Origin of the sequence: Streptomyces sp. NPDC059166 (genome assembly GCF_042755185.1) — a bacterium.
In the GTDB taxonomy this organism is placed as follows: domain Bacteria; phylum Actinomycetota; class Actinomycetes; order Streptomycetales; family Streptomycetaceae; genus Streptomyces.
In genome coordinates this window covers 1-114,917 of sequence record NZ_JBHZCI010000025.1, presented here as the reverse complement: position 1 = coordinate 114,917, position 114,917 = coordinate 1, and the positions used below count along the sequence as shown (strand labels likewise).

The window sequence follows — 114,917 nt, the reverse complement described above, 5'->3', positions numbered from 1 at the left end:
CCCCGGTGGCGCCCCCCCCCCCCCGGGGGGTGTGCGGGGGGGGGGGGGGGGCCCGCGCGGGGCCTGTCCCGGGGGTGGGCGCGGGGGCCCCCCGGGGCCCCCCCCCCCCCCCGCCCCGGGGAACCGCGGTCCGCCTCACCCGGCGAACGGCCACGACTCAGTACGCTTCCCACCACACGGAGGAGCGGAAGCAGGCGCTCCACCCCACCCGCCGAAAGGAAGCACGCCCGTGCATGGCGAGTACAAGGTGCCCGGCGGCAAGCTCGTGGTCGTGGATCTGGAGGTCGAGGACGGCCTCCTGCGGGACGTGACGGTCGCGGGGGACTTCTTCCTGGAGCCCGACGAGGCGATCCTCGCGATCAACGAGGCCCTGGAGGGCGCCCCCTCATCGACGGACGCGGCGGGCCTGGGGGCGAGGATCACCGCGGCGCTGCCGGAGTCGACCGTCATGCTCGGGCTCACCGCGGAGGGCGTGGGCGTCGCCGTACGCCGGGCGCTGGCCCGCGCGACGGGTTGGCGCGACTACGACTGGCAGCTGGTGCACGCACAACCGCAGGCCCCGGCTCTCCACATGGCGCTGGACGAGGTGCTCACCGCCGAGGTGGCGGCCGGACGGCGGCCCCCCACCCTGCGGGTCTGGGAGTGGGCCGCGCCGGCCGTGGTCATCGGCAGCTTCCAGTCCCTGCGGAACGAGGTGGACCCCGATGGGGTGGCCAGGCACGGAATGACCGTGGTGCGCCGCGTGTCCGGTGGCGGTGCCATGTTCGTGGAGCCGATGAGCACCATCACCTACTCGCTCTCGGTGCCCGAGTCACTGGTGTCGGGGCTCTCCTTCGCCGACAGCTACGCGTTCCTGGACGAATGGGTCCTGGCCGCGCTCGGCGACATGGGCATCAAGGCCTGGTACCAGCCCCTCAACGACATCGCCACCGACGCCGGCAAGATCGCCGGAGCCGCCCAGAAGCGGATGGTCGGCCCCGACGGCGGCCCGGGAGCCGTGCTGCACCACGTGACCATGTCGTACGACATCGACGCCGACAAGATGCTCGAAGTGCTCCGCATCGGCAAGGAGAAGATGTCCGACAAGGGCACCCGGAGCGCGAAGAAGCGGGTGGACCCGCTCCGGCGCCAGACCGGCCTCGCACGGGAGCAGGTGATCGAGAACATGATCGCCTCCTTCCGCAACCGCTACGGGCTGACCACCGGCGAGGTCACCGCGGAGGAGATGGCGCGGGCGCAGGAGCTCGTGCGGACGAAGTTCGCCACCGAGGGGTGGACCGCGCGCGTGCCGTAGGGACGTCGTGTGCGGACCGGGCGCACCACCGGTCGCGTCTCGTCCCGCAACCGCGCGGGGGCGAAGCCCGGACACCCCCTTTCGTGCGCGCCCGGCACCCCCTGCCGTTCCCGGTCCCTGGGCAGCCGTCGCGGAAGCCTCCCCTCCGCGGTGCCTCCACGCCTACCGTGGCCGGTATGACCTTGGGGGACGAACTGCTGCTGCTCGCGGTGGGGACCGGTCGGCGGCGTCCGCGGATTCGGTCCGAGAACCGCCTCCGGGCGGCCTTGCGCGCCTCGGAACTGGTCGAACTGCACCTGACCGGCCGGATCGCCTTCGGTCCTCGCCGGATCGAGGTCCTCGGCACGGAGTCCGTCGAGGACCGCCGGCTCGACAACATTCTGCTGAGCCTCGGCCGTACGGTCCCGCCGCCGTCCTTCCGGGAGTGGCTGGGCACGGCTCCGCAGTCGCTCGTCAGCGAGTACTACTCCCGGCTGGAGGACCAGAAGGCCCTGAGGTGCCGCCGGTGGCGGGACGCGGCCGGCCGTACCCGGCACGACGTCGTCTCCGTGGACGTGGCCCGTCGGCGCGCGGTCGTGGACCGGCTCGGAGCGCTGATCGACGCGGCTCCCGGCACGCCGCCCGACCGGCGCGACCTCGCGCTGGCCGTGCTCGTCGGGACAGCGGACATCCCGGCGGCCGTGTACCCGGGAGTGCGGGGCCTCGCGGCCCGTCGGCGCCTGACGGCCCGGACCGCGGCCTGGACCGAGCACCTCACCTCCGCGCAGGAGGCCGCGCGGCTCGCCGGCGGGGGCTCCGGGGCCCCTGCCACCCACCCCTTCCCGCCCTCCGGCCGGCTCGGGAACGAGTTGGCCGACCTGTACTCCGATGTCACCACCGGCGGCCACGGCCTCGCGCACTCCCTGGACTCGGGCGGCTGGTCGGACGGGGGTGCGGGCGGACACGCCGACTGACGCGGGAGCGTGCCCCGCACCCCGCCCGGGGCCGGGGCGTTCCCGGAAGGCTCAGCTCCGTTCCTGTGCGCCGAGTCCGGCCAGGGCGCCTGCGTGGGCGAGCCCGCTCTCGGCGGCGATCTCGTCGAGCGTCTGCGCTGAGCGGACGGTGGCCAGCCGCACGCTCCCGGACGGATCGGCTCCGAAACCGTGGACGGCCGGTCGCGGGAGGCTGTTGTACGCCCAGTGCGTCGAGAAGTAGTAGGCCCCGGTGTCGTACAGGACGACGAAGTCGCCCTCCTCCAGCGCCGGAAGCTCACGGTCTCGGGCGACGACGTCTCCGGCGAAACAGCAGGGTCCCGCGACGTCCTGACGGACCGGCGTACCGCCCTTCGGACGGCCGTCGGAGTCGTACGCGCCGACGCGCAGGGGCCAGGCCTCCGGCATGAGGACCGTTCGCGTGGCGACCTGGGCGCCCGCGTGGGTGACCGCGATCCGCCGGCCACCGGCTTCCTTGACGTACTCCACCCGGGCACCGATGAACCCGTTCTTCGCGAGCAGCGAGCGGCCGAACTCCGTGACGAGGCCGTACCGGCCGTCGAAGAGCCCCGGTGCGGCCGCGGCGAGCACGCGGGCGTGCTCGGCAAAGGTGGGGCGGATCTCGTCGTCACCGAAGTTCACCGGCAGGCCGCCCCCGATGTCCAGGCTGGTGATCCGGCGGGTGCCGAGCCCCTCGTTGATCTCCTCGGCGAGCCGGTACGTCTGCGCGACCCCCTCCGCGATGAGCTCCAGGGGACAGCCCTGGGAGCCGACGTGCGCGTGGAGCCGGGTCAGCCAGGGACGCTCGGCGAAGGCGCGGACGACCCGCTCGCGCATTCCCGGGTCGCGCAGCGCCACACCGAACTTCGACGTCGTCGTGGCGGTGCTCATGGCTCCGATCGACCCGCCTCCGACCTGTGGATTGACCCGGAGTCCGACGACGGAGGTGCAGCCCTCCGGGCGGAGGGCGTCGATGCGGCGCAGTTCGTCGAGGTTGTCGGCGTTGACCGCGACGCCCAGCGCGAGCGCCTCGCGGATCTCGTGAGGGGTCTTGGCGGGTGAGTCGAGCACGATCCGGGAGGGTGGGACGCCGGCGTCGAGCGCCAGCCGCAGTTCTCCCGGACTGGCCACCTCGCATCCCATGCCGAGACCGGCGAGCATCCGCAGCACGGGCACCAGCGAAGCCGCCTTGACGGCGAAGGTGTGCAGGACGTCCGGGACATGGGCGAAGGCGGCACCGAGATCCCGGACCGAGGACCGGATCCCTTCGGCGTCGAGGAAGCCGGCCACCGGCTGCTCCTCCCCCAGGAGCCCGTCGGCCGCGGCCCGGCGCATCACGGCACGGACGCGCTGCCGCGGGGTGGGCGGGGCGGTGTCGGGAAGGGGAGGGGCCACCTGCGCGGCGGCGTCGCTGAGGGAGGGCACGGGAATCCTTCGGACAGGCTGCGGCAGGTGCTCACGAGCGGGGCGGACGGGCACGGGAACAGACTCGTCCCCGCGCCCCTCCTCCGTCTTCGTCGCCGGGGACGAAGGGCTTCCGCCCTTTCGTCCTCCGGGACGAACACCACCTCGAATGCCCTCAGACCACGCCGGTCAGACGCACCGCCAGGGCCAGGACCAGACGGATGTCCGGATCGTCGAGGTCGAGCGCGAAACGTTCCCGTACGCGGCGGAGCCGGTAGCGGAGGGTGTTCGGGTGCAGCAGCAGCCGTCGGGCGGCCGCGGGGACGTCCCCGCCGGTCGCGAGGTAGGCGGCGAGGGACCGCACCAGGTCACCACCAGCGGCGAGGTCCGCGCGGATCAGCTCGTGCACGGGCCCGTCGCCCGACTCCCATACGGGACGGACCGCGTCGAGCATGCGCAGCGCGTCGAGGGTGGGCCCCATCTCGCCGGGTCCCGCGCAGCGGACAGGGCGCTCGTCGCACCCCCTGGCCTCCCGGTCGCGGAGGGCGCGCACCACGTCGAGGGCGGCGGCGTAGGAGTGCGACGCGTCGAGGCCGGACGCCACGGCCGGGCCCGCACCGATCCGGACGGGCACGGCACCGGGACCGGTCGAGGTTCCGGTGATTCCCGCCGCCAGCCCGTCGAGCTCCCTGGCCAGCACGAGCGCCTCGTCCGGAGCCGACCCGTCGCGTACGGGGAGCAGCACGGCGATCCGGTCCCGTTCACGCAGAACCCGGGACGAGGGCCTGGTCACGGACGCCTGGACCGCGAGCGCCTCCAGTGTCCGGTGCGGTCCCGGCCCCTCGCCGCGCGGACCCTCCCGCACGGCGACGACGACCGCGCAGGGGAGGCCGGGCCGGAGTCCGAGCGACCACAGGTGCGTCCTCCGGTCACCCTGCCCGTGCAGAAGGGCGCGCAGTGCGTGGGTCTCGCGCCGGAGGGACCCGCCCTCGTTCAGCCGGTGGCGCAGCAGATGGGGTACGGCGAGTGCGGCGGCCCGGCGCAGCGCCCGCGGGGCCTCGGGCGAGAGCCTTCGGCCGTCGGCCGCCACCCAGAGGGAGCCGAGCATCTCCCCTCCGTCGCGGACGGCGACGACGAGGCGTTCGGGGCTGTCGCCGTCGGCGGGTCGGTGGATGACGTCCTGGGAGGTCCACAGGGTCCGCAGCAGGCCGCTGCGCCGCAGTTCGGCGACGCGCTGTTCCGGGACCCGGCCGGCGAGGATCGTGGAACGGCGGACCCCGTCCGCGTCGGGACCGGTCGCCGAGTGGGCCAGCACACGGAACTGGGTGTCCTCCACGGTGATCGAGCCGTGGCAGTGCCGGGCGGTGGCGTCGGCGAGGGCCGCCAGTCCCCCACCGGCCGTGAGGCCCGTGTCCGTGTCGCCGCGGCCCGCGGACGCGTAGGCGGTGGCGGAACGCAGCAGCGCCGCGGTGTCGGCCCAGTCCGCCCATTCGGCGCGGGCCAGCAGGGCGATACCGCGCTCCTCGGCCGCCGCCAGCGCTTCGTCGGGTACGGGGGCCGCCGGGGACTCCCGCAGCACCAGGGCCACCGCACCGCGCCGGGCCGTCTCCGCCACGACGGCCGAGGCGTGCGGAAGGTCCGGTGCGAGGCCCGTCGCCAGCACGATCCTGCCCTCGTGCGGACGGGCCGCGCCCTCGTCCCCGATGATCACCCCGCGGACGGCGACGTCCTGCCCCGCGGGGGCGAGCAGCAGGCGCAGGAGCCCGTCCTCGTCGTGGTCGAGGATCTGTCTCAGCGTGACGTGCCCGGGTCCGTCGCCGGTCGTTCCTGGCATCATGCGCCGAGGATACGAGCCCTCCGCGAGGGCGGGTGCGGCGCCGGCCCTCAGGTGCGGTCGGCGCCCCGGGTGCGGAGCTCGCGGTGCATCGCGCGCAGCCGGTCGGTGAAGGCGGGTACGGGTCCCCGGACGTCCACTCCCGGCGCGACGGCCCGGATGTCCAGCGGGCGCACGGGCCCCGGTGCGGCACCGAGTTCGTCCAGCCACCGGGTGAGCTCGGCGGAGGAGTGCGCGTAGACGATCCTGCCGAGGCCCGCCCAGCCGTGGGCCGCCGAGCACATCGGGCAGTGCTCGCCCGATGTGTAGACCACGCATGCCGCGCGTTCGCCGCTGTCCAGGTGCGCGGCCGCCCAGCGGGCGAGCTCGAACTCCGGGTGCCGGGTGGGGTCGCCGGTGGTGCGTACGAGGTTGCGTGCCTCGCGCAGCACCTGCCCGCCGGGGTCCACCAGCACGGATCCGAAGGGCTCGTCCCCGGCGGCGAGTGCTTCCCCGGCCAGGTCCACGGCTCGTGCGACATGCCGGAGTTCGGCGTCGGTCAGCGGATCGTTCGTCATGCGTCTCCCGTTCCTCGCGGCTGGTGCTGCCCGTGCCGGACAGGACTCAGGCTGTTCCGGAGCCTGCCAGTCCGCCTCGCCCGTGTCCACGAAGCGTTCCGCGCCCGCAGCGCCGCTCGGCGGGCGGCGCCGCGGCGGATTCCGGAGCGGGCGAGGGGCCGGCGACGGGCCCCGGACGCACGACCGCCCCGGCGGGCCGGGGCCCGCCGGGGCGGTCGTGGTGCGGCGCCGGGGTCAGCCCAGGGACGCGATGGCCTTGTTGAAGGTGGCCGAAGGACGCATGACGGCCTCCGCCTTCGCCGGGTCGGGCTGGTAGTAGCCGCCGATGTCGGCCGGCTTGCCCTGGACGGCGATCAGTTCACCGACGATGGTCTGCTCCTGCTCGGACAGCGTCCGGGCGAGCGGACCGAACGCCTCGGCGAGCGCGGCGTCGTCGGTCTGAGCGGCGAGCTCCTGGGCCCAGTAGAGCGCCAGGTAGAAGTGGCTGCCGCGGTTGTCGATGCCGCCGAGCTTGCGGCTCGGGGACTTGTCCTCGTTGAGGAAGGTGCCCGTGGCACGGTCCAGGGTCTCGCCGAGCACCTTGGCGCGCGCGTTGTCCGTGGTGGTCGCCAGGTGCTCGAAGCTGACCGCGAGGGCGAGGAACTCACCCAGGCTGTCCCAGCGCAGGTAGTCCTCCTTGACCAGCTGCTGGACGTGCTTCGGGGCGGAGCCGCCGGCGCCGGTCTCGAAGAGCCCGCCGCCGTTCATCAGGGGGACGACCGACAGCATCTTCGCGCTGGTGCCCAGCTCGAGGATGGGGAACAGGTCGGTGAGGTAGTCACGCAGCACGTTGCCGGTCACCGAGATGGTGTCCTCGCCGCGGCGGATGCGCTCCAGGGAGAACGCGGTGGCCTCCTGCGGGGTCCGGATCGAGATGTCCAGGCCCTCGGTGTCGTGCTCGGCCAGGTAGGTCTTGACCTTGGCGATGAGGTTGGCGTCGTGCGCGCGGCCCTCGTCGAGCCAGAAGACGGCCGGGTTGCCGGTCGCGCGGGCGCGGGTGACGGCCAGCTTGACCCAGTCCTGGATGGGCAGGTCCTTGGTCTGGCACATCCGGAAGATGTCACCGGCGCCGACGGTCTGCTCCAGGACGACGGCACCGCTGGCGTCGACGACGCGGACCGTGCCGGTGACGGGGATCTCGAAGGTCTTGTCGTGGCTGCCGTACTCCTCGGCCTTCTGGGCCATCAGCCCGACGTTGGGCACCGAGCCCATGGTCGACGGGTCGAAGGCGCCGTTGGCGCGGCAGTCGTCGATGACGACCTGGTAGACACCGGCGTAGCTGCTGTCCGGGAGGACGGCGATGGTGTCGGCCTCGTTGCCGTCCGGGCCCCACATGTGGCCCGAGGTGCGGATCATGGCCGGCATGGAGGCGTCGACGATGACGTCGCTGGGGACGTGCAGGTTGGTGATGCCGCGGTCGGAGTCGACCATCGCGAGGGCGGGGCCCTCGGCGAGCTCGGCCTCGAAGGACGCCTTGATCTCGGCGCCGGACTCCACGGAGTCGAGGCCCTTGAGGATGCCGCCGAGACCGTCGTTCGGGGTCAGGCCGGCCGCGGCGAGCACCTCGCCGTACTTGGCGAAGGTGTTCGGGAAGAAGGCGCGTACCGCGTGGCCGAAGATGATCGGGTCGGAGACCTTCATCATCGTGGCCTTGAGGTGCAGGGAGAACAGCACGTCCTCGGCCTTGGCGCGGGCGACCTGAGCGGTGAAGAACTCGCGCAGGGCGGCGACGCGCATGACGGCCGCGTCCACGACCTCACCGGCGAGGACCGGGACGGACTCGCGCAGCACGGTGGTGGTGCCGTCGTCGCCCGCGAGCTCGATGCGCAGCGAGCCGGCCTCGGCGATGACCGCGGACTTCTCCGTCGAGCGGAAGTCGTCGACGCCCATGGTCGCGACGTTCGTCTTCGAGTCGGCGGTCCAGGCGCCCATGCGGTGCGGGTGCGCCTTGGCGTAGTTCTTGACCGACGCGGGGGCGCGGCGGTCGGAGTTGCCCTCACGCAGGACGGGGTTCACCGCACTGCCCTTGACCTTGTCGTAGCGGGCGCGGACGTCCTTGTCCTCGTCGGTCTTCGGGTCGTCCGGGTAGTCCGGGAGGTCGTAGCCCTGCTCCTGGAGCTCGGCGATCGCGGCCTTGAGCTGCGGGATCGAGGCCGAGATGTTGGGCAGCTTGATGATGTTCGCGCCGGGAGTCGTGGCCAGCTCGCCGAGCTCGGCGAGCGCGTCATCGATACGCTGATCGGCCTTGAGGCGCTCCGGGAACCCCGCGATGATCCGCCCCGCCAGGGAGATGTCACGGCGCTCCACCGTGACACCCGCGGTCGAGGCGTACGCCTCGATGACCGGCAGGAACGAGTACGTCGCCAGGGCGGGGGCCTCGTCGGTGTGCGTATAGATGATGGTCGAGTCAGTCACCGGGTGCTCCGCTCCACGTCTGCAACATTGCTTGACATCAAGATATCTCGTGACCGGTCCCCTCTCCACAGTGGCCCGCGCCAATCCCGCCGGAACCGTTCAGGCCCCTTCCCCGGGGAAGGGCGGGCGGTGCTCGTGCCAGCGGCGGTCGGCCTCGAGCTGGGCGGCGAGGGAGATGAGCCGGGCCTCGCTGCGGGAGGGCCCGAGGAGCTGGGCACCGAGGGGCAGGCCGTCGCGGGTGAAGCCCGCGGGGACGTTGACTCCCGGCCATCCGAGAACGTTCCAGGGCCAGGCGTAGGGGCAGGCCGCGGTCATCGCGAGGTCGGTGCGCCAGGCGCTGAGATGGTCGAAGGCCCCTACGCGTGGGGGCGGGGCGGCCGTGGTCGGGGTGAGCAGCACGTCGTATCCCGGCTCTCCGGGGGTGTCGCGGAAGAACGCGCCGATCCGGGCGTGCTGGAGCACCTCGCGGGCGCGGGCGGCCCGGACGATCCGCCCGCCGAGGCGGGTCCCGGTGCGCAGGGCGCTGCGGGTGCGCGGGTCGAGCAGTCCGGGCTCGGGGTGCAGCGCGGCCAGTTCGGCGATGCCGGCGGTGGCCCGGGGGACGAAGGAGAGGCCGATCAGCCCGTAGCGCGGTCTGGCCTCCTCGACGTGGTGGCCGAGCCGGGCGAGGGTCTCGGCGAGTGCGGTGACCGCGCGGACGACCTCAGGGTGGGGCGCGTTGCGGGTGAGGGTGAGCGGGGGCCGCACCGACAGGGCGATGCGCAGCGTGCCGGGGTCGCGGCGGGCCGCGGCACGCGCGTCGACGGCGGGCGGACGGTGCGGGTCACGGGGGTGGGGTCCGGCTGCGGAGTCCAGGAGGAGGGCGGCGTCGGCGACCGTGCGGGCGAGCGGGCCGTTGACCGTGAGGCCCTGGAAGGCGTCGCTCTGCGGGTGGACGGAGATCCGGCCCCGCTGGGGTTTGATGCCCACGAGGTGGGTCCAGGCGGCCGGGATGCGGATGGATCCGGCGCCGTCCGACCCCAGTGCGGCGGGGACGAGTCCGGCGGCGACCGCGGCCGCGGAGCCGCCGGACGAGCCGCCGGGCGTATGCGCGGTGCTCCAGGGATTGCGGGTGGCACCGAACGCCGGCCCTTCGGTGAAGGCCCACTGGCCCAGCTCGCAGGAGTTGGTCTTCCCGACGACGACGGCCCCCGCGGCCCTGAGCCTGCGGACGGCCTCGCTGTCGTCGGCGGCGGGCGGGAGCACGCCGTCGCAGCCGAAGTAGGTGGGCATGCCGGCGACGTCGGTGTCGTCCTTGACGGCGACCGGCACCCCCAGCAGCGGAAGCCGCTCCCCCGCCTCGAGCCTTCGGTCGGCGTCCGCGGCCTCGGCGAGCGCGGCCTCGGGTCGCAGCTGCCGGAAGGCGTTGAGCACGTGCCGGCTCGCCTCGATTCGCGCCAGCGCCGCCGCGACCAGCCCGGTCGACGTCGTCCGGCCCTCGGCCAGCAGCCGGGCGCAGTCCACCAGCCCGGGCTGCGGGGACGGCTGCTCCGACGGCCTGGGCGGCCCGCTCGGACCGGTCCGCTCCGTGGGGTCTGCTGAGGACATCGCCACCGCCTCCTCGCGTCAGCGGGGGCACCGCCCCCGGCATGCGCCCGGGGCCCGCCCGGGCGGGTCTACTGGAGGGTAACGAGGCGGGAGGGTGCGCTCAAGGACCCCGCACCGGGGCCGCCACGGCGGCGCGGCCGCCGTACGTGCGCGCGCACGGCACGGCGCTACGGACGGACGTGGATCTCGCCGATTCCCGTGCCCAGACCGGCGCAGTGTGCCGTCGACTGCCCGGACTCACCCGGCCGCAGTGTGACGTGGTCGCCGTCCACATCCGGGGACCAGCCGCACACCAGGTGGACCCAGAAGGTCTGGGTGGCCGTGCCGTCGTTCCTGCAGAGCGCGTAGCCGGTGTAGTCGTCGACGGCGTGCTTCCCCGTGTCGCAGGACAGGCCCGGAGGGGTCGCGGCTGGCGCCACGGCAACCGCGCCCGTGGCGGGCGCGGCCAGGGCGACGGCCAGTCCCAGGACGGTCGCGCCCCTCGTCAGGGACCGGACGGCGCTCCCGCGGTACGGCTTCTTCATGTTCTCCCCTTCGCTACGGACCGGTGCGGATGATCCGGGCCGGTTCCGGTACATCCGTCTCGGTTCGGATGAGGCGGGCCGTTCCGGTGGATCCGGGTCGGTTCAAGTGGTCTTCACGGCAGCTCATCCCCCACGTTCCGTAGCGGAAAACGGCGCGCGGAATCACTCTCCGTGCACCAGGTCCGCCGCGCACGCGACCGCGCGCAGGCGTACGCTCGCTGAAAGGGGTGAACCCCGCAAGGGCCTTGACCAGGGGCGTTCTCCGAGGAGGCACCGTGACAGGTCAGCGCATCGCAGCCCGTGCAGCCGCCTGCGCGGCCGTCGTCGTACTCACCGTCACCACGGGTGCGGCGGCTCGCGCCGACGACGGCTTCGAGTCCCTCCCCGCGCAGCAGATCGCCGACCGTTCCCGGGAAGCCCTGCTCGGCGCCGACTCGCTGCGCCTCCGCGCGCAGGGCGACCTGGGTGAGGGCAGGGACCCGATGACCGTCGACCTCAGCCTCGACCGGTCCGGGAACTGCGCGGGCGACATCGATCTGGGGAGCGGTAAGGGCGACATCGAGATCGTGAAACGGGGCGACGACGTCTGGGTGAAGCCGGACGCCGACTTCTGGGAGAACCAGGTGCCGATCGGAGGCGAGGCCTTCGAGGCCGTCGTGGCCGGCCGGTATCTCAAGGGCGACGCCTCCGACTCCAGGCTGCGTCCCGCCGTGCAGGCCTGTGACCTGGACACCTTCCGCGAACTCGTCTCCGACAACCCCGGCTCGCCGGACGCGCGGTTCACCAAGGGCGAGGCGACCACCGTCGACGGGGTACGGGCGATACCCGTGACCAGGACCGACGGCGGCCGTCCGACCACGACCACGTACGTGGACACCGGAGGCGAACACCACCCCGTACGCGTCACGCTGCGGGGCGGCGGAGCGGACGCGGCCGTGGACCTCACCGACTACGACGAGCCGGTTCCCACGGCCACGCCGTCCGCGGACGAGACGGTGGACATCAGCTCCCTGCTCGGCCGGACGTCCGCCCCCTCCTGACCCCCTGGCTCAGCGACGTGTACAGCACGAGCGAGGAGGCCAGACCGACGGCCCAGCCGTAGTCGGCGAGCGGCCTCAGGAACGGGACGAGTCCGTCGTCCGGGAACGGCCCCGCGCCCGGGGCGGAGTGCGAACCGCCCACCGCGAGGACACCGCCGACGGCGAAGGCCACGACCGCACGCCAGTTCCAGCCCGCCGTGTACCAGTACCGGCCGCCCGGCAGATAGAGATCGGGCAGGTGCAGGACGGTCCGGCGGACGATCCAGTAGTCGGCGATCAGGATTCCGGCCACCGTCCCCAGCAGGCCGCCCACCAGCCCGAGCCAGGTGAAGATGTAGAGCTCGGGGGTCTCGGTGAGCTTCCACGGCATGATCAGGACACCCACCACACCGGTGATCAGGGCGCCGGTGCGGAAGCTGATCAGCTTGGGGGCGAGATTGGCGAGGTCGTAGGCCGGCGAGACGACGTTGGCCGCGATGTTCACGGAGATGGTCGCGATCAGCACGGTGACGAGGCCGAAGAGCAGACCGAAGACGTTGTCGGTCCTCGCGACGAGCTGGACCGGGTCCCAGACCGCCTCCCCGTACACCGCCTGCGATCCGGAGGTGACGAAGACCGAGAGCAGCGCGAAGAAGGTCATCGTGGTGGGGAGCCCGAGCGACTGACCCCGGATCTGGGCGCGTTGCCCGGCTCCGAAGCGGGTGAAGTCCGGGATGTTCAGGGAGAGCGTCGACCAGAAGGCGATCATGCCCATGAGGGAGGGGAAGAAGACCGGCCAGAAGTCCGACCCCCAGCCGAGCGCCGAGGGCTGGTCCAGCAGCGGACCGAAGCCGCCCGCCTTGACCGCGATCCAGACCAGCAGCACGACGGCGCCGACGAGGACGAAGGGTGCCGCCCAGTTCTCGAAGCGGCGCAGGGTGTCCATGCCCCGGTGGATGATCGCGAGTTCGAGGGCCCAGAACAGGACGAAGCAGAGCCAGAGTGTCCAGGGCTGACCGCCGATCTCTCCGGCTTGCGCCCAGCCGCCGAACATCTTGCCCAGCAGCGTGAAGATCCCCACCCCGCCGATCCAGGTCTGGATCCCGAACCAGGCGCAGGCGACCGCCGCCCGGATCAGCGCCGGCAGGTTGGCGCCGCGCAGCCCGAAGGAGGCACGGGCCAGCACGGGGAAGGGGATGCCGTACTTGGGACCGGCGTGTCCGGTCAGCAGCATCGGCGCCAGCACGATCACATTGGCCAGCGCGATGGTGAGTACGGCCTGCTTCCAGTCCATGCCGAGGGCCACGAGCCCGGAGGCGAGCAGCCAGGACGGGATGTTGTGCGCCATCCCGATCCACAGCGCGGCGAAGTTGTACGTCGTCCAGGTGCGGCGCTCCAGTGGCACCGGCAGCAGGTCGTCGTTGACGAACCGGGAGTCGCCGGGGACTGCTCCGGGGGCGAGCTCGGCCCGGCCCGTGGAACCGGATATCGGCCCGCCGGAGGCGGGCGGTGGCGGGGGTGGGGCGGTGGCGGTCATGGTGTGGTGACCCTTCGCTCGGGAGATGTGCCGTGCGGGGCGCGGAGGTGCGGAGGAGTCAGGAGAGCGCGGGGATGATCTTGGAGCCGTACGCGTCGATGGTCGCCTCGCGGGCGTCGTGCATGTCGTAGACGGCGAACTGGTCGACGCCGAGGTCCCGCAGGGTCATGAGTTTCTCGATGTGCGCCTCGGGCGGGCCCAGCAGGCAGAAACGGTCCACGATCTCGTCCGGGACGAACGCCGTGTCCGGGTTGCCGGCCCGGCCGTGGTGGCTGTAGTCGTAACCGGAGCGCCCCTCGATGTACTGGGTGAGGGCCTCCGGCACGAGACCGGAGTGCTCCCCGTAGCGGGAGACGAGATCGGCGACGTGGTTGCCCACCATTCCGCCGAACCAGCGGCACTGTTCACGCGCGTGCGCCAGGTCGTCGCCGACATAGGCCGGCGCGGCGACGCAGATGGTCAGGGAGTCCGGGTCCCGGCCCGCCGCGGCCGCCGCGTCGCGTACCGCCTTGACCATCCACTCGGTGAGGTAGGGGTCGGCCAGCTGGAGGATGAAGCCGTCGGCCTTCTCCCCGGCCAGCGCGAGGGCCTTGGGCCCGTACGCGGCCATCCAGACGGGGAGCCTGCCTTCCTTCACCCAGGGGAGCCTGACCGCCTGCCCGTCGACCTCGGCCTCCCGGCCCTCGGCGAGGTCCCGGATCACGTCGATGGCCTCGCCGAGGCGCGCCAGGGTGTTGGGCTTGCGGCCCGCCACCCTCATCGCGGAGTCGCCGCGGCCGATGCCGCAGACGGTGCGGTTGCCGTACATCTCGTTGAGGGTGGCGAAGGTGGATGCGGTGACCTCCCAGGTGCGGGTCCCCGGATTGGTCACCATCGGTCCGACGGTCAGCCGTTCGGTGTGTTCCAGGATCCGGCTGTAGATGACGAACGGTTCCTGCCACAGCACCGTCGAGTCGAAGGTCCAGCCGTAGCGGAAGCCGTTGCGTTCCGCGCGGCGCATGAGGCCGACGACCGCCGAGGCGGGCGGGTCGGTCTGGAGGACGAGCCCAAATTCCATGACAGATGCTCCTAGCCGAAGTACTGACACGTGGCACGCGGGTGTGGACGCCGCGACCGGCCGGTGGGTGAGTCGTCCGGCACGCGGGCGGCAGGGCCGCGGAACGCTCCCCGGACGACGCGCCCCGAGGGCAGCCTTCCACGCCGGGCCGCGCGGGCCCGGCACTGCGGCTCCGGGGCGAGGCGAGTCGCGGAGCGACCGCCCTGGACCTCGTCGCGGACTTCGGGGGGCGGCCCACGCGCCGGCCCGGACCGGAGGCGCCCGGCGCGGGACGCCCGGAAGGGCGTCGGGCGGGCGACCCGGCCCACCTCCGCCGGATGCACGAAATGAGAGGTTTGTCGCTTGCCGGTATGGTTCCCAGAGTTGGGCCTCGGCCTTGCCACCGGTGGACGCGGATCCGCCCGCGAGGCCGTCCGACACGCGCACGCGAGAGTTCCCCGCCCGCCCGCACCCATCGTCGTCGCGCGGGCGGTTCCAGCGTCTCCAGCCGAAGGATCGACATGGGCACGGTCACCACCGCAGACGGCACGAGCATCTTCTACAAGGACTGGGGTCCGCGCGACGCCCAGCCGGTCATGTTCCACCACGGATGGCCTCTCAGCGCGGACGACTGGGACAGCCAGATGCTGTTCTTCCTCTCCCACGGCTACCGGGTCGTCGCACACGACAGGCGGGGCCACGGACGCTCCGGCCAGAGCGCCGGCGGACACGAGATGGACACCTACGCGGCCGACGTGGCAGCGGTGACCGAGGCACTCGACCTGCGCGGCGCCGTGCACATCGGCCACTCCACCGGCGGCGGCGAGGTGGCGCGGTACGTCGCCAGGGCGGAGCCGGGACGGGTCGCCAAGGCAGTTCTGGTCAGCGCGGTGCCTCCGGTCATGGTGAAGTCCGCCTCGAACCCCGGCGGCCTCCCGATCGAGGTCTTCGACGGCTTCCGCGCCTCCCTCGCGGCCAACCGCGCGCAGTTCTACATCGAGGTGGCCTCGGGCCCCTTCTACGGATTCAACCGCCCCGGTGCCGAGGTGTCGCAGGGGCTCATCGACAACTGGTGGCGGCAGGGCATGCGGGGCGCGGCCAACGCGCACTACGAGTGCATCAAGGCCTTCTCGGAGACCGACTTCACCGAGGACCTCAAGAGCATCCAGGTCCCCGTCCTGGTCGCCCACGGCACCGACGACCAGGTCGTCCCCTACGAGGACGCCGGGCCGCTGTCGGCGAAGCTCCTCGCCGACAGCCGGCTGAAGACCTACGAGGGCTACCCCCACGGGATGCTCTCGACCCACCCGGAGGTCATCAACCCCGACCTCCTGGCCTTCGTCAGGGAGTAGGACCCCGCCCGCGAAGCGGCCGACGAAGGCCCTCAGAGGTACTGGCACGTCCCCCGGGGCAGATAGGTACCGTGCCCCGGGTGCCCCACGTACTCGCCTCCTTCGATGACCGGGACGCCCCGCGAGAGCACCGTCTCCACCCGGCCCGTCACACGCTTCCCCTCGTAGGCGGAGTAGTCGACGTTCATGTGATGGGTCGCGGCGGAGATGGTCTGCTCGGCGGCCGGGTCGTAGATGACGATGTCGGCGTCGGCGCCCGGTGCCACGGTGCCCTTCTTCGGGTAGAGCCCGAACATCCGGGCCGGTGAGGCACAGGCGATGTCGATCCAGCGCCGGCGCGAGATCCGGCCCTCGACGACCGCCTGGTGCAGCAGGTCCATGCGGTTCTCCACACCGGGCATGCCGTTCGGGATCTTGGAGAAGTCCCCGCGGCCCATCTCCTTCTGGCCGGAGAAGCAGAACGGGCAGTGGTCGGTGGACACGACCTGCAGCTCGTCGTTCCGCAGCCCGCGCCAGAGCACCTCCTGGTGCTCCCGCGGGCGCAGCGGTGTCGAGCACACGTATTTGGCGCCCTCGAAGTCCGGTTCGGCGAGGTTGTCCGTGGAGAGGAAGAGGTACTGCGGACAGGTCTCGCCGAACACCGGGAGCCCCTTGTGGCGGGCGCTCGCGATCTCGGCGACGGCCTCGTCCGCGGAGACGTGCACGACGTAGAGCGGCGATCCGGCGACCCGGGCCAGCTGGACGGCGCGGTGGGTGGCCTCGGCCTCCAGGGCGACCTTGCGGACGTCGCCGTGGTGACGCGGGTCGGTGCGTCCCTCGGCGAGTGCCTGCTCGACCAGGACGTCGATGGCGATGCCGTTCTCCGCGTGCATCATGATCAGGCCTCCGTTGCCGGAGGCCTGCTGCATGGCGCGGAGGATCCGGCCGTCGTCGCTGTAGAACACCCCCGGGTAGGCCATGAAGAGCTTGAAGGAGGTGACACCCTCCGCCACCAGACGGTCCATCTCCTTGAGCGTCGACCGGTTCACGTCCGAGAGGATCATGTGGAAGGCGTAGTCGATGGCGCACCTGCCGTCGGCCTTCCCGTGCCAGGCGTCGAGCCCTTCCTGAAGTGAGCCGCCGATGCTCTGGATGGCGAAGTCCACGATGGTCGTGGTGCCTCCCCAGGCGGCGGCCCGGGTCCCCGTCTCGAAGGTGTCGGCGGCGTACGTGCCGCCGAACGGCATCTCCATATGGGTGTGCGCGTCGACACCGCCCGGGAGGACGTACTTCCCCGTGGCGTCGAGGACCCGGTCGGCGGTCCAGCCGTGGCTTCCAGGAGTCGCGAGGGCGACGACCCGTCCGCCCTCCACGAGCACGTCCACGTGGAGTTCGTCGGACGCCGTGACGACCAGTCCGCCGGTGATCAGAGTGCGTGTCACTACTCGTCTCCATTCGCGTCGGCGACCTGACCCGGTCGCCGAGGTGGCCGGCTGCCCGCCCGCGGAGGACGGGCGGGCAGCCGGGGGTCCTAACCGGCCGCCCGCAACGCCTCGCCCAGGATGGCCGCGCCCGTCTCGGCCTCCTCGACGGTGAGTGAGAGCGGCGGCGCGATCCGGAGGACGCTGGTGTCGTGGCCACCGCCCTTGCCGATGAGCAGTCCGCCCTCGCGGGCCGCTTCGAGTACGGCCGCCGCGGCGTCCGGGTCGGCCTCGTCGCTGCCGGGCCTGACCAGTTCGACACCGATCATGAGCCCCCGTCCGCGTACCTCCCGCACGGCGGGCGAGGCGGCGCCGACCGCCCGGAGCCGCTCGATGAGGAGTCCGCCGACCCGCCGGGCGTTGCCCTGGAGATCGTGTTCCAGCAGGTAGGAGAGGTTGGCGAGCCCGGCGGCCATGGTGATCGGTGAACCGCCGAACGTCGAGATGGAGTTGGCGTCCAGCGAGTTCATGACCTCGGCCCGGGCGACGACGCCGCCGATGGACATCCCGTTGCCGATCCCCTTGGCGAAGGTGAGGATGTCGGGCGGTCCGCTGGAAGCATGGGCCTGCCAGCCCCAGAAGTGGTCGCCGGTGCGCCCCCAGCCGGTCTGCACCTCGTCGGAGATCCAGAGGATTCCGTGCCGGTCGAGGACCTCGCGGAAGGCCGCGTAGAGACCGTCGGGCGGGGCGGTGAACCCGCCCACCCCCTGGACCGGTTCGGCGATCAGCGCGGCGGCACCCCTGGTGTGTCCGAGCAGGTCCTCGAGGTCGGCCACGCATGCCTTGATGAATCTGTCGTCGCTCAGCTCGGCGTAGGGCCCCCGGCCCCGGACCCCTCCGTGGACGTACATCGTCTGCAACGGCGACAGGCTGGTCGTCGACCAGGACCTGTTGCCCGTGACGGACACGGCGGAGAACGACCTGCCGTGGTAGCTGTTGCGCATCGCCAGGATCTGGTTGGACCCCCGGTGGGCGGTGGCCAGCAGCAGCGCGGTGTCGTTGGCCTCTGTGCCCGATGTCGTGAAGAAGACCCGCGGGTCCGGAATGCCGGAGAGCGCGGCGATCCGTTCGGCGAGTTCGACCATGGGCCGGTTGAGGTAGAGGGTCGAGGAGTGGATGATCCGCCCGGCCTGCTCGGAGACGGCCTTGGTGACCTCGGGCAGGGCGTGCGCGGTCATCGTGGTGAGGATGCCGCCGAAGAAGTCGAGGTAGCGGTTTCCGTCCGCGTCCCAGACGTGACGCCCCTCGCCGTGGGTCAGCTCCAGCGGCTGACGGTAGTAGAGCGCCAGCCAGTCGGGGCTGACGGCCAGGTGCCTCTCGTGCAGTGCGCTCACGGCTCCACCAGCCCCTCGTAGGCGTCGGGCCTGCGGTCCCGGTAGAAGGCCCACTGCTGACGGACCTCCTCGATCAGGCCGAAGTCGAGGTCCCGCACGAGGAGTTCCTCCTCCTTGTCACTGGCCACCTCGCCGACGAACTGGCCGCGCGGGTCGACGAAGTAGCTCGTGCCGTAGAAGTCGTTGTCCCCGTACTCCTCCTGGCCCACGCGGTTGATCGCGGCGATGAAGTACTCGTTGGCGACGGCGGATGCGGGCTGCTCCAGCTGCCACAGGTAGCCGGAGAGCCCTCGCGAGGTGGCCGACGGGTTGTACACCAACTGAGCCCCGTTGAGACCGAGTTGCCGCCATCCTTCCGGGAAGTGCCGGTCGTAGCAGATGTAGACGCCGACCTTGCCGACGGCCGTGTCGAAGACCGGCCAGCCGGCGTTGCCGGGCTTGAAGTAGTACTTCTCCCAGAACCCCTTGACCTGGGGGATGTGGTGCTTCCGGTACTTGCCCAGGTACGAGCCGTCGGCGTCGATCACGGCGGCCGTGTTGTAGTAGAAGCCGGACTGCTCCAGCTCGAAGACCGGGACGACGACGACCATGCCCGTCTCGCGGGCGAGGTCCTGCATACGGCGGACGGTCGGCCCGTCCGGGACGGCTTCGGCCCAGCGGTAGTGCTCCGGCTCCTGGACCTGACAGAAGTACGGGGCGTTGAAGACTTCCTGGAAGCCGATGATCTTCGCACCCTGCCGGGCTGCCTCGCGCGCGTGTTCCTCATGCTTGGCGATCATCGATTCGGTGTCGCCGGTCCAGGTCGCCTGGACGAGTGCGGCGCGTACGACGTGGGACATGAGCTGCTCCTTCGACGCGGCGTCAGAGAGCCTCTGCGTTCTCTACGCCCGTAGACACGGTGCATAGGAGGAGAACGTAAGCCCCGTCACACAACGGGGCAAGACCATCGCCGTGAACCGGCTGAGTCGATCATGTTTCGTACCCGAGCGGTCCACACCCGCGAGAACACGGGCCGGGGACCGGGAAACCCTGAGTGCGCGATCGCGACAAGGCGCGGAGATCCCGGGGGAAGCGCGCGTTACCTCAAACCGCCTCCTGCGGTTATCGGTTCAGCAGCCGATAGGACCAATCCGGAAGGCCGTTGGCTCCGAACCGGATGCGAGGAGGGGAAGGGGCCGGCGACGCAGCCGGGACTCCCGGGGCGCACCCGCGCGAACCCCTCGAAGACGACTTCCGCCCGGACGGGCAGACACGGTGGAGAGGCCCATGGGCATACGCGGGGCAGTGGCGGACGAGAAGCGGGAGAGCGGAGCAGTACCGAGCGGGGACGGCGGACCCGGCCCGGCGGCGCGCGATCAGGTGGCTGCCCCGGACGGGGATGCCGTGGCGGACGTGGACCCGGACCACGCGGCCCTCGTCTCCGCGCGGGACAACCCGAGCGCCACCCCCTCCGACGGCCCGGTCTTCGTCGACGCGACGGGGCGGCGCGGCCGGACATGGCGCCGGGCGGGGACGATCGCCGCGCTCTGCTGCGCCTGCTACGCCGCGACCCTGGCGGCCACCCTGGCCGGAGGCGACTCCACCGCACCCTTCCTGCGGCTGCCCCGGGCCATGGGCCTGGACCGCGACGCCGCGCCGGGCGCGACCGCGGCCGACGGCCGCACACCGCGCCCGGCGCCCACGGAGCAGGCCGGTGCCGCCGAGGAGGAGTTGCCACCCGCCGCCGCACCGGCCGTGACACCTGAACCGCGCAGGGGTTCGGGTGACCCCGGCGCAATCCCCGTGATCGACCCGCCGCAGTCCGGTCAGGCGGTCGTGGCTCCGGCGAGGGGGCCGTCCGAGGAGGCTGGTCGCACCGGCGACGTGTCCGCCCCGGAGCCCGCCGCCCAGGCCGGGGGCGCGGGCGGCGACCGGGGCGCGGAGGACCCCTCGGCCGGCGCCGGGCCGGACGCGGACACCCCCGCTCCCGCCGGTGGCGGCGCCCAGGAACCGTCCGACGAGGGGACGGACGGCGAGGGGACGGACGGCGAACGTGGCCCGCTCGGCGAACTGGTCGGCGGACTGCTCGACGGGCTTCTCGGGGTCCGCTGAACCGGTCGGCGCACTCCGCCGCACTCTCCCGGTGGTGGGCGCCGGACCTGCCCGGGGGCCGCCGGACGCGCTTCCACGGGTTCTCCGACCGGCCACTGACCACCGTGAAGGCCCCGCGGACATCGGAGTGAAGGCCCCGCGGGTATCGGACCGGCCGGTGGTCCGCTCGGGGCACAACGGGGGCATCCGGCGGCCGGTCCGCTCGGGGCGCACGGGACCCCCGGCCGGCCGGTCCGCTCGGGGCGGGCTCCCGCCCTCCCCCACCGGGCGGCGTCAGGGGGCCGCGATGCCGGCGACCCGCAGGGCGTGGACCACGTCCCACTCGTGGGCTGCGGACACCTCCCTTGCGGCGGCGATCAGTTGGGACACGAGGCGCCGGGGGCCGCGCTCCGCGATGCGTGCCGAGTCCTCCGGCGTGTGTGCACGGACGAACGCCCCCAGCAGGGCCCGCGCCTCCGGTTCAAGTCCTGCCCGGTCGAGTGCGACGACGGCATCGGCTACCTCGGCGGCCGGCCTGGACACCCCTTGGCGGAGCAGCTGCCGGCAGTCGCCGGCACGGCCTGCCGCGGCCAACGCACCTGCGGCGGCGGCAAGTTCCGACGGCGGAAGAGTGGACACCTCCCACAGGAGGGTCGCCCAGTCGGCGTCCAGGCCGGCCCGGTGCAGGGCGACGGCGAGCACAGGCAGATGCCCGGCGGGCCGGCCCGCGGCCTCGCAGAGCACGACGTGCGCCTCTCCGGTGCGGCCCTGGGCGCGCAGCCCCAGGAGCAGGGTGACGGTGTCGTCGGCGGCCCGGAGCACCGCGGGGTCGGGCTCGGCGTCCGCCCGCCGGATCGGTTCGGGCTCCCGTCCGACCGCCGCACCTCCGAACCGTGCGCCGCGCGGCGCCGCGGTCGCCGGGGAGGGCGCAGGCAGCACGGGCACCGCCGACGGCATGGGCGCGGCATCCTCCTCGTCGGCCTCCAGTCCGGCGAACCGCGCTCCCCGCGGCTTGCGGCGTCTCGCGACCGCGACCCGCTGATGCTCGCCGGCGCGCTCCCGGGAGGCCCCGGGGTCCTCCGGCCGACGGGGGCCGGGCGCCTCGGCGGCGGGGCTCGGCACGGCGGCGCCCTGTTCCCCGAACCAGGCGTCCGGCACCGTACCGTCCACGGCCGAGAGCCGGTCGCGGAGTTCGTCGCAGCGGGCCGTGGCCCTGGCGTGATCGTCCCGCGCCCACGCCAGGGCGTCCGACTCACCCGCCTGCGCGCCCGGCCCGCCCGCTCCAGCGGCCCGCATCCTCCGGGCCGCGTAGGACTGCTCCTGGAGCATCACGCCCAGACGGTCGACGAGGGCCTGCCTGCCTCCGGGGCGCCGGTCGTGAGCTGCGGCCGAAGCCGCGCACAGCGCCGCCGCCCGCAGGGACTCCCGGGCCGCGAACCCGGCCCCGCGTACCGCGGCGAGGTCCTGCAGCAGCGACTCGACCACGTCCCAGGGCGGCACCTCGCGCCCTTCGAAGCAGGCGCGCATGCCTTCGGGATCTCGCGCGCGGAAGACCCCGTACCAGCCTTGTCCAGGATCGAGCAAGGCGGCCAGATCCCGCAGGTAGTCGGCGAACGCCCTTACTTCCGCAGCCTGTTGACGCACTGTCACCGTCGCCCTCATCGGTCGCCAGGGACTGGAGCATTCCAGTCCGCGGGCATTCGACCGCAGGCGTGTTACGGACCGGCTACGCGCGCTTTTCGGAGCTGATGCGGCGCGGTCGCGACACGAGGGCTCAGGCTTCGCCGAACTCGACCGCGATCCCCGTGTGGGGGCGCTTCCCGAGCCGCGCGACCATGGCGGGCCAGTCCACCAGCCAGAACTTCCAGGTGTACTTACGGGCGAGCAGTTTGCGCACCCCGCCCGTCTCCCGGGCGTCGAGGAGCCTGGCCGCACCCTCGGCGCTCGGCGCGCCGTCCGCGATCCGGCCCCGGACGTCGCAGACCGTCACACGGACCCGGCTGTCGTTGCGCAGCCGCTTGACCTTCCAGGAGTCGGACCGGGTCCAGATGTACAGCACGTGACCGTCCGCCGCCGCCCACACGGGTGTCGCGACGGGGGTGCCGTCCTTCCGGTACGTGGTCAGGCTGACGTACTCACTGCGGGCGAAGTCCTGGAGAGTCACGGGCGGGAGCCTATCCGGCCTCATGCGGTGAGGGGCAGCGCCCCCGGCTCCGGCACCACCCCCACCGCGGGTCCGCACCGGGTGAGCAGCTCGTCCATGGAGAGCCCGAGCGCTCCGGCGAGAGCCGCCACCGTGAAGAAGGCGGGGGTGGGCGCCCGCCCCGTCTCGATCTTGCGTAGCGTCTCGGCCGAGATTCCCGCGCTCGCGGCGATCGCGGTCATACTGCGCCCGCCGCGCGCCTCGCGCAGCAGTTCGCCGAGCCGCTCGCCGCGGCGGCGCTCTTCGGGGGTCAGGGGGGTACGGACCATGCCGTCATTCTAATACCGGTCGGACCGGTATAGTAATTGGCATGGTTCAACTCAAGACGGATTCGTCCATCGAAGCGATGCGTGAGACCGGCCGGGTCGTCGCGCGGATGCTCGACGCCGCGCGGGATGCCGCGAAGGTCGGCGTGTCACTGCGCGAACTCGACGAGATCGCGCACGGCGTACTGCGTGAGGCCGGTGCGGGCTCGCCCTTCCTCCACTACAAGCCCCACTTCGCCCCCACCCCGTTCCCTGCGGTGATCTGCGCCTCCGTGAACGACGCCATCGTGCACGGCATCCCGGACGGGTACCGGCTGCGTGACGGCGACCTGGTGAGCATCGACGCGGGCGCGACCCTGAACGGCTGGGCGGGCGACTCCGCGGTCAGCTTCATCGTCGGCAGGCCGAGGCAGGAGGACGTCCGCCTCGTCGAGACCGCGTTCGAGGCACTGGACGCGGGCATCGCCGCGGCCGTCGTCGGCAACCGGATCGGCGACATCGCCCACGCCATCGGCACGGTCTGCAGGAAGGCCGGGTACGGCATCCCGGAGGGTTTCGGCGGGCACGGCGTGGGCCGGCAGATGCACGAGGACCCCTCCGTGCCGAACGAGGGACGCCCCGGACGCGGCATGCCTCTGAAGCACGGGATGGTGCTGGCCATCGAACCGATGCTGATCGCCGGCGGCCAGGACGTCTTCCACGCCGACCCGGACGGCTGGACCCTCCGGACGGATGACGGCAGCCGCGCCGCCCACGCCGAGCACACGGTGGCTGTGACGGAGCGCGGCCCCCGCATCCTGACCGCCCTCTGACACCGGTCGCGCCGCTCAGCCGCCCGACACGAACGCCCGGGCGAGCTCCTCCCCTTCGCTGACCGCGGCCGTGTGGTCCTCGATGGGCGTGACCTGGGAATTCCGGAACACGATATAGGTCACCCCGGAGGCGGCGCCCCCCGTCCTCGGGTCGGGATCGATGCCGAGGCCCTTGGCGGTCGCGTAGGACGCCTCACCGATGATGCCGGTCGGACCGGTGTCGCCGACGACCGCGTAGCGGACCTTCCCTTCATGGATGACCGCGGCCACACTTCCGCCCTCAATCCCCCACTCGGCGTACTTCCACACCGGTCCCGGCCCGGGGACCACGATGTACGGCAGGGTGGCGGCGTCCAGTGCCTTTCCGGTGGACGTCTGGAAGGCCGTCCGGGCCTGGAACGACGGGTCGGCCTTCCTGTTGCAGACCTTCGTGGATCTCCCGTCGCAGTCGATGTCCATGTCCGCCGTCCAGAACACGGCCTCCTTCGTCCCGCACACCGGAATGTCCGCCGGGGCACCCTGGTCCGTCCGGTACTTCCCGTGGGAGATCCGGGTGCAGTCCCTGACCCGGTCCAGCAGTTCGGCGGCGCCGACCGTCCCTTCGCTCACGCCGCCGGCCGCGGAGCCCGCAGCGGCGGGAAGGGCGGAGGCGGCCAGAGCTGCCGCGGAGGCGGCGAGGGCGAGCATGCGTGTTCGTCGCACCGTGGGGATGCCCTTTCACTGGACTCGGAGGCCCCGGGCGGAGCCTCCCTTACGGACGCGGCCGAGCCGCTCCACGTCCTCGGGGCCGGTACGACGCGAGCGTCCGTACCGGCCCCGAGGACGCTCACCCGCGCAGCACCGTCACGGTCGGCCGCTCGGGTGCACCACCATGGCCGAGCCGCCGCCACGCCGCACCTTTTCAGCAGCCGCCAGCCAGCGCCCGCCGGGCAGCCGCTGGATGCCGGTGGCCGCCCCGATCTCCGGATTCTCCTTGAACACGTGTCCGATCGCTTCCAGCTGCCCGCGCACCGGGCTGTTCCACAGTCCGGGCTCGATCTCGGTGGTGGGCGAATTGCGCTGACTGGCACGCGGCGCCGCGATCGCGTCGACGAGCGGAAGTCCCCGGTCGAGGTGGCCGGTCAGCGACTGGAGGACGGTGGTGATGATGGTGGCGCCCCCCGGTGACCCCAGAGCGAGTACGGGCTTTCCGTGGTCCAGCACGACGGTCGGCGAGATCGACGAGCGGGGGCGCTTGGACGGACCGGGCAGGTTCGGGTCGTGCACCGCGGGGTTCGCCGGGGCGAACGAGAAGTCGGTCAGCTCGTTGTTGAGCAGGAATCCCCGCCCGGGGACGGTGATGCCGCTGCCGCCGGTCGACTCGATCGTGAGGGTGTACGCGACCACGTTGCCCCACCTGTCGGCGGTGGTCAGGTGTGTCGTGTTCTCCCCCTCGTACGTCGTCGGGGCGGCCGTCCCCCCACTCGCGCACGGCACGGGGCGGCGCGGGTCGCCGGGGGCGACCGGGCTGGGGAGGACGGAGTCGTCCTTGATGAGGCATGCACGGGAGTCGGCGAAGCGCCGGCTGAGGAGCTCCCTCGTGGGCACGTCCTCGAACGCGGGATCACCCAGCCAGCGGCCCCGGTCGGCGAACGCGATCCTGCTCGCCTCGATGAGACGGTGCAGGTACGCCGCTTCGCTCACCTTCGAAAGATCCGTGGATTCCAGGATGTTGAGCGCCTCGCCGACGCTCGTACCGCCGGAGGAGGACGGCGCGATGCCGTACACGTCGAGCCCTCGGTACCCGCTCCTCGTCGGTGCCTGACGCAGGGCGCGGTACCCCTTCAGGTCGGCGACGGTCAGACCCCCCGGGCGCACCACCCGGGTCGAGGCGGGGTCCACGGGCGGGTTGCGCACCGTCGACACGATGTCCCTGGCCAACCGGCCCCGGTAGAGCTCGTCGACGCCCTCACGTCCGATCGTCCGGTAGGTGCGGGCGAGGTCGGGGTTCTTGAAGACCGATCCGGTGACCGGCAACTCGCCGCCGGGCAGGAAGAGTTCCGCGGTTGCGGGGAAATCCGCGAACCTGGCCTGGTTGGCGGCTGTCTGCGAGCGGAAGGTCTCGTCCACGGTGAACCCGTCGCGGGCCAGCCGCTCGGCCGGTTCGAGCAGCCGACCGAGCGGCTTGCTGCCCCACGCGTCGAGCGCCTTCTGCCAGGTGGCCGGCGTACCGGGGGTGCCGACGCTCAGGCCGCTGGTGACGGCGTCGTTGAAGGGGATCGGTTTCCCGCTCTCCAGGAAGAGCGAGGAGTCCGCGCTGCGCGGGGCCGTCTCCCTGCCGTCCACGGTCTCGACGCGCCCGGTCCGTGCGTCGTAGTGGACGAAGTAACCACCGCCCCCGATGCCCGCGGAGTACGGCTCGGTCACTCCCAGGGCGGCCGCGGTGGCCACGGCGGCGTCAACCGCGTTCCCTCCCTTGCGGAGCACCTCGATCCCGGCCGCCGTGGCGTCCGCGTCGACACTCGACACCGCTCCCCCGTACCCGACCGCCACCGGTGACTTGGGAGGCGGGGCGGGTGGCGCCGAGGCCGCGGGAGCGGCGGCGCCGAGCGAGCCGATGACGGCGATCACACTTAGGAACGACACATTCCGGCCGACGGAACGACGCATCCGTACCTCCTGTGAAGGATCGTCCGCGCAGGGTAACGCCGCGTCTGCCGGATCGTCAGGACCGCATCGGCCATCTGTCCGAACCGGCCGCTAATATGCGCGCTCATGAATGACGACGTACGCAACATCGTCCTCGGTCTCATAGCCGCCGGGATCAGCGCCGCTCTCGGCTGGATCGCCCGTACGTACCTGTGGCGGCGCAAGCTCCGCCGCAAGCAGGAGTTCTTCGGGATGCCGGGGAACTCGGAGTGCCTGCTCGTCGTCAATCGCGACACCAGCGGCGACGGCGCGGTCCACCGCCACGACGTCTTCGCCCTGCTCGAACTCTCCGCCCTGATCAAGGACTGCTCGGCACACGCCCGGATCGTCTCCCACGACACCGCTCAACAGGGCTTCGGCGAACGCACCGAGTTCTGCGTGGGCGGGCCGGCCTCGAACCGGCGCATGGCCGCGCACCTGCAGTCCCTGCTTCCCGGTGTGAGCATCAATACGGGCCCCGAGCCCGGACCCGACCGCGCCGCCTTCCAGATCGGCTCGGAGCGCTACCGGCTGGAACCGGGCGTCTCGGAGGTCGTCCTGCTGGCCAGACTGACGGGTAATCAGGACGCCCGCCCCGTCTTCCTGTTCTGCGGTCAGCGCGCCATCACCAACCAGGCGGCCTCCCGCTACCTCATGCGCAACCACGAGAAGCTGCAGCGCAAGTACCGCAACGGCTCCTTCGTCCTGCTGCTCAAGGTGGTCAACTCCCAGGCCTACGGACCCGATGTGGTCGAGCTGATCGGTGACGTCACCAGACCCGCGCAGGCTCCGGTCCCGGCGTCGCCCCGCACCTCCCACCGGGCCGCCGGCTGAGGCCCGCCGGGGTGTCACCCGCGCCCGGCCGCGCGCGGATCCGGCCGCCCCTGCGGCGAGACGCCGGTGCGCGCTCCCGAAGCGGAAGCGCGCACCGGCGCCGGAAGGCGACGGGGCGTCCGTCAGTCGCGGTACGACAGGCCGTGACCGGCCGCGAAGAGGGTCTCGGCCGGATCGTCGGCCCGCTGGACGGGCACGGGCAGCTTGCCACGAGGGGCGACGCGCCCCGCGATCACCCGTGCGGCGGCGCGCAGTTCGACCTCGGTCCAGCAGTAGGACGCCAGCGATGCCGGCACCTCGCCGAGGTGGGCGATGTCGTAGGGATTGCGCACGGCCAGGTGGACCACGGGTACGCCGGTCGACAGCAGCCGGGAGACCAGGGTGCGCTGGGCGCTGGTGGCGCCGACGTTGTCGGTGGTGACCACCACCGCGTCCCGGCCCCGTGCGGCGGCCACGGCCGCGTCGATCGCCGCCGCGTCGGGTGTCCGGCCGGTTGCCAGGTGGGTGGTGCTGTAGCCCAGTTCACCGAAGACCTCGGCCAGCACGGGCACCGTGGTGCGGGTGCTGTCGGTCGGGAACGCCGGGCTGGCACCCACGACGAGAAGTTTCCTCCGGCCGGGGCGCAGGGGAAGCGTACGGTCCTTGTTGACCAGCAGCGTCGTGGTGCGCTCGGCGATGCGGGAGGCGGCGAGCCGGTGCAGGCGGGCACCGACGACCCGGTCGACGTCCTTCGGGGAGACGTAGGGGCTGCCTGTGAGCAGCCCCGCCTTGTCCTTGATCCTCAGGACGCGGAGGACCGACTCGTCGAGGCGGTCCTCGGTGATCTCCCCGCTGCGGACCGCGGCGAGGACGCCGTTGTACGCGACGTCGATGTCGGGCGGGAACAGCAACTGGTCGGCACCGGCCTTGAGAGCGAGGACGGGCACCCTGTCGTCGCCGTACTCGGTCCGCACCGGCCGCAGTCACACACGGGAGGCTCCCGGTGCTCGGAGAAGCCCGACGCGGGCGGCGGGCGGAGGCCCAGCCTCAGTTCGCGCCGGCCTCCACGGCGTCCTTGACGCCCTTCAGCGTCGCTTCCATGCCCTTGCCCAACTCGTCGAGCCGGTAGGCGATGATCGCCTCCTCGCGCTCGGGCGCCTTCTCGATGTAGGCGGTCAGACCACTCCGGCCTGGGCCGATGGTGACCGTCTGGGTCAGCAGGACTCCGTCCGTCCCGGGCTCCAGGGTGAACGACCAGGTCGCCATGCGGCCCCCCGTCGTCGCGGCCGGCTCCCCGTAACGCCCCTCGGCGTCGAGGACGCACCAGACCAGACTCCGGCCCGGCTCGCACTCGGTGAAGTGCGCGACGGTCCGCCACTCCCCGTTCACGGGGTGCTCGTTGTGCCCGATGTAACGGGCTCCCGTCGCCGGGGCTCCGGCACCGTCCTGCCACTCCACCCGCACCAGTTCGGGGCTCCAGCGGGCCATGGCCTCGACATCGGCCAGGATCTCCCAGACCCGGTCCGGCCCTGCGGCGATCCTGATCCGACGTGCTGTGCTGGGCCCTTCGGCGTATCGCATGTGCGCTCCCCCGGCAGGGCGGACGTCCGCCGCCCCAGTACTCCGATCGTACGACCCGGCCCGCCGGTATCAGTGGCCCGCGGCTCCTCGCGCGCGGGTGCGGGGTGGTCCCACGTCCCCTCCAGGACGACGTGGGACCACCCCGCACCGCGGCGGACTGTCCGGTTGAGCCCCCTCACTCTCCATGGCCCTGTTCCGGCCGACGCGCAGCTGACCTTCTCCCCCGCCGCGAAGCTCCGGCATCCGGCCGGGTCCGTCGCGGGGAGTGATCACCGGCTGCCGCCGTACCGGCGGGCCGGCTCTACTGCGGCCGCCCCGGCAGCACCGTTCCCGGCTCCGCGGTGGCGACTCCCGTGCCCTCGGTCTTCGGATTGCGCCGCTGACGTCTGGCCACCCAGGTGGCGAACCACGAGAGCAGCATGCACATCCCGATGTAGATCGGCGAGATCACCATGACCACCGGGATGAAAGGCAGGTCGTAGTCGAGGTTCGACGCGATCAGCTTCCCCGCGTGGAGGAATTCCTCGTAGGTGATCAGATATCCCAGGGAGGTGTCCTTCAGGGCCACCACCAGCTGGCTGATGATCGTGGGCAGCATCGCGCGGACGGCCTGGGGCGCGAGGACGAAGGTGGTCACCTGGGTCTTGCGCATGCCCAGCGCGTACGCGGCCTCGCGCTGCCCGCGTTCCACGGAGTTGATCCCGGTCCGGAAGACCTCGGCGAGCACCGATCCGTTGTACAGGGTCAGCCCCGCCACCAGGGCCGGCAGGGGCTGGACCTTGAGCGCGACGAAGATGAAGAAGATCATCACCAGCACCGGCATCGCGCGGAAGAACTCGACCAGCACGGTCGCGATCCAGCGGACCGGCCGGTGGTCGGACAGGCGTCCGACCGCGAGGACCGCGCCGAGGGCGAGGGAGAGCACCGCCGCGCAGGCGAAGGCCTTCAGGGTGTTGCCGAGCCCGCGCAGCAGCAGTTCCTGGATGCCCTTGTAGGTGAAGGGCGTCCACTTGGCGCTGGTGAACTGGTCCGTGTCGAAGAGCAGATAGAGGATCCAGGCGAAGAGTCCGAGGATCACCGCTGTCGAGATGATTCCGTAGAGCAGGTGCCGTTTGCGGGTCGCGGGACCCGGGATGTCGTAGAGCGCGGAGGCGGTGGCGGTGGTGTGGGTCATCGGGTGACTCCCCAGCGCTTCTCCAGGAAGTTGAAGAGGGCGCTGATGGCGAGGGTGATGATCAGATAGCCGACGGCGATCCAGACGAAGGACCAGATGATGCTGTAGCCGAGTTCGTTGAGTGTCTTGTACGTCCCGAGGAGCTCGGTGACGCTGAAGGCCCCGGCGATGGCGGAGTTCTTCGCCAGGGCGATGAGGGTGGATCCCACGGGCGGGATCACCGTCCGGAAGGCCTGCGGGAGGACCACGGTGCCCAGCGACTGGCTGAACGACATGCCCAGGCTCCGGGCGGCTTCCCCCTGCCCGGTGGGCACGGTGTTGATGCCGGACCGCAGCGCTTCGCAGATGAAGGCGGAGGTGTAGCAGCCGAGCGCGATGACGGCGAAGACCTGGAAGGGCAGGACCAGGCCGAAGCGGGGCAGGCCCAGGAGCACGGCGAAGAACAGCAGGGTCAGCGGCGTGTTGCGGAGCACCGTGACCCACACGGTTCCGATCGCCCGGAGCGAGCCGACCGGAGCGACCCGGAAGGACGCCATGACGAAACCGAGCACCAGCGCCAGGATCGAGGCGTAGACGGTGAGTTCGAGGGTGCCGAGGAAGCCCTTGCCGTAGAGCGAGAAGTTGTCTGTCAGTACGTCCATGGTGGTGGCCGGCCCCTCAGTTCGCCGGGTAGCGGTCGATGGGCGGGGGTTTCGGAGCGGGAACTCCCGAGAGCCCGAGGGTCGCCTCGAACGCCTTCTTCCAGTTGCCGTTCCTCTCGTTCGCCTCCAGCGCGTCGTCGAGAGCGGCACGCAGTGCGTTGTCGCTGCGCGGCACTCCGATGCCGTAGGGCTCCTCGGAGAAGGGCTTGCCGACGACCTTCATCTCGTCGGGTGCCTTCGCCGCGAATCCGAGCAGGATCGCGTCGTCGGTCGTGACGGCGTCGACCTGGAAGGTCAGGAGGTTGTCGACGCAGATCGAGTAGGTGTCGTAGGCGACGAGGTCGGCGTCGGGGAAGTCGGCGGCGATGCGCTGGTACGGGGTGGAGCCCGCGGCCGAACAGACCGTCTTGCCCGCCAGGTCCTGGGGACCGTGGATGTCGTTCTCGTCCGTGCGGACGAGGAGCCCCTGGCCCGCCATGTAGTAGGGACCGGCGAAGCCCACCAGCTTCTTGCGCATGTCGTTGATCGTGTACGTGCCGACGTAGTAGTCGATCTGCCCGTTCTGGAGCGCCGTCTCACGGTTGGCCGAGGCGATGGTCCGGAAGCGGATGGTCTTCGGTTCGAAGCCGAGTGACGCCGCCATCATGCGGGCGATCTCGATGTCGAAGCCCGAGTAGACCCCGGAGGCCGGGTCCTTCTCCCCGAGGTAGGGCTGGTCCTCCTTGACGCCCACCACGAGGTGACCGCGCTTCTTCGCCTTCGTCCAGGTCCTGGACTCCGGCAGCCGGAAGGACGTGTCCACGGTGTAGCGGGGCAGCTCGCCCGCTTTGGGGCCCTTGACGGGCGGGCTGCCCTCCCTGCCGCAGCCCGCGGCGAGGGCGACCGCCAGGAGGCAGGTCAGCAAGGCCACGATGTTCTTGGTACGCACCACGGTGCCCCTGTCAGTGCTTGAGGATCTTGGACAGGAAGTCCTTGGCGCGGTCGCTCTCCGGGGAGGTGAAGAAGTCCTCCGGGGTGCGGTCCTCGACGATGCGTCCGTCGGCCATGAAGACCACGCGGTTCGCCGCCGACCGGGCGAAACCCATCTCGTGGGTGACGACCACCATGGTCATGCCCTCCCGGGCGAGCTGCTGCATCACCTCGAGCACCTCGTTGATCATCTCCGGGTCGAGGGCGGATGTCGGCTCGTCGAAGAGGAGTGCCTTGGGGTCCATGGCGAGGGCGCGCGCGATCGCGACACGCTGCTGCTGGCCGCCGGAGAGCTGGGCGGGGTACTTGTCCGCCTGGGAGGCGAGACCCACCCGCTCCAGAAGCTCCCGGGAACGCTGGTCGGCCTCGTCCTTCTTGCGCTTGCGGACCTTGAGCTGCGCCAGCGAGACGTTCGCCAGGACCGTCTTGTGGGCGAAGAGGTTGAAGGACTGGAAGACCATGCCCACCTCGGCACGGAGTTCGGCGAGTCCCTTCCCTTCCTCGGGGAGCGGCTTCCCGTCGATGGCGATATGACCCGACTCGATCGTCTCGAGTCTGTTGATGGTCCGGCACAGGGTGGACTTCCCCGACCCCGAAGGCCCGATGACCACCACCACCTCCCCGCGGCCGACGGTGAGGTTGATGTTCTGCAGCACGTGCAACGTCCCGAAGTGCTTGTTGACGTCCCGCAGTTCGATCAAAGGATCGACGGCCATTCGCTGCCCTACCCACTTGTCGCTTGTGTCGAGGTCAGCGCAAACTATCCGGGGTGGGCACGAGGGCCGGGGCGACACGCACCCGCGGCCCATAAGGCTGTTTATCGCGCTTTGGCCTCCGGCCCGCTCTCCGCGGACTCGGCGTACATCTCGGAGAGCTCGGGGCTGCCCGACATCGCCCAGTCCAGGCCCGCGGCGACCACGTCGATCTCACGGCCGGACGCGAGGCGCACCACGGGTTTCCCGCCGGCGAGGATGTCCCATGCGGCGCCCGGGACCGTGCGCACCAGCACGGTGCCCAGGTAGAGACCCGCGTCGTTCCCCACCCAGGGCAGTTCCTCCGGGTCGTCGCGCCAGATCGGCGGCAGCTGGTCGAGCTCGGACAACGATGCCGGGGAGTCGTCCAGTTCGAGTCCGCAGTCGCCGGCGCGGGCCCGCAGAAGTTCACATTCCGCGAACAGTTCGGCCACGCCGTCCGGGTCGGTCTCCACGGCCTCCGCGAGCGCCGCCTCCCGCGTACCGCCCACGCGCTTACGCCAGTTGTCCAGGAAGGGGAAGTTCATACCATCAGGATCTCACCGCGCGGGCGTTCCGCATCGCAGGGCACGCGACTGTGGCGGTTCCGGGACCGCCGACGTACATGATCCGGCCATCCGACTAAGGTACGGGAATGACACCCCAGAAGTACCTCTCCGAACTCTTCTCGCTGGAAGGCCGGGTCGCCGTGGTGACCGGGGGCAGCTCCGGGATCGGTCGCGCCATCACCGGCGCACTGGCCCGTGCGGGGGCCGCCGTCGTGGTCGTGGCCCGCAGGCAGGCGGAGTTGGAGCGGACCGTCGGTGAACTCGCCGCGGAGGGCTGCCGGGCGGCCTGGGTGAGCGCCGATCTCGGTACCGGTGACGGTGTACGTTCCGCCGGTGAGCAGGCGGCTGCGGCGTTCGGCGAGCCGGACATCCTCGTCAACTGTGCGGGAGTGAACCTCCGGCCGCCGATGAACGAGATCGACGAGGAGGTGTGGGACACCACGATGACGGTGAACCTCAAGGCGCCGCACCTTCTGAGCAGTCGCTTCGGTCCCGGGATGGCCGAGCGGGGCTTCGGCCGGATCATTCACATCACCTCCCAGCAGGCCCACCGGGCCTTCGTCCAGAGCGGCGCCTACGGGGTGTCCAAGGGGGCCCTGGAGTCCCTGGCCCGCTCGCAGGCCGAGGCGTGGTCTCCGTACGGCGTCACCTGCAACACCCTGGTGCCGGGATTCGTCATGACACCGCTCAACCAGCGGCTGTCGTCGGACCCGGAGCGGGTGGCGGCGCTGGCGGCGCGCACCATGGTGGGACGCAACGGGCTCGCCGAGGACTTCGCGGGGGCCGCCGTGTTCCTGGCGAGCGACGCCTCCGCCTATGTGACCGGGCAGTCGTTGTTCGTGGACGGCGGGTTCTCGGTCCACTGAACGCTCGATGCCGCCCCTCGCGGGAGGGGCGGCATCGTGAGTGCCCGAGATCTGAGTCGGCGACGGAGACAATGCGCTGGGCCGCTGCACCACGGCCCGGCCGTAGCCGGGCCGTCAGGATTCGAACCCGGGTCCTCTCTTTGCAGCCTGTTCGGCGCGGCGCGGGCGGAAGGCCGCGGACGCTCAGACGTCGAGGTCGACGACGACGGGGGCGTGGTCGGAGGCTCCCTTGCCCTTGCGCTCCTCACGGTCGACGTAACTGTCCTTGACAGCGGCCGCGAAGGGGGCGTTCCCGTAGACGAGGTCGATGCGCATGCCTCGGTTCTTGGGGAAGGCGAGCTGCCGGTAGTCCCAGTAGGAGTAGGGGCGGTCGTACTTGAGCGGGCGCGGCACCACGTCCGAGAGCCCCGTCCCGCGCAGCGCGGCGAGCGCCTCCCGCTCGGCGGGCGTGACGTGTGTGGCGCCCTCGAAGACGGCCGGGTCCCAGACGTCCTCGTCGGTGGGCGCGATGTTGTAGTCACCGAGGACGGCGAACGGCAGCGCACCGGCGGCGTCCTGCGCGACGGCCGCCTTCAGCGCCTCCAGCCAGCGCAGCTTGTAGGCGTAGTGGTCGTGCGCGACCTCACGGCCGTTGGGCACGTAGACCGACCAGAGCCTCGCTCCGCCGCACGTCGCCGACACCGCCCTCGGCTCCTGGACGCCCTCGTACTCGGGACCGCCGGGCAGCCCCGTGACGATGTCCTCGATCCCCACACGGGACAGCAGCGCGACGCCGTTCCACCGGCCGGTGGCGTTGACCGCCGATTCGTATCCCGCCTCGCGCAGCGCTTCGGCGGGGAACTGCTCGAGGGTGCACTTGGTCTCCTGGAGGCAGAGCACATCGGTGCCGCTGCTCTCCAGCCAGGCCAGCAGCCTCGGAAGCCTGGCAGTGATCGAGTTGACGTTCCACGTGGCGATGCGCATGCCGTAAACCTAACGTCTCCCACTGACAACCGGGTCAGAGACGTGTCGCGTCACCCGGGGTCAGCCTCGCGTGCTCGGCGCCGCCGAGGCTTCCGATCTGCGAGTCGTAGATCGGGCGGGCGAGGTCGGTGAGCAGGGCGTCGTGGATGTCGATGGCGCGGCGCGGCTTCACCTCGCGCACGTAGTCGATCACTTCCGAGATCTTGTTCCAGGGGGCCATGACCGGCAGCATCAGGGTGTCGACCGGGTGGTCGGGCACGGTGAGTGCGTCGCCGGGGTGGAACACCGTGCCGTCCACGAGGAAGCCGACGTTGGTGATCCTCGGGATGTCCGGGTGGATCACCGCGTGCAGTTCGCCGTGCACCTGGACGTCGAACCCGGCGGCGGTGAAGGTGTCCCCGTGCCCCACCGTGTGCACACGTCCCGGGAACGCCGCCGACACCTGATCGGCAACGCTGCGCAGGGTCCACAGCCGCGCGGCCGGGTTGGACTCCAGCGCCGCGCGGAGCCGTGCCTCGTCGAAGTGGTCGAGGTGCTCGTGCGTCACCAGAATCGCTTCGGCGCCGAGCACGGCGTCGTCCTCGGTGAAACTGCCGGGGTCGATGACGAGCGACCGGCCACCGCGCTCCAGACGGATGCAGGCGTGGGTCTTCTTGGTGAGGGTCAGATCCGTGGTGTTCTCGTTCATCCCTCCATCCTGCTACGCGGGCGGGGTGGTTTCCTCCTGGATCACGGACTGCGCGATCTCGAAGGCGGCGCCGGCCGCCGGGATCCCGCAGTAGACGGCGGTCTGGAGCAGCACCTCCTTGATCTCGGCGGGCGTGAGGCCGTTGCGCAGAGCCGCTCTGACGTGCTGCGCGAGGCCGCCCAGATGCCCGGAGGCGACGACCGCGGTGAGCGAGACACAGCTGCGCGACCTGCGGTCGAGACCTTCCCGGCTCCACACCTCACCCCAGGCGTAGCGGGTCATGAGCTGCTGGAAGTCGTCGGTGAAGCCGTCGGACGCCGAGGTCGCGGCGTCGACGTGGGAATCGCCCAGCACCTCGCGCCTGACCTTCATGCCGCGCTCGTAGAGCTCGCCGCGCCCCTCCGGGGTCGCTTCGGGCTGCTCGACCGCCGGTGCGATCTCCGCCACGGGTACGACGGGGGCGAACGGTGCGGCGAAGCCCGGGGCCTGCGGTGCGGGGATGGACGCCAGGGTGTCCTGCCAGGCACTCGAGAAGTGCATGAGCAGCAGATCGGTGACGGCGGCCGGCTGCTCGACCGGGGCCAGGTGGGAGGCGTCGGGGACGAGGGCGAGCCGGGCGTCCGGTATGCCGGCCACCAGGTTCCGGGCCTCGGCCGGCCCGGTGACCTTGTCCTCGGCGCCGACCAGGACGAGGGTCGGTACGCCGATACGCGGCAGTCGTGCGCGGATGTCGAACGCGGCGAGCGCCTCGCAGGCGGCGATGTAGCAGCCCGGGTCGGTGGTGCGGACCATCTGGACGGCCCACTCGACGATGGCCGGCTGCGCGGCGGCGAACCCGGGGGTGAACCAGCGCTCCGGGGACGTACGGGCGATCGGCTCCAGGCCGTTGGTACGGACGATCACCCCGCGCTGCCGGAACTCGTCCGCGGTCCCGAACCGCGGCGAGGCGGCGACCAGCGCCAGGGCGGCGACCCGGTGGGGGTGGCGCAGCGCGAGATCGGCGCCGACGGCGCCGCCGATCGAACACCCGACGTACCCGAAGCGCTGGACGCCGACGCTGTCCAGCGTGGCGAGAAGCCGGTCCGCGAGATCCGGGACCGCGGCGGCGGGCCGCGCGGGGGCTCCGCCGTGCCCGGGCAGGTCGTAGCGGAAGATCCGCCAGTGCTGCGAGAGCTCGGGTATCTGGCGGTCCCACATGTGCCATGTGGTTCCGAGAGAGGGGCCCAGGATCAGGACCGGGGCGTCTTCCGGCCCGTCAAAGCGGTATTGCAGGGTGTTCGGCGGCGTCTCACTCACCCGCCCGACCCTCTCACGTCCGACAAGATCTCACACAGCCGGGGGAAGGCGACCGCCCCGGCGCATCCGCGACCCGGACCGTCGAGCGCTCCCGGCGGCCTCGTCGATCGGGTCCGGGCCTCTCGGAGGACGCGGGCACCTCGACGGTCGCGCAGCGGGCGCAGCACGCCGATCCGGTCCCCCGTGCCGTCGCGGCGGGTGTGGTCCACGTCGCCGCGTCAGGCCCTCAGGAGACGCAATGACCGGGAAAATGCGACATGAAGTGCAAACATGCATGAATGACCACTTCTTCAAGGGCCGCCGAGCCTGCGATCGCCCGTCAGCAGGCCCGTCTGCGCGAGAGGCTTCCCTTCGCCGACCGGCAGGATTTCGAGGACGCGACGCGGGGGCTGATCGCCCGACGCGTACCGGGTGCCGTCACGGCCGAGGACGGGCGGGTCGTGTGGGACGGCGACTCCTACTCCTTCCTCGCGGGCGAGGCTCCGGACACCGTGAACCCGAGCCTCTGGCGGCAGTCGCAACTGGTCGCCGAACAGGGCCTGTTCGAGGTGGTGGAGGGCATCTACCAGGTGCGGGGGCTCGACCTGTCGAACATCACGTTCGTCGAGGGCACCACCGGCGTCGTCGTCATCGACCCGCTGATCTCCACGGAGACCGCCGCGGCGGCGCTGGCGCTGTACCGCGAGCACCGCGGTGAGCGCCCGGTCACCGGCGTCGTCTACACGCATTCGCACGTGGACCACTTCGGCGGGGTCAAGGGAGTGACCACTCAGGACGACGTGGACGCGGGACGCGTGCCCGTCATCGCGCCCGAGGGTTTCACCGAACACGCCGTCGCCGAGAACGTGTACGCGGGAACCGCCATGGGCCGCCGCGCCGCCTACATGTACGGTGCCGCGCTCGCCCGTGGCCCGCAGGGGGCGGTCGGCGCCGGGCTGGGCCAGACGACCTCGACCGGCACGGTCACCTTGATCCCTCCGACCCTGGACGTCACCACGACGGGACAGGAGGAGACCGTCGACGGGGTCCGCATGGTCTTCCAGATGGCGCCCAACACCGAAGCCCCGGCCGAGATCCTGATCCACTTCCCCGATTTCCGCGCCCTGTGCACCGCCGAGGACGCCACCCACACCCTGCACAATCTGCTGACCCTGCGCGGCGCGGTGGTCCGCGACCCGCATGCCTGGTCGCACGCGCTCACCGAAGCGGTCGATCTGTTCGGTGGGACGACGGACGTGGCGTTCGCCTCGCATCACTGGCCGACCTGGGGCCAGGAACGCGTCGTGGCGTTCCTGGAGATCCAGCGGGACCTGTACGGCTATCTCCACGACCAGTCATTGCGGCTCATCAACAAGGGCTGGACCGGCACCGAGATCGCCGAGTACCTGGAGCTGCCGCCGGCTCTGGAGAACGCCTGGAACGCACACGGCTATTACGGCTCCGTCAGCCACAACCTGAAGGCGCTCTACCAGCGCTACATGGGCTGGTTCGACGGAAACCCGGCCCACCTGTGGCAACACCCGCCGGTCGAGGCGGGCAAGCGCTACGTGGAGTTCATGGGTGGCGCCGACGCCGTGGTGGACAAGGCCCGCGGCTCCTTCGAGGAGGGCGACTTCCGCTGGGCCGCCGAGGTTCTCAGCCACCTCCTCTTCGCCCAGCCCGATCACGCCGGGGCCCGCGTCCTGCTCGCCGACACCCTCGAACAGCTGGGCTACGGCGCGGAGAACGGCACCTGGCGCAACTTCTTCCTCTCCGGCACCACCGAACTGCGCGAAGGCCAGTTCGGCACCCCCACCGTCACGGCATCGGCCGACATCGTCGCCCACCTCACGCCGACGATGCTCTTCGACGCCCTCTCCATCCAGATCGACGGTCCCAAGGCGTGGGACGAGAACCTCACGATCGACGTCCGGCTCACCGACGCCGACGAGCACTACCGGCTCCGGCTGTTCAACGGGGTGCTCAGCTACACCGCCGCGCCTCGGAGGACGGCCGCCGACGTCACGCTCACCACGACCGTCCGCACCCTGTCCGAGCTGGCCGTCACCGGGCTCACGCCGGACGGCCTGGAGCGGGCGGGCGTCCAGGTCGAGGGTGACACCTCGGCACTCCGACGGCTCGCCGCGGTGCTCGACCCGGGCGACCAGGACTTCCCCATCGTCACGCCCTGACCGGCAGCCCCCGCGCCCGGGTCCACATCGCGTCGCCGTCGCGCCCTCACACGTACGGCACGGCGGCGACGCACACACCCGGACCACGGGCAGCGCAGCCAGGACCGGCGGCCCGCCCGTCCGGATGCCGGGACCGCGTGGGAGCCGGGACGATGTCGTAGCCGGATCGACGCCGACGGCCGGTCACAACCAGACGAGTCGCCCGTCACCGACCTCGCAGACCGGGTGGCTTCCCTCGGCGACACGCGTCAGCATCTGCGTCACGGAGTCGAAGTAGTGGGCCAGCGACTCGTATTCACCCGTGACCGTGATCTCACCCACGAACCACCGGCCGACGCGTCCGTCCCGTACGTCGATGAACTTGCCCGACCAGCCGTCCTGGTCCGACAGGAAGGGGATCCACTCGTTGCGCCAGAACGGATGCTCCGGCCGATCCGGGGGGTCGAATCCACCGGGCCTGGATCGGTTCGCGTAGAGGCTCTCCATGGCCCGGATGCCCAGGAAGAAGCTTCCCTCGTCCGGGAACCCGGCGAACCCGCAGCACGCGACATCGTCGTCCACGTCCTCACCGGGAAGGTCCAGGTTGTTCTGCAGCAGCCACGCCCGCAGGTCCTGGGGAAGGGCGATGCCCATCCGTTCCTCGGCCGCCGCGAGCACGTGTTCCGCGGCGGGCCCGGGAAGTTCCGCGTGATCGGCCGGGGCGAGCCGCTCCAGAAGATTCATCACACGGGACCAGCTCTCCACGACGCTCATTCCCCTCTGCCCTGCCCTCTCCACCTGGATTTCGTGAGCCCACACCGGCTGGACGGCCCTCAGGAGTCGATGCCTCGCGGCCGTGGCCTCGAAGCCCGTGTTCCGGGAGGCCGCCCGAGGGCGCCGGACTGCGGACCCGGCACGGATGGTACGCCGCGCCGGATCGCTGCCCGGACCCACGGCCGGCGGGCACTTCCCCTCAGCCTTCACGAGGCGGCTCGCCGGGTCCCCGGCCGAAGCCCCCGCCGGCGGCCCGTTCTCCCGGCCCGCGACCGGCCGGAGCCGCCCGGTAGGGTTCTGGCCGAGCCAACGGGCGCCTTTTCACGTGCAGTTGCGGTCGGCAGTGCTGGTGCGACCGCGGCCGGAACGGCGACCGGACAACTGAGTGGAGGGAGCGCCGGTCGTGCGTGGAGGCAGCATCGCCGTGGTCGGCGGGAGCATCGCCGGATGTGCCGTGGCACTGGCCGCGTCGCGCGGCGGGGCCGAGCGGATCACCGTCCTGGAGCGCGCCGACGCCCGGCTCCGTGACAGGGGGGTGGGCATAGCGCTGCACAGCGACAGGTTCGACGAGCTGAGGGACGCCGGGTACGTGACCACTCAGTTGCCCTGGGCGCCGCTGAGCCGACGGGTGTGGAGCGCGCGCGACGGTGCCGCCGAGCACGGGCGTGTCATCGGGGAGCAGCCGTTCCCCTTCCGCGCCTACAGCTGGGGCTCCTTGTGGAGCGAGCTGCGCCGCCGGGTGCCCGAAGGGGTCTCCTACCGGTCGGGAACGGTGGTCACCGGTGTCGAGCCGCAGGCCGACGGCGTGACGCTGCGGCTCGACACCGGCGAGCGCGAGCACTTCGACGCCGTGATCGGCGCGGACGGGTACCGTTCCGTCGTCCGGGAGGCCATGTTCCCCGGTACGGTGGCGGCATACGCCGGATACATCGGCTGGCGCGGAACGTCGCCCGACGCCGTGGACCTCCCCTCGGAAGGGCGCGACGCGCACAACATCGTCTTCCCCGGTGGCCACTGCATGCTCTACCGCATCCCGGACGGCGCCGGAGGACATCTCCTCAACTGGGTGCTCTACACGGCGCCGCCACGGGCCGAAGACCTGTACCCCGACCTGCGGACCCCGACGTCCCTGCCTCCGGGCAGGCTCGACTCGGAGCTCACGGCGTACCTGCGCGGCCTGGTCGCCGAGCACTTCCCGCCCTACTGGGCCGCCAGGGTGCTCCGCACCCCCGCCGAGACCACGTTCATCCAGCCCATCTACGACCTGGAGGTCCCGCGCTACGCCTCCGGCCGGATGGCCCTCGTCGGGGACGCCGCCGGCGTGGCGAGGCCGCACATCGGGGGCGGCAGCGTGAAGGCGCTCCAGGACGCGCACGCGCTGGAGAACGCGTTGGTCGCCGGGGGCAGTTGGAAGGAGGTCCTGGAGACCTACGACGCCGGCCGCCGCCCGGTCGGGGCGGCCATGGTCGCCCTGGCCCGCAGGATGGGCGCCGCGCAGGTCGAGAACACCCCCGACTGGTCCGCCATGGGCCGGACGGAGTTCGACGCGTGGTGGCAGGCCCAGAACAACGGCTCCGAGCGTCGCAGCGGCTTCGGCGGCCACAGCATCAGGGCCGGGTAGGTCCGGGGCGACCGGTCCGGGGCCGGGGTCCGGTCACGGACCGGTCGGCCCGCGTCGGTGTGCGCCCCGTGCCGTACGGCCCACCCGGCCGCAGGTGTTCGCCGGACGGCGTGGGCCACGACGTGCTTCGTGGCCCACGCCGCCGGACGCCGAGGTGACGGGGTGTCGCGGTGGCCGGAGCCATCCGGGGCGGGCTCAGTCCCGCCCGGGGCGTTCGATGGAGAACCTGGGCAGCCTTCCGGCCAGCCGAGCGGGAAGCCACCAGGCCCGGTTGCCGAGCATCTGCATGACGGCTGGGACGATGAGGCAGCGGATGATCACCGCGTCGAGCAGGATGGCGACGGCCAGGCCGAGCCCGAACTGCTGGAGCATGCGGTCGGAGCTGAGGACGAACGCACCGAAGACGAACATCATGATGGCGGCCGCGGCGGTGATGACCTTGCCGGTGGCGGCGAGCCCTTCGCTCACGGACAGCGAGGGGTCCTCGGTGCGCGTCCATTCCTCGTGGATTCGCGAGACGAGGAAGACCTCGTAGTCCATGGACAGCCCGAAGACGATCGCGAAGATCAGCGCCGGGATGAAGGCCTCGACGGGGCCCGGCTGCGCCCCGAACCAGCCGTACTGGAACACCAGGGTGATCACCCCGAGCGCGGCCGAGATGGACAGCAGGTTCAGGACGGCTGCCTTGACGGGGATCCAGACCGACCTGAAGACCAGCAGGAGCAGCAGGGAGGAGACGCCCACGACGACGGCGACGAACAGCGGCAGCCGGTCGGCGAGTGTCTCGGAGACGTCCTGGGAGGCGGCGGTGGCACCGCCCACCAGCACCTCGGCGCCGGTGCGGTGTTCCAGGGCCGGGGCCACGTCGTCCCGCAGGTGGTGCACGAGGTCCGCCGTCCCCTCGGCCTGCGGTGAGGTCGCCGGGTAGACGAAGACGGTCGACAGGGCCCCGTCCTCGGACGGCATGGCGGGACCGGCCGCCGCCACACCGGTGGTGGCGGCGATCTCCGCCCGGACGGCCTCGCCGACTTCCTTGCCGCCCTCGACCAGGACGATGAGCGGTCCGTTGAATCCCGGGCCGAAGCCCTCCGCGAGCAGGTCGTACGCGTGGCGGGAGGTGGTCTCCACGGGGTCGTTGCCGGAGTCGGCGAAGCCCAGACGCATGCCGAGTGCCGGTGCGGACAGGGCCAGGAGCACGATCACACCGGCCAGCAGGGTCGGGATCGGGCGGCGCTGCACCGCGCCGGCCATGGCACGCCAGCGGCTGCCTTCGGTCGTCCCCTTCTCGGTGGCCCTGGCCCGCTGCTCGATGACACGGCGCTGGATGCGGTCGCCGAACAGTGCCAGCAGGGCGGGCAGCAGTACCAGGGAGGCGGCCATGGTGATCAGTACGGTGACGGCCACGGCGAGTGCGATGCCCTGCAGGGAGCCCAGCCCGAGGGCGACCAGGCCCAGGAGGGCGACGATGACGGTGCAGCCGGCGAAGAAGACCGTGCGTCCGGCGGAGTCGAGGGCCTTGCGGCCTGCCTCCGCGGGCTGCGCACCGGCGAGGAGTTCGTGCCGGTACCGGTAGAAGATCAGCAGCGCGTAGTCGACACCGACGCCGAGCCCGACGAGCATCAGGATGGGGGGCGTGAAGTCGGCCACGGTGAAGATGTGCGAGGCCAGGGCGATGAGGCCGATGGCGCCGCCGACGGCGAAGAGCGCGGTGATCAGCGGAAGCGATGCCGCCAGCAGTGAGCCGAACAGCAGCACCAGGATCACGAGTGCGGCCACGATCCCGGTGAGCTCGGCGGTCGGGCCCGCCTTGTCCTCCGCGTTGCGCGCGGCCTCACCGCCCACCTCGACCCGCAGGTGGTCGGTGGCGATGCCCTGCGCGGTGTCGATGATCTCGGCGACGTCCTCCTTGGGCACCTCCTCCGTCTTGCCGGCCAGGGTGACGGAGGCGTAGGCGATGGTGCCGTCCTCGGACACCGCCGAGGCGTCGGTGAAGGGGCTGCGCACGTCGGCGACGCCAGCCATGTGCCTCACCCTGGCCAGCATCGGCTCGACGACGCCCTTGTCGGCGGCGACGCCGGCGGTGTCCTTGAAGACGATCTCGACGCTGTCGCCGGCCTGGTCGCTGCCGTGCTCCCTGAGGAGGTCGGTGGCCGCCTGGGAGTCGGTGCCCGGTAGCGAGAAGTCGTTCCTGTACGCGGAGCCGGCAGCGGTGGAGCCCAAGGTGATGGCCGCCACCACGGCCACCCAGAGCAGGAGGGCCGCCCAGCGACGGCGCTGAGCCCAGCCCGCCAGGGCACCGAGACGTCCTACCGGCGCGGACCCCGCGCCCTGGGGTCCGGGCGGCGCGGGAGACGCGGCGGAGCCGCGGGGGGAAGACATGGTGCCTACCTCGAGTTCGAGCGGATGTGACCTGACGCCGTCGCCGCGCCCACGACCGCCCCCGAGACGGCGGGCAGGCCGGGCGCCGGCCCGGCGATCGCACCGCCGGCCGTGGTCGACAGCAGTCCGGCTGCTGTGACCAGCGGAGTTCCGGCAGCGGCGGCCACGAGAGCGCCGACCGGTGCGGCGCTGATCCGGGTGCGGGGAGCGGTGACGACGACGTGCCCTCGATGGTGCTCGTGAGCCCCGGGCGCGGGCGTCGGCCCACGGATGACAGCCGGCCTGCACCGAAGGCAGCAGACGAGGACGCCCCCGTACACCAGCAGTCGTACGACGGGCCTGTCACGTACTCCTTCAGCACCCAGTCCAGGCACATATGAGAACAAATCACCCCGGTTCGCGCCGTGCCCCAGGCAGAATGAAGCAATGCCGCATCTCGATCTCACGCGCCTCCACCTGCCCACCGGGCGACGCGCCGACCTTGCCGTCGCGGGGGTCGTGCTGGCGCTGACAGGGGTCGCCGAGGGACAGCGGCTGGGCTCGGGGTGGGACGCTTCCGCATCGGTGGCCGGCTCCTGGCTCCTGGCGGTGGCGGTGTGTGCGGCGCTGCCTCTGCGCGGCCGGCACCCGGTGGCGGTCGGCTGGTTCACGGTGACCGGCACGGGCGTGTACTACCTGCTGAGCACGGTCGACGGACCTCTCGTCGTGATCCCGATCGCCGCCCTGTACGCGCTGGCGGCCGGAGGGCGGACGCAGGCATCGGTGGCGATGGCCGCCGTGATGGTCGTCGGCGTGGGTGCGGGAGTTCTCGCCGGAACCGGCGATGTCAACGGCACAGCGGTGTTCATGCTGGCCGGCTGGCTGGTCGCGGTCCTGGCCCTGGGCGGTGTGCGCCACGGCAGGGTCGCCTACGCCGAGGAGGAGGCGAGGCTGCGCGCCACCCAGGAGCGGTTGCGCATCGCCCGTGAGCTGCACGACGTGATCGGCCACAACATGTCGATGATCCACGTGCAGGCGTCGTCAGCGCTGCACCGCCTGCACAAGGACCCCGCCCAGGCCGAGGAGGCGCTGACCGCCATCAAACAGGGCAGCAAGGAGGGCCTGCGGGAGCTCCGCGCCACCCTCGGCGTGTTGCGCCAGGTGGACGAAGAGGCTCCCACCGCCCCGTCACCCGGCCTGTCCGGGATCGGCGAGCTGGTGTCCTCGGCCTCCCGGGCCGGTCTGGACGTACGCGTCGAGCGGAGCGGATCCCGGTCGCCTCTCCCCCCGTCGGTCGACCTCGCCGCCTACCGCATCGTCCAGGAGTCACTGACCAACGCCGTCAGGCACAGCAACGCCCGGCACGTCGTGGTCCGGATCCACCACGGCGAGCTGGAACTGGCGCTCAGTGTCCGGGACGACGGGCGAGGTGCGACCCTGTCCGGGCAGGGAGGCGGCAGCGGCATCACAGGCATGACGGAGCGGGCGCGCGCACTGGGCGGAACCCTGAGCGCAGGACCTGGCAGCACGGGCGGGTTCGTCGTCCGGACCCGGCTGCCGTTCTCCGACCACCACGAACCGATCGGCGGAGCAGTTGATGATCAGGATCCTGCTGGCGGATGACCAGCGCCTCGTTCGCGCCGGGATCCGCGGGATTCTCGACGACGAGGACGACCTGCGGGTGGTCGCCGAGGCCGCCGACGGTCAGGCGGCCCTCGCCGCCTGCCGCGAACTACGGCCCGACGTGGCGCTGATGGACATCCGCATGCCGGTCATGGACGGGCTCGAAGCGGCTCGCCGGATCACCACCGACGACGAACTGGCGGCGGTGAAGGTCGTCATGCTGACGACCTTCGACCTCGACGAGTACGTGTACGGCTCTCTGCGGGCCGGCGCCACGGGCTTCCTCGTCAAGGACACCGAACCGGCGGAGCTCCTGCACGCGGTTCGGGTCGCCGTGCGGGGCGACGCGCTCATCAGCCCTTCCGTCACCCGTCGGCTCATCGCCGAATTCGCCCGCCGTCCGGACAACCCCCCGCGGCCCGATCAGCGGCTCGACGCACTGACCAGCCGTGAGCGTGAGGTCATGCGGCTGATCGCCGCCGGACACACCAACGACGAGATCGCCGCGCGGCTCGTCGTCTCGCCTCTGACCGCGAAGACCCACGTCAGCCGCATCATGGCCAAACTGGGCGCTCGGGACAGGTCGCAGGTCGTGGTCATGGCCTACGAGTACGGCTTGGTCAGACCCGGCCGGCTCACGGACTGAATCGCGGGCACACCGGCGGACGGCCGGCCCGGATTCCGGGCAGCCCGGCGGTCACCCCTTCTTCAGCTCCTCGGCCAGCATGACGAGGATGCCGCTGGGACCGCGGAGGTACGTCAGCTTGTAGACGTCCTCGTAGGTCGCCACCCCCCGGAGGGGATGGCATCCGTGCCGCGCCGCCGTCGCGAGGGCCTCCTCGATGTCGTCGACCGAGAACGCGACGCGGTGCATGCCGATCTCGTTGGGGAGGGTGGGCTCCGTCTCGATGGCCTCGGGGTGGATGTACTCGAAGAGTTCGAGCCGGCCCTGACCGTCCGGGGTCTGCAGCATGGCGATGCTCGCGTGATTGCCGTCGAGCCCGACCGCCGTGTCGGTCCACTCGCCACTCACCGTGTCACGGCCGAGGACCGTGAGCCCCAGGTCGGTGAAGAAGGAGATCGCCGCTTCGAGGTCACGAACGGCGATGCCGACGTTCTCAAGTCTGATGGCCATGACCCGCATGCTAGGGCGGTCTCCGGCGTCGGAGGAGCGGCGTACGGGCGGGTGTTCCGGGTGTGCCGGGCGCATGCCCCGCCCCGGCGGGTGAAGGACGCCACCGGTCGGCTGAGTACGATCACCTGAACGAGTGGGAGCGCAGCGGCCGTTGACCGCTGTGGGCGATGGGGGAAGGGGCCCGTGTGCGTCGACTGCTGCTGCCGGCCGTGCTGTTGGTCACCTGCGTGGGCTGTGGGGTGCTTCAGCCCTCCGACGAGGAGGCCACGGACGCCGCACGGGAGGTGGCCCTGAGGGCGGGGAAGCTGCTGCACAGCCAACGTCCGCGTACGGCGCAGGAGGTAGGGCGCTCCGCCTCCGGCATCGACGGGGTGGAGGTCATGCGCCTATCCGGTACCTCGACGGACGAGGGGGACGGCGTGGACGTGGTGGTCCGCACGTCCGGCTCGGCGTACAAGGGATGGATCGACGTCGAGGAGGTCACCGTTCGGCGTTGCTTCACCGTACGGGTGTCACCGAGGGCGGAGTGGGGCGAGGAGCCCCGCGACGTGAAGTGCCCGGACGGATCGGCGCTGGCCTTCCCGCCGGCGCCGGAGCCGCCGCGGCTGCCGTCCGAGCGGCTGCGCGCGGAGCTCCCGCGGGTGCCCGCGGGCGGCAGGGTGGACGAGGCGGAGGTACGCCGTGCGCTCTCCTCCCTCGACCTGGATCCGGCGATCCGCAGTGAGGTGGAGGCCGAGGACGGCGCTGTCGGCGTCCTGCTGTCGCTGGAGGGCAACCACTTCGACCCGCAGGACTGCCTGCTCGCCCGGGTGAGCCCGGGCGAGACCCGCGTCTGGGTCCCCGCCCGTGTCCAGCGGATGGCCGGAGAGGGCGGCTGCGGCATCGGCAACGCGCTCCATCCGGTCCCGGCCCCGCACTGACACGGGAGCCCCGGCGTCCGTGGCCCACGAACCGGTCGGTCTCGCGTGGTGTTCCGCGCCGCCGCGCGGTCCCGGTTCTACGCTCGGCGTGAGTGCGCGCCGTACGCCGTCACGGGACCGGCCCCGCCGGAGGCGCGCGGTGGCGGACGGGGAGTGAGGAGCGGTGGCTGTGCCCTGGATGCGATCGGTACCCATGCCGGCCTTCGTGGCCGTGGCCGTGGTCTCCCTGCTGGCCCTCTCCGCGTGCGCGGACCAGGACCGGGAATCCGCTCCCCGCCCCTCCGCCGTGCCCCGGTCCTCGACGACCGTGCTGCCCGCGCGCTCCGCCCCCTCGCCCGGGCCTTCCGGCCGGCCCTTGCCCACAGCGTCGGCTCCCGCCGATCCCGTGGTCGCGGAAGCAGGTGTCAGGGATGCCTGGGAAGGCTTCTTCGCCCCTGAGTCCTCCGTCGAGGACCGGACCGGACTGGTCGAGAACGGCGAGCAGTACGGTCTGATGGTCGAGGCCTTCGCCACGGATCCACGCGCGAGCGCGCTGCGCTCCCGCGTGGACTCCGTCGAGTTCACCGACGGTCTGCGAGCCACTGTGGTCTACGCGCTCGTCTCCGGCGGGCAGGCCGTCGCCGCGGACCTCACCGGCACCGCGGTGCTCCAGGACCAGATCTGGAGGATCTCGTTCGCAACTCTGTGCTCGCTCGCCGAGTACGGCGAGGACGTGCCCCGAGCGGCCACGTGCCGGTCCGCGGTGAGCCCCGCGCCCTCGGCCGTCCGCTGACGGCCGGCGGGACGACCGGAGCCTGTCGCCTCCCACGGCCGGATCCGAGAGCGCGGAACCGGCGCCGTCTCAGTTGGCGGCGGCCGGTTCCGGGGCGGGGTCGCCGGACGCCTCCGGTTCAGGGCGGCCGGCCTTCTTCCGTCCGGGTGTGTGGTTGAACAGCAGGTTCAGCAGGAACGCGGTGACGGTCGCACTGGTGATGGCGCTGCCGCCGATGATCTGCACCCAGGTCGGGAAGGCGTGGTAGAAGGCGGGGGCGACGACGGGGAGCATGCCGACCCCGACGGATACGGCCACGATGAGCAGGTTGCCGGTGCCTTCGAACTCCACCTTCCGCAAGGTGTTGACCCCGACGGCGGTGACGGTGGCGAACATGACGAGTCCGGCGCCGCCGATGACCGGGCCGGGCAGCGAGGCGACGAGCTCGCCGAGCTTCGGGATGAGTGCGAGGACCACGAGGATTCCTCCGGCCACGGCGGCGACGTAGCGGCTGCGCACCTTGGTCATGCCGACCAGGCCGACGTTCTGCGCGAACACGGTGTCCAGGAAGCCGTTCATGACTCCCCCGAGGATGCCGGAGAGGCCGTCGGCGGCGAGGCCGCGCGCCAGGTCCTTGCGGGTGAGCGGGCGGCCGGTCATCTCGCCGACGGCGAGCATGTCGGCGGTCGACTCGGTGAATATCACCAGCATGACGACGCACATGGAGATGACGGCGGCGACCGGGAAGTGCGGGGCACCGAAGTGGAAGGGGGAGGCCAGGCCGAACCAGTCGGCGCCGCTCACGGAGGAGAAGTCCGTGAGGCCCATGGGGACGGCGACCGCCGTGCCGGCCAGCAGGCCGAGCAGCACGCCGAGTTGAGAGAGGAAGCCGCTGGTGAAGCGGTTGACCAGGACGATCAGCAGGACGATGCCGCCGGCCAGGGCGAGGTGGCCGGGCGCCGCGTAGTCCTCGGCGGCGGGGTCCTGACCGGCTATCAGCCCGGCCGCGACACCGATCAGGGAGAGTCCGATCACGGTGATGACGGATCCGCTGACCAGCGGCGGGAAGAACCGCACCGCGCGCGCGAACGGTATCGCGACCAGCAGTCCGAAGACGCCGGCGGCGATCATCGATCCGTACACCGCCTGGAGACCGTACTCCCCGGCAATGAGGATCATCGGGGTGACGGCGGCGAAGGTGGCGCCCGCGACGACCGGGAGACGGACGCCGAGGAACCTGCCGACGCCGAGCGCCTGGAGCAGGGTGATGAGTCCGGCCACCAGGAGGTCGGCGTTGATGAGCAGCCCGATGGTGGAGGTGTCGAGGCCGGCCGCGGCGCCGAAGACGAGCGGCACGGTGACGCAGCCGGTGTACATCACCAGCACGTGCTGGAGGCCGAGCAGCCCGAGCCGGGCGGGAGGCAGGACCTCGTCGACCGGGTGCCGGGCGGGTGGAGCGGCGGGGGACGCTGATGCGTCGGGGACCTGGGACACGGCGAGCCTCCGGGAGAGGGAGAACAGCATCGGGGTATGCGGGTGCCGGGGACGGAATCCGGTGCCGGGCCCGTCGGCCGGAACAGCGGGGTCAACTTTTTGTTGACGTTGTTTCAGTGGCGTTTCCCCGGACGGACGGCGATGTTGCTTTTGCCGTGACGGGCCGGGCATGGCCCTCGCGAAGCCCGATATGGCCTGTTCACCGGCGTGGGGCGCTCCGATCCGGCGTCACGTTCCTCCGACGCGCGCTCCTGGGCACGTGGCCGCGACGGGGCGGACGCGGCGCGCGCCCCGGTATACGACGGGCCGCTCCGGCGGTTTCTCCGCGTCGGCGGCGTCGCCGCCGCCGTCCCGCCGTGTCATCCGTCCCAGGGATCCACCCGTCCGAGCATGTCCGCGAGCGAGGTGCCGGTGCGTTCCGCCGCGATCCGGCGGGCCCGCAGCTGCGCTCGCGTGCGGGGCCTGAACGCGGGCCGCCGGCCGCAGCCGCACGGCTCCAGGCCCTCGTACCGGAGGCCGGCCCCGAGCACAGCGGCGACGACGGTCCACGCCTTGGCGTCCCGGCGCCGCGGCGCGGCGAAGTCGTGACCGGCGCAGAGCATCGGGCCCGCGCACCGCGGGCAGCGGTGCCCTTCGGGCGCGGTCGCCGGATGCCGCTTGAACGAGACACGGCACGGCACGCACACGTAGTGCGGCTTGTAGGACTTCTCCGCGTAGTGGCACACGCGGAGAACCTACTACCGTCCCGCGGTCCTCAGGGGGTCGCGGCGGAGACCACGTAGACGACGGGCGCCGCGGGGTCGGTCATGTTGACGGTGATGTTCTGGGTCGGGCGCGGGTCCTTGTTCTTGTGGACCGTGCCGGCCCAGTCGACACCCGGTCCGAAGTACCAGCCGGTGATCTTGAGATCCCGTGACCCGATGGTGACCTTGCCGGTCTCCAGCGCGGCCCGGCCGGTACCCATCCCGCTCAGGAAGCGGTCCAGGCCGGCCGAGGTCGTACGGAACTTCACGTACATCCGGCTGGCTTTCCAGTTGTTCGTCTCGTAGTACTGGACCCCGGTCGCGTTGCCCGGTACGGGCAGCTCGAAGATCCTTCGCTGCATTCCGGACGGCCAGTCCTCGCGCAGCCCCTGGGCGGCGGCCTCGGCCTCCTTGTCCTTGCCCGAGCGGCGGCTCTGGCCGGCCGAGATCACCAGGTACCCCGCGGGGATCCCGATGAGCAGCACGATGATCGTCAGCGTGATCAGCCGTCGGCGGATCATCCGGCGCCGGTCCTGCGGGGGTGTCCCGCCGCCGTCGCCCGTGGAGCCCGTGGAACCGGGGTTCCCGGGCTCGCCCGGAGACCCCGGAGACCCCGGGGAACCGGACGAGGGCGGCTGGCTCCGCACGATGTTCTGCTCGGCTGCGGTCATGGTCGGTGATCCCTCGGGGCTGCGGTACGGAGCGGAGTGTGCGGGCGGGATGTCGCGGGGCGGCTGTGCCTGCCGGCGGCTGCCGGTGAGCACCGGGCGCCGCGGGTGGGGCCGCCGTCGGCTCAGTCGGACGGGCGGGCTCCGCGGCTGCTCCGGATGGTGCTCGCCGCCTGGTCGTAGAACTGCGCGTACCGCTCGTACCGCTCGACCCGGCGCCGGTTGGTGCGGCGGAACCTGCGGGCGACGAGACGGGCCAGGTCGGCGGCGCCGACCATACCCGCCTCGGGTCCGAGCTGTGCCTTCGCGATCCGGGCCTCGGGGCGGTAGCCGCGGCCCGTGAGGTGGCGCTTGAAGGCGTCCCGGGCGGGGCCGATCAGCAGGTCGTCGGCGGCACTGACCCCTCCGCCGATGACGAAGCAGGACGGGTCGAGGGCGGCGGCGAGGTTGGCGATGCCGACACCGAGCCACTGGCCGATGTCCTGGAGGAGCTCGACGCACATGGCGTCGCCCTCACGGGCCAGCTCGGTGATCAGCGGACCCGTGATGTCGGGGACGCTGCCCTTGACCCGCTCGATGATGCCGTGCGCCACCGGGGAGTCCGCCGCGGCGAGCTCCCTCGCCTCGCGGACGAGTGCGTTGCCCGAGCTGTACTGCTCCCAGCAGCCTCGGTTTCCGCACGGGCAGCGGTGTCCGCCGGGCACGACCTGCATGTGGCCGAACTCACCCGCGACGCCGTACTTGCCCCGCTTGACCTGCCCGTCCTCCAGGATCGCGCCACCGATGCCGGTGCCGAGCGTGATCATGACCAGGTGGTCCTCGCCCCGGCCGGCGCCGAAGCGCCATTCCGCCCATGCGGCGGTGTTGGCGTCGTTGTCGACCATCACGGGGACGACGAGGCGGGAGGCCAGGGCGTCCCTGAGGGGCTCGTCGCGCCAGGCGAGGTGCGGGGCGAACAGCACCTTGGAGCGGTCCGCGTCGACCCAGCCGGCTGCCCCGATGCCGACGGCGTGCACGTCGTGCCGGTCGGAGAGGTCCAGGACCAGCTCGACGATGGTGTCCTCGACGACCTTGGCGCTCTTGGACTTGTCCGGTGTCTCGGCCCGCAGGGTCTCGAGGATGTTGCCGTCGGCGTCGACGACTCCGGCCATCACCTTCGTGCCGCCGATGTCGATCCCGACGGTGGGAACCCGCGGCGCCGTGAGGTGCGAGCGCCGCTCCCGGGTGCCGACGGTCCGCAGAACGGTGGCTCGGGCGGAGCCGCGGTGGGTGAGGTCGCGGTACGTGCTCATCGTCCCTGCGCAGGTCGGGGGGCCGAACGGGGTCCGTCACGGCGGCGGACGGCGCCCGCCGTGGACGATTCTGCCATTTCCCCGCCCCTGGATCCGGTCTCCGGCCGAGGGGCGGGGGTGACGGAACGGTCTCCTACGGGGTGTCCTCGCCGACGGGACGGCCGCCGAGGTGGTCGGGCGCCGGCGCCCTCTCCAGCTCGTGGCTGAGCTCCTCGAGCTCGCTCCCGCCCGCCATCTGGCGGGTCAGTTCGTCCAGGGTGACGTCGTCCCTCGTGTGGCTCGCCGACATCGCGCCGCGCTTGAGCAGGACGAAGCGGTCGCCCACGAGGTAGGCGTGGTGCGGGTTGTGAGTGATGAGGACCACTCCGAGTCCGGCGTCCCTGGCGGCGGCGACGTACTTCAGCACGACCCCGGACTGCTTGACGCCGAGCGCCGCGGTCGGCTCGTCGAGGACGAGGACCTTGGCACCGAAGTACACCGCGCGGGCGATGGCCACGCACTGGCGTTCGCCACCCGACAGGGTCCCGATGGGCTGGTCGACGTCGCGCAGGTCGATGCCCATGCGCAGCAGCTCCGCCCGGGTCGTCTCCCTCATGAACTTCACGTCGAGGCGCTTGAAGGGACCCGCGCCCTTCGTCGGCTCCGAGCCGAGGAAGAAGTTGCGCCAGACCGGCATGAGCGGGACGACCGCCAGGTCCTGGTAGACGGTGGCGATGCCCCGGTCCAGTGCCTCGCGCGGATTGGCCAGGGACGCCTCATCGCCCTCGATCAGGAAGCGGCCGGCGTCGTGCCGGTGGAGCCCCGCGATGATCTTGATGAGGGTCGACTTGCCCGCACCGTTGTCGCCGAGCACGCAGGAGATCTCGCCCGCGTGGACCTCCAGCGAGACGTCCTGGAGGGCCTTGATGTTGCCGTAGTACTTCGACACGCCGTCGAGCTCGACGAGCGCCGGGGCGGCCGCGTCCCCGGGTTCCGGAGCCTGGGTGGCCGTCATTTCGTCGCCTCCGCGCGCTTGCGTACCCATGCGTTGAGCAGGGTGGCCAGGAGCAGCATCGCCCCCAGGAAGAACTTGAACCAGTCGGGGTTCCACTCCGCGTACACGATGCCCTTGCTGGTCATGCCGAAGATGATCGCGCCGACGGCGGAGCCGATCGCGGAGCCGTAGCCGCCGGTGATCAGGCAGCCGCCGATGACGGCCGCGATGATGTAGATCAGCTCGTTGCCCACGCCCTCGCCGGACTGCACCACGTCGTACGAGAAGAGCAGGTGCTGACCGGAGACCCAGGCCGCGAAGGCGACCCCCAGGTAGAGCCCGATGCGGGTGCGCACCACGGGGACGCCCACCGCGCGCGCGGCGTCCGACTGGCCGCCGACGGCGAAGATCCAGTTGCCGAAACGGGTGCGGATGAGGATCCAGGTGGCGAGGGCGACGAGCGCGGCCCACCAGAGGATGGTGACCTTCAGCTCGACGCCGCCGACGGTCAGGTACGAGGCGAAGACCTTGCGCGCGGAGTCGAAGCCCTCCATGTTGCCGATGGCCTTGGTGGACACGGTGCCGCTGATCAGCTTGGTGAAGCCGAGGTTCAGGCCCGTCAGCATCAGGAACGTGCCGAGGGTGATGATGAAGCTCGGCAGCTTGGTGCGGGTGAGCATGAAGCCGTTGAAGGCGCCGAATCCCAGCGTGACCAGCAGCGACACGAAGACGCCCACCCAGACGTTGGCCGTCATCTGGTAGCTGAACATCGAGGAGATCAGCGCGGAGCTGGTCACCATCACACCGGCCGAGAGGTCGAACTCGCCGCCGATCATCAGGAGCGCCACGGGCGCGGCCATGATGCCGAGGGTCGAGGCCGCGTAGAGGACCGTGCCGAGGCTGGACGCCTGGAGGAAGCTGTCGGCGACGATCGCGAAGAAGAGGAACACGGCCACGGCGCCGACGAGGGAGCCGAGCTCGGGACGGCCGAGCAGCTTGCGCAGCGGGGAGGTGCGCAGCAGGCGTTCGTCGGTGCGGGGGGCCGCCGGCTGCCCGGTCGCGGTCATCGGGTCCCCCGGTCCGTGTACTCCGCCAGCTGTGCGGCGTCGTCCCGGGTGATGACCTGGGGGCCGGTCAGGACGGGCAGACCGCCGCCGAGCACGTTCTTGTTGTAGCGGTAGAGCCAGAGCAGGTCGACGGCCTCGTAGCCCTGGAGGTAGGGCTGCTGGTCGACGGCGAAGCCGAGGCTCTTGTCCTGGAGGCCGGTGGCGACGCTCGCGTTGAGGTCGAAGGTGTCGATCTCCGCCTCGCTGCCCGCGGTCCGCTTGGCCTTGACGGCCGCCGCGGCGAAGGGCGCGCCGAGAGTGACGACGGCGTCGATGTCCTTGTCGGAGCTGAGCTTGGCCTCGATGGACGCCTGGACGTCGGGCATGTTGGTGCCGTCGACGTAGAGGTTCTGCATGGTGCCGTCGAAGTTCTTCTTGGCTCCGGCGCAGCGCTGCTCGTGTCCGACGTTGCCCTGCTCGTGCAGGACGCACAGCACCTTCTTGCGCTTGCGCTTGTTCAGCTCGTCACCGACGGCCTCGCCGGCGATGGACTCGTCCTGGCCGATGTGGGTGAGGGCGCCGAAGGCCTTGGACTCGGCGACGCCGGAGTTCACGGTGATGACGGGGATGCCGGCCTTGACCGCCTTGGCCACGACGGTCTTCATCGAGTCGGGTTTGGCGAGGGAGACGATCAGGCCGTCGACCTTCTTGTCGATCGCGGTCTGGACGAGTTCGGCCTGCTGCTGGCCCTCGTCGTTGTGCGAGTAGAGGAAGTTGATGTTGTCCTTGTCGGCCGCCTGCTTGGCGCCCTTCTGGACGATGTCCCAGAAGGTGTCGCCATCACCCGAGTGGGTGACCATGGCGAACGTCCAGCGAGGCGTGCTCACCACGGAACGGCCCTCGGCGGCCTGGCGTGCGCGGTCCTCCGCCCGCTTGCCGCCGGTGCTGCTGCATCCCGCGAGGGAGGCCGCCAGTACCGCTGCCAGCACGGCGCCCATCGCGCGTACCCCTGTCCGAACCCTTGCCACGACGCCGTGCCCTTCTGGTGCTGCTCGATGTACTGCCTGGTGGTGCCGGGCTCGCCGCCCGGCGGGCCAAGTATCCCCGAGCCCGGTGCGGAACGACCCGGCAGGGGCGCGGGGCGCGCCCTCCCGCCGTTCTAGCGAGACACCATGACCACGTCAACGCTCTTGTCCGAACATTCGGACCCGTCGCGGCCGGGCCCGGCCGCACCGCCCGGTTCAGGGCCGCACGAGCAGCTGGAACTCGAAGCTGTGGCGCGAGGCGCGGTAGACGTGCGAGCCGAATTCGACCGGCCGGCCGCCGTCGTCGAACGTGACGCGTTCCATCGTCAGGAGCGGGGCACCCTCGGGCTCCGCGAGCAGTTCCCCTTCCTGGGGCGTCGCGGCCCTGGCGCCCACGGTCTGCCTGGCGCTGTGCAGGGTGATACCCGCGCCGCGCATCATCCGGTACAGCCCGGTCGACTCCAGCCTCTCGGTGGAGAGGTCCAGGAGCCCCGCCGGGAGGTGGTTGCGCAGCAGCGCCACCGGCTCGTCCCGCGCGTACCGTACCCGGTCCACGCGGTGCACCTCTGCGCCCACCGCCACGCCGAGGGCGGCGGCGGCCTCCGGGGCCGCCGGCTCGACGACGTTCCGCAGCACCCGGGTCGCCGGCGCCCTGCCCGCCGCCTCCAGGTCGTCGTAGAGGCTGCTCAGCTCGAGCGGGCGCCGGATCCGGCTGTGCACGACCTGGGTACCGACACCGCGCCGGCGCACCATGAGGCCCTTGTCGACGAGCGACTGGATCGCCTGGCGGACGGTAGGACGGGAAAGCCCGAGACTCGCGGCGAGCTCCAGCTCGTTGCCGAGCAGACTGCCGGGTGCCAGCCGCCCCTGCTCGATCGCCGCCTGCAGCTGCTGGGCCAGCTGATGGTAGAGCGGGACGGGACTGGTGCGGTCCACGCCCAGCCCCAGGGCTGCGGAATCGGCGGCTGGTTTGGGCACGGCACGGAGCGTACCTCGTTCCACCCCACGGCACCCCCCATTTGTCAGGACATATAGTTGACAGTGCGTCCGGCGGACGGCACGTTGGGTCCATGCGCATCGGACTCATCGGCACGGGCAGGATCGGTTCCTTCCACGCGGACGTCCTGGCCCGGCACCCGGCGGTCGCCTCACTGGTGGTGACGGACCCCGACTCCGTCCGCGCCGCACGGACCGCGGCCAGGACCGGGGCGGCCGTCGTCCCCACCGCCGAAGAGCTCCTGGGCGCGGGGCCGGACGCCGTGGTGATCACCTCGGCGACCGCCGCGCACGCCGATCTCATCGCCAGGGCGGCGCGCGCCGGTCTGCCCGCCTTCTGCGAGAAGCCGATCGCCCTGGACCTGACCGGGACGCTGGGCGCCCTCCGTGAGGTCGAGCGGGCCGGGAGCGTGCTCCAGCTCGGATTCATGCGCCGCTTCGACGCGGGCTACGCCGCCGCCCGCGCCGCGGTGCGCGGCGGGGCACTGGGCAGGCTGCACACCGTACGGGCGACGACGTCCGACCCCGCTCCCCCTCCCGCCGCCTATCTCCCGCTCTCCGGCGGCCTGTTCAGGGACTGCCTGGTCCATGACTTCGACATCCTGCGCTGGGTGACGGGCCGCGAGGTGACCGAGGTGTACGCCACCGGGTCGGACGCCGGCCCCCCGGCGTTCCGGGAGTCCGGCGACGTGGACACGGCGGCGGCGCTGCTGACGCTGGACGACGGCACGCTCGCCACGGCGACGGCCACCCGGTGCAACGGAGCCGGTTACGACGTGCGCATGGAGCTGGCGGGCGAACTGGACCAGATCGCCGTCGGACTCGACGCCCGTACGCCGCTCACCTCCGCCGAGCCGCAGGGGCCGCCCGCGCCGGCCGCACCGTGGACGGGATTCCTGGAGCGCTTCGCCCCCGCGTACGCGGCCGAGCTGGACGCCTTCCTCGCCGTCGCGCGCGGTGAACTGAGCAATCCGTGCGACGGACGGGAGGCCCTGCACGCCTTGCGTGTGGCCGAGGCGTGCGAACTCTCCCGGGCGGAGCGCCGGCCGGTGGCGATGGCGGAGATCCCGGCGGACTGAACGGGCGGCCGGCTCCGCCCGGGGGGCTCTGGTTCCGCCTCACCAGCGGACCGGCAGATGACGGGCGCCCCTCAGCAGCAGTCCGGGCAGCCATTCGGGCTCGCCGCCCGAGGGGTCGTGGGCCAGTCGGGGGCAGCGTTCGAGCAGGGCCCGGATCGCGATCCTCCCCTCCATCCGGGCCAGCGGGGCCCCCAGGCAGAAGTGGATGCCGTGACCGAAGGCCAGGTGCCCCCGCGCCTCCCTCCGGATGTCGAAGGTGTCCGGCTCCGGATAGCGTCCGGGGTCGCGGTCACCGGATCCCAGGGCGACGAGCACCGCCTCGCCCCGGGGGATGACGGTGGAGCCGATCTCCACGAGCTCCCGGGTGAACCGGAACGTCGCGGTCGCGACGGGTCCGTCGTAGCGGAGCATCTCCTCCACCGCGCCGTCGACGAGCTCCGGATCGGCGCGGAGCAGGGCCAGTTGCTCCGGGTGGTCGAGCAGCGCGCGCACCCCGTTGGCGATCAGGTTGACGGTGGTCTCGTGCCCGGCCACCAGCAGCAGGAAGGCCATGCCGATGAGTTCGTCGCGCGACAGTCCGTCGTCGTCCTCGCGGACCTGGATCAGGGCGCTCAGCAGGTCCTCCCCCGGGGAGCACCGCTTGTCCTCCACCAGTTCGTCGAGGTAGGCCCCCATCGCGTGGACCGCCTCGCTCTCCCGATCCGCCGAGACGGGCGTGACGATGGCGTTGGACATGGACCGGAAGGCGTCCCGGTCGATGTCGGGCACCCCGAGGAGTTCGCAGATCACCGTCATCGGCAGCGGGAAGGCGAACGCGTCGACCAGGTCCGCGCTCCCGGCGGGCACCATCGCGTCGAGGAGCTCTCCGGTGATCCGCTCGACGCGGGGACGCAGCGCGTCGACCCTGCGCGGGGTGAACTCCCGGGCCACCAGCCTGCGCAGGCGCGTGTGGTGCGGGGCGTCCATCTCCAGCATGTTGGCGTTGATGGGGTTGCTCGACGCCGACCAGGTCTCCGTCGTCCGCCAGTCCTTGCTGAACCGCTGGTCGGCGAGGGCGCTGCGGGCCTCCTCGTAGCCGACGATCATCCAGATCCGCTCGAAGTCGTCGGTCCGGACGGCGTGGACCGGGCCCTCGGCGCGCATTTTCGCGTAGTACGGATACGGATTCGCCTGGAAGTCCCGTGCCCCGCGCAGATCGACCACCTGCATGATCCCGCCCCCTCTGCGGTCCGACGCGATCAGCCTAGGCGCATCGGTCCGCGCCGTCCTCGTCCTCGCGGAGGAGACGCGGCCTGACGTCACGTCAGGCGGAGTTCGGCGCGGGCTGTCGGGCTCGTGCCACGGAGAGGCCGCCGGGGTCAGCCCGTGGCATCAGCGCGCCGGCGTCCCCACGCGGTGCCCGCGAGGACGAGGGCGGCGCCCACCGCTCCCAGGAGCCCGAGATGCTCACCGCCGATCGAGATGCCCACGGCGGCCGCCCAGAGCGGTTCCGTGCCGAGGAGGAGGCTGACCCGGGACGGCGACGTGCGGCGCACCGACCACATCTGGACGAAGAACGCGAAGAGCGTGCAGAGGACGGAGAGGAAGAGCAGCCCCGCCCACTCGCCGGCGCCGAAGCCCGCAGCCACCGTCCACGGCGCCCGTCCGGTTCCGGGGACGGCGGCGAGCGCGGCGAAGACGGCCACGGCGCTGCCCAGTTGCACCGTCGTCAGGGAGAGCGAGTCGGCGTCCCTGACCGAGGTGATCCTGGCCATGGCCAGCACGTGGACCGTGCGCGCGAGAGCCGCGAGGAGCATGAGGAGATCGCCCGCCGACGGCCGGGTGAAGCCGCCTCCCTGGGTGAGCAGCACCACGCCGACGACGGACAGTCCGGCCGCTGCGAGGAAGGGGGCGGGCGGGCGGACCCGGGTGACCGCCGCTTCGGCCAGCGGCGTGAAGATCATCGTCAGGCTGATGATGAGCCCCGCGTTCGTCGCCGAGGTGTGCACCACACCGTAGGTCTCGAGCAGGAAGATCACGCTGAGCAGCAGCCCCAGCAGTGCGCCGCCCCGCCACTGCGCGGCGGTCAGCGCCCGCAGCCCGCGCCGTCCGGCGACCACCAGTGCGGGCAGCACGATCGTGAAGCGGAGCACCAGGACGGCGATGACGGTGTGCGTGGTGGTGATGCCCTTGGCCGCGAGGTAGCTGGCTCCCCAGACGGCGGCGACGAGCAGCAGCGGGAGGTCGGTGACCCATGCCCTGCGGGACGGGGCGAGCGCGGGCAGGACGGCGGTGGACACGTCGGCTCTCCTGGTTCTCCACAACGGGAACGATGTGGAGACCTCAGCGGCTCACACGGGGAACGGTCACCGTATCGAACAGGACGACCTGCGGGGAACCTCCGTCCGCACAGCGAACCGGGCACCTGTTCGCACGGGTCCCCCCACCGGCCGAACGGGTGCCTCGGCCGTGTCGGCTCCTCCTAGAATGTCGGTCCTGGGACGCTCGGAGACACGGAGTTGGCACATGGGCGGAGCGCGGCTGGACGGACGGGTCGAGCGGGGGAACCAGACCAGGCAGCTGGTGCTGGGCCGCGCGGTCCACGTCGCCTCGGCCGAGGGGCTGGAGGGCCTGTCCCTGGGCCGGCTCGCCACGGAGCTGAAGCTGAGCAAGAGCGGGGTGTTCGCCCTGTTCGGCTCGAAGGAGGAGTTGCAGCTCGCCACCGTGCGCGCCGCCGTGACCGTCTTCGTCGAACACGTGCTGACGCCCACCCGGGCGGCGGCGCCGGGGCTCGGCCGGGTGTGGCGGATGTGCGAGAGCTGGATCTCGTACTCACAGCGCCGGGTGTTCAGCGGCGGCTGCTTCTTCTACGCGACCATCGCCGAGTTCGACTCGCGCGAGGGCAAGGTGCACGACGCGCTGGCCGCGACGCAGACGGGCTGGGTCACCTTCGTGGAGGAGACGCTGGAGGAGGCCAGGGTGCGTGGCGAGATCGCGCCCGACACCGATGTCTCGCAACTGGCCTTCGAGCTCATCGCGTTCATGGAGCTGGCCAACGCCGAGTCGGTCCTGCACAACAACAACCCCGGCTACACGAAGGCCGCGCGGGCCATTCTGGGGCGGCTGCGCTCGGTGGCCACGGACCCGGGGCTGCTGCCCGCCGCCCCCTGAGGAAGCCGGTCCCGCGGGGGTGCGCGGTCGGCGTTCCGGCACCGGTACGGGGGTCACCGCCGGGCAGTGCGACGGCCCGGCGGCCGGCCCGGGTGCGCGCCAGGACCTGGGAGATCCGCGTCGCGCGCTCCCCCGTGCCGCGTCCTACGCTGGCGGTGAAGGCACGCACGACGAAATGGGAGACCATGAGCCAGACACCGCCCCGGGTCCGCAATCTCCACGACGGCAGCACCATCCCCGCGGTGGGCCTCGGCACCTGGCCGCTCGACGACGATGCCGCCGAGCAGGCCGTCGCAGGCGCTCTGGGAGCCGGCTACCGCCTCGTGGACACCGCGCTGAACTACCGGAACGAGACCGGCACCGGCCGCGGGATCGCCCGCTCCGGGGTCCCGCGCGAGGAGGTCTTCGTCACGACCAAGGTGCCCGGCCGGCACCACGGCTACGAGGAGACGCTGGCCTCCTTCGAGGAGTCACGCGGCAGGCTCGGACTGGAGTACGTCGACCTCTATCTCATCCACTGGCCGCTGCCCCGGGTGGACAAGTACGTGGACACCTGGAAGGCGATGATCAGGCTCCGGGAGGACGGCCTGGTGCGCTCGATCGGCGTCTCCAACTTCACCGCCGCCCATCTGGACCGGCTGGAGCGGGAGACGGGCGTGATCCCCGTGGTGAACCAGATCGAGATGCACCCGCTGCTCCCCCAGGAGGAGCTGCGGGCGGTGCACGACGCCAAGGGCATCGTCACCGAGAGCTGGAGCCCGCTGGCCCGGGGACGCCAGGTCCTGGAGAGCCCCGAGGTGATCGCCGCGGCCGAGGCCCACGGGGTGACGCCCGGTCAGGTGGTGCTGCGGTGGCACACCCAGCTGGGCGCGGTGCCGATCCCGAAGTCGGCCGACCCGGGGAGGCAGCGGGAGAACCTCGACCTGTTCGGGTTCGAGCTGACCCGGCAGGAGCTGGACCGGATCGGGGCGAGGCCTCCGCACCGCTTCGGTGGCGACCCCGAGACGCACGAGGAGTTCTGACGGCGCGCCAGCGGACCTCCCGGAGACGGCCGGGTTCTCTGGGAGGCCCGCTGATCGCGCCCGGCGTCAGCGGTTGCGGGGGGTGACCTCGGACATCCGGGACCAGTCGTTCCCCGGGACCTCGACGTTGATGATCTCCGGTACCTCGCTCACGAGTTCGGACATCGTGTCGATCGCGGCCTTGAAGTGTTCCGAGTTCACGTGTGCCTCTCCGGCCTCCTGCGAGGCGAACGCCTCCAGCAGGATGAACTGGTCGGGATTCTCCACACTGTAGGACCAGTCGAAGAAGAGGTTCCCGGGCTCCTGACGGGTGGCCAGGGTGAATTCCTCGACGGCCGGGAGCCAGTTGTCCCGCTCGACGGCGCGCACGGTGAACTTGACGGCGATGAAGATCATGGCGACTCCTGGTCGGGACTGCGACGTCCCGACCAGGGTCGCATACCGGTGCGGTCCGGCCATGAACCGGCACACCAGCCCACCGCGCGCGGAGCATGGCGGCAAGGCGGGGTGACTACCCGCCCAGCGCCTCGTGCCGGGCCGACAGCCGTGCCGCGCCCTCCTCGGTCAGCGAACCGAAGAGCCGCAGCCGGGAGATCCCGCCGTCCGGGAAGATGTCGATCCGGACGTGTGTCCCGCGCACCGGCTCCGGCAGGACGAACCGGTGGTTGGTGTCGGGCTGCAGCCGCGTGCGGGGCAGCAGCCCGACGGGGTCGGCGCCCTCCCCGTCGGTCACAGAGATCTCGGCCCACCCCGCCGCGTTGCCCTTCAGGTAGGCGGTGTCGATCTCCAGCGCCCGGATCTCGGACTGCTCGGCCAGCCGGTACCGGATCCAGTCGTTGCCCTTGTCGCGCCGGCGACGGGTCTCCCAGCCGTCGTCCATCTTGCGCGAACGGCCCGGTGCGATCGTGTTGGTGGCCGGGGAGTAGAAGCGGTCCGAGGCGTCCTCGACCTCACCGCCGTTCTCCAGGGCGGCCAGGTCGAACGTACCGAGGGCGGCGAGCCACGCCGGGTCCGGAGCCACCTCGCCGTACACGCGCAGCCGCGCTATACCGCCGTCGGGGTGCTGGTTGACCCGGAGGTGGGTGAAGCGCCGGCCGGATTCGACGGCGAAGCCGTTGGCCGCGTGCCCGCCGACGGCCGTACGGGGGACGAGGGTCGTCCACTCCACTCCGGGGGCGAGCAGGTCCTCCGGGGACGGGGACCCCGGCAGCGAGGCCGCTTCCACGGAGACGGACTGCGGGTAGTTGCCCCGGAAGTGCGCGGTGTCGACGACCAGCCCCCGCACCACACCCGGAGCGCCCAGGCGCACGAGCGCCCAGTCGTGGTCCGCGTCCGTCGGGTGCGGCTCCTCGGCGCTCGCGCCGCGCCGGCGGCGGGTCTCCCAGCCGTCCATGATCTTGCCCTTGTGCCCGAAGTGTTCGGGGTCGAACTCCGCGGGCTCCGGCTTCAGCAGGTTCTCGCGCTCCGCGAAGAACTCGTCGTTGGCGGCGACGACGCCCGCGCCGAGCCGCCGGTCGGCGAGGTCCACGAGCTGCGCGAAGGGGAAGTCGGCCGTGCGGTAGTCGGCGTAGGGGTCGCCACCGCCGTACGGCTTCGCGTCACCGGTGAAGTGGGGGATCGCCGTCATGGTCACTGGTTCCTTTCGAGGAGGCGGCCGGTGGGCTCGGCGAGTTCGCCGTCCGCCGCGATCCGGTTGCCGCGCAGCCAGGTCGACCTGACCACGCCGTAAAGGGTCTTGCCCGCGTAGGCGGTGACCTGGTTGCGGTGGAAGAGCTCCGCGGGGTCGACGGTGAAGGTCGCCTCCGGGTCGAGGACGGCGAAGTCCGCGTCCCGTCCTGCCTCGATGGCGCCCTTGCGGTGCAGGCCCGCGAGTTCGGCGGGGGCGGCCGACATCCAGCGGACGACCTCGTCCAGGGTGTGGCCGCGACGGCGGGCCTCCGTCCAGATGGCGGGCAGGCCGAGCTGGAGGGAGGAGATCCCGCCCCATGCGGAGGCGAAGTCCGGCGTCTTGAGGTCGGTGGTGCAGGGCGAGTGGTCGGAGACGATGCAGTCGATGGTCCCGTCCGCGAGCCCGGCCCACAGGACGTCCTGGTTGGCGGCCTCCCGGATCGGCGGGCAGCACTTGAACTCGGTGGCGCCGTCGGGGACCTCCTCGGCGGTCAGGGTCAGGAAGTGCGGGCAGGACTCGACCGTGACCTTGACGCCTTCCCGCTTGGCCGCCGCGATCTGCGGGAGGGCGTCGCTGGACGACAGGTGCAGCACGTGCACGCGGGCGTCGAGCCGCCGGGCCTGGGCGATCAGGTTCTCGATCGCGGTGTTCTCCGCGTCGCGGGGGCGGGACGCCAGGAAGTCGGCGTACTTCTCGCCGCTCTTCTGCGGCGCGGCCTCGAGGTGGTGGGGGTCCTCGGCGTGCACGATCAGCAGGCCGCCGAACCCGGCGATCTCGGCGAGGGAGTTGGCCAGCTGCTCCTGGTTCAGCTCGGGGAACTCCTCCACGCCGGAGGGCGACAGGAAGCACTTGAAGCCGAAGACACCGGCGTCGTGCAGCGGCCGCAGGTCCTTCACGTTGTCGGGCAGCGCCCCGCCCCAGAAACCCGTGTCGATGTGCGCCTTGGGCGCGGCGACCTCCTGCTTGATCCGGAGGTTCTCCACGGTCGTGGTCGGGGGGAGCGAGTTCAGCGGCATGTCGAGCAGGGTCGTGATACCGCCGGCGGCCGCGGCGCGGGTGGCCGTCCAGAAGCCTTCCCAGTGGGTGCGCCCGGGGTCGTTCACATGGACATGGGTGTCGACGAGCCCCGGGAGCAGGACATCGTCCCCGAAGTCCTCGACGCGGGCGCCCTCCGGCACCTCGGCGTCGTACGGCAGGACCGCCTCGATCTGCCCGTCGGCGACGAGGACCGCTGCGGCGCGGGTTCCCTCGGGGGTGACGACGCGCGTCGAGCGGAGTACCAGCTTCACGTCCATACCGGACACCTGTGCTCCTCACGCAGTTTTCAACGATTTGTTGAAGAAGTTCTCACTCGGGAAAGCGGGCCGTCAAGACCTCACCCCACTCGGCCGCCACCCAGTGGATCACGAAGGGCGACACTTGGATATTTCCACAAAGTAAAAGTTCATTTTCGCCAGGCGGAACGTAGAATAGGCCAGGAGCCACTCCACCGCGCTTCCGGCCGAACTCGGCCCCGCCTGCCGACACCGGGACAAAACAGGCCCTGACCGGCGAGGACGTCGCGCCTGGAGCAGTGGGCCGATCGGGAGCAGCCCGGTAGGCTGCTACCTTGCCTCCGCCTCGAAAGGACCGTTGACGTGCCGCCGTCCCACGCCAGCACTTCCGACTCCAAGCCCGCCGGCCCCAGCGGCGGCGTGCAGTCCCTCGAACGCGCCTTCGACCTGCTGGAGCGCATGGCGGACGCCGGGGGTGAGGTCGGGCTCAGCGAACTCTCCGCGAGCAGCGGCCTTCCGCTCCCGACGATCCACCGGCTGATGCGCACCCTCGTCGTGTGCGGCTACGTACGCCAGCAGCCGAACCGGCGCTACGCGCTGGGCCCCCGCCTGATCCGTCTCGGAGAGTCCGCGTCCCGGCTGCTGGGGACCTGGGCGCGCCCGTACCTCCAGCGACTCGTCGAGGAGACCGGCGAGACGGCGAACATGGCGCTGCTGGACGGTGACGAGATCGTCTACGTCGCGCAGGTGCCGTCGAAGCACTCGATGCGCATGTTCACCGAGGTCGGCCGACGGGTCCTCCCGCACTCGACCGGCGTCGGCAAGGCCCTGCTCGCGCACACCCCGGCCGACGAGGTGCGCGCGCTGCTGGCCCGCACGGGCATGCCCGCGGCGACGGAGAAGACGATCACCACGCCGGACGGTTTCCTCGACGCGCTGGAGCAGGTGCGCAGGGCGGGTTACGCGGTGGACGACAACGAGCAGGAGATCGGCGTGCGCTGCCTCGCGGTCTCCGTCCCGGACTCCCCCACCTCCGCCGCCATCTCGATCTCCGGGCCCGCGGGCCGGGTGACGGAGACGGCGACCGAGCGGATCGTGCCGATCCTGCAGCAGATCGCCAAGGAGCTCTCCGAGGCGCTCGCCAGCACGGGGCCCGCCGGCTGAGGCGCGCGGACGGCCGTGCCCCGGCCGTCCGCGCGCCGGAGCCGGGCCACGGCAGCCAGGGGCCTCAGGGCGCGCACGGGCCTCGGCCCGGCGGGAATCGCGCGCACCGGGTGGTCCGGCGGACAGGCCGGTCAGCGGGGAGGGGGGTCGCCGAACAGTTCGACCGCCATCCGGACCTCGCGCAGACCGGGCGCGAGCGCGCTGACCGAGCCGATCGCCCCTGCCACCAGGAGCAACGAGCGGCGAAGGCGGGGGCTCTCCGGCCGCCCGCCGACCGCCATGGCGTCCAGCGCCGCCAGCTCCTCCTCGGCGATGCCCCGGTCCGGGAACTCGGCGGGATGTCCGGCCAGCTCCCGACGGAGCCGGGAGACGGCCAGGCGCAGCTCCGTCACTCTCGGGTCCTCAGCGCTGCCCGTCAACCGCTCCCGCCCCACGCTTCGCAACAAAGCACTTCCCCCTCGCACGTCGTTGTGCCGGTGTGCCGATCAGCCCCGGCAGGTGGTCAAGTGCCCCGGGGCGCGGCCCAGTTAACGCCATCGACGGCGGCGTGCGCCACTGTACGGACGAAGAACGAGCCCGACTCCGAGGGAGGACGGCCCCGGGGGCCGCCCGCGGAGCGGACCGCCCCTCCGGCAGCCTGCGGCGAGGCGCGCCGGCGCACGTCGTGCGCGCGCCCGGCGGCAGGGCGCGGAGGCCGTCGCCGCGGGACGGCGGCGCCCAGCGGCATCGGCGGGCGCGGGCACCACAGCGGCACCGGCGAGGAAGCCCTCAGGGGGCGGCCCTTGGCCCCGGCAGCCCTTGCCCCGGCGGCAGCGGCAGCGGCAGCGGCAGCGGCAGCGGCGATGGTATCCAGGGCCCATGGCTCACACACAGCGGATTCCCGTGATCGCCGGAGTACTGCTCGCCGCCGGGGGCGGCCGCCGCCTGGGCGGCAGGCCGAAGGCCTTGCTGGAGCACCGCGGCCGTCCTCTCGTCGAGCACGCGGTACGCACCCTGCGCGAGGGCGGGTGCGGCCCGGTGCACGTGGTGCTGGGCGCCGCCGCCGACGACGTGCGCGCGGCGGCCGACCTCTCGGGCAGCGAGGTGACGGTGAACCCCGGGTGGGAGGAGGGCATGGGCTCCTCGCTCAGGGCCGGTCTGGCCTCCCTCGGCGGCTCAGGCGCGGACGCCGCCCTCGTGCTCCTGGTCGACCAGCCGGGCATCGGGGCCGAGGCGGTGGCCCGGGTCCGCGCGGCCTGGCGTTCGCGCGCGAGCCTCGCGGCCGCCTCCTACGGCGGGGAGCGCGGGCATCCGGTGCTCTTCGGGGCGGACCGGTGGGCGGACATCGCGGCGGATGCCGTGGGCGACCGGGGCGCGCGGGCCTACCTGCGGACGCACCGCGATGCGATCACGCTGGTGGAGTGTTCCGATGTGGCCGAGGCCTACGACATCGACACGGCGGCCGATCTGACACGCCTGGAGTGAGCGGGGTACACGGGGATCGACGGACCTTGCGGCGCCTGGCACGCCGCGCCACCGCGAGGAGGATCTGTCGACCCGGAGAATCTCGACATCAACAAACCATTGAACTTCCACCATGAGGAAACTAATATCCACTGATCAGAAGCGCACTGCAGTGACGCAGCGCCGCTTCCGCACCCGTACGGCACCCACGGCCGTATCTCGGAGCCATGGCACCCCGTGCCGTTCAGGCGACCCGGCAGCCGTGGGACGCCGTCCGCGCCGCCCCCGCTGAAGGAGTGACAGCTCATGTCCGCACCAGCGCCGTCCCCGCTGGCCATCGTCGATGCCGAGCCCCTGCCGAGGCAGGACGAGGTCCTGACCGATGCGGCCCTCGCGTTCGTGGCCGAGCTGCACCGGCAGTTCACGCCCCGCCGCGACGAGCTGCTCGCCCGTCGCGGCGAGCGCCGGGCCGAGATCGCCCGCACCTCCACGCTGGACTTCCTCCCCGAGACGGAAGCGATCCGCGTGGACGACACCTGGAAGGTCGCCCCGGCCCCGGCCGCGCTCGACGACCGCCGGGTGGAGATCACCGGCCCGACCGACCGCAAGATGACCATCAACGCCCTGAACTCGGGCGCCAAGGTCTGGCTCGCCGACTTCGAGGACGCGTCCGCCCCCACCTGGGAGAACGTGGTCACCGGCCAGCTCAACCTGATCGACGCCTACACCCGGAACATCGACTTCACCGATTCCAGGTCCGGCAAGTCCTACGCGCTGAAGCCCGCCGAGGAGCTCGCGACGGTCGTCATGCGCCCGCGTGGCTGGCACCTGAACGAGCGCCACCTCCAGCTCGACGGCACGCCGGTCCCCGGCGCGCTGGTCGACTTCGGCCTCTACTTCTTCCACAACGCCAAGCGCCTCATCGAGCTCGGCAAGGGCCCGTACTTCTACCTGCCGAAGACGGAGTCGCACCTGGAGGCCCGCCTCTGGAACGACATCTTCGTCTTCGCCCAGGACTACGTCGGCGTCCCGCAGGGCACCGTCCGCGCGACCGTGCTGATCGAGACGATCACCGCCGCGTACGAGATGGAGGAGATCCTCTACGAGCTCCGCGACCACGCCTCCGGGCTGAACGCGGGCCGCTGGGACTACCTCTTCTCCATCGTGAAGAACTTCCGTGACGGCGGCTCGAAGTTCGTCCTGCCGGACCGCAACCTGGTCACCATGACCGCCCCGTTCATGCGCGCCTACACCGAACTCCTCGTGCGCACCTGCCACAAGCGCGGCGCGCACGCCATCGGCGGCATGGCGGCCTTCATCCCCTCGCGGCGCGACGCCGAGGTCAACAAGGTCGCCTTCGAGAAGGTCAAGGCGGACAAGGACCGCGAGGCCGGCGACGGTTTCGACGGCTCCTGGGTCGCCCACCCGGACCTGGTCCCGATCGCGATGGCCTCCTTCGACGCGGTCCTCGGCGCGAAGCCGAACCAGAAGGAGCGCCTGCGCGAGGACGTCTCGGTGGCCGCCGGCGACCTGATCGCCATCGACACCCTGGACGCGAAGCCCTCGTACGACGGCCTGCGCAACGCGGTGGCGGTCGGCATCCGCTACATCGAGGCGTGGCTGCGCGGCATGGGCGCGGTCGCCATCTTCAACCTCATGGAGGACGCGGCCACCGCCGAGATCTCGCGCTCGCAGATCTGGCAGTGGATCAACGCCGACGTCGTCTTCGAGAACGGCGAGCACGCCACGGCCGACCTCGCCCGCAAGGTCGCGGCGGAGGAACTGGCCGCGATCCGCGAGGAGATCGGCGACGAGACCTTCGAGGCCGGCAAGTGGCAGCAGGCCCACGACCTGCTGCTCACGGTCTCCCTCGACCAGGACTACGCGGACTTCCTGACGCTGCCGGCGTACGAGCAACTGGGCTGACATTCCCGCGCACATCAGCCCCCGGCACCTCAGGCGCCGGGGGCGGCGTGTGTCGCAAGGCGATCAGCGTCAGGAGGATGTCAGGCCGACAAATCTGACCGGCTCCTTCAGGACAGCCCGTGCACCCTCCAGGTCGGCGAACCTCGTCGCCAGAGTCGCCTGCGCCAGGCGGGGTGGAAGCGTCTCACCGAATTTCAGCCCCTTCACGGCCCGTTGATCGACGTCCGGCAGACAGAGCTGGTCCGGCATATCGGCCACAGCCTGCTTCCAGTGCTGCCGGTCCACGTCCTCCCGTAGCCGAATCCAGCAGTCGTTCACCCGCTGGGCAGGCGTGGCAACCATGCCGAGCGTCGCCGCGAGCGTGGCGTTGGCCCGGTGACCGGCCCACGTCCACCAGCGCGCCTGCCCGCCGGAGGTACGCGTGATCAGTGTGCCGCCAGGGTGAACAACATCCACGAAGTGGTCCCTCGCCTCAGCAAGCGCCGTGACGGCACGCTTGGAGAGGGCCACGTCCGGATCGGCCCCAAGCAGAACCTCTCGCGTGGCGCGCATGAGTTCGAACGCAATGGCGCGCTCGAATCCGAGTCCGCTCCACTTGGCCTTCCCCCCACCGTCGGTCGGCTCGACGAAGCAGCGTTTGCGGTGCCAGTCGATGTACGTCACGAGCCAGCTCCGACCGGCGAGGAGCAGCTTGCGCGGCCCTTCGATCTCCTCGGTGAGCAGGTCGGGATCGGTTCTGCCGATCTCGATGCGCCCCTGCAGCACGGTGAACTGGGGTGGGGCCGTGAAGACTGCAGTGAGATTCATGAAATGCCGGTGCCCGAAACGTCGTTCCGCCTCAGGACCGATGAAGAGCATGCCGCCGTCCTGGTCCAGGTATCCTTCATCCACGAGATGGCGCACGATCGGCTCGGCCGGCTGCCCGAAGGGGCCGAGACCGTTCCACCACTCCTGCCACAGCTTGTCGCCCACCTGGTGTTCCTGGAGACACAGAGCGAGGAGCTGTTGAGCCACGATGTGGCGTGGCTCCGGAGGCGCGACGACCGGCTCGACCCAGCCCCGCTTCCACTGGAGCAACAGAGCTGCCACGGCAAGAAGTCCGTTCTCGGTGAGTGCGAGAAACAGACAGTTGCGTTCGGTACCTGCCCTGCGGCCGGTGCGTCCGAGACGCTGCAGGAAGGACGCCACCGTCATGGGAGCCTCGAGCTGAATCACCCGGTCAAGGTCGCCCACGTCGATACCGAGTTCCAGCGTGCTCGTGGAAACGATGACGCAGTCACGCGCTTCGGCGAATGCCTGCTCCGCACGGCGTCGCTCGTCCACCGAAAGAGAGGCGTGCGAAAGGAACGTGGTCACGCCCTTGAGCCGGAGCTTTTCTCCCAGTTCTTCGACAAGGCGGCGTGATTCGCAGAACACAAGGCGCTTCTCACCACGGTGGAGTGCCGCGATCACTGTCGCCGCGTTCTCGACCGAGCCGACGTAATCGAGCTCGATGTCGCCCGGCACCGATTGCGTACCCTGCGGCTCGTCGAGATGCGGCGCGACCACACGAGCCGATCGACGGCCCACAGCAGACCCCTGAAGCCAGTTGAGCAGCTCCGCGGGATTGCCCACGGTCGCGGAGAGTCCGATGCGCTGCACGGGCCGGCCGACTGTCTTCTGAAGCCTTTCCAGCACGGCCAGCAAGTGCCACCCGCGGTCGTCACCGGCGAACGCATGAACCTCGTCCACAACAATGGTCCGCAGACCCGCGAAGAACACTCTGTGGTCGACGTTGGCGCTCACCAGCATCGCTTCGAGAGATTCCGGTGTGGTGAGCAGCACGTCCGGCCGGTCGGTCAGGATCCTCTTCCGCCGCCCGGCAGTCACGTCCCCGTGCCAGAGTGCCGCAGTACGCCCGAGCCAGCCGGTGTACGTCTCGAGCCGTGGCAGCAGGTTGTTGAGCAGGGCCTTGAGGGGGCACACGTACAGCACCGACGTCCCCGACCAGCGTTCCGCCGTCATCCTGGACAGCAGGGGAAAACTGGCGGCCTCGGTCTTTCCACCCGCTGTGGGAGCCAGCAGAATGGCGTCTTCCCCGGCCATGACGGGTCGGATCGACTCCTCCTGCAGGGGGCGCAGTCCGCGCCACCCGAGGGAGTTGACGATGTGGTGCACCAGGACCGGATCCAGATCATCGATCGGGCTCATGGCAGTTCCAGTTCGATGTCGCTGGCACTCGACGCCGCCGCGTTGCGCTCCACTTCGTTCAGCTCGGCGCTGGACACGGTGAGCGCGTAGTGCTGCCGAGGGTCGAACTCGTCGTGCTCGTCGACCCTGTCCAGTACATCGGCGACGATCTTGCGCAGGAATAGCCGCGGTGCCACGCCGACCTTCCCGCCGAGACTGCCCGTCACGGCGGCAGCCAGTTCGCCGATGTACGCGTCATCGACCCGCGCCGCGATCCGTTCCGGGTTTCGGGCCGCTCCGGCGTACAGATCGCGCACATTCCGCCCCAGTTCCCCGAGCCGGGGCAGGTCGAATCCGGCCAGCCGCAGTTGCACGGCGCGCGGCGAGTCGAATCGCGGGTCGGTCGTGAAGTCGGTGGCGAGCCGTTGGGCAAGCGGGGGAAGCCGCTGCACCCCCTGCTGGCCGTCGTAGAAGGCGGGCGTCCCGGTAATCACCAGGAAGAGGCCGGGAAAACGGCCTGTGTCGATCTCGTCGAGCAGTTGACGCAGAGCGTTGAGCCCCTTCTCCCGCACATCTCCGCGCACGCGCTGGAGGGTCTCGATCTCGTCGAGCACCACCAGCAGCCCGGGGTGACCGCAGTCCCGCAGCACGGTCAGGAGCCCTTGGAGGAAGCCCAGCGCACCGAAGTGGTCGAGATCGCCGCGCACACCGGCTGCACGCCGCGCGGAGGAGGCAACCGACTTCTGACCGCCCAGCCACGCGATGAGCGCCTCGGCTGTAGCAGCGTCCCCGGCAGCCCGCGCTCCGCGGTATCCGCGAAGGGCTGCGGCGAACGCGGGAGTCGTGCGGGCGACCTCGGCGAGGCGCTGCTCCATGAGCGCGTCGACGGCAGTCCCGAGGGCTTCCTCGTCGTCGTCCTCCACTTCGCCCGCGTCGAGGATTTCCTCTTCCAGCGTGTAGAACCAGGAGTCGATCACGGCTCGTAGGGCACTGGGCTGATGGGTGGCGGTGGTGAGCCGCTCGGTGAGCCGCCGGTAGACGGTTTCCAGCCGGTGCAGCGGTGTCTCCGTCTCGGAGATCTGCACTTCGGTGGCGGCGAGGCCGGCGCGCTTGGCCCGCTCGGCCAGCCACCTGGCGAAGAAGGTCTTGCCGGAGCCGTACTCACCACGGATGGCGTGAAAGGCGGATCCGCCTTGTGCGACGGTCGCGATGTCGTCGTCCAGCGCCCCGCTGAATTGGCCGAGGCCGACTGCGAAGAGATCGAGCCCGGACTGCGGAACGGTTCCGCGGCGCAGGGCGTCCACCACTTCGCGGCGACGTGCCGCACTGACCTCGCTTACACCGGTCATGGCTGCTCCGTTCCGAACTGCTCCTGGAGGAGGGGAATGTTCAGTTCCACAGTCCGCCCCGCGTCCACCAGGTTGATCACGCCGTATCCCTCGATGTTCAGGAGCCGCTGCACGACGGTGACGAAGACTTCCGCGTTCCGCTGAGACCGACCGGTGGCCTCGGCTGCCGCTGCGGCCACGGCGTCCGGGGTGAGCTTTCCACCGGCTTCGGCCAGCGCGTCGATGACGGCGACAACGGCCTTGCCGTCCGGTGGGCGGCGCACGAACTTCCGCTGCGTCTTGTAGCGCTGCGAACCGACGACCTTGCCACCGAGGGTCAGCGTCGCAGGTGTCACCTCATCAGCGGCGAACAGCGCCTCGCCGGCCTGTGCCTCCGCTCGGCGCCGAGGCCTGCGGATCACCGGCGCCCCTGTCTCCACGGGTGCTGGTGCGGCGTCGCTGCCTGCCCGCCACCAGGCAGGCAAGGTCTGCTCGTTCGGCAACACCACCCAGCCGGGCGGAAGTAGTTCCTGTGCCGGGACAAGCATGATCACGGGCACGGTCACTTCGGCGAGCGAGGCGCCACCGTGGTAACCGGCTTTGCGCGGCGTGTATCGAATGTCCTCACGCCACGGTGCGACGATGGTACCACCGCCTTCCCTCACCCGCGGGCCGCTGAGCTCGACTTCACCTTCTCCTGCCTCACCGGTACGCCAGCGGGCGCTTTGTGCCCCGGGTGCTTTCAGGGGCCCCTGCCCGTGCGGCGAACGGTCGAGTACGTGTCCGTGATCGGATACGAGCATGACGGGACGGCCATATCCACGTGCCGCGTTGAGGAGATCGAGCAGGTGGCTGATGTCCCGTAGCCGCCAGCTGGTCCGCTCCCCTTCCTGCCCGTGGTCGAGGGCGTCGTCGATGGTGTTGAGCACGACGGCGACGATGTCGTCCCCAGCGAGCGCCTCCAGCAGTTCGGGCGCGAGTCGATGTCCCTCGGCGCCGCCGATCTGCCCTTTGTGGAAGAGCCTTCCGACGCGCCGATGCCGCTTCCAGAAGGTCTCGAACCCACTGATTTCCGCGGCTTGCTTACCGTTGGTCGGCATCCCCGAGAGCAGGGATGCGCGGCTGATGGTGGTGACGGACGGCAGCATGGAAACGGCAGCATGGCGTCGCGGTGGAGTGGCAGCCTGCGGTGCGGGCGCGATTTCGGTCCAGATCCGACGGTCGATCTCGTCGCCCAGCTGAGCCGCTATCGCGGCGCTCATACCGTCCAGGACGAGCAGCAGCGGGCTCGTTCCGGTAGCCATCGGCACGGCCAGCATCTCGAGTACGTCCTCGATCAGGAGCGCTCCGCCAGGCGCCTGGGACGACGCAGTGCGTGTCCAGCCGGCGAGGCGTGCGGCGAACTGCTCGTCAAGGGCGCTGCGCCGTGCTCGTGCACTGCCGATGAGCAGGTGGTAGGCCTGCCCCACCACCGGATCACCCATGGGGTCGCCGGCCGCCAGGACACGCAGTGCGCGGTCGGCCCACCCCCACTGGGCGAACTGCTCGTGGACGGCCTGGCCGACGGATTCAGCGGTCGGGGCGGGCCCGTCCAGCCACCGCACCACCCTCACCGCCATGCGCGCCGCTTCGCAGCTCGCCGGGTGAAGGCGAGCCAGCTGGTGTGCCAGTACCTGGTCCAGAGCGGCTTCGGCCGCCTTGGAGGAATCCGGGAGGGCGGCAGCCAGATCCCGCAACCGCGCCCTGAAACCCGAGGGCAGAAGTGGGTCGATGCGCAACGCCTGCCCGAGCCCCGCTTCGGAGGCGAGGGCGTCGGCCCGGTCGAGAACGGCGTAGACACGCTGGCGCGCCTCGGCACCTGCGGGGGTGCTGACCTCGGCCTCGGCGATCCACCGGGCCAGGGTGCCGATCACGGAGGCGGTGAACTTCGGCAGGTCCTCCACCGATCGCAGGGAGGATCCGAAAAGACCTCCGAGGGCGAAGCTGGTCCCGGCAGGGGCTTCTGGTGCGCTGAGCACGGAACCCAGCACGCCGAGTGCCATCGCGTCCTGCCCCCGGCCATCGGCGACCAGGGACAGCAGCGTGGGTGCGGCCGCCCCGACGGTGTCGGTGAGCCAAGCGGTCAGGCCATCGCGTTCCGCTCCCGGCAGCTCCCGGAACCGGGCAGGACCGGCTGTCGTCCGTGACCAGGCGAGCAGCGCGTTCGTGTCCAGTTCGAGGAGGTGGCCCGCGGAGCCACGTCCGAGGCCGAGCCGTTCGCCCACCAGCGCCCGCACTGCGTCGTCCCGGGTGAGGACCGAGCCGCTGCGCGGCCAGCCGTCCACCGGTTCGGCCTCCAGCAGCGCTGTGAGCAGCCAGGTCTCCCTGATCATCCGAGGGTCGAGGTCGGCAGCACCGAACAATTGCTTGACGATCTCGGCACGGTCAACGCTGAGGATGCGGCGCCCTACTGCGTGTGCGCGGACGTCCCAGCCGAGAACATTGGCCGGAACGTCGCTGGTGACGACGAGCAGCAGTTCGGTCTCCGCGCCATCCAGGAGTTCCTGCCAGGCGGCGACGATCCCGAGTACCGAGTCCTGGTCGGTGACCCTCACCGGCTGCGGCGTGCCGTCAATGCGGGCGGTGAACTCCGTCGGAGCCGTGCTGTCGTACCGTGCGTTGACAAGCAGAAGTCTGCAGTCCGCGGCACGGCGTAGCTCGGTCTCCAGGAGCGCTTCGACGATGCGCCGGTCGATGAGCGGCCGCAGCGCCATCAGGACTGCGCCCCGTCTTCGGTGGAACTGGTGGTGCCCGCCTCGCCAGAGACCACCTGCCACGTGACCTCCACCGCCATGCCGGGGTGCGCGGCCGAGTAGGCCAGGATCTCGTCCCAGAGCTTGTTCAGTGAGTTCTCGACGTGGCTGGGCTGAAGCCTGACCGTACGGGAGCGTCCCGGTCCCGGCTGGTCAGAGGTGGACGTGGCAGGGCCACTGGAAGTGACTGACGGCTTGCCGTGCTGGGTGAGAGACACGTCGTCCGCGGCGGTCTGTTCGCTGACCGCCACCGGGTGCGGTGTGACGGGAGTCTCCACCAGCGTCAGCCGGGCGGCGTCCTGGACGAGGGCAACGGCCTTGACCCGGATCGATCCCAGCACAGGGATCAGCGAGCGCTCGAATTCACTGGTCGCCGCAGCGTCCGCGATCTCCGCGAGCAACCTGTCGGCCCGTTCCCCCACACTGTCCTGACGCCCCGCAAATCCCCGCACTCCGTCCAGCAGCGCCCAGTCCGCGTCGTCAAGCGCCTGAAGGAGATCTGGTGACGAGGTGAGCGCGGTGGCCAGCACGGGGTCACTCGTCTCGTGCGAGGCGCCTGCCAGCTCCCGTACGAGCGCGGTCGCGTCCCGGTGACGCCCGAGACGGGCCAGGAGGTCCGCCGCGTCCTTTCCTGAGGACAGCCGCTCGCTGCTGTCCGGATCCATGCCGAGTGCCTCTGCGTGCCTGCTCAGCGACGTACGCAGGGCGTTCACCGGCTGCTCGAACTCCGCGACCTTCGCACTGACGCCGGTGAAGAGCTTGTTCACGTTTCGCGCGAACAAATTGGGCTGGACAGCCACGCCGAAGAGCTTTGCCGCCCGTAGCCTGGCGGTCGCGTATTCCTCCTCGGTCGGCAGTTGCTGGGCTCGCAGCCCGTAGCCGGCGCCGATGCGCTCCAGGTCCGGCGGCTGGGGCTGGGGGCTGCCGTGGTAGGTCCAGGCACGGTCGTCGAGCAGTGCGTAGGTCGCGATGATCAGGCTGCTGATGTTCTTGTCGAGTCCGGTCCAGCCGAGATCCTCGGCGATCCAGGTACGGATCTCCTCGGCCGTCAGGTCCTCGGCTCCCGGGCGGTGCTGGTGCGCGGCCTGGTTGATGCGTGCACGCCAGTCGTTGCGCAGGACGAGTGGGCCGTCGTGGACCTGTCCGAGCTCCAGAGGTTCGACGATCCTTTTGACGGTCTTCAGATGGTGGCTGTCGACCTCGATGCGGCGGCCACCATCGTCCATAGCGCGGGTGATCCAGGTGAGAGCGGTCTTCAGCTCGGCGAGGCTGACAGCCTTGCGGTCTCCTGTCCTGCTGAAGTCGGGGTGCTTGGGGTACAGGGCACGGAAGACACCGTCGGCGAGGTGCTGCAGGTTGTCCTGGAAGGACTTGCCGCCCTGCAGTTGCGGCCTCGCGTACTCAGGCAGCAGCGACAGGATGTGCTTACCGTCGCTCACCTCCGCGGAGACGCTGTTCTCGTCCACCTTCGCGATGCCGTACAGCTGAGCGAGAGTCGCGGTGAGCTGTGACGTCAGGGTGTCGCGCTGAGCGGCGAGCTGGTGACGCACGCGCACACGGTCGTCGGAGGGCAGGTGCCCTGCATAGTCGTCGAGCCGGTCACGCTCCAACAGATAGTTGATCTTGATCAGCCGTCCGAGTTGGGCGCTCTTCTGTTCGGAGAGGAACGAGGGCAGCCAGACCAGCGTCGGCGCCATGAGCCCCTCGGCCCGAAGCGCCTCGACGCGCTGCGCGTCGTCGTTCGGGTAGTGCTGACCGTCGTCGAATGGGTAGTCCAGGATGAACCGGACTCGCCCGTCCACGCCTGGGCGGAACTGTTCGGCGGACAGCTGCGCGGTGTCCCGGACGTTTTCGAAGACGAACTCGGCGGTGCGCTTCGTCCCCTGCCATACGATTTCGTGCTCGCACACGAAGGCTCCGGAATCCTTGAGTCCGAGCGCCTTCCATAGCTGGTCCTTGACCCAGATGCGCCGGGCTCCGGTCCTGTCCTCGTCGGCGACCATGTCGAGCAGCGGCTCGATGTCCAGGTCGGACAGGTGGAGCGTGAAGACGGGGTCCTGGTCGCCATCTGCCCGGATCTCACCGAACTCGGCCTGCAGCTCGCGCAGTCGGGTCACCACGAGCGAACCTGGAGCAACGGTACGGGAGCGGATCGACCCGTGATTCAGCGCAGCGATCCGCCCACCGGTGAGCCTCTTGAGCGCCGGGACGTCGGGGGCGAGCGCCGCGAGGAGCAGGGTCTTGACGAACCTGTCGTCCGCGATGAACTTTTCGCTCTGCTCCGAGCCGTACTTCTCCAGCAGATGCGCCCGGACCTTGGCATGGAAGGTGTGCGCGGCCTCGGCCTCGTTCTTGAGCCGGTCGGTGAAGGCCTCCCCGGTGCCGTCCGAAAGCACGTCCCACAGATCACCGAGCGGGATCAGCTCGCCCAACTTGATGTCCGCGCGCCGCCTCCGAAGCATCTCCTGCAACAGCTTGAGACCGGTGCGTTCCCGCTGCAGAGCGCCGGAGAGCGCCACGAGGACGTTCAGCAGCGCGGGAGAGAGGGGATACACCGACCGAAAGTCCGACCAATCCGCATGCGTCGCACCATGGGCATCGAGCAGGACATCCTTGACCTGCGAGTTGCTCGACTCGATGGTCGCGAAGGCATCATCGAGGGCAGCGCGGGCGAGCTGGTCCTTGGGCTTGAGAATGCGCTCCTTGATGATCTCCGGCAGATTGCGGTCCTCGAGGCTGATCACGTCGAAGCGCCCGGCGAGGTACTCGACCTGCTGCTCCAGGTTCTTCACATCCGCGCCCGCCACGTCGGCGCCCACGAGCTGGGAGAGATCGCGCTGTCGGGAGATGAGCGAAATGATCGGCACCGGCCGCGCGCTGTCCCCCGACTCGATCAGCTTGACCAGCTTGCTGACCTCGGAGTTCACCTTCTCGCGATTCGACATGTGTGCCTGTAGCCAGAGGATCAGCTCATCCAGGAAGAGAACGATGCCGTCATAGCCGAGTGACTCCGCGTGCCGGCTGATCACAGCCAGGCCGTTCTCCAGCGGCACGAATGCCTGCGCATCGCCTCGGGCGCCCTCTGCATACGAGGACATCGGCCCGGTCAGCAGCGCGGAGACCAGCCGCTCCCGCAGAGGATCGCCGGCGTGCGCGGAGAAGGCCCGGTGAAGTTCGGCCGGTGTCCACTGCGTGGTGGCCCCGTCGATCACGTCCAGATCGTCGTCGACCGCTTCGGATGCACCACCGGTCACAGGCAGCAGCTCCGCGAAGGCCGCGTCACCGATCGCCCTACGGAACCTCTCGGCGTCGGCGAGCATGGAGTCCGCTCGATAGACGGGCGGGACGGATGCGTCGGGGTGAAGCCTCCGCACCTCGGCGACGTACCCACCCAGGAGGGCCGAGTCCAGGTCGGTCGATCCGACAAGGTGATACGGCACCATCAGGAACCGCTTGCCCTTCAGCCAGTCGTCGTGTTCGGCGATGACTTCCTGGAGCTTCGGCTTGGCCCGGGCGGACGGCACGGTGTTGAGCACCGCGTGCAGCACGGTCAGGAAGTGGCTCTTACCCGAACCGAACGAGCCGTGGAGGTAGGCGGCGTGCGAGTTACCGCTGCGAGCGGCGGCGCGCACGATCCCGAGGGCCTTGCCGAAAGCCGCCTTGAGCTGATCGGTGACCACATATTCGGCGATCCTGGCATCGGTCTCGGTGAAGCCACCGGTGAGCTCCACCTTGAAATCGCCGGCATGGACGTCTTCCTTGATGTCGATGACATCCCGCAGGAAGAGCTCATTCGTGGGCATCGGTGACTCTCGTTCCCTCACTCGGCGGTTCACATATTCCGCGCTACGCGCATCTCACCCCTATCCTGCCAGCTCACACGGCCCTCCAGCGAGGAGATGGGAAGATCAGCAAAGGCTCTTCGAGTCACTTCCTGTCCGGGGTCAGCCGCTCGACGTACGACCAGATGAACGTCCTGTCCCCGTCGAGGTGCGCATCGCCCCAGTGGATGGCGTGGATACCGTCCTCCCACGCGGAGGTGAAGAAAACGGAGACCAGCTTCGTGGTGCGCCCGAGTTCCTCGAAAACCTCGTGGAGATCGACGTAGGCGTCCGTGGTGAGAATGTCGTCCAGTGGGAAGAGGCCCTCCGGCGCCTCGGGCCCGTGGGCGGTCAGCATGCGCCTGCGCTGGAGCGAGACATCGGCACGCAACCGCGCCCGGTCGAGCGGAGCCGCACGGTCGGCGTACCGGAACGGGAACAGGGCGTAGCCATTGATCACCGCGTAGGCATAGCCGCGCAGCTCACGGACCGTCCCGCCGAGATCGAGTGCTTCATCGGCCAGCTCCTCGCGTACGGCTTCGGCCAGGACGTGCCCGTACGGTCCGCGCTTCTTCAGATTCGCCTCGGCATGCACGGCCCGTGCCCGCTGGTGCGCCCGCGTCAGTCGCTTCGGTACGCCCGCGACGAGACCGCTCGCCTGTGCGCCGAAGCGCTTCCGCGCCCACGCCGAGGGACTCACCCCCTTGCCGTTCCACCCCGCACCACTGTGCATGGTCTCCCCTGTCTCCCGGCGGTCCCCACTTGTGTGACAGGGGCAGAGGACAGGAACATGGGCGCAAACCGGCCGGAGGGCAGCGGCTGCCTAGGAGTCGTCGCGCTCCGGTCCCTTGCCTTCCTCTGCGGACTCGTCCGAGCCCTTGAGAGAAGTCGGCCAGAGTGGCCCGCTCTCGAATGACTCACGGAGCAGCGGGATCGTCTCGTCCGGGATGCGGAATCCGCTGGCCCAGGACGGTTCCGTCAGCGATCCGTAGATGGTGTGCAGCAGGAACGGCTCATCGCCGCTCAGCACCCCCTGGTCCTCCAGCTCACGTGCCACTGTGCTGACCGGCCGGGTGAATCCCTTGAGCTGCCGGTCCGGCGAGTAGCCCGCGAGGTCGTACACCGTTTCCCGGTCCACGAACCCTCCATTCGCAGCGGCGGCGACGATCACCTTGGCATGCGCCGGATAGCGCGCGACGAGCTGCTCGACGAAAGCGTCCAGCGACGGCCGGGTCCAGCCCTCCTCCAGCTCGTCGTCGTCCCGGTCCGCTCCGCGCAACTGCTCCAGGTCGTCCACCGAACCCTTGTCGACGTGCAGACCTTCCAGCAACTGCTCGGCCCAGGTGAGCAGCTCCGCCGGGGTCAGCATGTAGAGGCGGACACCCGCCTGCTCCCTGAGTTCCACCACGAGCTCGGCCCTGGGGCGTGCCGGGATGTCACCGTCCCGCGGCTGCCACCAGTCCTTCTTGACGTCCCCCGTCACCAGCAGCACATCGCAGGAGCGTCGCTGAGCCTCCTGCAGCAACTGCAACCACAGCAGGTAGTCACCGGCTGCCCGCTCGGCCGGCTTGGTCTTGAAGTCCTCGTAGCCGGGCGGGATCTCGTCGTCGGCCCGTTTCTGCGCGGCCTGGACGGCTTTGTCGTACTCGTCGGTCGGCAGAGGCTCGCCGATGCGGCCCGAGAGGAGTGGCTCCAGTTCCCTCAGTACGGGGTCGCTGTGGGTCTCGGCCGTGCCCCCTAGCGCGTCGCGCTCGGCCTGGCCGTCGATGATTCCCTGCAGCTCCTCCACGGTTTCGGAGAGTGCTGCCAGGCTCTCGTTGATCCGCTGGGTGACGCCTTCGTCCTGCTTGAGTCGTACGTCCTTGACCCATCGCTCGACGGCGTCACTCGCTGACCGCCGAACCCGCTCCAATGCCGCCGAGGTTTCCTTGGCCTTGGTGCTGTGGTGATGGCGTACGGACTTCAACTCACGGTTGCGCCAGAACTCGGTGAGCACCTGGTGCGGCACCCAGAGCCGGTCCCGGAGCTTGGTGAGGACGGCCAGGGTGTCCTGCCGGGTACGGGCGTTGGAGCGGTAGAGGTTGAGCAGCACGTTGGTGTCGAGGACGACCATCCCGCGCTGGAAGACCCGCTCGTAGTCGTGCTTGCGAGGACTCTGATGTGCGCCGTCACAGTCGAAGATCCCCCGCCCGAGCCCACTCGCGGCATCGGTACCGGTCCCGCTCTCCGTCGGCTCGTCCTTGAAGGCCATGCTGCTCTGTGGTTCCCCTCGTCGGCCCCTTCGTGCTCCAGGGCGATGAAGCGCATGGTGCCAGGCCTGGCCGTGATACGAGAGAGCTATCTCGGCCAACTGGGCACGGCCGGTACGGGACCGCTGACGGTGTGCCTGTGCAGCAGGAGAACGGAGAGAGCGGCATGGTACGAACATGGCGGACGGCCATCCTACGATCGTCCGGAAGAACGGTACCGGGTCCGCGCACAGGGTCGGCCGATCCGAGCGACCCCGAAGGTTTTGACGGCCGTGCGGACACGGCGGCCTTGCCCACCGAGCCCTTCAACCGCCGGATCGAGGTCCTGGTCGCGGTCGTCGACCGTCCGGACGAGACGAGCCTCGCGGCCCAGCTTCTGGAGGGGCGCGGATGGTCGGTGAGGCCATGGCTTCCCCGCGACGACGCGGCGGACGCCTCGCCGCTCGGCCCCGGCCGAGTGGGACTGCTCGTCGAAGTCCGTTTGCACGGCGCACGCTTCGGTGCGGTGCAGGCCGCGGTCTCCGAGATTGAGAACCTTGCTCGCCGTCATCAGGCAGGCATGTGGGTGGTGGATGCGTTCCTCATCGAGCACGACCTTGCCAACGACCATCGCTCCGTGTTCCACGCTCACCGCCGACTCCCGGAGGCATCGGCACCCTCAAGTACCCGAAGCCCTCGAGCCTGGGTCGCAGCCCTGCGCACCTCACTCGGGGTCATCTCCACCGTTCGCATCCTCAAGCAAGCCGGCCGTCCCTCCATCGACGCGCTCGAACAGCGTCTGGAGCGCGGAGCACCGACCGGGCGCCCGTACGACCCACAGGGTCTGCAGCTACGCATCCCAATGGGCATGGAAGGCCGGGACCCCGAGGCGCCACCGCCGAGTCCGGTGCCTGCATGGCGCCTGGCAGGCCCTGTGCTGGCATGCCTGGGCATGGCGGTCGCCTGCGGATTCACTGCTGCGGCCGCGGATGGCCTGTTCGTGCTGGTGCCGCTGCTCTTGGCGTGCGCCCTGGTGTGGCCTGTGGGCCATGAGATCACCGACCGCAGGGAGGAACGGTCTCAGACCGTCACCATGGTCTGGGGCACTGTGGCCGTCGCCCCGATGACCCTGGCAGGTCTGTTGCTGGCCCTCACCATGCCCGGTCCCCCGGCACAAGTGGCGCGCGTGACGGCGTACGCGGTGCTCGGGGTGGCTCTCTGCGCTCTGATCCTCTACGGCTTGGGCTACGCCCTGGTCCACTCCTGGTTCAGCCGCAACGCCAACTGGGCCGTGCCGGCACTCGTCCCCGCGCTCGCCCTCAGCCTGCCCTGGTTCGGCGGTCTGCTGCACACGATGTATCTGAAGGCCGGGTTCGGCGTTCCTTCCGAAGCCATCCAAGTCTCGGTGTACTGGTCCTACGCGGCCTCGCTGAAGCCCATCGGTATCGCGCTTGGACTCGCGGTCGTGGTGCTGGCCGTGGCCGGGTGGATGCGCCACTACCACCAGTGGGTCCACGCACGAGGCATGGTCCGGATCGGCGTACCGCTCATGAGCCTCTTCGTCATCGGGATCTCCCTGACCGCCGGACTTCTCGGGGCGGAAACAGCCGCGAACCGAGCACGCACGGCCGCGGCGTCCGGCGAGACCCCGGCGGCGTACTACGGCGTCCAGGGCAGCCTCGTCTGCCTCAAGCCCGTATCCAAGGACATCCCCGTCTTCAACGGCCCGCTTGCCACTTCGCGCCCTCTGCTCACCTTCGGCACGTCCGGGGACCGCGTGTGGCTGTGGGACCCCCGGCGCGACGAGGCACTGTCCGTCCGGCTTGAGGACGTGGTCGTCACGGAGGCCGGGGCGAGCGCCTGCGGCTGAGGTGGCACCGAACGATGCGGTGGAGGGCACGAAGTGCGTGCCCTCCACCGATCTTCATCGGTTCGCAGCGTCAGAAGCCCCTCGTCATGGCTCGTACGTTCTCCAACGCCGCCTGGAGAACGTGGGGAGGCTCCGTCGTCGCCGTTCGGGCGGCCTCTCGGTACGTAGCCGCATTCTTGTCGGGCACCCCGTCCCCCGTGTCGATCAGCTCCTGTCGGCGACTGCCCCAGGCAGGCCAATACCCCGACAGATACGTTTCCAGGACATCCTCGAACACCGTGTACGTCGCGGACGCCTCCGTCGCGGGCCAGGGCGTCCGCGCGGCACTCAGATATCCGAGGAGGCTCGCATTGTCGTCAGCGATCTTCCGCGCCTGGTTTTCGAACTTCCGCACCTTCTCCTGCCGCTTCGCCGGTTCCAGGTGTTGCACGGACTCGGTCTTCCGCTCCAGCATTCCGGCGTCACCGTCGAAGATCACGTGGCACGGCACGCCGAGGGCACTGAGAATCGCATGGCAGAGAAGGATGTTGTCCCTCCCCGTCACATCGATGACCGTGACCCCCTCCGCGCCAAGACTCACTCCGGCCCTCTCCGCACAGCCGGGTGAGCACAGCCCCGTCCGTAGCGCCCTCCGCCAGCACCACCGCGTGGGCGAAGAAGCCTTCGGCCAGCGAGCCCGCCAGCCGGGGTCCTGTCCGCCGCTTGATGGCATCCTCACCCACCAGGCCGGTGAGCGACGCACACAGCTCGGCCTCGGATGCCTGCCAGACTCTGGTGATCGGATGCGCCTCCACCACCTCACGGCTGAGCCGCCGAATCTGGTGGTAGCCCTCGGGATCGATGAACACAGGGCTGTGCGTCGCGTACATCACCTGAGTCCGCCCCTCCACGGACGACGCGACAAGCCCGCGCAGCACGTCCGCGAACACCTTTGCCTGCGGCGGGTGCTGGAACAGCTCAGGCTCCTCGACGGCGAGGCAGAGCGTGCGGGTTCCCCCGTCGGCACGTCGCTGCTCGGCCAGGTACTTCAAGGTCGCGATGATCAGCGCGCGCTGGAAGCCGTGCCCCTGGCGATACACGGATGTCTTGGCAGCCCCGTCCATGACACTCGCCTCGAACACGGTCTTGGAGGCCCTCGGCGCCTGCACGGTGGGCGTGACGACGATTTCCCGGCCAGTCGTGAACTGCGCCACCTCGTTCGACAACGCAGCCGACAAATCCTGGAGCACGGTCCCGTAGACATCTGCGTGCACCTTCTGGCGCGCGAGGTGGGCGGCATCCTCGATCTCACCGAGCTGCGCGTTCGCCTGGGAACGGTCCACCGAGTAGTTGAGGATGCGCGCGAGAGCCGTCGCCTTGGAGTCGTCAGCCTCCTCGTAGGCACGGAGGTCGGCCGAGATGAATACGAAGTCGATCAGTTCGGCCAGCTTGCTCTGCCCCGCGAACCCGAAGAAATGTGTCCCCTCGATCTCAGTCTCGGTGAGCCGGTCCCGGTTCGCCAGCTCCCAGATGTTCATGGCCTCATCGACGACTTCGGCCTTCCCGGCAGGGGGCAGTCCGAGCCCGGGGTCGCTCTCGCGGAGATCGTTGTACGCACGGCGCTTGTCCATCGCCTTGGCGTGCCGTCGAACCTCCTCGAAGGGGCCGTAAGCCAACGCCTTCCCGGTGATCTTGTCATCCCCGGCGTCCCAGGTCCGCCAGACGCTGAAGGCCTCGGCTCCCTCAGGTGCGTACCGGCCGAGGGCATCGCGGTCGTGAGCGGTGAGTCCGTCGAACTCGACCTCGACGGAGATATGCTCGCCATCCGCCGCCGAGTGGACATCGTCCGTGCTCAGCGAGACCGAACGTTCGCCGTTGAAGAACCAGTCGAGTGCGCGCAGCACGGTGGACTTGCCGACACCGGTCGGGCCGATGAAGCAGGTGATGTCCTCGAAGGCAATGTCCACCTTGTGTAGACAGCAGAAATTCTCTACGCGCACACGCTTGATTTTCACGATCGTCCTGGAATGTGGTTCGGGTGGGCCAGATGGGCCCGCTGTGACAATCATGATGTTAGCGACGACGGTGGCTGGTAATCGGATATTCTCTTCGCCGAACTTTGCACGCTCTATTGGCAATTACGTTCGAGTTCCGCCCATACGCTCTTGCCTGGTGCTCCGACACGGGGTGCCACGCCCCAGCGGTCGGCGAGCTGCGAGACGAGAAGCAGGCCACGCCCTGCCTCGTCGTCGGCAGCCGGTGCCGTGGGCGTCTTGGAGGAGGGGCACCGCTCGGTGCGGGTGTCAGCAACTTCGATACGGAGAATCGTCGTTGCCTCGGATACGCATTCGACGAGCCGCACGTGGAAATCGCGTCCGGACACATGGCCGTGACGGATGGCATTCGCGGCCAGCTCGGCGGCGATCAGGGTGAACGTCTCGTTGGAGGGGGAGTCGTACGGGTGGCCCCACTCGTCCAGCCGGTGAGAGACAAGGCGCCGGGCGAGCCTGGCACCGCGTGGCGTGGAAGTGAACTGCATGGCGAATTCGCGTACGGGTGTTCCCGGTTGCGCACCCGGTACCTCGGAGGTGGTCGCTCGACTCATGGCGACGACGATCTCGCCCACGACAGCCCGTTGAACAGGGCAGACACGCGGACGAGAGTGGGCTGTACGCCTCGGCGCGCGTGCCGTACACCGCGCGGTGCGGTGCGGGACAGGCACCCGCGGACTGTGCCCTCGCCTACCGGCAGCGGCACCCTTCGGCGAGCGCCGTCGGGGCGAGAGCCCGCATGGCCTCCTGCTCGGCCTCCGAGATACAAGGCAGTTGGCGTGCGAGTACGTCGAAGTGCTGGTGTCCACGCCATGCGTCGTGGTCACCCACGACGAACAGCCGCCGACGAGCGCGGCTCACCGCGACGTTCAGCAGGTTCGGCGCGGAGGCCGCCCAGACTCGCGGACCTGCTTTGTCGCCGCCCGCGCCGAGAACCAGCAGCACCACGTCGGCTTCCTTCCCCTGGGTCGTGTGCACGGTTCCCACCCTGTCGCGCGGGACCACCTGACACAGGCTGCGGCGGAGTCCGGCCACGACGTCGCGGAACGGGCTGATAACGAAGAGCTCACGCTCCGGGTCGAGACCCTGGTCGACCAGCCGGTGCACGATGACGTTCGCGCAATCCCCCTCCTCCGAAGACCACTTCCCCTGCGAGGCCCTCCCTCCGCTCACCGGCCACCACACGCCGCGCCGCGCCACCGCGTAGTCGTCGTCCCGGTGCACCCCGTGCACCATGAGTCCGTCGTAGGCGATCTCGTTGCTGATCGTGAACATCGGATCGTCGCAGCGCCGGTGCACGCGCAGGGGCGACCCCACCCATACCCGGTCGTCCTCGGAACCCTGGGGTGCCGGAAGCCATGTGCCGTAGCTGTTCAGCCGGTCCGCGACACGCTGCGCGGAGGTGCGGGACGGTTCCCACTCCTCGGCCACGCCGAAGGTGCGGCGCAGTGCCTGCTGCCCCGTGTGCGGCAGTGTCACCACGGGTTCCAGCTGCAGCGGATCGCCGACGATGACGCCTCTGCGGGCTCGCCACAGGGCGCCCACCGGCATCTGCGCGGTCGCCTGGCCGGCCTCGTCGATCAGCATCCAGCCCAGCGACCGGGGCCCCAGTCCGGTGAACATCCGGTCCAGTGAGGCGAAGGTGGTGGAGACGACGGGCACAGCGAGGAAGAGGCTTTGCCAGGCCGCCAGCACCACTTCCGGCTTCAGGGTCTTGGGGGCGTCGCCGCACAGGACGTCCATCGCGGCGTCGAGGTTCTTGCGCATCCGGTCGGCCGCGCCCTCGAGGAAGGCGCGGTGCAGATCCATCGCAGCGAGGAAAAGCCGGGTGCGGGCTCGGGTGAACTCCGGATCGGACCACGGCGAGGAAAGCTCCCTGGCGTCCTCCTCCGTCCGCTCGCCGCGTTCTTCCTGCCCCGGGATGAAGGTGTTCCAGCGCTCAAGGGCCGCCCCCAAGGTAGCCACGAGTCGTGCGTGGTGCCCTTCAGCCACCTGGAGCACCCGCCTGGCTTCGTCCAGGACACCTCTGCGTGCCGCTTCGGCCCGGTCGTACGCGGCGGCCGCCTGGGTGTGTTCCTCGTACACGGCCCGAGCTGTCTGCTCCGCCACGGCCAGCAGTTGGTCCTCCGTCTGCCAGTCACGCTGCGCCGAGCCGAGGGTGAAGATGCCCGCGGTGAGACCGGGCCGGTGCCGACGGTGCTCCGCCCTTCGGCCCGCAGGGCCTGCAAGGTCCCTCTGCGCGTTGTTGCGGGCCGCACGGGCGTCCACAGCCGGTTGCCGGAGGGCCTCCAGGTCCTGCTCGGCGCTGAGAACCGCCGCCTGGGCGGTGGTCACGGCCTCCTGTGATCCGCTGTAGTGCAGGAGCGCTTCATACGCTCGCTGCCGCTCGTCCCGCAGCGCCTCCACCGTCTGCCGCGCGTCCCGGAAACGAATGACGTACTCACGCCACTCCATCAGACTGAAGCCGCGCGAAGCAGCCGCCTTCAGGACGTCCCGCATGCCCTCGCCACGCTCGGCCCGCTCCGCGCGCGGAGGGCCGAACCAGTACGCGTTGCGGAAATCCGAACGGTTCCCCTTGTTGCCGAGCTTCGCGGCGAGGGTTCCCCACGACGGTGCGCCGTCGAGGAGGAGTCGTCCCTGTTCCGGGAAGAAGGACGCTGCTTCCTGCCACTCCGCAGCGACGGATGCGAGTGCCGGGATCTCTTTGGAGACGTTCTCGACGGCGCCGTTGTTGGCCGACGCGATCACCATCTCGTATCCGGCCAGTTCCGGTTTGAGCGGGGCGACGGACCGCTGGTAGGTGCCGGTGCTCCAGCGGTGCGGCTGACCGGTGAACGCGTCCTCGGGGCGGCGTAGTTCGGCCAGGTGCTCTGCTCGCATGACCAGCACGGAGGCGATGAGGTCCCGCAACTGTGTGGTCTTACCCGTACCGGGCGGGCCGTTCACCGCGTACAGGCCGTCGGTGCCGCCGAGTTGCTCCACGATCCGGTTCACCGCGAACTGCTGGCTCAGCACCAGCGGGTGTTCCGTCTTCGCCGGCCAGCGCCCGAGCGGGAAGTACGCCGGCTGGACACCGTCGAGTACCGCTCCGGGTTCGTGCTTGAGGTCGACACGCGCACGTCCACGCAGCGCGGCCGAGGCGGTCAGATAGTCCCGCAGCGCAGGCCCTGGATCGTCCTTGGTGAGGCTGCCTGCGACCAGGCTGAGGTCCGCCGTGAGGAAGCTGTTCAGGAAGTCCGACCCACCCGCCCGGCCGGCCTTCCGCCGGGACACGGACCTGCACTGAACCCGGATCGTCTCCGGTCTCAGGTCGTCGGTGACGCCGAACTGTTCCGCGACCCACCGGGTGACCGCCGACAGGTCCCTCACGGTCAGCGGCTTCTCACCCAACCGGGGCGGGGCCTCCTCGTCGTCCCCCGCATCGGCCACGCCGTCGTCCAACGGGCTGTCGTCCGAAGTATCTGCGTCCTCGCGCCTGGCAGCACGCCTGGCGCCACCGTTGACCACGCCATCGACCGCGCCGGTGACGGCGCCGACCGCCAGGTCACCCAGCACAGGCCCGAGTGCGGCGTTCAGGGCGCCGCCAGCCGCGCCGACAGTGATCTCGCACAGCAACCCCGCAAATGTCCGCTGCCGCCGCCCTGGCGCGGTGTCCGCGATCGTCACCTTGCCGTCACCGATGCCCAGCACGACGGTTTCGCACGCCTCGGCTTCCGCCTCGAAGCCGTCGAGCCAGCCCTGGGCCCCCGGTCCGGGCTTACGGCTGCGCCCTGTCGCCCAGGCGCACGCGGAGAAGGTGATGGAGTCCTGGACCAGCAGCCCCTCGTCCGTGACCTCGAAGGCCAGCACGGCACTGTCACCGTCCACCCGGCCGTCGTGGTCCTCATCGCTACCGCCGAAGACATCGAGCAGGACATCGCGGACGGACGCGACTGGATACACGCCGCAGTAGACGGTATGTTGCCTGACCATGTTCCGGCCCGGGTTCCGCCGTCGTACGGGATGCCCCTCCTCCCACGGCAGAGGACGCCCGGCCTCCACGGGATACATGCCGTTCGGCGGCGAGGTCTTCTCCACCTTCTGCGGGCTGAACATCTCCACCGCCCGCCAGTAGCGCACGATGTCCGCCCTGCGTCGCCGCTCACCACTCGCCGCCATACGGCCCGCCCCCTCGTTCCGGTCCGTCAGGAACGATCACCCTAGCCAGCACCGCGCGCTGTGCGCCGTGCGCAGAGGGCATTGGCGCATATGCGACCTCGGGTCGGTGCCCGCTGTGCCGTCGGCGGCGACGGGAGGCGGACGCTCGTCAGGAACAGGGCTCGACCAAGCATTGCTTCGCCTCCTCGATCCCATTCGTTGTCGGGGGAACGGGCTCTGGATCAGAACGGTTACAAGCTCTCGGAAGGCGTCAGACCGTCAGTTCATCGGGATACGGCACCCGCAGGTGACAGGCACGAGTTCGTGCCGCTCCTGTCCCACGTCAGCCGTAGGCTGTCATGGGGAATCGAGGGGGAGACGATGATCAACTACCGCAAGGCGATCGTTCCGGTGTGGACGCTGGCGACCGATGACGTCCAAGTGCCCGCAGTGGCCGGAGACGGGCCGATGACGGCTGAGCGCCTGGCTGAACTGCGCGGTGTGCTGGCCGGTCTGGCCGATTCACCGATCGCCACACTTGAGGCACATCCGCTGCCCGACCGGCTCGACCGCAGCCGAGGTATCCCGCTCGAGTCTGTGAGCCCTTTGGCGCAGCACCTGTCGCAGCTCATCTCGCAATCAGCTCGGAGTTCCCCCGTGGCGGCGGCGACCGCTACCGGCGAAGGCTTGTATCGCATGGTGGTTCCGGCGAAGGTTGCCGCCCAGTTCGGTCAGGGCATCGTTCGCCCGATGGTGTCGAAGGCTGCGGCCGGTGGCATCCACGGTGCTCTCATGAACTCGACGGGCATCGCAGCCAATGCGACGTTCGTGCCCGTCGGAAAAGTGGCAGCAGCAGGGGCAGTCGGTGGAGCCGGTGCAGCGGCCGGCGTCGCGGCCACCGGCAGCGTGGCGCTCACCGTGGCCGCGCCGCTCGTCCTCATGGCCGTTGCGGTAGGGGTGAGTGCGCATGCCGACCAAAAACGCCAGCAGGCCATCGAGCACATCACAGAACTGCTGGAGCAACTGCACGAAGAGAAGCTCGATGACGAGCGCAGTGACCTTGACGGCTGCCGCAGCGCCATTGACAGAGCCACTGCCATTCTCCTTGACGAGGGCGAGATCGGTGCCTCGCTCGGACTGGACTCGGCAGTGCACGCCATCGATACGGCGCTGTCCAAGGCGCGCAGCCGCCTTCACCGGTGGCAGGGAGCACTCGACGCGCTCCCTGACGGCAAGCCCGTCGAGATCGGCAAGCTGACCGAGTCGTTCCCGGGCGTGGACGACCACGGCGGTACGTTCCGCGCTCACCTCGAACTCGCGGCCCTGGCCATTGCACTGAAGCGGAGAGTCGACGTTCTACAGGCCGTCGAGCATGCCCAGAAGAACCCTGACAACCTGTTCGAGAACTTCGTTCGTGTGCTCCGGCGTGACCAACATGGCCTTGACGAAATGGAGTCGGACGTCGCGGAGGTCCTGGTACGCCTTTCAGCGCTGGAGCTGGCCCGCCCGAACGGTTTGCGGCCCGTCTTCACGACCAGCGAAGTTGATCGCCTGATGCGCGCGACGCACCGGATTCACAAGCTGGGCGACAGCGCCATGGTCGACAGCCGTGCGACGGACGTGGCGATTGAGATCGCGCGTGACAAGGACGGCTCGGTGGTCGTGTTTCCTGCCCTGCCCGCGTAGGCCGATGGTGTTCGCCGAGAACGCCTCCACCGCCCGGACCGGCAGCGCGCCGCAGGCTGCCGATGGCTGCTCTGCGGAACCTGAGCATCGACAGGCTGCGGCTGCTCGGAGCGGCCGGCATCGCCAAGCCAACCTGGGCGATCCGGGACGAGCACGAACACGCAGCCGGGATCTGGGGTAGCACAGGCATCCCCACCCTGCGGGGAACGTGAAGCCACCCTGCCTCTGATGGCCTGGAGCCCGTCCTTGTCGAGGGACAAGCTGGGCGCTGCGCACCTCACGTTCCTCGCTGCGCACTTCTGGGGGAACTGCTCGGTTCAGGCAGTAAACGATCTCGGTGCGTGCATACCGTTGACCAGGAGAGACGCGCCGACGGGACCGTGTTGTACGCGTCCACGCGCGGGCTGTACGCGGTGCGGGGCATGACCGACCCAGGTGGGCTGCGTTGGCCGATGCGTAGGCGGGACGTTCGGGGCAGGCAGGGCGACGCGGCACGGTAACGGGAGGCGTGGGACGTGGACGATCAGCGACAGCAGCCGGAGCATGAGTACGAGGTCGGGTCAGGCATCTTGCATGTGTTCGGCCAGCACCTGAAGCTCTTCCGGGTACGGGCGGGACTGGAGCGGGCGGAGTTCGGCTCGATGACCGGATACGCGGCGTCGTCCATCGCGTCGTTCGAGCAGGGCCGCCGAATCCCGCAACCGAAGTTCATCGACCAGGCGGACGAACTGCTGGACGCGGGCGGGGTACTGAAGGCAAGCAAGGAGGAGGTGGCACGGGCGCAGTATCCGGCGTTCTTCCGGGATGCGGCGCGGTTGGAGGCGGAGGCGGTCGAGGTGCATGTGTACGCCAGCCATGGTGTGCCTGGGCTGCTACAGACGGCGGAGTACGCGCGGGCCGTGTTCGAGATGTGGCGACCGGTGCTGGAGGAAGAGATCGTGGAGCAACGTGTAGCAGCACGTCTGGCAAGGCAGGAGATCTTCTCCCGTCGTCCCAGGCCCATCATTAGCTTCGTGATCGAAGAGTGCATGCTGAGCCGTCCCCTGGGCGGGGACGAAGTGCTGCGCGGACAGTTGGAACAGATTCTCCTGGTCGGCCAACACCGCAACGTCGAATTCCAGGTGATGCCGACCCGGCGCGAGGAGCACGCGGGCATGGCCGGAGCCTTCACCTTGATCGAAACCAAGGAAGAGCGGAGGATCGCGTACGTTGAGGCGCACAAGGACAGCCGTCTCTACACGGAGCGAAGGTCGGTCCGGGAGTTCGAGGAGCAGTACGGAGTCCTCCGGGCCCAGGCACTCACTCCGCGCGAATCGCTGGCCCTCATCGAGAAATCCCTGGGAGAGACATGAACGCCGAAGCGCTTGTAAGGACGCCTGAGTCCGCGTGGTTCAAGAGCAGCTACAGCAGCGGAGCGGGTGGCGAGTGCGTCGAGGTCGCGGCCCGTGCACACACCGTCCACGTCCGTGACTCGAAGGACAAGGCGGGGCCTATCTTGTCTGTCGCCTGCGGTGGCTGGGCGGCCTTCGTCGAGTTCGCCGCGCAGGACTGACCCGCCCCACGGACAGCGCCCCGCCCCACCACCGAGCGTTCCGGTGGCGGGGCGCCCCCTTGCGCGCGTGGCGCGCCGGGGCTCAGTCGGCCTTCTTCGCCCTCCCACGGGTCTTCTTCTCCGGCCGCCAGGCCCTGAGGTCCTCCGCCGAGAGCCCGTGCTTGGAGCGCTGCTCGTCCAGGTATGCCTGGTACTCCTCGGCGGGAGTGCCGTCCCACTCTTCGTCGTACTCGCCGTGCCACTGGTGAACCCACGGCATCAGCTCCTGAATGCCCGCAATCAGCGGGGTCAGGCGCGGGGTCTCCCAACCGGCTTGCTCGGTACGGTCATTGATCACGTTGACCAGGGCCTGCACTTGATCCTTGTGATCCCAGCCGGCCCAGCCGAGCAGCAGCGTCGGGTCAGAGTCCGGCGACGCGTCGGGGTAGGAGATGAACCGCTCCTTGGGCACGTCGAGCTTGCCACGCTGCATCCAGTAAGACGCTTTGAGGAAGTCTGGTGGAGTTGAGGTGTACTTCGGCGGTACAGGAATATCGACCCGATTCCCCGTCCTGTCCTCCTCGCGTTGAAGGTCCCACACCTGCTCCCACTGGGCGCGCTTGCGCAGGCCAGAGTCCCTATAGCGCATCGGCGCAAGGTACGGAACGTGTTCCGTGACGACGATGTCCGCAAGAACCGTCGCGAGGGGCGCATCACGCTTGCCGAGGTGATCAGCGGCGTAAAGCTCGGCGACAGCGTTCGCCTCAGCATCGGAACGAAGTTCGTCGGCAAGCTGGGAGACGGTGAGCGTACGAGGCTGACGCATTCCATCACGCAGGCCAAACCAGAGGTTGGCATCCTCACACCGGTTGAGCAGCCAAGCTTGGAGGGCTGCCTTTTCCTTCTTTTCCCAAGTTTCGGATGCCCAACGCCGCTTGTACTCGGGCCGCTCGACGAGGGCCACGCCCTTGCGAGAGGTGATGATCTCGATGCGCGCCTCAACAATAGCCTTGTACGAGTCGGGCCAGTGCGCGGGGATGTCGACAACTTCAGGAAACTGATGGTTATGGTGTGCGAACCACGACGTGTTGATTTCGCCAGCAGCAACCGCCCGTGCGAGCACGATGGCGAATGCTCTCTCGCTCGCCTCGACTTTGGGGCTGCTAGCTCCACTAGGGAGGGTTGTACGCACCACCTCGTCCGGGCTCAGAACGCCATACGCCCCGTAGACGGTCCAGTCCAGCTCCTCTTGGAGTGCAACCATTTGGGCCTTGATGCGTACGTACTCGGAGCAAGCCTCGGTCAGACAAGCTCGCGTGAGAACACCACGCTCAACGAGGGCGGAAGGCTCATGTCTAGCCAGTTCCTGAGCAAGCGAATCCAGTCCACGACCCAGTTCGAGGGGGAGAGTGACGGGAAGGGGGAATTCTTGAAGCTTTGTGCCGGTGAACTCGTATCGATGCTCCCAGGGCTCATCAGCTCCCGTTGCCTCAGCGCCGGGGCGCCCTTTGTTATGGCTCACCTGCTTAAGCCAGAAGCAGGCCGTCGACGAGTTCAGCACCCCCAGCAACTCCAGGTGCTGATCCTCCGTAGCCTCCTCCGGCAATTTGATCACCGGCGCGGACCTACCAAATACCTTCCCACCTCGATCAAGCACGAAGTGATTATGGGTTGCAACAAACGAAAAAGGGATTGCCCAAGAATGAGCAGCCTCATCCTTGGGCAGTTGGTGCCATTCATACCAAGGGCGCCCGTCACTATAGTAAGTCCCCTTGGTGAACGTTGCCCTATTTCCGAGCTCTGTTCGCAACGGCCACAACCGCCGAGCGTGTGCTGGCATAGCCTCGAGTGAAACGAGTTCTCGCTCCTGATCGTACGGGTGGAAAGCATCGTCGGTTGCTTGCGTGCCCCAATCACGCACCTCTTCACCGATCGTCAGAGGCAGATGGTAAGCAGCTTCAGCGTGATCCCGCTGGAAAGCGCGCGCTGTGGCAGTCATGGCGTCATCGGCACCCATAACACCATAGAAGCCAACCCTCTTAAGGGTGCCCCCCAAGCGTACTGCTGCGCCATCGTTCACGCACTGAAATAGACTTCCCGCTCCTCCACCACTCAGGGTCCAAGGATGAAGAGCATACTTCCCCCTCTCTGCATACTCGGCGGTGACCCACTCCGACCCACTCATCGGATTCTTCACTTGCTCAACAATTGCCGACCAGACGCTGCCGCGGGCCGGGTTAGCCGGCTGAGTCGGCTCCCCCCTCACTCCCAAAACAACACGAACCGGATCAGACTGCACGGCAACTCGATTGCGCCCCACCAGGATGACGGTCGGTGTTCCGTGCCCGGGAATATAGGCGCCTGATGTGTCAATCACGTGACTTAGATCCACACCGGAGAACACAGCCTTTCTTTTGGTTCGTGGATCCTTGTACTCCACACCACCGTGGAGAAATGACTCGATCAACGTCTTGCCGAACTCCCGCTTCATAAAGGAGTTAGCAGTAATCTGCCCCGCAAACCCAGCCTGCCGATCCTTCCCCGCCCCCCTCACTGCTAGCTCGAAAATCCTTTGGGCAAATGGCACAGACAACGCATATTTGCGCGCACAAGCAAAATACGCCTTCCGGTAGTTCTCGTTCTCCTGCTTGTCCTTCACTGTGATGTAAGGCGGATTCCCCACCACGACGTGGTAACTCCCACGCCCCAGCAGATCCACCCGATCCGCGAACTCCCACACATCCTCAGTCCGGAAGGCAAACGTCCGGTCCTCGTCCTCCCCCGCACCCGAGAACAGCGTCTCCGTGACCGTCTCCGCCCCCCGCCCATGCAGCAGCGAGTCCCCCGCCGCCACGTTGATCGGGAACTCCGGGGCCGCCGCCAGGCGCCGCTCCCCGCACGCCTTCAGCACCGCCACCAGCATCCGGAAGCGGGCGATCGCCACCGCGAACGGGTTCTTGTCGCAGCCGTGCACCGACTCCAGGGACCGTCGCACCAGCTCCCAGTCCTCCGTGCCCGGCTCCGCCTCCCGCCACTTCTTCAGCAGCCGCTCGAACATACCGAGCAGGAAGTGGCCAGACCCGCACGCCGGGTCGATGCACCGCAGGCCCCGTACGACCGCCTCGTCGCCCTGCCAGCCCGCCGGCTTGTGCTTCCACGCCGGTTCCAGGCCGAACTCCTCGACCGCCGGTTCCAGCGTCAGGTCGAGGATGAACTCCTCCACGAACTCGGGCGTCTGCAACAGCGCGTACGTCTTCCGCGCGTGCTCGCTCAGGTCCTGGTAGAGGTCGCCCAGGAACCGGGTGTCCAGCTCCCCGTCCGTGAAGTCGTGGATGATCTCGCCGTCCGCGCCCCGCTCCCGCCAGAAGCCCAGCAGCCGTGTCGCTGCCTCGTACGACGGGCTCAGCTCCCACAGCGCGTTGTGGCCCCGGTCGAAGAGCCCCGCGACCGCCTTGTGCGCGTCCGACAGGTGGTCGAAGCCCGCCACCAGCCAGTCCCGGTCGTTCAGCTCCGGCCTCTCCCGGAAGAACGCCGCCTGCCGGTCCTCCGCGTCCGCGAGCCGCTCCCCCGGGCCCGCGATGAACGGGTCGTCGACCAGGCCGTTGTCCTCGCAGAACCGCACGAACACCGTGGCCAGCACCCAGGCCGCCGCCGCCTGCGTCACGCGCTCGTCCCTCCAGGCCCCGTACGTCGCCGCCGTGCGGCTCGCCTCGCGGGCTGCCGTGTACTCGCGCTCAAGCTCCGTGCGGTACTCGTCCACCGAGTCCGTGCGAGCCCGGAGGTCGTCCTCCAGCGCGGTGACCTGCTTGCGCAGATCCTTCAGCAGTGCGGCCTTGTCCACCGGGGCGCCCCCTCGTTCCGTGACCCGGACCCCGCCCGGGTCCGCAGCTCATATGCATCCATCCTGCCAGCCCCGCCGCCCCTCCCCGGACGCTTCATCCGGAACCGGACAGCACACCACCTCTCACTCCATCGGCGGAAGAATCCAAACGGCCCACGCGGTGTCCACAACCTGACCTATCGTGCTCGCACGATCACCGCGAAGGAGCCCCATGCCGTCCCTGCCGCCCTTCCTCCCGGCCACGGACACGTTGCCGCCAGGGCGCTTCCCGCTGTCCTGGGAGGAAGTGGAGAAGGAGCTGGTGTGGCACCGCCGGTTCGCCGCCTCCACCACCCGCTGGGAGATCTTCAAGGAGTGGACCCTGCACCGAGCGGCGGTGGAGGCCGTGCTCGGGTCGGTGAGCCGGATATGGCTGGCCGGGAGCTTCGTCAGCGGGAAGATCGACCCCAGTGATGTGGATGTCACGTACCTGGTCGCGCACGACGTCTACGATGCACACGCCGCAGACAGCGACCTCGCGGAGTATCTGGACAACCTGGGAACGCGCGACTGGTGTGTCGCCCAGCACATGCGGGTGGACGCGCGCATCCTGCGTCTGCCGGAGACGGTCCGCTTCCAGGACCTCGGTGTGACGGGAGCCATGGCCCCGGGAGACCGGGACGTCTTCTACCAGCTGGGGCTCTTCGACGAGATCTGGCAGCGGTGCAGACCGACAATGGGTGACACTCGGACCGACAAACGGCGCGGATACGTGGAGGTACTGCTGTGAACGCCCCGCAGGACCTGCCCGACCCCTCCGACCGGCAGTCCCTGCTCGCTTGGCTGGAGGCCAATCGGGCAAAAGCACCCGGTCACTCCCCCGTTCGCTCCTTGTCCGAGTTCTCCGCCGCCCAGAGCCGGCGTTTGAGAAACGCCCTTGGGCACGGGCAGCAGTCCGACGTGGACCGGGAGCGCCAGGGCCCGCCGCGCCGTTCGCTCAGTCTGGCGCTCGATGGGCCGCCCGTACGTGACCACCGGATCGAGGCGTCCGTCCTCGGCGGGTGGCTCACAGCCCTGCAGACAGCTGTCACCTCGGTCGCCCACGCACTCGACGATCAGCGCCCGACCCATGACTCCGGCCCCGTACCCAGAGAGATCCAGCGCGCCACAAAGCTCTACTCGTCGGCCGTGTTCCCCTCCTCCTACGGCATGGTCCTGGAGGAGGCACCACCGGAGGCCCAGCAAGAGCTGCCGGACATCGCCGCTGGGGAGTCACTCCTGGACCGCGCCATGTCGACCCTCCTGGACCTGACCGACCGAGCAGAGTCGGGGGACGCTGCGGAGGACGCCGTCCTCGCTGCTGCCCTTCCGCTCGGGCGTCGGGCGGCGGGGCACCTGGCGCAGCTGACCGGAGTGGTGGCGGACGCGGACGCCGGCGTCAGGCTCACCTGGCAGTCCCCGCATGCCGGCCTGCGGTCGTCGAGCCTGAGCAGCAGTGGCGCGCAACGCTGCCGGGAAACGCTGCGCACCGCGGATTTCGCCCACCGCAGCGACATTCTCACCGGCACCGTCGTGGGCGGCAGCAAGGTGCGCGGAACCGTGGAGATCGAGGTTGCTCGTCGCGGGGTCGTCACCGTACGCGCCGACCGTGAGGTGACCGCGCTCCTGAGCGCCTACGCCAACCGCACAGTCCTGGCGGAGGTCATGATCACCACCGCCAGGTCCCCGCTGGGCCGCGAGCATCACAGCTACCTGCTGATCGACCTGGACCTGGCGGAGGGCTGACCCGAACGGCGGCCCAGCCCTCCCCTCCGTACGTCAGTCGCCGTCAACGGGCAGCAGACCTCCGTCCGTCTCCTCCAGCGCTCCCCGGGCGACCAGGTCGTCGATGTCCTCCGTGAGCGCGTCCCGGATATCCGAGCCGAGCCGTGCCCACCCGAAGAAGCGCGCTACTACCCTCAGCAGCTCCGCACGCTGCACACCCGGGCTCTCCTCCACCACACTGCGCAGCGCGAGCTGCCGCTCGACCGACGGCACCTGTGTGACCTTGCGGGTGAACCGCGACGTCGGAATGCGGGCGACCTCCACCTCATGACCGGGCCGGTCGTACGCGTCGCCGACAAGCAGGATCTCACCCTTGGTGACGAGCTTCCGCAGCACCCGGCGGACGCGGTCCTGGATAACCTGCCCCGAGCGTGCGAGGCCCCATGCCGAGCGGACACGGGTGAAGATCAACTCCTCGGTGACCGGGCCCTCGACCTCGATCACGCACCTGACCACGTCCCCCACCACGCCGCCCGCGTCCGGGTCCTGGAGCTCGATGCCGACACGGTTCCGTCGGCGGGCCGAGGCCTTCCGCAGCTTGTCCAGCTCGGCGTCCTCCGCCTCCTGGTACGGCCGGCTCCACGGTGCCGGGCCGTCGTCCACCGGGACGAACGTCACCGTCCGTGCCGTGGCGGCCGAGGGCGCTGCGGCGGCGGCCTCAGGCACGGTGTCGGCCTGGGCCCCCGGGGCTTCCTCGACGATCACAGGTACGGATTCCGGCTCCGGCCTGCTCCCGTGCGGGTCCTGTGCGCAGGCCGTCTCCACAGCCGCGCGCAGGCGTGCCATGGCATCCCGGCGGCTGCGGTACCAGTCCGTGCCCCAGATCCGGTGCAGCTTCCAGCCCAGATCGCTCAGAACGGATTCGCGCAGCCGGTCACGGTCGCGGGCCGCCCGGGACGAGTGGTACATCGCGCCGTCGCATTCGATGCCGAGGGCGTAGCTGCCGGGTGCGGCAGGGTGGCGTACGGCCATGTCGATGCGGAAGCCGGCGACGCCCACCTGGGGCTGAACCTCGTAGTCCCAGCCCCGCAGTACGTCGAGGACCTCCTCCTCGAACGGACTCTCGGGGGCTGCGTCCGGGGCGGCGGTCTGTGTCTGGAGGATCTGGGGGCCGTGCTGGGCGTACTGCAGGTACCGCTTGAGGTGCTGCACGCTCTTGTTGGGGCTGTCGCGCAGGTCGCCGCCGTAGAAGGAGGCGACGACCTCCATCCGGCGCCGGGCGCGGGTGACGGCGACGTTGAGCCTGCGCCAGCCGCCCTCCCTGTTGATGGGGCCGAACGACAAGCCCAGCTTGCCCTGCTGGTCGGGTCCGTAGCCGACCGACAGGATGATCACGTCGCGCTCGTCGCCCTGGACGGTCTCCAGGTTCTTGACGAAGAAGCCGTCGAGACGGTCGTCGGTGAAGAAGTGGTCGAGGTCGGGACGGGCGGTCCTGGCCTTCTGTACAGCTTCCTCGACGGCTTCGGCCTGTGCCTTCGACAGGGCGACCACGCCCAGGGTGAGTCCGGGGCGGGTGGCGAAGTGGTGCATCACCCGCTGGGCGACCCGGGCCGCCTCCAGCGGATTGTTCCTGCGGCCTCCCTTGTCGTAGACACCGTCCGCCTTGACGAACTCGACGCCGACGTCCGGGCTCTGCTCCAACGCCCCGGGGAAGGTCACCATGGGGTTTTCGTAGTAGAACTCGTGGTTGCTGAAGGCGATGAGGTTCTCGTGGCGGCTGCGGTAGTGCCACCGCAGGGGCAGGCCCTTCAGCACACCGGTCGCTTTGCAGGCGTCGAGTACCGACTCGAAATCGGCTGCTCCGTCCTCGTCCCACTCGTCGTCCCCATCGCCGCCGCCCGCGCTGAAGAACGAGGTGGGCGGCAGCTGCTTCTGGTCCCCGGCCACGATCAGGGCATCACCGCGGTAGATGGAGTTGACGGCGTCCTGGGGAAGCACCTGGGACGCCTCGTCGAAGATGACGACGTCGAAGCGGAAGTCGGAGGGAAGGAACTGGCTGACGGTCAGCGGGCTCATCATGAAGCACGGCTTGATGAGGCGGACGACTTCGCGGGTCTCACCCAACAGGCGCCGGACCGGCATGTGCCGGGTCTTCAACTGGGCCTGCCTGCGCAGTACGGCGGCCTGGCCCACCGACGTACGCCGTGGACGGCGGTCGTTGCAGGCGGCGATGACATCGGCGTGGGCCGCCTGCACCAGGTCCCGGTCCGCCGTGCGGAACCGCTCCACCAACTGGTCCCGCTCGACTGCGCGCATCGGCTTGAGCCGGGCGTCGAGTTCGAACCGGCGCTCGATCCACGCGGTGAGGACCGCACGCTCCATCGCCGCCGGGAATTCCGCTGCGGAGACATCGCGCTGCGCGAGCTGGCCGGGCAGTCCGTCCAAGCCGTATCCCTTGAGGCGGGTGAGTGCCTGGGCGCAGGAGGTCCATGCCTCGGGGCCGTACGGGTCGTCGTCCAGGCGCGACAGGTAGGTACGGGCCGCAGACAGGGACTGCTGGAGTTCGCGCCGCAGACCGCGGTCGCGGGGCGGCTGGAAATGTTCGGCGAGGGCGTCGCGCTGCCGCCGCCAGTCCTCGTGTCGTTGCGCCACGGACGGGTCGGCGGGCGCCGTCAGCATGGTGTGGGCGGCAGCCACGGTCAGGGGCGCAGAGCGGGCTCCGTCGGACGACCTTCGTACCTTCTGGGCCCAGTCGAGGGCGTCGAGTACGTCGCTGCGGTCAGTAGCGGTGCTCCGGTAGAGCTCTCCGAGCAGATCACGGTGGGCGGAGGCATGCTCCGTGAAACGTGCCGCGGCAGCCCGTGCCTGCACGACGGCCGTCACGGCTTCGCGTGCGCGGCTCAGCGTCAGATTCTCTGTCGTGTCGGCAACGCGGGCGACGGAGTGGACGAGATCGGCAGCGTCCTCGAAGGGTTCGACGTGGACGCGGAACCACCTGGCAGCTTCGTCCAGCGGCAGATGCAGGAGCTGGTTGCCTGCGGCTGACAGATGCGGCAGACGGACGTGGCTCTGCCAGATCTCCAGCTCGGAGCGGATCTGTTCGGCCTGTCGCAGGGCCTCATGAGGTGCGGGCGTGCCGTCAGTCATGCCGTCGGCGAGGCGAGCCCTACGCGCTGGGTCCGCGAGCGCGGCGGGTGCGAGCTTCTCGACGGCGCGTGTCGTCTCGATCGCGCGACGCAGCAGGTCCGAGTCGGGGTGGCCGTCTGGGGCGTACCGTCCGAGCAGTTCGACGTCCTGCTCGGACGTGCGCGCGAACTGGGTCGGGCCGACTGCTCCGGCCGACTCCGTGGCTTCCCATGCGAGGCGGAGCAGCTGACCCGTCGCCTCGTGGGCGGTGGAGTCGCCGTGGTCGTCGTCGCGGAAGCGGGACGGGTCCGTATCCAGACCCCGGTACCAAGGGCCGAGGAGCCGGCGGTGGGTCGTCTCCTCGGCAGCGAACGACTCGGTCTCGCGGCGGGCCCTGTGGGCCGCGGCAACCGCTCCACGGGCGACGGACACCGTGCGTTCGGAGGCCCCTTCCGCCCGTCGGCCGACTGCGGTCAGGGTGTCGAGGAGTGCGATGGCCTCACGCAGCGGGTCGAGATGAGCGCGCAGGCGTCGGGCTACGGAACCGAGAGGCTGCTTGATGAGCTCATCCGCGGCGGGCCGGAGACTCGGATCGTTCAACTGGGCTGTCCAGGCGCCCAGCTCATCGCGTAGTGCGGCCCCCAGGCCGAGCAGCTCCGGCGAAGGAGTGACACCGTCCGCGGTCTGAGCGGCGAGTGTGGTGCGACGGTGTGGGGTCAGGACAGCGTCCTGTGCGAGGCGGTGGACGAATTCTGCGTGTGCCACCGCCGCCCGCAGCGCGGGGACGTCGGGAAGCTCGGACGCGGCGTAGACGCCCAGCAGCTCTCGGTGGTCGCTGGTGAGCTGCTTGAGCCGGTCGTGCGCGGTGTGCCAGGCGAGGGCGGACGGCAACTTGTCGTACAGATCGCTGCGCCACGAGCCGGTGACGGTGATACCGGCGACGGCCTTGCGGTCTGCGCGGATGCCGCTGGACAGCAGACCGCCGATGCCACGGGAGCCCTCTGTCAGCCGACGGATCAGGTCGGGGAGCCCGGGTGTGCTGAGAGCCTCGTGGCGGAAGGTGTCCCGGGCGGCCCGCTCGGCGTCGGCCAGGCGGTCTGCGGCTTCCGTGATGTCAGCGACGGCATCCTGCACACGGGGCAGCACTGCGGGATCGTGCCATGCGACAGGGGCGCGGTGCGGGGCGGTGGTCAGGTCGATCAGGGCGACCAGTTCTTCGGCCCCCGCCGTGCTCCGCGGCCGGTCGAGGCCGAGCAGCACGGACGCGGACTCGGCGTGCCGCTCCGCGGATTCGAGGGTCACGGCGAGGGCTGAGAACCGGTCGAGATTCTCTGCGGCGTACCGCTGCGTGCACGAGGTGATGTCCAGTCCGGCGGGGTCCAGATCCGCGAGAGCCTGTTCCGCCGGGGACGGATCGGCGCTGAGCCCGATGGGAAGGTCGGCCCATCCGGGCCCGGCAAGCGCGGTGGCCTCCGCCCGCGCGGAGAGGACCCCGTCGCGGTGAGCGGAGAAGGCACGCAGCCGGTCGGCAATGACACGCACGGCAGCCTGGTCGGCCCTCGCCGCGCCACCGGGTTCGAACCAGGACCCCGGTGGCCGATGCCCGCTTCCGGCCAGCGCGACGATGTCACACACCTGGGTAGCCGCTTCGGCGTCGCGGGGAACGTCGAGCCCGAACCGTCGAGCCAGGTCCGAGAGATGGCCATGCGTACGGTCGAGCCCGTCAGCGGTCGACTCGAACTCCCGGGCCAGTTCGCCCGCTCGTTCTTCCGTGAGCGGGGACAGGTCGATTCCGGGAGGCACGAGACCGGCCAGCGTGCTTTCCGCTGCGCTCTTCTCCGCCGTAAGGCGCGCCGAGAGCTCCTCCCAGCGTGCACCGGCCGCGGACCTCGCGGAGGCCGCAGCACGGTTCGCCTTCCTCAGCTCAGTGAGGAAGGCGTCGACAGGGTTGTCCACCGTCTCGGCGAAGTCGGGTGTGGTCAGCCAGTGTTCTGGAACGCCGTGCCGGGACTCGATGAGCGACAGCAGACCGGTGAGCCGGACGACGCCGCTCTCGTCGCCTGCGGGAGATCCGTCAGGGCCGAGTTCGGGGTAGCGGGCCACGGCAGTGACAAGCCCTTCGAGGGCTGCCATGGCCTGGTCGAGTGCGGGTCGCGGATGCGGGGTGCCCGCGCGCAGGTCCCGCCATGGGAAGGACGGGTCTGCGACCGCCTGCCAGGCGTCAGCGATGGCCTGGGTGGCCTCGATCACCAGGTGCAGGTCCTGGCTGCTGAGGGTGGCGGCGACGAACGGCTTGTCGTCCTTCCCGCCGTCGGCCGCCGGAGTCAGGTAGGCCACGGGTGCGTCAGAAAGCCGGCCCACTCGGCCGATCACGTCGTGCAGGGTCTTGCCGAGCGGCTCGCAGACCTCGTTCATCGCGTCGGCGTAGCCGCTGAGCGCCTGGCGGGTCTCGCGGGCCAAGGCCACGGCCTGCTGCGAGAGCTGGGGTGCCTGCGGTTCCTCTTCGAGCGCCCGGCCCAGCTCCTGTGCCACCGCTCGGCGGCTGGTGTTGTGGCTGTGCAGGGCGAGCGCGTACGAGTCCAGGCCGACCGACCGGAGGCGGTCGAGCACCACGTCGAGAGCAGCGGCCTTCTCACTGACGAAGAGCACACTGCGGCCCGCATGAATGAGCCCGGCGATCATGTTAGTGATCGTCTGGCTCTTCCCGGTGCCCGGAGGGCCGTCGAGCACGAAGGACTGCCCTGCTACGGCAGCGGCCACCGCCTGACGCTGGGAGGCATCGGCATCGAGGACCAGCGGGCTGTCCTCGGGCGGGCTGAGCTGATCGATGCGGTCGAGCTCGATCTCCTCGAAGTCGAAGCGGTCGGAGGCCAGACCGGCATTCGGCCCGAGAGCCACAGCCTTGACCAGGTCGCTGGCCAGAACGCAGCTCTCGTTCTCCAGCAGGTCCTGATACATCGACTCCTTGTGGGAGGCGAACAGCGCGAGCACGACGCGGGGCGACACCTTCCAGCCGGACTTGCCCGCCACCGACTCGGTGACGGCGGCGAGTACGGCGGCGAGATCGGTCGGATCCTGCTCGGTGACGGGTGCCCAGTCGATGTGGAACTGTTCCAGCTTCACCCTGAGCGCGGGGTTGAGCCGTGGCTCCTCATCCTCGTTGAGCTCCAGGCGCATCCGCCCGTTGGACATCCGGGTGACCCGGGCGGGCACCAGGACCAGCGGGGCGTCGCTGCCCGTCTCGGCTCCGTCCTCGCGCCAGTGCAGGACACCGACGCCGAGTTGCAGCGTCCACAGACCGTAGTCGTTGAATATCTGGGTCGATCGGCTACGCAGACCGGTCAGGGCACGCTGAAGAGCCGGTCCTGTGGTCTTCTGCGTCACGATGCCGTCCGCGGAGCCGCGGATCTCAGCAAGGCGGCGTGAAGCGGTTCCGTCCTCGGCGGAGCCCGCTTCCTCGTCCTCAAGATCCTCGTCCGGAAGCGGAGCGAAGTCCCACCCACGCTCCAGGCCACGTACCAGCATCTCCGCCGGAGGCTGCGTGATCTCCAAGGTCGCAGACTTGGTGTGGCGGAAGTTGAGCAGGCGATTGCGGCCGCTCAAATCCACAAGAGAGGTCCGCCAGCCGGCGAGAACCTGCTTGAGCCGTTCCAGGTCCGTACCGCCGCCGAAAGTGCCCGGAATTGTCACTCTGTTCTCTGCTCCTCGTCCAGCTTCTCCGGGGCCGACGGAGCACACACCCCCAGGTACGTGCTGAACCCGGGACAGATACACGGCAGGTCGTGTTCTCACAGTCGCCTTGGCCGGTTTGGTCCCGCTGATCCCCCTAAGCGGAGGATTCTACGGCCGGCACTGCGTTGAGTGAAGTGCCGAATACAGCCAGGTGGGTAAGAGGCTCAGGCTCCTACGGTTGCCGCAGCCTTGAGCCCCTTCAGGAACAAGGTGTCCAGCACCGCCCACTCGGTCGCCCGGTCGACCACTTCCACCGTGCGGCCGTCGAGCGACGGCGTCTGCTTCGGGTCCTCCATCGGACACAGCCACCACAGACCGTGCGGGCTCTGTGCGGGGCGGCGCGCCGCCTGTTGCACGGTCACCAGCAGGTCGTGGCCGCCGCCGTCGAAGTAGCGGGCGAGAAGCCCCGCATTGTGGACGAACAGGACCGTTTTGTGGCCCGCCTCCTCCGCCATTTCGAGGAGGCGCTCGGACATCCGCCCGGAGACCCGCTGGACGTACGAACGCAGACCCGGTTTCAGCTCTCCGCTGCCGGTGAAAGCTGAATCCGCGCGCAGCACCTTTGACCAGTCGGTGTTCAACTCGTCGGCCAGCGCTCGGAAGATGTGCAGAAACTCCCTGTTGAAGTCCACCGGCACGACTCCGAAGTCGGCTGACACCGCGGCTGCCGCACCCGGCAGGTCCGCGCCCTTGAGGGTGAGCGCGAGGAAGCCGCCGCGCTCGGCGGACGTGGTGAGCCTGCTTCGCAGCACGGCCTGTGGATCGCGTCCGGCCGCCGCAGCTGTCCGGGCCTCGGCGACCAGCACGCTGGTACGGGTGAAGGTGGAGCTCGACCAGCGCGCTCCCTCGGCCACGGGAGGAAAGAAGCGCCTGCGAACGGTGTCGTACTCCAGCGGGAAGCCGGCTTCCTTGAGCGCGTCCTCGATCTCGATGTGCGTGGGCGCATCGGGCACCGGCACCGTCGGGAAGCGCGCCTTCACGCGGGCCACGAGTTCGCTGATCGAGATGCCTGTCTCCCGGCGCACTCCGGCGGCGGCCTGCGAGATACGCAGAGCACGGGCCAGCCCGAGAGCCTTGGGGTAGATCTCCAGCCGTGGTGACGCGGAGGCATGCCGGGCGACCACTGCGGCGAGGCTGACCAGCCGGGTGTCGGCCAGCGGAGTCATGCCGCTGGGCGCCGCCACCTCGCGCAGGGTGCGCACGACGGTGGCTCGGCCCGGCAGCGGGTCCTCGTCCGCCAGCCTGTCGGCCTCCGCGCCGAGGGCTGCCGCGTAGTCGGCAAGCTCCTGCGGGGTGGGGTCGTCCGTACCTGGCAGCGAGTCGAGTGCCAGCAGGACACGGGTCCCGCGGCGGAGCACTTCGAGGCGCGGATCATGTTCGGTGCCGCGCTGGAGCGCCTCGGCATCGGCGGCTGCGCGGACGACGGCCGTTGCCATGGCCAGGGTGCGCTCGGGGGTGTCGTCCCCGGCACCGTGCCTCACACGGAGTTCGGCAGCCGCTTCCCCGACCGTCATCACGCGTCCCGACTGAGCCAGGACCCGCACCAGTTCATCCCGGATCTGCGGGATCCAGTCGGTGGTCGCCCACTCCTCGATCGCGGCCACATGGTGGCGGGAGACTGTGGCCTGGCTGCTGCCCAGATGCTTGGCAATGGCAGTCTGCGGTGGCCATGCCCCGAGCGGGGAGAGGCCGCCGCCCTCGGCGACCGGGCTGGGCAGGCCGAGCGTGAGACGAATGATGTCGGGGCGCAGATTGCCCTTGCGAGCCGGTCCGGGTGCGAGACGTGCGGCGAGCGAGTCGACGGTCTCCGAGGCGACCAGCTGCGCGTGTTCCTGTGGACCGGCGAGCGGCGACTTCAGAGCTGCTGGCGACGGGGGTTCTACGGCCGGGCGACGCAGCATCGCCGTCCACTGCTTGTGGCGTCGGTTGAGCTCCCTACGGACCAGCGTTCCGGCGCCACGAGCGCGTGCGATGGTGTGCGGGGGTACCTCGAGCAGCTCACCGACCGTCACCGCGCCCAGACCGTTGGCCACCGAGACGGCGCGTGGGGACAGCCCCGCGGCCTCCAGGGCGGTGTCCGGTTCGGCTGCTGCGGCGGCGGTCTCCCGGGCCTCCTCCGTGGTGGTGGCGAGCGCCCCGACGGTTGCCGGAGTGGTCGCCGGCTTCGCCGAGTCCGCAGTGCGGAAGATCTGCCGCCAGGCGTCCTCCATCTGCTTGAAGGTGTCGAACCGCCGGTCGACATCCCGGTGCAGGGCACGTTGGAAGAACCCGGTGAGACCGTCACGCAGACCGGGCTCGAACAGCTCGGCGGCGACGAACAGATCGACGTCCTCGCTCATCCGGGGATCGGTCTGACCGTCCCCCCAGACGGGCCGCTCCCCCGACGCCATCTCGTGCAGGGTCACCGCCGCCGCGTACCGCTCGGCGTGATCGTCGTAGAGCGAACGGCGGGTGCTGCCGAGGAAGGGGTCGAGGTAGCCGCGCGTACCCGCCGTGATGTCGCGCTCGGAGGCGTCAGCGAGGGAGAAGTCGAACAGCAGCAGTTCCCAGGACCCGTCGTTGCGCTTGTGCAGGCCGAGGTTGTCCGGCTTGATGTCGCGGTGGCGGGCGCCCTTGGCTGCGAGCTGGTCCAGCGCGATGAAGAGGTCGTTGCCGTACCGCTCCAACTGGTCGTAGGTCAGGCGGCCTTCACCCCGGAGCCGTGCGCCGAGGGAGGACTCCCCCGCGTATTCGAGCTCCAGGACGGTGTGGCCGGCCATTTCGCGTGGCTCTTCCAGAAGCCGGATGATCCGCCCTCCGCCGACCGCCTTGAGCGCCTGGGCCTCGGCGTGCAGCCGGGCATCCTTGTCCTGGTCCAGCGCGACCTTGAAGACGCGCTCTTCGACCGTCACACGGCCGTCAGGCCCTTCTGCCTCCTCCAGTACGCGTTCGACGAGCAGCGCCCGGGCCGTGGCCCCGGTCCCCAGGACACGTCTGACCGTCCAGCCGTCGTCCAGCGGTTGTCCGGGGACCGCCGTCAGCGGGTCCGATCCGGCGGGGACCGACCGGTCGGGAACGGCGGTCTGCTGCTCGGCCTCGTCCAGCAGGTCCAGAAAGCGTTCGGCGGATGGGAGCCGGTCGACGACCTCCGCGCGTGTGGTCCGGTACACCAGGTCGTCGAGGCTGTCGGACAACCCGTCGGCCACTGCGTAGGGGTGCAGGCCACCGTCGGTGTACAGCCTCTCGATCAGCGCACTGCGCCGGTCGGCCGGGGCTTCACCCGTGAGCAGGAGATAAGCGAGCGCCCCGAGGCCGAACAGGTCCAGGTCCACCGGATCGGCGAACTCCTGCTCGGTCTCCGGCGCCAGGTAGACCTGGGCAGCGTCCTCGATGAGAGTGGCGTCGAGCGGGGTGTCGCCGATCGAGCGCATCTGCGTGGTGTCGAAGTCCCGGGCTGCGGTCTGCCAGTCGGTGATCCGCACGACGGGTTCGGAGCCGTCCTCCTTGGCCGAGACGTACACCGAGCGGGCGGCCAGCGCCCGGTGGTAGAGCGAGCGGTTGTGTGCGTAGCGGAGGGCCTCGGCAAGCTGGCGTACGAGGTCGAGCCGGACTTCCGGTGTCAGCGTGCCGCCGTAGGCGTCCAGATAGGCGTCGAGCCGCAGATCCGTGTGGCGGTGGCGGAAGAGGATCGCCGGGCCACCCTGATGTTGGCGGATCTGCACGGCCTGGGCGATACCTCGGTGGGTGATGCCCTGCAGGACCTGGTACTCGCGGCGTGCGGCACGGTCCGCGGCTCTCTTGGCGGCTTCCCCGGCCATCTGCTCGACCAGGTATATCCGTACACGCCCACCCTCCTGGACGAGCCCGTCGTCACGGGTGGCGAGACGGTCCTCCCAGCCGGGACCCGCGTCGAGGGCCCCCGGCTCGAGCTTCCAGTCCTCGCCGTAGCGGAGGTGTGCCGTGGAGTGGCTGATGCCGATCTTCTGCATCAGCTGTTCCAGCAGTTGGGCGGACTGCGGTGTGATGCGCCAGCTCTCGCGCTCCGGGGGCTTGGCGAGCAGGTCGTCCCAGATCTTGCCGAGTCCTCCGGTGGCGTCGTTGCGGCCGTAGACGTTGATCCGCTGGAATTCGTCGAGACCACTGACGAGGCCGGGCGCGTGGAGGAACACTGCCGGCTTGATGAAGGGGACCCGCTTCGGATCCACGCCCATGGAGCGGGCGGCACGCTCCAGTTGTCCCTTGAGTTCCTTACACTTCAGGTCGGTGAGGTGCAACGGGTTCTTGAGGGTGCGGACCCGGTCGGAGTGGAACTGCCAGGTGTCGCCGTGGTTCACCACACGGCCGGGGTGCCCCTTCAACTCCAGCAGATACAGCCCGCCGGGCACGGCGATGAAGAGGTCGCACTCGTTGGTGCGGCCCGAGGCGGCAGTGAAGGAGAACGTGGCCCAGGCACGGTAGGGTTCCGCCTTCGGCATGAGCTGGCGGAGGTGGTCAAGCCCGTCCTGTTCCCAGGAGAACGCGGAGCGCCGCGGCTGGAACCAACATTCCTTGCGCGGAGGGCCGGACTTCAGGGTCGAAGGCGTTTCTGCTGCCGTCACGGTCCGACCTCCGCGGTATCCATATCGCTCTGTGAAACGAACGCACAATCCCGTCCGACCCTACCTCGGGCATGACCTGCCGCCCGTCCGGTCCGCGATAACCTCGCCAGGGCGTTGATCGGCTTATCCGGCCGTGCGATAGCGCTTGTTGTGCGCCGCGCTCCCTCACCGAAGGTGTACGGGGCTGCTCGGAGGGAAAGCTACGGCCGGTGCCGAGGAGCTCACCAATCGCGGGACCGAGGCTGTGACGGCGTCTGAGCTCGCCCGGAGCGACGTCCCACCCGGTTTACTGGAGCACGGCGGGGCAGTGCGCTCGGCCAGGGCGAGGTGCGGCCGGAGGTCGCCCAAGACGGTCTGACACAGAGGTAGCCAGATCGTCGATGCCCGAACTGGGCAGACACGGGCGGCCCCTCTCCCCCCACCTCCAGCAGGATGCTCCGCTGGGCCAGCACGGCCCACCGGTGGCCACAGCTGCCGGTCAGCAGCCGGCTGCGCCGCATCGGGTTCGGCCCGCAGGAAGTTCCCCGAAGGGTGCGGAGCCGCGGAAGCGCCGACGAATTGCCGGGTCATTTCCAGGACCCCATCCACGCCCGCGCGGTTGCGTCGCCGCCGTGCCCGGTCCGGCAGGTCGTCGGCCAGTTCCCAGAGCGCGTCCGCGAGGAGCGCGTCGCGGCTGCCCACTCCCCCGACAGCAGCCTGACCAGTGACCTTAACACCGCGGGCCCCGCCGAGGACGAGCGACCGTAACGGTTCAACGGGCCAGGACCACCGTGCGCTGTGCCGAGAAGTCGCCCCACTTCCCGTCGGGGAGCTTGGGGCGGATCTTGAGCGAGTAGCGGGTGCCCGGCGGGTCGCTCAGGGTGAGCTGGTACGTCGCGCGGCCCGCGGGCGGCGTTCCGCCCCAGACGATCGTGGTGGTCAGCTTGCCGTTCAGGAACAGCTGGTAGGCGGGGATCGTGCCGCCGGTGTCCGGCTGGTCCCACGAGAGGTCGACGAGGAACTCGCCGCCCTTCACAGCCGTCGTCGTCCGCAGCCCGGTGGGCGCGGTGCTCTCGGGGGCTCCCGGTGCGGACGGGGTGGTGAGGTCCAGCGCGTCGCTGTCCGGCGAGGAGTGCTCGGCGGCGTCGCGGGCTCGGACGGTGAAGGTGTAGACGGTGCCGGGCCGCAGCCCGCCGATCCGGGCGGTGGTCGCGGATCCGGAGACGCTGTGGATCCGGGAGTCCTCCTGGTAGACGTCGTACGCCGTCACGCCCACGTCGTCGGTGGATCCGCCCCAGGTCAGGGTGACCGTCCGGGCGCTGTCCGCGGTGCCACGGAGCTTCACGGGGGTGGTCGGCGGTTTCCTGTCGTCCGGCGTGGGGGCCGGGGTGGTGAGGGAGACCCGGGCGCTCGGGGCCGAGACGTTTCCGGCGGCGTCACGGGCCCTGACGGTGAAGGTGTAGTCGGTGGACGCGGTGAGACCGTCGACGTCGATCATCAGTTTGGTGGCGGGCACGGAGACGGCCTTCTTCCCTCCCCGGTAGACGTCGTAACCGGTGATCCCCTTGTCGTCCGATGCCTGCTCCCACATCACGTGGGCGGAGGTGGCGCTGCCGGCCTGGACCGTCACGCCGGCGGGTGCCGTCGGCTTCTCCGTGTCGGCCTGCGCGGTGCCGCCGCACCCGGCGAGCGCTGCGACGAGGAGGGTGGTGGAGCAGGCCAACGCGGTGCGTGCGTGGGGGCGTTGCACGGTGATGCCTTCCATCCGACAGCAATGGTCCAGACCTATATGCCATGCGGGTGGGAGTGCCGACAAGGGGGTGGATAAGAACGTTCCGCAATGTCCGCGATGAGTTCCGGAGCCTGAACCGGTCTCAACGGTATGGAAACAGACAAGGGAACCACGACCGGCCTGGACCTGGGCCCGGCGGCACGACAGATCCATGAGCTCATCGGCTCGGTCGAGGACCGGCAGCTGTCCGGCCCGACGCCCTGCCCCGACTACTCGGTGCGGGAGCTGCTCGACCATCTCCTGGGGCTCACGACCGCCTTCCGGGACGCGGGACGCAAGGATCTCGGCGCGACCACGGACACCTCCCCGGACTCGGCCCTGCCGGTCCTGCCCGACGACTGGCGCACCTCGCTTCCGCCGCTGCTGGAGGAACTGGTCGCGGCCTGGCGTGCGCCCTCGGCCCTGGAGGGCATGACCCGGGCCGGCGGCGTCGATCTGCCCGGGCAGGTCGCGGGCATGGTCGCCCGGAACGAGCTGGTCGTGCACGGCTGGGACCTGGCCAGGTCGACGGGTCAGGAGTTCCGGGCGACGGAGGAGGACCTGCGCTCGTCCGAGGCGATGCTGTCGGGGGACGACGACCGCACCGGCGCCGACGCGATCTTCGGTCCGCCGGTCCCGGTGCCGCCCGGTGCGCCGTCGCTCGACCGGGTGATCGGCCTCAGCGGCCGCCGCCCGGACTGGCGGCCGGAGGGCTGACACGGACAGCTCGTCAGCTGGTGAAGAACTCCGTCACACGGGCGGCGACCTGACCGGGATCCGCCTCGTGCGGCCGGTGGCCGCCTCCCAGGGTCACCAGCCGGCAGTCCGGGATCAACGAGGCCATGTCCGCCAGCCGGCTCTGGTCCATGGTGCTCTCCGGCCCTCCGGCGAGGATCAGCGTGGGCGCAACGATCTGGCCGAGCCCTTCCTCGCGGCCCCGGTCCGGCGCGTCGATCTGGCCGAGGACGGCGGGTACGGCCGCTTCGTCGTAGTCGACCGGCCCTTCGTGGCCGAACCCGGTGGGCTCTTCGGGCCGGAACGGCGGCGGGGTCTCCACCAGCACCAGCCGCTCCACCCGGTCCGGGTGCTCCTCGGCGAGCAGGCAGGCCACGACGCCGCCCATGCCGTGGCCGACGACGCCTGCGCGGTCGATCTCGCAGGCGTCCAGGAACTCCAGGACGTCGTCCCGCATCTGTTCGAAGCCGTACTCGTCGGGCCAGTCGCTCTCGCCGTGGCCGCGCAGGTCGACGGCGTACACCCGCCACTCCTCGCCGAGCAGGCTCCCCGCCGCCGCCCAGTTCGCCGACGAGTCACCGAGGCCGTGCAGCAGCACGACGGGCGAGCCGAGCGACTCGCCCCAGGTCCGGTACGCCAGCCGCACATCGCCGACGTCCACAACAGACTGATCTTCCATGTCACGAACGCTACAGGCGGTCCGCGCGGTCCGGCCGCACCCCCCGGCCTGGCAGGCTTGGCGCGTGAAGCACACACGTCTCGTCCTCGCCGCTGCCGCGGCCCTCCTGCTGGCCGGCTGCTCCCCGGCCGCCTCCGGCCCGGCCGAGAAGAACCTCGACGACCCGGCGAAGAAGGACATCGCGATGCAACTGGTCTCCAGCGCGGAGAACTCCTCGCTGGACTGGAAGGCCCAGTACGGCTACATCGAGGACATCGGCGACGGCCGCGGCTGGACCGCCGGCATCATCGGCTTCTGCTCCGGCACGGGGGACCTGCTGAGAGTCGTCGAACGCTATACGGAGAAGCGCCCGGACAACGCCCTCGCCCCCTTCCTCCCGGCGCTGCGCGCGGTGAAGGGCACCGACTCGCACGAGGGCCTCGGAGACGCCTTCACGACGGCCTGGCGGAAGGCCGCGACGGACCCGGCGCTCCGTTCGGCGCAGGACGCGGAACGCGACTCCGCCTACTTCGACCCGGCGGTCGAGCGCGCCGAGGCCGACGGGCTCAGCGCGCTGGGGCAGTTCATCTACTACGACGCCTACGTGATGCACGGTTACGCGGACGCGGGCGGGACGGTCGGCTTCCGGAGCATCCGCGCCGAGGCGCTCTCCGAGGCCGACCCGCCGGCCGAGGGCGGGGACGAGGAGGAGTACCTCGACGCCTTCCTGGACGCCCGGGTCGAGGCGCTCCGCGAGGAGCCCTCGCACAGCGACACCAGCCGGGTGGAGACCGCCCAGCGCGTCTTCCTGCGGGAGGGGAAGCTGCAGCTGGAGACGCCTCTGGCCTGGCGGGTCTACGGCGAGAGCTACCGCATCGGCGGCTGAGCAAGCCCCGTCCGGCGGGCGCCCGGAGCACCCACCGGGCGGTTCGCGTACGCCGGTTCGCGCGCGTCCGGGTCCCGCATCCGTCCGGCGGCCCGCGACCCGTCCGGAGCTTGCACCGGAACCGGCGCCTCCTGTTCCATGTGGAGGCGCACCGGATGGGCGCATCGGCGCACGGACCCGCACGAAGCAGGCCCTTCCACCACGCGGGGATGTTTCGGCTGACCCGCGTCCGGACCCTGTACCACCCCGGGCGAGCCTGATAGGAAAGCTTCCTAACAGAACATCGGGCACGACGAACTCCTTCTGGAGGACCGGTGCATCACCCCCACACCCGCACCTCACGTCGCACCCCCCGGATCAGCGGGATCACCCGCGCCGCCGGACTCGCCGCCGTCGCCCTCGGGCTGACGTTCACGGCCGTTCCCGTCACCGCCCACGCCGGCGCCCCCACGCCGCCGGCCGCACACCTGGAGGCAGCCTCGACCGGTCTCGACGATCCCGCGAAGAAGGACATCGCGATGCAACTGGTCTCCAGCGCGGAGAACTCCTCGCTGGACTGGAAGGCCCAGTACGGCTACATCGAGGACATCGGCGACGGCCGCGGCTACACCGCCGGCATCATCGGCTTCTGCTCCGGCACGGGCGACATGCTCGACCTCGTGGAGCTGTACACCCAGCGCCGCCCGGACAACGTCCTCGCGGCGTACCTGCCCGCCCTGCGAGAGGTGGACGGAACCGACTCGCACGAAGGGCTCGACCCCGGCTTCGCCGGGGCATGGCGCGAGGCCGCGTCGGACAGCGCGTTCCAGCAGGCGCAGAACGACGAGCGTGACCGGGTGTACTTCGACCCCGCGGTAGCCCAGGGCAAGGCCGACGGGCTGGGCACGCTCGGCCAGTTCGCGTACTACGACGCGCTGGTGATGCACGGTGGCGGGACCGACAGCGCGGGCTTCGGGTCGATCCGGCAGCGTGCCCTGGCACAGGCGAGCACGCCCTCGCAGGGCGGCGACGAGGTGGCCTACCTCGACGCCTTCCTCGACGCGCGGGTATGGGCGATGAAGCAGGAAGAGGCCCACTCGGACACCAGCCGGGTGGACACGGCCCAGCGGGTGTTCCTCCGCGCGGGCAACCTGGACCTCGACCCGCCGCTGGACTGGCGGGTCTACGGCGACAGCTTCCACATCGGCTGACGGCCCCCCACCCCGGTGGGGGGGGGCGGGGGCCGCGGGGGGGGGCCCGGCGGCCCCCCCCCCGGGCGTCAGCCCCCGGGCCCCGCCCCGGGGGGGGGTGTATTAAAAAAAAAAAAGAC

The 114,917-nt window shown here is 70.4% G+C and carries 87 protein-coding genes and 1 pseudogene; 30 read left to right on the top strand and 58 right to left on the bottom strand.

Features of this window, described 5'->3' with window-relative positions; all coding sequences use genetic code 11:
- Window positions 1-229 precede the first annotated feature (229 nt).
- Window positions 230-1,294 (top strand): lipoate--protein ligase family protein, encoded by a 1,065-nt coding sequence (locus ACFXOA_RS20205; RefSeq protein ID WP_385030021.1) that lies wholly within the window; start codon window positions 230-232, stop codon window positions 1,292-1,294.
- Between the two features lie 176 nt (window positions 1,295-1,470).
- Entirely contained in the window at window positions 1,471-2,247 is a 777-nt protein-coding gene (locus ACFXOA_RS20200; protein ID WP_385030019.1) for a GPP34 family phosphoprotein, read from the top strand.
- Between the two features lie 51 nt (window positions 2,248-2,298).
- Here ACFXOA_RS20200 and ACFXOA_RS20195 read toward each other — a convergent pair whose 3' ends face one another.
- From ACFXOA_RS20195 to ACFXOA_RS20170, 6 genes are all read right to left on the bottom strand, one after another.
- A complete protein-coding gene (locus ACFXOA_RS20195) occupies window positions 2,299-3,660 on the bottom strand; it encodes a diaminopimelate decarboxylase (protein WP_385030030.1) in 1,362 nt (453 codons plus the stop codon).
- Between the two features lie 184 nt (window positions 3,661-3,844).
- Entirely contained in the window at window positions 3,845-5,506 is a 1,662-nt protein-coding gene (locus ACFXOA_RS20190; RefSeq protein ID WP_385030015.1) for a helix-turn-helix domain-containing protein, read from the bottom strand.
- A gap of 47 nt (window positions 5,507-5,553) precedes the next feature.
- A complete protein-coding gene (locus ACFXOA_RS20185) occupies window positions 5,554-6,060 on the bottom strand; it encodes a nucleoside deaminase (protein WP_385030012.1) in 507 nt (168 codons plus the stop codon).
- Window positions 6,061-6,294: 234 nt separating this feature from the next.
- Window positions 6,295-8,514, bottom strand: a complete 2,220-nt coding sequence (locus ACFXOA_RS20180; RefSeq protein WP_385030009.1) for an NADP-dependent isocitrate dehydrogenase — start codon at window positions 8,512-8,514, stop codon at window positions 6,295-6,297.
- A 99-nt stretch (window positions 8,515-8,613) separates the two neighbouring features.
- A complete protein-coding gene (locus ACFXOA_RS20175; protein ID WP_385030006.1) occupies window positions 8,614-10,101 on the bottom strand; it encodes an amidase in 1,488 nt (495 codons plus the stop codon).
- A 167-nt stretch (window positions 10,102-10,268) separates the two neighbouring features.
- Window positions 10,269-10,625 carry a hypothetical protein gene (locus ACFXOA_RS20170; protein ID WP_385030003.1) on the bottom strand — a complete coding sequence of 119 codons (357 nt, stop codon included), beginning with the start codon at window positions 10,623-10,625 and terminating at the stop codon, window positions 10,269-10,271.
- A 275-nt stretch (window positions 10,626-10,900) separates the two neighbouring features.
- Here ACFXOA_RS20170 and ACFXOA_RS20165 point away from each other — a divergent pair, with 275 nt between their 5' ends.
- Window positions 10,901-11,665, top strand: a complete 765-nt coding sequence (locus ACFXOA_RS20165) for a hypothetical protein (protein WP_385030001.1) — start codon at window positions 10,901-10,903, stop codon at window positions 11,663-11,665.
- Here the strand turns inward: ACFXOA_RS20165 and ACFXOA_RS20160 are convergent.
- Together ACFXOA_RS20160 and ACFXOA_RS20155 are read right to left on the bottom strand one after the other, a co-directional pair.
- Window positions 11,628-13,181 (bottom strand): NCS1 family nucleobase:cation symporter-1, encoded by a 1,554-nt coding sequence (locus tag ACFXOA_RS20160; protein WP_385029998.1) that lies wholly within the window; start codon window positions 13,179-13,181, stop codon window positions 11,628-11,630. The two genes, ACFXOA_RS20165 and ACFXOA_RS20160, sit on opposite strands and share 38 nt — an antisense overlap.
- A gap of 58 nt (window positions 13,182-13,239) precedes the next feature.
- Window positions 13,240-14,238: a TIGR03842 family LLM class F420-dependent oxidoreductase gene (locus ACFXOA_RS20155; protein ID WP_385029995.1), complete on the bottom strand. Its 999-nt coding sequence runs from the start codon at window positions 14,236-14,238 to the stop codon at window positions 13,240-13,242.
- A 500-nt stretch (window positions 14,239-14,738) separates the two neighbouring features.
- Between ACFXOA_RS20155 and ACFXOA_RS20150 the strand changes: the two genes are divergently transcribed.
- Window positions 14,739-15,569, top strand: coding sequence for an alpha/beta fold hydrolase (locus ACFXOA_RS20150; protein ID WP_385029992.1), 831 nt, complete (start codon window positions 14,739-14,741; stop codon window positions 15,567-15,569).
- Between the two features lie 32 nt (window positions 15,570-15,601).
- Here the strand turns inward: ACFXOA_RS20150 and hydA are convergent, their stop codons facing one another.
- The 3 genes from hydA to ACFXOA_RS20135 all read right to left on the bottom strand — a co-directional run bounded on the left by hydA (window position 15,602) and on the right by ACFXOA_RS20135 (window position 19,202).
- Entirely contained in the window at window positions 15,602-16,990 is a 1,389-nt protein-coding gene (hydA, locus tag ACFXOA_RS20145) for a dihydropyrimidinase (RefSeq protein ID WP_385029989.1), read from the bottom strand.
- An 89-nt stretch (window positions 16,991-17,079) separates the two neighbouring features.
- Window positions 17,080-18,363, bottom strand: coding sequence for an aspartate aminotransferase family protein (locus ACFXOA_RS20140; protein ID WP_385029985.1), 1,284 nt, complete (start codon window positions 18,361-18,363; stop codon window positions 17,080-17,082).
- On the bottom strand, window positions 18,360-19,202 hold the full coding sequence (locus ACFXOA_RS20135; protein WP_385029982.1) for a nitrilase-related carbon-nitrogen hydrolase: 843 nt from the start codon (window positions 19,200-19,202) through the stop codon (window positions 18,360-18,362). The genes ACFXOA_RS20140 and ACFXOA_RS20135 overlap by 4 nt, the downstream gene beginning before the upstream one ends.
- A gap of 427 nt (window positions 19,203-19,629) precedes the next feature.
- Here ACFXOA_RS20135 and ACFXOA_RS20130 point away from each other — a divergent pair, with 427 nt between their 5' ends.
- Window positions 19,630-20,454 (top strand): hypothetical protein, encoded by an 825-nt coding sequence (locus ACFXOA_RS20130; protein ID WP_385029979.1) that lies wholly within the window; start codon window positions 19,630-19,632, stop codon window positions 20,452-20,454.
- A gap of 273 nt (window positions 20,455-20,727) precedes the next feature.
- Here ACFXOA_RS20130 and ACFXOA_RS20125 read toward each other — a convergent pair whose 3' ends face one another.
- The 3 genes from ACFXOA_RS20125 to ACFXOA_RS20115 form a co-directional block, all read right to left on the bottom strand.
- Window positions 20,728-22,083, bottom strand: coding sequence for a hypothetical protein (locus ACFXOA_RS20125; protein ID WP_385029976.1), 1,356 nt, complete (start codon window positions 22,081-22,083; stop codon window positions 20,728-20,730).
- Between the two features lie 124 nt (window positions 22,084-22,207).
- The gene (locus tag ACFXOA_RS20120; RefSeq protein ID WP_385029973.1) at window positions 22,208-22,597 is read right to left on the bottom strand and encodes a PPOX class F420-dependent oxidoreductase; all 390 of its coding nucleotides are present in this window, start codon (window positions 22,595-22,597) and stop codon (window positions 22,208-22,210) included.
- Between the two features lie 20 nt (window positions 22,598-22,617).
- Window positions 22,618-22,905 carry a helix-turn-helix domain-containing protein gene (locus tag ACFXOA_RS20115; protein WP_385029970.1) on the bottom strand — a complete coding sequence of 96 codons (288 nt, stop codon included), beginning with the start codon at window positions 22,903-22,905 and terminating at the stop codon, window positions 22,618-22,620.
- A 41-nt stretch (window positions 22,906-22,946) separates the two neighbouring features.
- On the opposite strand from ACFXOA_RS20115, the gene map reads away from it, so the two are divergent.
- Complete coding sequence (map, locus tag ACFXOA_RS20110; protein ID WP_385029967.1) at window positions 22,947-23,714, top strand: type I methionyl aminopeptidase; 768 nt, start codon at window positions 22,947-22,949, stop codon at window positions 23,712-23,714.
- A 15-nt stretch (window positions 23,715-23,729) separates the two neighbouring features.
- On the opposite strand, the gene ACFXOA_RS20105 is transcribed toward map, so the two are convergent.
- Together ACFXOA_RS20105 and ggt are read right to left on the bottom strand one after the other, a co-directional pair.
- Window positions 23,730-24,401 (bottom strand): glycoside hydrolase family 75 protein, encoded by a 672-nt coding sequence (locus ACFXOA_RS20105; RefSeq protein WP_385030027.1) that lies wholly within the window; start codon window positions 24,399-24,401, stop codon window positions 23,730-23,732.
- Between the two features lie 156 nt (window positions 24,402-24,557).
- Complete coding sequence (ggt, locus tag ACFXOA_RS20100) at window positions 24,558-26,363, bottom strand: gamma-glutamyltransferase (RefSeq protein ID WP_385029964.1); 1,806 nt, start codon at window positions 26,361-26,363, stop codon at window positions 24,558-24,560.
- Between the two features lie 105 nt (window positions 26,364-26,468).
- On the opposite strand from ggt, the gene ACFXOA_RS20095 reads away from it, so the two are divergent.
- A complete protein-coding gene (locus tag ACFXOA_RS20095) occupies window positions 26,469-27,215 on the top strand; it encodes a hypothetical protein (RefSeq protein WP_385029961.1) in 747 nt (248 codons plus the stop codon).
- 122 nt (window positions 27,216-27,337) lie between these two features.
- Here the strand turns inward: ACFXOA_RS20095 and ACFXOA_RS20090 are convergent.
- The 7 genes and pseudogenes from ACFXOA_RS20090 to ACFXOA_RS20060 all read right to left on the bottom strand — a co-directional run.
- A pseudogene (locus ACFXOA_RS20090) lies at window positions 27,338-28,177 on the bottom strand (glycoside hydrolase family 3 C-terminal domain-containing protein); the annotation flags it as partial.
- 64 nt (window positions 28,178-28,241) lie between these two features.
- Window positions 28,242-28,775: an SRPBCC family protein gene (locus tag ACFXOA_RS20085; protein ID WP_385029958.1), complete on the bottom strand. Its 534-nt coding sequence runs from the start codon at window positions 28,773-28,775 to the stop codon at window positions 28,242-28,244.
- Between the two features lie 301 nt (window positions 28,776-29,076).
- Entirely contained in the window at window positions 29,077-29,949 is an 873-nt protein-coding gene (locus ACFXOA_RS20080) for an amino acid ABC transporter permease (protein WP_385029955.1), read from the bottom strand.
- A complete protein-coding gene (locus ACFXOA_RS20075) occupies window positions 29,946-30,590 on the bottom strand; it encodes an amino acid ABC transporter permease (RefSeq protein ID WP_385029952.1) in 645 nt (214 codons plus the stop codon). Before ACFXOA_RS20075 ends, ACFXOA_RS20080 begins: the two co-directional genes overlap by 4 nt.
- Window positions 30,591-30,606: 16 nt before the next feature.
- Window positions 30,607-31,521, bottom strand: a complete 915-nt coding sequence (locus ACFXOA_RS20070; RefSeq protein ID WP_385029949.1) for a glutamate ABC transporter substrate-binding protein — start codon at window positions 31,519-31,521, stop codon at window positions 30,607-30,609.
- Window positions 31,522-31,531: 10 nt separating this feature from the next.
- Window positions 31,532-32,275, bottom strand: coding sequence for an amino acid ABC transporter ATP-binding protein (locus tag ACFXOA_RS20065; RefSeq protein WP_385029946.1), 744 nt, complete (start codon window positions 32,273-32,275; stop codon window positions 31,532-31,534).
- Window positions 32,276-32,376: 101 nt separating this feature from the next.
- Window positions 32,377-32,838: a DUF6278 family protein gene (locus ACFXOA_RS20060; protein WP_385029943.1), complete on the bottom strand. Its 462-nt coding sequence runs from the start codon at window positions 32,836-32,838 to the stop codon at window positions 32,377-32,379.
- A gap of 107 nt (window positions 32,839-32,945) precedes the next feature.
- Here ACFXOA_RS20060 and ACFXOA_RS20055 point away from each other — a divergent pair, with 107 nt between their 5' ends.
- Window positions 32,946-33,725, top strand: coding sequence for an SDR family NAD(P)-dependent oxidoreductase (locus ACFXOA_RS20055; RefSeq protein ID WP_385029940.1), 780 nt, complete (start codon window positions 32,946-32,948; stop codon window positions 33,723-33,725).
- 183 nt (window positions 33,726-33,908) lie between these two features.
- Here ACFXOA_RS20055 and ACFXOA_RS20050 read toward each other — a convergent pair whose 3' ends face one another.
- From ACFXOA_RS20050 to ACFXOA_RS20040, 3 genes are read right to left on the bottom strand one after another with little or no spacing between them, the layout of a single operon-like run.
- Window positions 33,909-34,688, bottom strand: a complete 780-nt coding sequence (locus ACFXOA_RS20050) for an exodeoxyribonuclease III (protein WP_385029937.1) — start codon at window positions 34,686-34,688, stop codon at window positions 33,909-33,911.
- Between the two features lie 34 nt (window positions 34,689-34,722).
- Window positions 34,723-35,376 carry an MBL fold metallo-hydrolase gene (locus tag ACFXOA_RS20045; RefSeq protein ID WP_385029934.1) on the bottom strand — a complete coding sequence of 218 codons (654 nt, stop codon included), beginning with the start codon at window positions 35,374-35,376 and terminating at the stop codon, window positions 34,723-34,725.
- A 12-nt stretch (window positions 35,377-35,388) separates the two neighbouring features.
- Complete coding sequence (locus tag ACFXOA_RS20040; protein WP_385029931.1) at window positions 35,389-36,672, bottom strand: alpha/beta fold hydrolase; 1,284 nt, start codon at window positions 36,670-36,672, stop codon at window positions 35,389-35,391.
- Between the two features lie 278 nt (window positions 36,673-36,950).
- Between ACFXOA_RS20040 and ACFXOA_RS20035 the strand changes: the two genes are divergently transcribed.
- On the top strand, window positions 36,951-38,843 hold the full coding sequence (locus tag ACFXOA_RS20035; RefSeq protein WP_385029929.1) for an alkyl/aryl-sulfatase: 1,893 nt from the start codon (window positions 36,951-36,953) through the stop codon (window positions 38,841-38,843).
- Between the two features lie 183 nt (window positions 38,844-39,026).
- Here the strand turns inward: ACFXOA_RS20035 and ACFXOA_RS20030 are convergent, their stop codons facing one another.
- On the bottom strand, window positions 39,027-39,596 hold the full coding sequence (locus tag ACFXOA_RS20030) for an SMI1/KNR4 family protein (protein WP_385029926.1): 570 nt from the start codon (window positions 39,594-39,596) through the stop codon (window positions 39,027-39,029).
- Between the two features lie 403 nt (window positions 39,597-39,999).
- On the opposite strand from ACFXOA_RS20030, the gene ACFXOA_RS20025 reads away from it, so the two are divergent.
- Window positions 40,000-41,217: an FAD-dependent monooxygenase gene (locus ACFXOA_RS20025; RefSeq protein WP_385029923.1), complete on the top strand. Its 1,218-nt coding sequence runs from the start codon at window positions 40,000-40,002 to the stop codon at window positions 41,215-41,217.
- Between the two features lie 195 nt (window positions 41,218-41,412).
- Here the strand turns inward: ACFXOA_RS20025 and ACFXOA_RS20020 are convergent, their stop codons facing one another.
- Window positions 41,413-43,596 carry an MMPL family transporter gene (locus ACFXOA_RS20020; RefSeq protein WP_385029920.1) on the bottom strand — a complete coding sequence of 728 codons (2,184 nt, stop codon included), beginning with the start codon at window positions 43,594-43,596 and terminating at the stop codon, window positions 41,413-41,415.
- A gap of 426 nt (window positions 43,597-44,022) precedes the next feature.
- Between ACFXOA_RS20020 and ACFXOA_RS20015 the strand changes: the two genes are divergently transcribed.
- Both ACFXOA_RS20015 and ACFXOA_RS20010 read left to right on the top strand, forming a co-directional pair.
- Window positions 44,023-45,198, top strand: coding sequence for a sensor histidine kinase (locus ACFXOA_RS20015; protein ID WP_385029917.1), 1,176 nt, complete (start codon window positions 44,023-44,025; stop codon window positions 45,196-45,198).
- A complete protein-coding gene (locus ACFXOA_RS20010; protein ID WP_385029914.1) occupies window positions 45,173-45,844 on the top strand; it encodes a response regulator in 672 nt (223 codons plus the stop codon). The genes ACFXOA_RS20015 and ACFXOA_RS20010 overlap by 26 nt, the downstream gene beginning before the upstream one ends.
- Window positions 45,845-45,895: 51 nt before the next feature.
- Here ACFXOA_RS20010 and ACFXOA_RS20005 read toward each other — a convergent pair whose 3' ends face one another.
- Window positions 45,896-46,333 carry a VOC family protein gene (locus ACFXOA_RS20005; protein WP_385029911.1) on the bottom strand — a complete coding sequence of 146 codons (438 nt, stop codon included), beginning with the start codon at window positions 46,331-46,333 and terminating at the stop codon, window positions 45,896-45,898.
- 185 nt (window positions 46,334-46,518) lie between these two features.
- Here ACFXOA_RS20005 and ACFXOA_RS20000 point away from each other — a divergent pair, with 185 nt between their 5' ends.
- Window positions 46,519-47,253 (top strand): translation initiation factor IF-2, encoded by a 735-nt coding sequence (locus tag ACFXOA_RS20000; protein WP_385029908.1) that lies wholly within the window; start codon window positions 46,519-46,521, stop codon window positions 47,251-47,253.
- 169 nt (window positions 47,254-47,422) lie between these two features.
- On the top strand, window positions 47,423-48,025 hold the full coding sequence (locus ACFXOA_RS19995) for a hypothetical protein (protein ID WP_385029905.1): 603 nt from the start codon (window positions 47,423-47,425) through the stop codon (window positions 48,023-48,025).
- A gap of 69 nt (window positions 48,026-48,094) precedes the next feature.
- Here ACFXOA_RS19995 and ACFXOA_RS19990 read toward each other — a convergent pair whose 3' ends face one another.
- The 8 genes from ACFXOA_RS19990 to ACFXOA_RS19955 all read right to left on the bottom strand — a co-directional run bounded on the left by ACFXOA_RS19990 (window position 48,095) and on the right by ACFXOA_RS19955 (window position 56,223).
- A complete protein-coding gene (locus ACFXOA_RS19990) occupies window positions 48,095-49,528 on the bottom strand; it encodes a nucleobase:cation symporter-2 family protein (protein ID WP_385029902.1) in 1,434 nt (477 codons plus the stop codon).
- Between the two features lie 329 nt (window positions 49,529-49,857).
- Window positions 49,858-50,223, bottom strand: a complete 366-nt coding sequence (locus tag ACFXOA_RS19985; RefSeq protein ID WP_385029899.1) for a hypothetical protein — start codon at window positions 50,221-50,223, stop codon at window positions 49,858-49,860.
- Between the two features lie 29 nt (window positions 50,224-50,252).
- On the bottom strand, window positions 50,253-50,912 hold the full coding sequence (locus ACFXOA_RS19980; RefSeq protein ID WP_385029896.1) for a hypothetical protein: 660 nt from the start codon (window positions 50,910-50,912) through the stop codon (window positions 50,253-50,255).
- A 122-nt stretch (window positions 50,913-51,034) separates the two neighbouring features.
- Window positions 51,035-52,201, bottom strand: coding sequence for an ROK family glucokinase (locus ACFXOA_RS19975; protein WP_385029893.1), 1,167 nt, complete (start codon window positions 52,199-52,201; stop codon window positions 51,035-51,037).
- A gap of 133 nt (window positions 52,202-52,334) precedes the next feature.
- The gene (locus tag ACFXOA_RS19970; RefSeq protein WP_385029890.1) at window positions 52,335-53,195 is read right to left on the bottom strand and encodes an ATP-binding cassette domain-containing protein; all 861 of its coding nucleotides are present in this window, start codon (window positions 53,193-53,195) and stop codon (window positions 52,335-52,337) included.
- Window positions 53,192-54,241, bottom strand: coding sequence for an ABC transporter permease (locus ACFXOA_RS19965; protein ID WP_385029887.1), 1,050 nt, complete (start codon window positions 54,239-54,241; stop codon window positions 53,192-53,194). Before ACFXOA_RS19965 ends, ACFXOA_RS19970 begins: the two co-directional genes overlap by 4 nt.
- A complete protein-coding gene (locus ACFXOA_RS19960) occupies window positions 54,238-55,218 on the bottom strand; it encodes a sugar ABC transporter substrate-binding protein (RefSeq protein ID WP_385030024.1) in 981 nt (326 codons plus the stop codon). Before ACFXOA_RS19960 ends, ACFXOA_RS19965 begins: the two co-directional genes overlap by 4 nt.
- A gap of 243 nt (window positions 55,219-55,461) precedes the next feature.
- Window positions 55,462-56,223, bottom strand: a complete 762-nt coding sequence (locus ACFXOA_RS19955) for a GntR family transcriptional regulator (RefSeq protein ID WP_385029884.1) — start codon at window positions 56,221-56,223, stop codon at window positions 55,462-55,464.
- Window positions 56,224-56,315: 92 nt separating this feature from the next.
- On the opposite strand from ACFXOA_RS19955, the gene ACFXOA_RS19950 reads away from it, so the two are divergent.
- Window positions 56,316-57,320 (top strand): Gfo/Idh/MocA family oxidoreductase, encoded by a 1,005-nt coding sequence (locus tag ACFXOA_RS19950; RefSeq protein WP_385029881.1) that lies wholly within the window; start codon window positions 56,316-56,318, stop codon window positions 57,318-57,320.
- A 39-nt stretch (window positions 57,321-57,359) separates the two neighbouring features.
- On the opposite strand, the gene ACFXOA_RS19945 is transcribed toward ACFXOA_RS19950, so the two are convergent.
- On the bottom strand, window positions 57,360-58,529 hold the full coding sequence (locus ACFXOA_RS19945) for a cytochrome P450 (RefSeq protein ID WP_385029878.1): 1,170 nt from the start codon (window positions 58,527-58,529) through the stop codon (window positions 57,360-57,362).
- Between the two features lie 149 nt (window positions 58,530-58,678).
- Window positions 58,679-59,599, bottom strand: a complete 921-nt coding sequence (locus ACFXOA_RS19940; protein WP_385029875.1) for a DMT family transporter — start codon at window positions 59,597-59,599, stop codon at window positions 58,679-58,681.
- Window positions 59,600-59,825: 226 nt separating this feature from the next.
- Here ACFXOA_RS19940 and ACFXOA_RS19935 point away from each other — a divergent pair, with 226 nt between their 5' ends.
- Window positions 59,826-60,470, top strand: coding sequence for a TetR/AcrR family transcriptional regulator (locus tag ACFXOA_RS19935; RefSeq protein WP_385029872.1), 645 nt, complete (start codon window positions 59,826-59,828; stop codon window positions 60,468-60,470).
- Between the two features lie 185 nt (window positions 60,471-60,655).
- Window positions 60,656-61,492 carry an aldo/keto reductase gene (locus tag ACFXOA_RS19930; RefSeq protein ID WP_385029868.1) on the top strand — a complete coding sequence of 279 codons (837 nt, stop codon included), beginning with the start codon at window positions 60,656-60,658 and terminating at the stop codon, window positions 61,490-61,492.
- A gap of 66 nt (window positions 61,493-61,558) precedes the next feature.
- On the opposite strand, the gene ACFXOA_RS19925 is transcribed toward ACFXOA_RS19930, so the two are convergent.
- From ACFXOA_RS19925 to allB, 3 genes are all read right to left on the bottom strand, one after another.
- Entirely contained in the window at window positions 61,559-61,888 is a 330-nt protein-coding gene (locus ACFXOA_RS19925; RefSeq protein WP_365520173.1) for a putative quinol monooxygenase, read from the bottom strand.
- A gap of 115 nt (window positions 61,889-62,003) precedes the next feature.
- The gene (gene alc, locus ACFXOA_RS19920) at window positions 62,004-63,119 is read right to left on the bottom strand and encodes an allantoicase (RefSeq protein WP_385029865.1); all 1,116 of its coding nucleotides are present in this window, start codon (window positions 63,117-63,119) and stop codon (window positions 62,004-62,006) included.
- Window positions 63,120-63,121: 2 nt separating this feature from the next.
- Window positions 63,122-64,465: an allantoinase AllB gene (allB, locus tag ACFXOA_RS19915; RefSeq protein WP_385029862.1), complete on the bottom strand. Its 1,344-nt coding sequence runs from the start codon at window positions 64,463-64,465 to the stop codon at window positions 63,122-63,124.
- 333 nt (window positions 64,466-64,798) lie between these two features.
- On the opposite strand from allB, the gene ACFXOA_RS19910 reads away from it, so the two are divergent.
- Window positions 64,799-65,599, top strand: a complete 801-nt coding sequence (locus tag ACFXOA_RS19910; RefSeq protein ID WP_385029859.1) for an IclR family transcriptional regulator — start codon at window positions 64,799-64,801, stop codon at window positions 65,597-65,599.
- 131 nt (window positions 65,600-65,730) lie between these two features.
- On the opposite strand, the gene ACFXOA_RS19905 is transcribed toward ACFXOA_RS19910, so the two are convergent.
- Window positions 65,731-66,045, bottom strand: coding sequence for a DUF5955 family protein (locus ACFXOA_RS19905; RefSeq protein WP_385029856.1), 315 nt, complete (start codon window positions 66,043-66,045; stop codon window positions 65,731-65,733).
- Between the two features lie 412 nt (window positions 66,046-66,457).
- On the opposite strand from ACFXOA_RS19905, the gene ACFXOA_RS19900 reads away from it, so the two are divergent.
- Window positions 66,458-67,063, top strand: coding sequence for an NTP transferase domain-containing protein (locus tag ACFXOA_RS19900; RefSeq protein WP_385029853.1), 606 nt, complete (start codon window positions 66,458-66,460; stop codon window positions 67,061-67,063).
- 285 nt (window positions 67,064-67,348) lie between these two features.
- Window positions 67,349-68,968 (top strand): malate synthase A, encoded by a 1,620-nt coding sequence (aceB, locus tag ACFXOA_RS19895; RefSeq protein ID WP_385029850.1) that lies wholly within the window; start codon window positions 67,349-67,351, stop codon window positions 68,966-68,968.
- 69 nt (window positions 68,969-69,037) lie between these two features.
- Here the strand turns inward: aceB and ACFXOA_RS19890 are convergent, their stop codons facing one another.
- From ACFXOA_RS19890 to ACFXOA_RS19865, 6 genes are all read right to left on the bottom strand, one after another.
- Complete coding sequence (locus ACFXOA_RS19890; RefSeq protein ID WP_385029847.1) at window positions 69,038-71,158, bottom strand: DEAD/DEAH box helicase; 2,121 nt, start codon at window positions 71,156-71,158, stop codon at window positions 69,038-69,040.
- Complete coding sequence (brxD, locus tag ACFXOA_RS19885; RefSeq protein ID WP_385029844.1) at window positions 71,155-72,486, bottom strand: BREX system ATP-binding protein BrxD; 1,332 nt, start codon at window positions 72,484-72,486, stop codon at window positions 71,155-71,157. Before brxD ends, ACFXOA_RS19890 begins: the two co-directional genes overlap by 4 nt.
- Complete coding sequence (gene pglZ, locus ACFXOA_RS19880) at window positions 72,483-75,281, bottom strand: BREX-2 system phosphatase PglZ (RefSeq protein WP_385029841.1); 2,799 nt, start codon at window positions 75,279-75,281, stop codon at window positions 72,483-72,485. The genes brxD and pglZ overlap by 4 nt, the downstream gene beginning before the upstream one ends.
- Window positions 75,218-79,060, bottom strand: coding sequence for a PglY protein (locus tag ACFXOA_RS19875; protein ID WP_385029838.1), 3,843 nt, complete (start codon window positions 79,058-79,060; stop codon window positions 75,218-75,220). Before ACFXOA_RS19875 ends, pglZ begins: the two co-directional genes overlap by 64 nt.
- 124 nt (window positions 79,061-79,184) lie before the next feature.
- Window positions 79,185-79,811 carry a hypothetical protein gene (locus ACFXOA_RS19870; RefSeq protein WP_385029835.1) on the bottom strand — a complete coding sequence of 209 codons (627 nt, stop codon included), beginning with the start codon at window positions 79,809-79,811 and terminating at the stop codon, window positions 79,185-79,187.
- 90 nt (window positions 79,812-79,901) lie between these two features.
- The gene (locus ACFXOA_RS19865) at window positions 79,902-81,329 is read right to left on the bottom strand and encodes a PIN-like domain-containing protein (RefSeq protein WP_385029832.1); all 1,428 of its coding nucleotides are present in this window, start codon (window positions 81,327-81,329) and stop codon (window positions 79,902-79,904) included.
- 287 nt (window positions 81,330-81,616) lie between these two features.
- On the opposite strand from ACFXOA_RS19865, the gene ACFXOA_RS19860 reads away from it, so the two are divergent.
- Window positions 81,617-83,176: a hypothetical protein gene (locus ACFXOA_RS19860; protein WP_385029829.1), complete on the top strand. Its 1,560-nt coding sequence runs from the start codon at window positions 81,617-81,619 to the stop codon at window positions 83,174-83,176.
- A gap of 70 nt (window positions 83,177-83,246) precedes the next feature.
- Here ACFXOA_RS19860 and ACFXOA_RS19855 read toward each other — a convergent pair whose 3' ends face one another.
- The 4 genes from ACFXOA_RS19855 to ACFXOA_RS19840 form a co-directional block, all read right to left on the bottom strand.
- Entirely contained in the window at window positions 83,247-83,720 is a 474-nt protein-coding gene (locus ACFXOA_RS19855; protein WP_385029826.1) for a hypothetical protein, read from the bottom strand.
- On the bottom strand, window positions 83,638-85,170 hold the full coding sequence (locus ACFXOA_RS19850) for an ATP-dependent endonuclease (protein ID WP_385029823.1): 1,533 nt from the start codon (window positions 85,168-85,170) through the stop codon (window positions 83,638-83,640). The genes ACFXOA_RS19855 and ACFXOA_RS19850 overlap by 83 nt, the downstream gene beginning before the upstream one ends.
- Window positions 85,171-85,283: 113 nt before the next feature.
- On the bottom strand, window positions 85,284-85,781 hold the full coding sequence (locus ACFXOA_RS19845) for an ATP-binding protein (RefSeq protein ID WP_385029820.1): 498 nt from the start codon (window positions 85,779-85,781) through the stop codon (window positions 85,284-85,286).
- Between the two features lie 115 nt (window positions 85,782-85,896).
- On the bottom strand, window positions 85,897-89,364 hold the full coding sequence (locus tag ACFXOA_RS19840; RefSeq protein WP_385029817.1) for a DEAD/DEAH box helicase: 3,468 nt from the start codon (window positions 89,362-89,364) through the stop codon (window positions 85,897-85,899).
- Window positions 89,365-89,724: 360 nt separating this feature from the next.
- On the opposite strand from ACFXOA_RS19840, the gene ACFXOA_RS19835 reads away from it, so the two are divergent.
- From ACFXOA_RS19835 to ACFXOA_RS19820, 4 genes are all read left to right on the top strand, one after another.
- Window positions 89,725-91,029 carry a hypothetical protein gene (locus ACFXOA_RS19835; protein ID WP_385029814.1) on the top strand — a complete coding sequence of 435 codons (1,305 nt, stop codon included), beginning with the start codon at window positions 89,725-89,727 and terminating at the stop codon, window positions 91,027-91,029.
- A gap of 62 nt (window positions 91,030-91,091) precedes the next feature.
- Window positions 91,092-91,241 carry a hypothetical protein gene (locus tag ACFXOA_RS19830; RefSeq protein ID WP_385029811.1) on the top strand — a complete coding sequence of 50 codons (150 nt, stop codon included), beginning with the start codon at window positions 91,092-91,094 and terminating at the stop codon, window positions 91,239-91,241.
- Between the two features lie 303 nt (window positions 91,242-91,544).
- Window positions 91,545-92,381: a helix-turn-helix domain-containing protein gene (locus ACFXOA_RS19825; RefSeq protein ID WP_385029808.1), complete on the top strand. Its 837-nt coding sequence runs from the start codon at window positions 91,545-91,547 to the stop codon at window positions 92,379-92,381.
- Window positions 92,378-92,581: a DUF397 domain-containing protein gene (locus ACFXOA_RS19820; protein WP_385029805.1), complete on the top strand. Its 204-nt coding sequence runs from the start codon at window positions 92,378-92,380 to the stop codon at window positions 92,579-92,581. The genes ACFXOA_RS19825 and ACFXOA_RS19820 overlap by 4 nt, the downstream gene beginning before the upstream one ends.
- An 82-nt stretch (window positions 92,582-92,663) precedes the next feature.
- Here ACFXOA_RS19820 and pglX read toward each other — a convergent pair whose 3' ends face one another.
- A complete protein-coding gene (pglX, locus tag ACFXOA_RS19815; RefSeq protein ID WP_385029802.1) occupies window positions 92,664-96,401 on the bottom strand; it encodes a BREX-2 system adenine-specific DNA-methyltransferase PglX in 3,738 nt (1,245 codons plus the stop codon).
- 211 nt (window positions 96,402-96,612) lie between these two features.
- Here pglX and ACFXOA_RS19810 point away from each other — a divergent pair, with 211 nt between their 5' ends.
- Complete coding sequence (locus ACFXOA_RS19810) at window positions 96,613-97,170, top strand: DUF6932 family protein (protein WP_385029799.1); 558 nt, start codon at window positions 96,613-96,615, stop codon at window positions 97,168-97,170.
- A 134-nt stretch (window positions 97,171-97,304) separates the two neighbouring features.
- The gene (locus ACFXOA_RS19805) at window positions 97,305-98,165 is read left to right on the top strand and encodes a hypothetical protein (RefSeq protein WP_385029796.1); all 861 of its coding nucleotides are present in this window, start codon (window positions 97,305-97,307) and stop codon (window positions 98,163-98,165) included.
- A gap of 33 nt (window positions 98,166-98,198) precedes the next feature.
- Here the strand turns inward: ACFXOA_RS19805 and ACFXOA_RS19800 are convergent, their stop codons facing one another.
- From ACFXOA_RS19800 to ACFXOA_RS19790, 3 genes are all read right to left on the bottom strand, one after another.
- The gene (locus ACFXOA_RS19800; protein WP_385029793.1) at window positions 98,199-104,960 is read right to left on the bottom strand and encodes a DUF3320 domain-containing protein; all 6,762 of its coding nucleotides are present in this window, start codon (window positions 104,958-104,960) and stop codon (window positions 98,199-98,201) included.
- Window positions 104,961-105,166: 206 nt separating this feature from the next.
- Window positions 105,167-109,579 (bottom strand): BREX system serine/threonine kinase PglW, encoded by a 4,413-nt coding sequence (pglW, locus tag ACFXOA_RS19795; protein ID WP_385029790.1) that lies wholly within the window; start codon window positions 109,577-109,579, stop codon window positions 105,167-105,169.
- A gap of 751 nt (window positions 109,580-110,330) precedes the next feature.
- Window positions 110,331-111,323: a fibronectin type III domain-containing protein gene (locus ACFXOA_RS19790; protein WP_385029787.1), complete on the bottom strand. Its 993-nt coding sequence runs from the start codon at window positions 111,321-111,323 to the stop codon at window positions 110,331-110,333.
- 117 nt (window positions 111,324-111,440) lie between these two features.
- Here ACFXOA_RS19790 and ACFXOA_RS19785 point away from each other — a divergent pair, with 117 nt between their 5' ends.
- Window positions 111,441-112,046: a TIGR03086 family metal-binding protein gene (locus ACFXOA_RS19785; RefSeq protein ID WP_385029784.1), complete on the top strand. Its 606-nt coding sequence runs from the start codon at window positions 111,441-111,443 to the stop codon at window positions 112,044-112,046.
- A gap of 13 nt (window positions 112,047-112,059) precedes the next feature.
- Here ACFXOA_RS19785 and ACFXOA_RS19780 read toward each other — a convergent pair whose 3' ends face one another.
- Complete coding sequence (locus tag ACFXOA_RS19780) at window positions 112,060-112,743, bottom strand: alpha/beta fold hydrolase (RefSeq protein ID WP_385029781.1); 684 nt, start codon at window positions 112,741-112,743, stop codon at window positions 112,060-112,062.
- 64 nt (window positions 112,744-112,807) lie between these two features.
- Here ACFXOA_RS19780 and ACFXOA_RS19775 point away from each other — a divergent pair, with 64 nt between their 5' ends.
- Both ACFXOA_RS19775 and ACFXOA_RS19770 read left to right on the top strand, forming a co-directional pair.
- The gene (locus ACFXOA_RS19775) at window positions 112,808-113,608 is read left to right on the top strand and encodes a chitosanase (protein ID WP_385029778.1); all 801 of its coding nucleotides are present in this window, start codon (window positions 112,808-112,810) and stop codon (window positions 113,606-113,608) included.
- 314 nt (window positions 113,609-113,922) lie between these two features.
- Window positions 113,923-114,798 carry a chitosanase gene (locus ACFXOA_RS19770; RefSeq protein ID WP_385029775.1) on the top strand — a complete coding sequence of 292 codons (876 nt, stop codon included), beginning with the start codon at window positions 113,923-113,925 and terminating at the stop codon, window positions 114,796-114,798.
- Window positions 114,799-114,917 lie beyond the last annotated feature (119 nt).

Coding starts and splice junctions, on each gene's coding strand:
- ACFXOA_RS19950 (WP_385029881.1), top strand. CDS start 56,316: ATGCGCATCGGACTCATCGGCACGGGCAGGATCGGTTCCTTCCACGCG.
- ACFXOA_RS20115 (WP_385029970.1), bottom strand. CDS start 22,905: ATGGTCCGTACCCCCCTGACCCCCGAAGAGCGCCGCCGCGGCGAGCGG.
- ACFXOA_RS19980 (WP_385029896.1), bottom strand. CDS start 50,912: ATGACCGCAGCCGAGCAGAACATCGTGCGGAGCCAGCCGCCCTCGTCC.
- ACFXOA_RS20190 (WP_385030015.1), bottom strand. CDS start 5,506: ATGATGCCAGGAACGACCGGCGACGGACCCGGGCACGTCACGCTGAGA.
- ACFXOA_RS20130 (WP_385029979.1), top strand. CDS start 19,630: ATGGGCATACGCGGGGCAGTGGCGGACGAGAAGCGGGAGAGCGGAGCA.
- ACFXOA_RS20030 (WP_385029926.1), bottom strand. CDS start 39,596: ATGAGCGTCGTGGAGAGCTGGTCCCGTGTGATGAATCTTCTGGAGCGG.
- ACFXOA_RS20045 (WP_385029934.1), bottom strand. CDS start 35,376: ATGAACGAGAACACCACGGATCTGACCCTCACCAAGAAGACCCACGCC.
- ACFXOA_RS20135 (WP_385029982.1), bottom strand. CDS start 19,202: ATGTCCCACGTCGTACGCGCCGCACTCGTCCAGGCGACCTGGACCGGC.
- ACFXOA_RS19965 (WP_385029887.1), bottom strand. CDS start 54,241: ATGACCGCGACCGGGCAGCCGGCGGCCCCCCGCACCGACGAACGCCTG.
- ACFXOA_RS19865 (WP_385029832.1), bottom strand. CDS start 81,329: ATGGCCTTCAAGGACGAGCCGACGGAGAGCGGGACCGGTACCGATGCC.
- ACFXOA_RS19970 (WP_385029890.1), bottom strand. CDS start 53,195: ATGACGGCCACCCAGGCTCCGGAACCCGGGGACGCGGCCGCCCCGGCG.
- ACFXOA_RS20080 (WP_385029955.1), bottom strand. CDS start 29,949: ATGACCCACACCACCGCCACCGCCTCCGCGCTCTACGACATCCCGGGT.
- aceB (WP_385029850.1), top strand. CDS start 67,349: ATGTCCGCACCAGCGCCGTCCCCGCTGGCCATCGTCGATGCCGAGCCC.
- ACFXOA_RS20035 (WP_385029929.1), top strand. CDS start 36,951: ATGACCACTTCTTCAAGGGCCGCCGAGCCTGCGATCGCCCGTCAGCAG.
- ACFXOA_RS20020 (WP_385029920.1), bottom strand. CDS start 43,596: ATGTCTTCCCCCCGCGGCTCCGCCGCGTCTCCCGCGCCGCCCGGACCC.
- ACFXOA_RS19930 (WP_385029868.1), top strand. CDS start 60,656: ATGAGCCAGACACCGCCCCGGGTCCGCAATCTCCACGACGGCAGCACC.
- ACFXOA_RS19960 (WP_385030024.1), bottom strand. CDS start 55,218: ATGGGCGCCGTGCTGGCAGCGGTACTGGCGGCCTCCCTCGCGGGATGC.
- ACFXOA_RS20010 (WP_385029914.1), top strand. CDS start 45,173: ATGATCAGGATCCTGCTGGCGGATGACCAGCGCCTCGTTCGCGCCGGG.
- ACFXOA_RS20185 (WP_385030012.1), bottom strand. CDS start 6,060: ATGACGAACGATCCGCTGACCGACGCCGAACTCCGGCATGTCGCACGA.
- ACFXOA_RS20065 (WP_385029946.1), bottom strand. CDS start 32,275: ATGGCCGTCGATCCTTTGATCGAACTGCGGGACGTCAACAAGCACTTC.
- ACFXOA_RS19875 (WP_385029838.1), bottom strand. CDS start 79,060: ATGCCCACGAATGAGCTCTTCCTGCGGGATGTCATCGACATCAAGGAA.
- ACFXOA_RS19785 (WP_385029784.1), top strand. CDS start 111,441: ATGGAAACAGACAAGGGAACCACGACCGGCCTGGACCTGGGCCCGGCG.
- ACFXOA_RS19935 (WP_385029872.1), top strand. CDS start 59,826: ATGGGCGGAGCGCGGCTGGACGGACGGGTCGAGCGGGGGAACCAGACC.
- ACFXOA_RS19975 (WP_385029893.1), bottom strand. CDS start 52,201: ATGAGCACGTACCGCGACCTCACCCACCGCGGCTCCGCCCGAGCCACC.
- ACFXOA_RS19820 (WP_385029805.1), top strand. CDS start 92,378: ATGAACGCCGAAGCGCTTGTAAGGACGCCTGAGTCCGCGTGGTTCAAG.
- ACFXOA_RS19835 (WP_385029814.1), top strand. CDS start 89,725: ATGATCAACTACCGCAAGGCGATCGTTCCGGTGTGGACGCTGGCGACC.
- ACFXOA_RS20170 (WP_385030003.1), bottom strand. CDS start 10,625: ATGAAGAAGCCGTACCGCGGGAGCGCCGTCCGGTCCCTGACGAGGGGC.
- ACFXOA_RS19840 (WP_385029817.1), bottom strand. CDS start 89,364: ATGGCGGCGAGTGGTGAGCGGCGACGCAGGGCGGACATCGTGCGCTAC.
- ACFXOA_RS20155 (WP_385029995.1), bottom strand. CDS start 14,238: ATGGAATTTGGGCTCGTCCTCCAGACCGACCCGCCCGCCTCGGCGGTC.
- alc (WP_385029865.1), bottom strand. CDS start 63,119: ATGACGGCGATCCCCCACTTCACCGGTGACGCGAAGCCGTACGGCGGT.
- ACFXOA_RS19925 (WP_365520173.1), bottom strand. CDS start 61,888: ATGATCTTCATCGCCGTCAAGTTCACCGTGCGCGCCGTCGAGCGGGAC.
- ACFXOA_RS20060 (WP_385029943.1), bottom strand. CDS start 32,838: ATGAACTTCCCCTTCCTGGACAACTGGCGTAAGCGCGTGGGCGGTACG.
- ACFXOA_RS19870 (WP_385029835.1), bottom strand. CDS start 79,811: ATGCACAGTGGTGCGGGGTGGAACGGCAAGGGGGTGAGTCCCTCGGCG.
- ACFXOA_RS20160 (WP_385029998.1), bottom strand. CDS start 13,181: ATGACCGCCACCGCCCCACCCCCGCCACCGCCCGCCTCCGGCGGGCCG.
- ggt (WP_385029964.1), bottom strand. CDS start 26,363: ATGCGTCGTTCCGTCGGCCGGAATGTGTCGTTCCTAAGTGTGATCGCC.
- ACFXOA_RS20075 (WP_385029952.1), bottom strand. CDS start 30,590: ATGGACGTACTGACAGACAACTTCTCGCTCTACGGCAAGGGCTTCCTC.
- ACFXOA_RS19790 (WP_385029787.1), bottom strand. CDS start 111,323: ATGGAAGGCATCACCGTGCAACGCCCCCACGCACGCACCGCGTTGGCC.
- ACFXOA_RS20150 (WP_385029992.1), top strand. CDS start 14,739: ATGGGCACGGTCACCACCGCAGACGGCACGAGCATCTTCTACAAGGAC.
- ACFXOA_RS19780 (WP_385029781.1), bottom strand. CDS start 112,743: ATGGAAGATCAGTCTGTTGTGGACGTCGGCGATGTGCGGCTGGCGTAC.
- ACFXOA_RS20105 (WP_385030027.1), bottom strand. CDS start 24,401: ATGCTCGCCCTCGCCGCCTCCGCGGCAGCTCTGGCCGCCTCCGCCCTT.
- ACFXOA_RS20015 (WP_385029917.1), top strand. CDS start 44,023: ATGCCGCATCTCGATCTCACGCGCCTCCACCTGCCCACCGGGCGACGC.
- ACFXOA_RS19830 (WP_385029811.1), top strand. CDS start 91,092: ATGGCTGCTCTGCGGAACCTGAGCATCGACAGGCTGCGGCTGCTCGGA.
- ACFXOA_RS20050 (WP_385029937.1), bottom strand. CDS start 34,688: ATGCGCATCGCCACGTGGAACGTCAACTCGATCACTGCCAGGCTTCCG.
- ACFXOA_RS19990 (WP_385029902.1), bottom strand. CDS start 49,528: ATGCTGTTCTCCCTCTCCCGGAGGCTCGCCGTGTCCCAGGTCCCCGAC.
- ACFXOA_RS20005 (WP_385029911.1), bottom strand. CDS start 46,333: ATGGCCATCAGACTTGAGAACGTCGGCATCGCCGTTCGTGACCTCGAA.
- ACFXOA_RS20055 (WP_385029940.1), top strand. CDS start 32,946: ATGACACCCCAGAAGTACCTCTCCGAACTCTTCTCGCTGGAAGGCCGG.
- ACFXOA_RS20095 (WP_385029961.1), top strand. CDS start 26,469: ATGAATGACGACGTACGCAACATCGTCCTCGGTCTCATAGCCGCCGGG.
- ACFXOA_RS19810 (WP_385029799.1), top strand. CDS start 96,613: ATGCCGTCCCTGCCGCCCTTCCTCCCGGCCACGGACACGTTGCCGCCA.
- map (WP_385029967.1), top strand. CDS start 22,947: ATGGTTCAACTCAAGACGGATTCGTCCATCGAAGCGATGCGTGAGACC.
- ACFXOA_RS19945 (WP_385029878.1), bottom strand. CDS start 58,529: ATGCAGGTGGTCGATCTGCGCGGGGCACGGGACTTCCAGGCGAATCCG.
- ACFXOA_RS20175 (WP_385030006.1), bottom strand. CDS start 10,101: ATGTCCTCAGCAGACCCCACGGAGCGGACCGGTCCGAGCGGGCCGCCC.
- ACFXOA_RS19890 (WP_385029847.1), bottom strand. CDS start 71,158: ATGAGCCCGATCGATGATCTGGATCCGGTCCTGGTGCACCACATCGTC.
- ACFXOA_RS19900 (WP_385029853.1), top strand. CDS start 66,458: ATGGCTCACACACAGCGGATTCCCGTGATCGCCGGAGTACTGCTCGCC.
- ACFXOA_RS20085 (WP_385029958.1), bottom strand. CDS start 28,775: ATGCGATACGCCGAAGGGCCCAGCACAGCACGTCGGATCAGGATCGCC.
- ACFXOA_RS20200 (WP_385030019.1), top strand. CDS start 1,471: ATGACCTTGGGGGACGAACTGCTGCTGCTCGCGGTGGGGACCGGTCGG.
- brxD (WP_385029844.1), bottom strand. CDS start 72,486: ATGACCGGTGTAAGCGAGGTCAGTGCGGCACGTCGCCGCGAAGTGGTG.